Source organism: Mesorhizobium sp. M1088 (assembly GCF_040318575.1).
Taxonomy (GTDB): Bacteria; Pseudomonadota; Alphaproteobacteria; order Rhizobiales; family Rhizobiaceae; genus Mesorhizobium.
Genome location: NZ_JAMYMO010000002.1, coordinates 114,736 through 229,109, shown reverse-complemented (window position 1 = coordinate 229,109; position 114,374 = coordinate 114,736). Strand labels below are relative to the sequence as shown.

At 63.6% G+C, this 114,374-nt stretch carries 102 protein-coding genes, 1 tRNA gene and 1 other RNA gene (2 of these 104 only partly in view); 47 read left to right on the top strand and 57 right to left on the bottom strand.

The features are described from left to right. The 4 genes in view from NKH49_RS03820 to NKH49_RS03805 are tightly spaced (at most 56 nt apart) and all read right to left on the bottom strand, a layout consistent with a single transcriptional unit that may run on beyond the window. Positions 1–1,365 carry the 5' portion of a di-heme oxidoreductase family protein gene (locus tag NKH49_RS03820; RefSeq protein WP_352925199.1) on the bottom strand. It extends 243 nt beyond the left edge of the window, so 1,365 of the gene's 1,608 nt are visible here — the first part of the coding sequence; it begins with the start codon at positions 1,363–1,365; its stop codon lies beyond the left edge, outside the window. Between the two features lie 12 nt (positions 1,366–1,377). Continuing rightward, complete coding sequence (gene bfr, locus NKH49_RS03815; RefSeq protein WP_023676883.1) at positions 1,378–1,863, bottom strand: bacterioferritin; 486 nt, start codon at positions 1,861–1,863, stop codon at positions 1,378–1,380. Then, a complete protein-coding gene (locus tag NKH49_RS03810; RefSeq protein WP_023676882.1) occupies positions 1,829–2,140 on the bottom strand; it encodes a (2Fe-2S)-binding protein in 312 nt (103 codons plus the stop codon). The genes bfr and NKH49_RS03810 overlap by 35 nt, the downstream gene beginning before the upstream one ends. 56 nt (positions 2,141–2,196) lie before the next feature. Then, entirely contained in the window at positions 2,197–3,489 is a 1,293-nt protein-coding gene (locus NKH49_RS03805; RefSeq protein WP_502904300.1) for an imelysin family protein, read from the bottom strand. A gap of 423 nt (positions 3,490–3,912) precedes the next feature. Between NKH49_RS03805 and NKH49_RS03800 the strand changes: the two genes are divergently transcribed. Together NKH49_RS03800 and NKH49_RS03795 are read left to right on the top strand one after the other, a co-directional pair. Continuing rightward, positions 3,913–5,166 (top strand): NAD(P)/FAD-dependent oxidoreductase, encoded by a 1,254-nt coding sequence (locus NKH49_RS03800; RefSeq protein ID WP_352613873.1) that lies wholly within the window; start codon positions 3,913–3,915, stop codon positions 5,164–5,166. A 118-nt stretch (positions 5,167–5,284) separates the two neighbouring features. Continuing rightward, entirely contained in the window at positions 5,285–5,887 is a 603-nt protein-coding gene (locus NKH49_RS03795; RefSeq protein ID WP_084643033.1) for a sulfotransferase family protein, read from the top strand. A 61-nt stretch (positions 5,888–5,948) separates the two neighbouring features. Here NKH49_RS03795 and NKH49_RS03790 read toward each other — a convergent pair whose 3' ends face one another. The 12 genes from NKH49_RS03790 to ffs form a co-directional block, all read right to left on the bottom strand. Further along, positions 5,949–7,226, bottom strand: coding sequence for a 4-aminobutyrate--2-oxoglutarate transaminase (locus NKH49_RS03790; RefSeq protein ID WP_352455102.1), 1,278 nt, complete (start codon positions 7,224–7,226; stop codon positions 5,949–5,951). Between the two features lie 354 nt (positions 7,227–7,580). Then, complete coding sequence (locus NKH49_RS03785) at positions 7,581–8,330, bottom strand: ABC transporter ATP-binding protein (protein ID WP_352613872.1); 750 nt, start codon at positions 8,328–8,330, stop codon at positions 7,581–7,583. Continuing rightward, a complete protein-coding gene (locus NKH49_RS03780; protein ID WP_352542928.1) occupies positions 8,327–9,160 on the bottom strand; it encodes an ABC transporter ATP-binding protein in 834 nt (277 codons plus the stop codon). The genes NKH49_RS03785 and NKH49_RS03780 overlap by 4 nt, the downstream gene beginning before the upstream one ends. A 10-nt stretch (positions 9,161–9,170) precedes the next feature. Continuing rightward, positions 9,171–10,091: a nickel transporter permease gene (nikC, locus tag NKH49_RS03775; protein WP_352613871.1), complete on the bottom strand. Its 921-nt coding sequence runs from the start codon at positions 10,089–10,091 to the stop codon at positions 9,171–9,173. Positions 10,092–10,104: 13 nt separating this feature from the next. After that, positions 10,105–11,172, bottom strand: coding sequence for an ABC transporter permease (locus tag NKH49_RS03770; protein ID WP_352681264.1), 1,068 nt, complete (start codon positions 11,170–11,172; stop codon positions 10,105–10,107). A gap of 31 nt (positions 11,173–11,203) precedes the next feature. Beyond that, entirely contained in the window at positions 11,204–12,847 is a 1,644-nt protein-coding gene (locus NKH49_RS03765; protein WP_352925197.1) for an ABC transporter substrate-binding protein, read from the bottom strand. A 201-nt stretch (positions 12,848–13,048) separates the two neighbouring features. Next, entirely contained in the window at positions 13,049–14,326 is a 1,278-nt protein-coding gene (locus NKH49_RS03760; protein WP_352925195.1) for a lytic murein transglycosylase, read from the bottom strand. A 178-nt stretch (positions 14,327–14,504) separates the two neighbouring features. Further along, a complete protein-coding gene (gene recR, locus NKH49_RS03755; RefSeq protein ID WP_023676872.1) occupies positions 14,505–15,110 on the bottom strand; it encodes a recombination mediator RecR in 606 nt (201 codons plus the stop codon). Between the two features lie 242 nt (positions 15,111–15,352). Beyond that, positions 15,353–16,291 (bottom strand): cell wall hydrolase, encoded by a 939-nt coding sequence (locus NKH49_RS03750; protein WP_352613867.1) that lies wholly within the window; start codon positions 16,289–16,291, stop codon positions 15,353–15,355. 289 nt (positions 16,292–16,580) lie between these two features. After that, the gene (locus NKH49_RS03745; RefSeq protein ID WP_352470044.1) at positions 16,581–16,904 is read right to left on the bottom strand and encodes a YbaB/EbfC family nucleoid-associated protein; all 324 of its coding nucleotides are present in this window, start codon (positions 16,902–16,904) and stop codon (positions 16,581–16,583) included. A 31-nt stretch (positions 16,905–16,935) separates the two neighbouring features. Next, positions 16,936–18,774, bottom strand: a complete 1,839-nt coding sequence (locus NKH49_RS03740) for a DNA polymerase III subunit gamma/tau (protein WP_352613866.1) — start codon at positions 18,772–18,774, stop codon at positions 16,936–16,938. 104 nt (positions 18,775–18,878) lie between these two features. Next, positions 18,879–18,975, bottom strand: an RNA gene (ffs, locus tag NKH49_RS03735) — signal recognition particle sRNA small type. A gap of 347 nt (positions 18,976–19,322) precedes the next feature. Here ffs and NKH49_RS03730 point away from each other — a divergent pair. Genes NKH49_RS03730 through NKH49_RS03720 form a run of 3 tightly spaced genes read left to right on the top strand, consistent with a single transcriptional unit; the run spans position 19,323 to position 21,050 of the window. Next, positions 19,323–19,742 carry an HIT family protein gene (locus tag NKH49_RS03730; protein ID WP_023676868.1) on the top strand — a complete coding sequence of 140 codons (420 nt, stop codon included), beginning with the start codon at positions 19,323–19,325 and terminating at the stop codon, positions 19,740–19,742. 38 nt (positions 19,743–19,780) lie between these two features. Next, positions 19,781–20,722, top strand: coding sequence for an NAD(+) diphosphatase (nudC, locus tag NKH49_RS03725; protein WP_352613865.1), 942 nt, complete (start codon positions 19,781–19,783; stop codon positions 20,720–20,722). A 25-nt stretch (positions 20,723–20,747) separates the two neighbouring features. Continuing rightward, complete coding sequence (locus tag NKH49_RS03720) at positions 20,748–21,050, top strand: Dabb family protein (protein ID WP_292662251.1); 303 nt, start codon at positions 20,748–20,750, stop codon at positions 21,048–21,050. A gap of 25 nt (positions 21,051–21,075) precedes the next feature. Here the strand turns inward: NKH49_RS03720 and NKH49_RS03715 are convergent, their stop codons facing one another. The 7 genes from NKH49_RS03715 to NKH49_RS03685 form a co-directional block, all read right to left on the bottom strand. Further along, positions 21,076–22,017 (bottom strand): 2-hydroxyacid dehydrogenase, encoded by a 942-nt coding sequence (locus NKH49_RS03715; protein ID WP_352613864.1) that lies wholly within the window; start codon positions 22,015–22,017, stop codon positions 21,076–21,078. Positions 22,018–22,112: 95 nt separating this feature from the next. Next, positions 22,113–23,744 (bottom strand): ABC transporter ATP-binding protein, encoded by a 1,632-nt coding sequence (locus NKH49_RS03710; RefSeq protein WP_352613863.1) that lies wholly within the window; start codon positions 23,742–23,744, stop codon positions 22,113–22,115. Further along, positions 23,741–24,880, bottom strand: coding sequence for an ABC transporter permease (locus tag NKH49_RS03705; protein ID WP_352448572.1), 1,140 nt, complete (start codon positions 24,878–24,880; stop codon positions 23,741–23,743). The genes NKH49_RS03710 and NKH49_RS03705 overlap by 4 nt, the downstream gene beginning before the upstream one ends. Then, positions 24,880–25,974 (bottom strand): microcin C ABC transporter permease YejB, encoded by a 1,095-nt coding sequence (locus tag NKH49_RS03700; protein WP_352448571.1) that lies wholly within the window; start codon positions 25,972–25,974, stop codon positions 24,880–24,882. The genes NKH49_RS03705 and NKH49_RS03700 overlap by 1 nt, the downstream gene beginning before the upstream one ends. Before the next feature lie 279 nt (positions 25,975–26,253). After that, entirely contained in the window at positions 26,254–28,122 is a 1,869-nt protein-coding gene (locus tag NKH49_RS03695) for an extracellular solute-binding protein (protein WP_352613862.1), read from the bottom strand. Further along, positions 28,122–30,005 (bottom strand): extracellular solute-binding protein, encoded by a 1,884-nt coding sequence (locus tag NKH49_RS03690; RefSeq protein ID WP_352613861.1) that lies wholly within the window; start codon positions 30,003–30,005, stop codon positions 28,122–28,124. The genes NKH49_RS03695 and NKH49_RS03690 overlap by 1 nt, the downstream gene beginning before the upstream one ends. A gap of 173 nt (positions 30,006–30,178) precedes the next feature. Continuing rightward, positions 30,179–30,832: a c-type cytochrome gene (locus tag NKH49_RS03685; protein ID WP_352613860.1), complete on the bottom strand. Its 654-nt coding sequence runs from the start codon at positions 30,830–30,832 to the stop codon at positions 30,179–30,181. 192 nt (positions 30,833–31,024) lie between these two features. Between NKH49_RS03685 and NKH49_RS03680 the strand changes: the two genes are divergently transcribed. Beyond that, complete coding sequence (locus NKH49_RS03680; protein WP_352871267.1) at positions 31,025–31,753, top strand: 3-deoxy-manno-octulosonate cytidylyltransferase; 729 nt, start codon at positions 31,025–31,027, stop codon at positions 31,751–31,753. A 30-nt stretch (positions 31,754–31,783) separates the two neighbouring features. Further along, the gene (locus tag NKH49_RS03675; protein WP_023717847.1) at positions 31,784–32,647 is read left to right on the top strand and encodes a prephenate dehydratase; all 864 of its coding nucleotides are present in this window, start codon (positions 31,784–31,786) and stop codon (positions 32,645–32,647) included. A 7-nt stretch (positions 32,648–32,654) separates the two neighbouring features. Here the strand turns inward: NKH49_RS03675 and NKH49_RS03670 are convergent, their stop codons facing one another. Next, positions 32,655–33,011 carry a hypothetical protein gene (locus NKH49_RS03670; RefSeq protein WP_352470032.1) on the bottom strand — a complete coding sequence of 119 codons (357 nt, stop codon included), beginning with the start codon at positions 33,009–33,011 and terminating at the stop codon, positions 32,655–32,657. 55 nt (positions 33,012–33,066) lie between these two features. Then, entirely contained in the window at positions 33,067–34,011 is a 945-nt protein-coding gene (locus tag NKH49_RS03665) for a methyltransferase domain-containing protein (protein ID WP_352613858.1), read from the bottom strand. Positions 34,012–34,118: 107 nt separating this feature from the next. On the opposite strand from NKH49_RS03665, the gene NKH49_RS03660 reads away from it, so the two are divergent. Both NKH49_RS03660 and NKH49_RS03655 read left to right on the top strand, forming a co-directional pair. After that, positions 34,119–35,129, top strand: a complete 1,011-nt coding sequence (locus NKH49_RS03660; protein WP_352470029.1) for a ligase-associated DNA damage response exonuclease — start codon at positions 34,119–34,121, stop codon at positions 35,127–35,129. 73 nt (positions 35,130–35,202) lie between these two features. Further along, positions 35,203–36,804 carry a cisplatin damage response ATP-dependent DNA ligase gene (locus tag NKH49_RS03655; protein WP_352613857.1) on the top strand — a complete coding sequence of 534 codons (1,602 nt, stop codon included), beginning with the start codon at positions 35,203–35,205 and terminating at the stop codon, positions 36,802–36,804. A gap of 99 nt (positions 36,805–36,903) precedes the next feature. On the opposite strand, the gene NKH49_RS03650 is transcribed toward NKH49_RS03655, so the two are convergent. After that, positions 36,904–38,055: a hypothetical protein gene (locus NKH49_RS03650; protein ID WP_352613856.1), complete on the bottom strand. Its 1,152-nt coding sequence runs from the start codon at positions 38,053–38,055 to the stop codon at positions 36,904–36,906. A 354-nt stretch (positions 38,056–38,409) separates the two neighbouring features. Here NKH49_RS03650 and NKH49_RS03645 point away from each other — a divergent pair. After that, a tRNA-Thr gene (locus NKH49_RS03645) sits at positions 38,410–38,485 on the top strand. Between the two features lie 35 nt (positions 38,486–38,520). On the opposite strand, the gene NKH49_RS03640 is transcribed toward NKH49_RS03645, so the two are convergent. The 8 genes from NKH49_RS03640 to NKH49_RS03605 form a co-directional block, all read right to left on the bottom strand. Continuing rightward, on the bottom strand, positions 38,521–39,141 hold the full coding sequence (locus NKH49_RS03640; RefSeq protein ID WP_352470025.1) for a LysE family translocator: 621 nt from the start codon (positions 39,139–39,141) through the stop codon (positions 38,521–38,523). 109 nt (positions 39,142–39,250) lie between these two features. Continuing rightward, positions 39,251–39,928 carry a hypothetical protein gene (locus NKH49_RS03635; protein WP_352501693.1) on the bottom strand — a complete coding sequence of 226 codons (678 nt, stop codon included), beginning with the start codon at positions 39,926–39,928 and terminating at the stop codon, positions 39,251–39,253. 268 nt (positions 39,929–40,196) lie between these two features. Continuing rightward, entirely contained in the window at positions 40,197–42,881 is a 2,685-nt protein-coding gene (locus NKH49_RS03630) for an ATP-binding protein (RefSeq protein WP_352613957.1), read from the bottom strand. A 258-nt stretch (positions 42,882–43,139) separates the two neighbouring features. After that, positions 43,140–44,729, bottom strand: a complete 1,590-nt coding sequence (locus NKH49_RS03625; RefSeq protein ID WP_352613855.1) for an indolepyruvate oxidoreductase subunit beta family protein — start codon at positions 44,727–44,729, stop codon at positions 43,140–43,142. After that, the gene (locus NKH49_RS03620; RefSeq protein ID WP_352613854.1) at positions 44,722–46,875 is read right to left on the bottom strand and encodes a thiamine pyrophosphate-dependent enzyme; all 2,154 of its coding nucleotides are present in this window, start codon (positions 46,873–46,875) and stop codon (positions 44,722–44,724) included. Before NKH49_RS03620 ends, NKH49_RS03625 begins: the two co-directional genes overlap by 8 nt. A gap of 42 nt (positions 46,876–46,917) precedes the next feature. Further along, the gene (locus tag NKH49_RS03615; RefSeq protein ID WP_352455076.1) at positions 46,918–47,397 is read right to left on the bottom strand and encodes a MarR family winged helix-turn-helix transcriptional regulator; all 480 of its coding nucleotides are present in this window, start codon (positions 47,395–47,397) and stop codon (positions 46,918–46,920) included. After that, on the bottom strand, positions 47,397–48,968 hold the full coding sequence (locus NKH49_RS03610) for a phytoene desaturase family protein (RefSeq protein ID WP_352925192.1): 1,572 nt from the start codon (positions 48,966–48,968) through the stop codon (positions 47,397–47,399). The genes NKH49_RS03615 and NKH49_RS03610 overlap by 1 nt, the downstream gene beginning before the upstream one ends. A 131-nt stretch (positions 48,969–49,099) precedes the next feature. Continuing rightward, a complete protein-coding gene (locus tag NKH49_RS03605; RefSeq protein ID WP_352613852.1) occupies positions 49,100–49,891 on the bottom strand; it encodes a cyclase family protein in 792 nt (263 codons plus the stop codon). A gap of 117 nt (positions 49,892–50,008) precedes the next feature. Between NKH49_RS03605 and NKH49_RS03600 the strand changes: the two genes are divergently transcribed. The 16 genes from NKH49_RS03600 to NKH49_RS03525 all read left to right on the top strand — a co-directional run bounded on the left by NKH49_RS03600 (position 50,009) and on the right by NKH49_RS03525 (position 66,917). Further along, a complete protein-coding gene (locus tag NKH49_RS03600) occupies positions 50,009–51,583 on the top strand; it encodes a phytoene desaturase family protein (protein ID WP_352871240.1) in 1,575 nt (524 codons plus the stop codon). Between the two features lie 107 nt (positions 51,584–51,690). Then, positions 51,691–53,217: an ABC transporter substrate-binding protein gene (locus NKH49_RS03595; protein WP_352540478.1), complete on the top strand. Its 1,527-nt coding sequence runs from the start codon at positions 51,691–51,693 to the stop codon at positions 53,215–53,217. Between the two features lie 70 nt (positions 53,218–53,287). After that, complete coding sequence (locus NKH49_RS03590) at positions 53,288–54,295, top strand: ABC transporter permease (RefSeq protein ID WP_352470014.1); 1,008 nt, start codon at positions 53,288–53,290, stop codon at positions 54,293–54,295. After that, positions 54,288–55,136, top strand: a complete 849-nt coding sequence (locus NKH49_RS03585; protein ID WP_352540476.1) for an ABC transporter permease — start codon at positions 54,288–54,290, stop codon at positions 55,134–55,136. Before NKH49_RS03590 ends, NKH49_RS03585 begins: the two co-directional genes overlap by 8 nt. Beyond that, positions 55,133–56,023, top strand: coding sequence for an ABC transporter ATP-binding protein (locus tag NKH49_RS03580; protein WP_352925190.1), 891 nt, complete (start codon positions 55,133–55,135; stop codon positions 56,021–56,023). The genes NKH49_RS03585 and NKH49_RS03580 overlap by 4 nt, the downstream gene beginning before the upstream one ends. After that, positions 56,016–56,846, top strand: a complete 831-nt coding sequence (locus NKH49_RS03575; RefSeq protein WP_352925188.1) for an ATP-binding cassette domain-containing protein — start codon at positions 56,016–56,018, stop codon at positions 56,844–56,846. Before NKH49_RS03580 ends, NKH49_RS03575 begins: the two co-directional genes overlap by 8 nt. Before the next feature lie 79 nt (positions 56,847–56,925). After that, positions 56,926–57,525: a VOC family protein gene (locus NKH49_RS03570; protein WP_352470010.1), complete on the top strand. Its 600-nt coding sequence runs from the start codon at positions 56,926–56,928 to the stop codon at positions 57,523–57,525. A 143-nt stretch (positions 57,526–57,668) separates the two neighbouring features. Continuing rightward, the gene (locus tag NKH49_RS03565) at positions 57,669–59,963 is read left to right on the top strand and encodes a bifunctional salicylyl-CoA 5-hydroxylase/oxidoreductase (RefSeq protein WP_352613849.1); all 2,295 of its coding nucleotides are present in this window, start codon (positions 57,669–57,671) and stop codon (positions 59,961–59,963) included. Beyond that, a complete protein-coding gene (locus NKH49_RS03560) occupies positions 59,960–60,733 on the top strand; it encodes an SDR family NAD(P)-dependent oxidoreductase (RefSeq protein ID WP_352470008.1) in 774 nt (257 codons plus the stop codon). The genes NKH49_RS03565 and NKH49_RS03560 overlap by 4 nt, the downstream gene beginning before the upstream one ends. Further along, on the top strand, positions 60,727–61,197 hold the full coding sequence (locus NKH49_RS03555) for a MarR family winged helix-turn-helix transcriptional regulator (RefSeq protein WP_023676834.1): 471 nt from the start codon (positions 60,727–60,729) through the stop codon (positions 61,195–61,197). Before NKH49_RS03560 ends, NKH49_RS03555 begins: the two co-directional genes overlap by 7 nt. Continuing rightward, the gene (locus NKH49_RS03550; RefSeq protein ID WP_352613848.1) at positions 61,194–62,006 is read left to right on the top strand and encodes an enoyl-CoA hydratase family protein; all 813 of its coding nucleotides are present in this window, start codon (positions 61,194–61,196) and stop codon (positions 62,004–62,006) included. The genes NKH49_RS03555 and NKH49_RS03550 overlap by 4 nt, the downstream gene beginning before the upstream one ends. Positions 62,007–62,224: 218 nt before the next feature. Then, positions 62,225–63,373 (top strand): acyl-CoA dehydrogenase family protein, encoded by a 1,149-nt coding sequence (locus tag NKH49_RS03545; RefSeq protein ID WP_352613847.1) that lies wholly within the window; start codon positions 62,225–62,227, stop codon positions 63,371–63,373. A gap of 71 nt (positions 63,374–63,444) precedes the next feature. Continuing rightward, entirely contained in the window at positions 63,445–63,840 is a 396-nt protein-coding gene (locus NKH49_RS03540; protein WP_352448544.1) for a RidA family protein, read from the top strand. Between the two features lie 178 nt (positions 63,841–64,018). Next, the gene (locus NKH49_RS03535) at positions 64,019–64,810 is read left to right on the top strand and encodes an ABC transporter substrate-binding protein (protein ID WP_352613846.1); all 792 of its coding nucleotides are present in this window, start codon (positions 64,019–64,021) and stop codon (positions 64,808–64,810) included. Between the two features lie 109 nt (positions 64,811–64,919). Further along, on the top strand, positions 64,920–65,594 hold the full coding sequence (locus NKH49_RS03530; RefSeq protein ID WP_292656040.1) for an amino acid ABC transporter permease: 675 nt from the start codon (positions 64,920–64,922) through the stop codon (positions 65,592–65,594). Between the two features lie 30 nt (positions 65,595–65,624). Further along, entirely contained in the window at positions 65,625–66,917 is a 1,293-nt protein-coding gene (locus NKH49_RS03525) for a cysteine desulfurase-like protein (protein ID WP_352925186.1), read from the top strand. Here NKH49_RS03525 and NKH49_RS03520 read toward each other — a convergent pair. Continuing rightward, positions 66,848–67,720, bottom strand: a complete 873-nt coding sequence (locus NKH49_RS03520) for an NAD(P)H-dependent oxidoreductase (RefSeq protein ID WP_352540503.1) — start codon at positions 67,718–67,720, stop codon at positions 66,848–66,850. The two genes, NKH49_RS03525 and NKH49_RS03520, sit on opposite strands and share 70 nt — an antisense overlap. A 93-nt stretch (positions 67,721–67,813) precedes the next feature. On the opposite strand from NKH49_RS03520, the gene NKH49_RS03515 reads away from it, so the two are divergent. Beyond that, complete coding sequence (locus NKH49_RS03515; RefSeq protein WP_352613844.1) at positions 67,814–68,734, top strand: LysR family transcriptional regulator; 921 nt, start codon at positions 67,814–67,816, stop codon at positions 68,732–68,734. A gap of 22 nt (positions 68,735–68,756) precedes the next feature. Here the strand turns inward: NKH49_RS03515 and NKH49_RS03510 are convergent, their stop codons facing one another. The 6 genes from NKH49_RS03510 to NKH49_RS03485 all read right to left on the bottom strand — a co-directional run bounded on the left by NKH49_RS03510 (position 68,757) and on the right by NKH49_RS03485 (position 74,687). Next, complete coding sequence (locus NKH49_RS03510) at positions 68,757–69,587, bottom strand: dipeptide ABC transporter ATP-binding protein (protein WP_352448539.1); 831 nt, start codon at positions 69,585–69,587, stop codon at positions 68,757–68,759. Further along, a complete protein-coding gene (locus tag NKH49_RS03505) occupies positions 69,584–70,459 on the bottom strand; it encodes an ABC transporter ATP-binding protein (RefSeq protein ID WP_023676824.1) in 876 nt (291 codons plus the stop codon). Before NKH49_RS03505 ends, NKH49_RS03510 begins: the two co-directional genes overlap by 4 nt. A gap of 4 nt (positions 70,460–70,463) precedes the next feature. Continuing rightward, positions 70,464–71,381 (bottom strand): ABC transporter permease subunit, encoded by a 918-nt coding sequence (locus NKH49_RS03500; RefSeq protein WP_023676823.1) that lies wholly within the window; start codon positions 71,379–71,381, stop codon positions 70,464–70,466. Position 71,382: 1 nt separating this feature from the next. After that, positions 71,383–72,390 carry an ABC transporter permease subunit gene (locus tag NKH49_RS03495; protein WP_023676822.1) on the bottom strand — a complete coding sequence of 336 codons (1,008 nt, stop codon included), beginning with the start codon at positions 72,388–72,390 and terminating at the stop codon, positions 71,383–71,385. A 58-nt stretch (positions 72,391–72,448) separates the two neighbouring features. After that, the gene (locus NKH49_RS03490) at positions 72,449–74,041 is read right to left on the bottom strand and encodes an ABC transporter substrate-binding protein (protein ID WP_352448537.1); all 1,593 of its coding nucleotides are present in this window, start codon (positions 74,039–74,041) and stop codon (positions 72,449–72,451) included. 94 nt (positions 74,042–74,135) lie between these two features. Then, the gene (locus NKH49_RS03485) at positions 74,136–74,687 is read right to left on the bottom strand and encodes a hypothetical protein (RefSeq protein ID WP_352871231.1); all 552 of its coding nucleotides are present in this window, start codon (positions 74,685–74,687) and stop codon (positions 74,136–74,138) included. Between the two features lie 46 nt (positions 74,688–74,733). Here NKH49_RS03485 and NKH49_RS03480 point away from each other — a divergent pair, with 46 nt between their 5' ends. Together NKH49_RS03480 and NKH49_RS03475 are read left to right on the top strand one after the other, a co-directional pair. Further along, positions 74,734–76,479: a long-chain fatty acid--CoA ligase gene (locus NKH49_RS03480; protein WP_352613842.1), complete on the top strand. Its 1,746-nt coding sequence runs from the start codon at positions 74,734–74,736 to the stop codon at positions 76,477–76,479. An 85-nt stretch (positions 76,480–76,564) separates the two neighbouring features. Continuing rightward, positions 76,565–77,221, top strand: coding sequence for a class I SAM-dependent methyltransferase (locus tag NKH49_RS03475; protein WP_352613956.1), 657 nt, complete (start codon positions 76,565–76,567; stop codon positions 77,219–77,221). Here NKH49_RS03475 and NKH49_RS03470 read toward each other — a convergent pair. Together NKH49_RS03470 and pgi are read right to left on the bottom strand one after the other, a co-directional pair. Continuing rightward, the gene (locus tag NKH49_RS03470) at positions 77,205–77,927 is read right to left on the bottom strand and encodes an HAD family hydrolase (RefSeq protein WP_352448533.1); all 723 of its coding nucleotides are present in this window, start codon (positions 77,925–77,927) and stop codon (positions 77,205–77,207) included. The two genes, NKH49_RS03475 and NKH49_RS03470, sit on opposite strands and share 17 nt — an antisense overlap. Before the next feature lie 5 nt (positions 77,928–77,932). Next, the gene (pgi, locus tag NKH49_RS03465) at positions 77,933–79,576 is read right to left on the bottom strand and encodes a glucose-6-phosphate isomerase (protein ID WP_352613841.1); all 1,644 of its coding nucleotides are present in this window, start codon (positions 79,574–79,576) and stop codon (positions 77,933–77,935) included. Between the two features lie 255 nt (positions 79,577–79,831). Here pgi and pdxR point away from each other — a divergent pair, with 255 nt between their 5' ends. The 3 genes from pdxR to NKH49_RS03450 all read left to right on the top strand — a co-directional run bounded on the left by pdxR (position 79,832) and on the right by NKH49_RS03450 (position 84,452). Then, positions 79,832–81,325, top strand: a complete 1,494-nt coding sequence (gene pdxR, locus NKH49_RS03460) for a MocR-like pyridoxine biosynthesis transcription factor PdxR (protein WP_352925184.1) — start codon at positions 79,832–79,834, stop codon at positions 81,323–81,325. A 192-nt stretch (positions 81,326–81,517) separates the two neighbouring features. Further along, positions 81,518–83,107, top strand: coding sequence for a trimethylamine methyltransferase family protein (locus NKH49_RS03455; protein ID WP_352540460.1), 1,590 nt, complete (start codon positions 81,518–81,520; stop codon positions 83,105–83,107). A gap of 115 nt (positions 83,108–83,222) precedes the next feature. Beyond that, positions 83,223–84,452: an aromatic ring-hydroxylating oxygenase subunit alpha gene (locus tag NKH49_RS03450; RefSeq protein ID WP_352540459.1), complete on the top strand. Its 1,230-nt coding sequence runs from the start codon at positions 83,223–83,225 to the stop codon at positions 84,450–84,452. 46 nt (positions 84,453–84,498) lie between these two features. Here NKH49_RS03450 and NKH49_RS03445 read toward each other — a convergent pair whose 3' ends face one another. The 5 genes from NKH49_RS03445 to NKH49_RS03425 all read right to left on the bottom strand — a co-directional run bounded on the left by NKH49_RS03445 (position 84,499) and on the right by NKH49_RS03425 (position 90,776). Further along, entirely contained in the window at positions 84,499–84,897 is a 399-nt protein-coding gene (locus tag NKH49_RS03445; RefSeq protein ID WP_352469996.1) for a hypothetical protein, read from the bottom strand. A gap of 116 nt (positions 84,898–85,013) precedes the next feature. Next, a complete protein-coding gene (chrA, locus tag NKH49_RS03440) occupies positions 85,014–86,402 on the bottom strand; it encodes a chromate efflux transporter (protein WP_352613840.1) in 1,389 nt (462 codons plus the stop codon). Then, positions 86,399–87,232 (bottom strand): chromate resistance protein ChrB domain-containing protein, encoded by an 834-nt coding sequence (locus tag NKH49_RS03435; protein WP_352613839.1) that lies wholly within the window; start codon positions 87,230–87,232, stop codon positions 86,399–86,401. Before NKH49_RS03435 ends, chrA begins: the two co-directional genes overlap by 4 nt. 316 nt (positions 87,233–87,548) lie before the next feature. Further along, positions 87,549–89,354, bottom strand: a complete 1,806-nt coding sequence (locus NKH49_RS03430; RefSeq protein WP_352613838.1) for an IlvD/Edd family dehydratase — start codon at positions 89,352–89,354, stop codon at positions 87,549–87,551. Positions 89,355–89,591: 237 nt separating this feature from the next. Continuing rightward, positions 89,592–90,776: an Mrp/NBP35 family ATP-binding protein gene (locus tag NKH49_RS03425; protein ID WP_352925182.1), complete on the bottom strand. Its 1,185-nt coding sequence runs from the start codon at positions 90,774–90,776 to the stop codon at positions 89,592–89,594. A 194-nt stretch (positions 90,777–90,970) separates the two neighbouring features. On the opposite strand from NKH49_RS03425, the gene NKH49_RS03420 reads away from it, so the two are divergent. Continuing rightward, positions 90,971–91,348 carry a VOC family protein gene (locus NKH49_RS03420; RefSeq protein ID WP_352469991.1) on the top strand — a complete coding sequence of 126 codons (378 nt, stop codon included), beginning with the start codon at positions 90,971–90,973 and terminating at the stop codon, positions 91,346–91,348. 41 nt (positions 91,349–91,389) lie between these two features. Here NKH49_RS03420 and NKH49_RS03415 read toward each other — a convergent pair whose 3' ends face one another. Both NKH49_RS03415 and NKH49_RS03410 read right to left on the bottom strand, forming a co-directional pair. Then, complete coding sequence (locus NKH49_RS03415; protein WP_352469990.1) at positions 91,390–92,397, bottom strand: inorganic phosphate transporter; 1,008 nt, start codon at positions 92,395–92,397, stop codon at positions 91,390–91,392. Beyond that, entirely contained in the window at positions 92,397–93,038 is a 642-nt protein-coding gene (locus tag NKH49_RS03410) for a DUF47 family protein (RefSeq protein ID WP_352613837.1), read from the bottom strand. Before NKH49_RS03410 ends, NKH49_RS03415 begins: the two co-directional genes overlap by 1 nt. A 194-nt stretch (positions 93,039–93,232) precedes the next feature. On the opposite strand from NKH49_RS03410, the gene NKH49_RS03405 reads away from it, so the two are divergent. From NKH49_RS03405 to NKH49_RS03365, 9 genes are all read left to right on the top strand, one after another. Continuing rightward, positions 93,233–94,132: a LysR family transcriptional regulator gene (locus NKH49_RS03405; RefSeq protein ID WP_352613836.1), complete on the top strand. Its 900-nt coding sequence runs from the start codon at positions 93,233–93,235 to the stop codon at positions 94,130–94,132. A gap of 133 nt (positions 94,133–94,265) precedes the next feature. Further along, entirely contained in the window at positions 94,266–94,745 is a 480-nt protein-coding gene (locus NKH49_RS03400; protein ID WP_352469988.1) for a formate dehydrogenase subunit gamma, read from the top strand. Then, the gene (locus NKH49_RS03395) at positions 94,742–96,298 is read left to right on the top strand and encodes a formate dehydrogenase beta subunit (RefSeq protein WP_352613835.1); all 1,557 of its coding nucleotides are present in this window, start codon (positions 94,742–94,744) and stop codon (positions 96,296–96,298) included. Before NKH49_RS03400 ends, NKH49_RS03395 begins: the two co-directional genes overlap by 4 nt. A 12-nt stretch (positions 96,299–96,310) precedes the next feature. Then, positions 96,311–99,223 carry a formate dehydrogenase subunit alpha gene (gene fdhF / locus NKH49_RS03390; RefSeq protein ID WP_352613834.1) on the top strand — a complete coding sequence of 971 codons (2,913 nt, stop codon included), beginning with the start codon at positions 96,311–96,313 and terminating at the stop codon, positions 99,221–99,223. A gap of 3 nt (positions 99,224–99,226) precedes the next feature. Beyond that, positions 99,227–100,057 carry a formate dehydrogenase accessory sulfurtransferase FdhD gene (gene fdhD / locus NKH49_RS03385; protein ID WP_352871220.1) on the top strand — a complete coding sequence of 277 codons (831 nt, stop codon included), beginning with the start codon at positions 99,227–99,229 and terminating at the stop codon, positions 100,055–100,057. Beyond that, positions 100,047–100,355 carry a formate dehydrogenase subunit delta gene (locus tag NKH49_RS03380; protein ID WP_352613832.1) on the top strand — a complete coding sequence of 103 codons (309 nt, stop codon included), beginning with the start codon at positions 100,047–100,049 and terminating at the stop codon, positions 100,353–100,355. Before fdhD ends, NKH49_RS03380 begins: the two co-directional genes overlap by 11 nt. A 105-nt stretch (positions 100,356–100,460) precedes the next feature. Next, positions 100,461–102,014 (top strand): alpha/beta fold hydrolase, encoded by a 1,554-nt coding sequence (locus NKH49_RS03375; protein ID WP_352613831.1) that lies wholly within the window; start codon positions 100,461–100,463, stop codon positions 102,012–102,014. A gap of 111 nt (positions 102,015–102,125) precedes the next feature. After that, the gene (locus NKH49_RS03370; protein WP_352448517.1) at positions 102,126–102,599 is read left to right on the top strand and encodes a carboxymuconolactone decarboxylase family protein; all 474 of its coding nucleotides are present in this window, start codon (positions 102,126–102,128) and stop codon (positions 102,597–102,599) included. 85 nt (positions 102,600–102,684) lie between these two features. Next, positions 102,685–103,047, top strand: a complete 363-nt coding sequence (locus NKH49_RS03365; protein ID WP_352448516.1) for a nuclear transport factor 2 family protein — start codon at positions 102,685–102,687, stop codon at positions 103,045–103,047. Between the two features lie 422 nt (positions 103,048–103,469). Here NKH49_RS03365 and NKH49_RS03360 read toward each other — a convergent pair whose 3' ends face one another. Further along, the gene (locus NKH49_RS03360) at positions 103,470–103,970 is read right to left on the bottom strand and encodes an MmcB family DNA repair protein (protein ID WP_352540450.1); all 501 of its coding nucleotides are present in this window, start codon (positions 103,968–103,970) and stop codon (positions 103,470–103,472) included. Positions 103,971–104,184: 214 nt separating this feature from the next. Here NKH49_RS03360 and NKH49_RS03355 point away from each other — a divergent pair, with 214 nt between their 5' ends. Beyond that, positions 104,185–104,508 carry a hypothetical protein gene (locus NKH49_RS03355; protein WP_352613830.1) on the top strand — a complete coding sequence of 108 codons (324 nt, stop codon included), beginning with the start codon at positions 104,185–104,187 and terminating at the stop codon, positions 104,506–104,508. Positions 104,509–105,180: 672 nt separating this feature from the next. Here NKH49_RS03355 and NKH49_RS03350 read toward each other — a convergent pair. Next, entirely contained in the window at positions 105,181–105,480 is a 300-nt protein-coding gene (locus NKH49_RS03350) for a DUF1330 domain-containing protein (protein ID WP_352613829.1), read from the bottom strand. A 154-nt stretch (positions 105,481–105,634) separates the two neighbouring features. Here NKH49_RS03350 and NKH49_RS03345 point away from each other — a divergent pair, with 154 nt between their 5' ends. The 4 genes from NKH49_RS03345 to NKH49_RS03330 all read left to right on the top strand — a co-directional run bounded on the left by NKH49_RS03345 (position 105,635) and on the right by NKH49_RS03330 (position 107,284). Continuing rightward, entirely contained in the window at positions 105,635–105,961 is a 327-nt protein-coding gene (locus NKH49_RS03345) for a GYD domain-containing protein (RefSeq protein ID WP_352613828.1), read from the top strand. A 112-nt stretch (positions 105,962–106,073) separates the two neighbouring features. Then, entirely contained in the window at positions 106,074–106,202 is a 129-nt protein-coding gene (locus NKH49_RS03340) for a hypothetical protein (RefSeq protein WP_302893588.1), read from the top strand. Then, a complete protein-coding gene (locus NKH49_RS03335) occupies positions 106,203–106,328 on the top strand; it encodes a hypothetical protein (protein ID WP_352467528.1) in 126 nt (41 codons plus the stop codon). A 338-nt stretch (positions 106,329–106,666) separates the two neighbouring features. Beyond that, positions 106,667–107,284 (top strand): L,D-transpeptidase, encoded by a 618-nt coding sequence (locus NKH49_RS03330; protein ID WP_352448678.1) that lies wholly within the window; start codon positions 106,667–106,669, stop codon positions 107,282–107,284. Positions 107,285–107,394: 110 nt separating this feature from the next. Here NKH49_RS03330 and NKH49_RS03325 read toward each other — a convergent pair whose 3' ends face one another. The 5 genes from NKH49_RS03325 to NKH49_RS03305 all read right to left on the bottom strand — a co-directional run. After that, positions 107,395–107,964, bottom strand: a complete 570-nt coding sequence (locus NKH49_RS03325; protein WP_023676386.1) for a NifU family protein — start codon at positions 107,962–107,964, stop codon at positions 107,395–107,397. Between the two features lie 278 nt (positions 107,965–108,242). Continuing rightward, positions 108,243–108,734, bottom strand: coding sequence for a universal stress protein (locus NKH49_RS03320; RefSeq protein WP_023717912.1), 492 nt, complete (start codon positions 108,732–108,734; stop codon positions 108,243–108,245). 185 nt (positions 108,735–108,919) lie between these two features. Further along, positions 108,920–109,996, bottom strand: a complete 1,077-nt coding sequence (gene trpS, locus NKH49_RS03315; protein WP_352613827.1) for a tryptophan--tRNA ligase — start codon at positions 109,994–109,996, stop codon at positions 108,920–108,922. A gap of 280 nt (positions 109,997–110,276) precedes the next feature. After that, positions 110,277–111,875 (bottom strand): murein biosynthesis integral membrane protein MurJ, encoded by a 1,599-nt coding sequence (murJ, locus tag NKH49_RS03310; protein WP_352613826.1) that lies wholly within the window; start codon positions 111,873–111,875, stop codon positions 110,277–110,279. Between the two features lie 46 nt (positions 111,876–111,921). After that, positions 111,922–114,374 carry the 3' portion of a [protein-PII] uridylyltransferase gene (locus NKH49_RS03305; protein WP_352613825.1) on the bottom strand. It continues 346 nt past the right edge of the window, so 2,453 of the gene's 2,799 nt are visible here — the last part of the coding sequence; its start codon lies beyond the right edge, outside the window; it ends in the stop codon at positions 111,922–111,924.

Below are 114,374 nucleotides of genomic sequence, written 5' to 3'. Positions count from 1 at the left end.
ACCGGGTCCCATTTCATGCAGCAGGAAATCGGAATAGGGCCAGATCAGCTGGAAGGCCTGCGCATTGTTCGGGGTGTCGCGACGGGTGACGAATTTCGGCGTATGGCAGGAGATGCAGCCCATATCGTAGAATAGTTTTTTGCCGGCGAGCACGTCCGGTCTGTCGAGATCGCGCCGGGCCGGCACGGCAAGGTTTTGCGAATAGAAGGTCACGAGGTCCATGACCGGCGGCGGCGCTTCGACCGGACCGAGGCGCTCCTGTACACCGTTAGGTAGGCCAAGGCAGGTCTTTTCCGCGGCGCTGCAATCGCCCCAGTGCTTCGGCACTTCGGGCGTCGAAATGCCAATATCGCCGGCAAAAGCGTCCGCCGATTGCTGGCGGATCGATGCCGCCTGCGCCTTCCAGCCGAAACGGCCGAGCGTCAGTTCACCGCTGCTGGCGTCGCGTATTATGTTTGGCCTGCCGGCAATCCCGTCACCATCGCGGTCGGCCGCATCGGCACGCGTAAGGATGTCGGCGGGAGCGATCTGCTCGACCAGGCCAAGGCCGATCATCGGCGGTGTCATGCGCGGCGACAGCGTGGTGTGCGGATCGAGCGGCCCGTAGGCGAGACCCTCGACCGAATAGCTCGGCTTACGCAGCGACACGACGCTGCCGTCCGCCAGTTTTACTTTTTGCTCCTGATAATCGACATGCATCCTGCCTTCGCCCTGCAGGCCGGGAACGGCTAGCTCCTGAAGTTGTGTGCCATAGACCGGGTCGGGAAAGTTGAGCACCTTGTGATCGGCGAGCGCGGCTTTCTCCTCCTCGGTACTGGCTTCCCTTGCCAGGCGCAGGAACATCGAGGTGGTGCCGCTGTCGCCTTGGGGCGGATGGCCGCGACCGTCCTTCAGATGACAGTTCTGGCAGGCGCGCTCGTTGAACAACGGACCGAGCCCATCCGAGGCTTGTGTCGAGGATGGCGAGGACACCCAGTTCTTGCGGAAAATGGCGTTGCCGAGCTTGAAGGTGCCCTCTTCCTCGAAGCTGATGTTGGCGGAGGATTGCGAGAAGGCGTCCTTGTTGACGTCCTTCTTCGAGGTGCCGGCGCCGCCCTGCATCAGCTCGAATTGCTCGGGCTTGGAGAAATCGCTGGTCGGCCTGGTGATGGCGATGACGCGCGCCAGATCCTTCGGCGTCAGATCCGTGCGGCTGGTGGCAAGCCCCGCCGGTTGCGGCGCCCCGGCCAGCGCCGAGGCTGTGAGCGTCGCCACCACGGCAAGAAAGGCGCCGCGAAGGATACCGTATCGCGGCTTCTTCTGAGACGGCAGGCCACAATGCTCGGCCGGCCGCAAGCGGCGCATGAAATCTAGGGGGCGCCGCATTCCGGCATGTCCTTATTCCGCCTCGTCGGCCGACGCTGCGTTGAGTTGACCGTACTTTTCTTCGCCGATCGAGGCGAGCAGGTCGAGTTGCGTCTCGAGAAAGTCGATGTGACCTTCCTCGTCAGCCAGCAATTCCTCGAACAGCTTCATCGTCACGTAGTCGCCTGCTTCGTTACAAACCTCGCGCGAACGCTTGTAGGCGGTGCGCGCGTCATATTCGCCGGCAAGATCGGATTCGAGCACTTCCTTGACATTCTGCCCGATGCGCAGCGGCGCCACGGACTGCAGGTTCGGATGGCCCTCGAGGAAGATGATGCGCGCCACGAGCCGGTCGGCATGGTGCATTTCCTCGATCGATTCAGCGCGTTCCTTCTTCGCTAGCTTGGCGTATCCCCAGTCTTCCAGCAGCCGGAAATGCACCCAGTATTGATTGACCGCCCCAAGTTCCAGAAACAGAGCCTCGTTAAGCCGCTCTATGATCTGCTGTTCGCCTTTCATGGGTTCTGCTCCCGTATTGGACGCGCAGGCCTCTGACGCGATCCAGGTGTGAAACGATGTCCACGCCACTCGCCGCCGAGCGGGCATGGTAATTTTCGGTGACCCGAATGATCGTTTCGACCACATTTGGGAAGCAGCCGCAACAGCGACCGCGCTTGTGCATGGCGTGATAGACCTTCGCCGGCACGATCAGCTGCCAGGGGTCCTCATCCAGCAGTCCGACGATCGTCTGCTCTATCTCCTTTTCGGTGATGATGTTGCAATGGCAGATCAGCATTTGTCGCTCTGGCTAACGGCGCTTCGTTGCGTCGCGTGGCTGGTGGTTTCGATAGTCTATTGGAACACCTTGTCCGGTGAATCGAGGCTGTCCGAGCCCTCGAAGGCTATCGCATTGAGCTTCAGGGTACCGACGGCGCGTTCGATCGACTTGGTCTGATCGACCAGCGCGTCGATCGCCGCCTGCACAGTGGCATTGCCTTCCGTGTTGCCTTCTCCGATCTGCTGGTCATAGGCCTCGCCGGCAAGCGCCCGTGCCTTGATGGCCTCCATCTTGGCGACGGTGACGTCCAGTTTGTCCGACAATTCCTTGTCAACCGCCGGGTCGGCCGCCTTGACCATGTCGGCGACCGACGGCCCCTCGACGACAGTGCCGTCGAGCCGCTTGTAGCTGCCGTGATACGCGGCACGGATGCCGATCGCATCGTAAAGATGGGAGTTGTAGGTATTGTCGGAGAAGCAATCGTGCTCCTCTTCCGGGTCGTGCAACAAGAGGCCGAGCTTCATCCGCTCTCCGGCGAGCTCGCCATAGGACAGCGAACCCATGCCGGTGAAGATGGTCGAAATGGCGGCGTTCGGCTCGCCATCGACAAGGTTCTTGCGGGCGGCGCCGCCTTCCTTCCAGTCGTCGGCCATATCCTTTAGATCGGAAACCAGAAGGTCGCTCGCCGATTTCAGATACTGTCCGCGGCGGTCGCAATTGCCGCCGGTGCAATTGGCGAGGTCGTAATCGGTGTAGGGCCGTTCGCCGGCGCCCGGACCGGTGCCGTGTAAGTCCTGACCCCAAAGCAGGAATTCGATCGCGTGATAGCCGGTCGCCACATTGGCCTCGATACCGCCGGCCTCCTGCAGGGTGCCGGAGAGGAACTCCGGCGTCAGGTCCGTGGCGTCGACCTTCTTGCCGTTGATCTCGATCGACTTGTTGGCGATCACATTGGCGGTGTAGAGCGCGTTGGCGTCCGACTCAGTGCCGTAGCTCTTGGCGACATAGTCGATCAAGCCTTCGTCGAGCGGCCAGGAGTTCACCTTGCCTTCCCAGTCGTCGACGATGGCATTGCCGAAGCGATAGACCTCGGTCTGCTGATAGGGAACGCGCGATGCCTTCCAGGCCTCGCGGGCGGCGTTCAGCGTTTCGGCAGATGGCTTGGCGAGCAGCGCATCGACAGCCTTGTCGAGCGCCTCGGCCGCGATCAGCGAATCCTCGTATTTGGCGAGCGCAATGTCGGAATAGGTCTTGATGACCGCCTTGGCATCGGTTTGCGCCTTGGCCGGCAGCACGAACACGGCCGCCGTCAGCATTGCGGTGGCGCCGATCGCCGCAAGCCTGCCGCCATACCGTGCCGTGATCATCGTTCTCATGATTGTCTCTCCTCGGGAATCAATGAAATGCCGGCGCCTCGGCGGGCAGCTGCCAGCGGGCAAAGAAGGGTCGCGCCATCGCGCGGTTCGCGGAAGAAAGACACCGAAATGCCTCCAATCGAAAGGGTTCAAGGCCCAGACATCAAAGGGATGCGCTGACGCGCGAGCTTCCATAAAACGGCGAAGACGCCGGATGTCAACTGGTGGCGTAGAAAAAATTCAATTGAAACAATAGTTTAGAATTATTCTAAACTAGAACTGTCAACTTTAACACCGACGTATGAGGAATGCCGGCGCATGACGCAGTTGACAGGCGGCCGTTCCGGGTGCGACCCGGATCGGCGCTCTTGCGGCGGCGCCGGACAATCGCCACCTGGCGAGACGTCCTAGATTTGGATGAGGAATCGGGCTGTTATGAAGAACGGGGTCGTCATTGTCGGTGCGGGTCATGCGGGCGTGCAAGCGGCCGCCAGCCTGCGCGAAGAAGGCTATGACGGCCCGGTGATCCTGGTCGGCGACGAAAACGAATTGCCCTACCACAAGCCGCCGCTGTCGAAGACCTTCATCAAGGATCAGCAAGCAAAGCCGCAGCCGTTGCGCGGCGAGGCTTTTTATACCGGCAGCGCCATCGACTTCCGGCCAGGCATCCGGGTCGAGCGGATCGACGTAGGCGGCCGCAGGCTGGAGATATCGGGCGGCGGTGTGTTGCCGTTTGACCGGCTGATCCTCGCCACCGGCGCGCGGCCGCGCCTGCTGCCGCTGCCGGGTTCGGAGCTTTCCGGCGTTGTGTCGCTGCGCTCGCTCGGCGATGCCCGCCTGATCCGCGAATTGAGCGCGCAAAGCGAGGAGGTCGTCATCCTCGGCGGCGGCTTCATCGGCCTGGAGATTGCCGCGACGCTCACCGCGGCAGGCCGCAAGGTCACGGTGGTCGAGGCGGTCGACCGGTTGCTCGGCCGCGCCGTGGCACCGGTCATCGCCGGCCATGTGCGCCAGCGGCTGGAGGCCACCGGTGTGCGCATCCTTACCGGCACCACCATCGAACGGCTGGAGGACGAGAACGGCCGTGTTTCGGCTGCAATCACCTCATCCGGCGAAAGATTGCCGGCGCAGATGGTCGTCATCGGTATCGGCGTCGTGCCGAATGTCGAACTGGCCGAAGCCGCCGGCATTGTCATCGCCAACGGCATCCGCGTCGACCAGCAGATGCGTACGTCGGTGCCGGAAATCCTCGCCATCGGCGACGCGGCGTCTTACCGGCACTGGTTCACCGGCGGCGACGTGCGGCTGGAATCGGTGCAGAACGCCACTGACCAGGCGCGGCTCGCCGCACGCACCATCGCCGGCCACACCGACAATTACTCGGCAGTGCCGTGGTTCTGGTCCGATATCGGTGACATGAAGCTGCAGATGGTCGGCCTGATTGCGGGCGGCGACAGCCATGTCGTGCTGGGCGACGTGGCCGAGAACAAATTCTCCATCTACCACTATGCCGGAAGCCGGCTGCTCGGCATCGAGTCGGTCAACCGGCCGGGCGACCATATGCTTGGCCGCAAGATGCTCGGCGCCGGCTTTTCGCCGTCGCCGCAGATTGTCGCGACCGGGCCCGACGGGCTGAAGGCCGCGCTCGCCGCCTTCCAGCAGGCAGAGCCGGCCCGCGCGGCAGGATAAGATCAAACCCAATCACCCTGAATGACCGAGTTCGACCGGGAGCTGACCTTCAAAACATATAGCGAAGTAAAGGAAACAGCGGTATTTTGACCAATTGAAATTCGTCGCGGGGGTGCTCATGGCTTTATATGTCATTGGCGCGGGCATGGGTCGCACTGGCACATATTCGCTGAAGCTCGCGTTGGAGCATCTTGGGTTCGGGCCGTGTCATCACATGGCAGATGTCCACGCCAATCCCGAGCAGAAGGCGCTGTGGCGCGCCGCCGGCCAGGGACAACTCCCGACCTGGGATGCGGCATATGCCGGCTATCTTTCCGCGGTCGATTGGCCAACGGCGCATTTTTGGCGCGAAGTGAGTGACCACTACCCTCATGCAAAGGTTATCCTGACAGTTCGTGACCCGGAAGCCTGGTATGACAGCATGGCGCAAACAATAGGGCTCACGATGGATGCTGCTACCAATGATCCACAGTCCTTTGGTGTGGCGGTGGTTGGAAACACTGTCTTTGGCGGTCGATTTGATAACCGTGATCACGCAATCGCTGTCTATGAAGCACATAACGCTTCCGTGAAATCAACGCTGCCACCTGAACGCCTTCTTACTTATCAGGCCTCCGAAGGGTGGGAGCCGCTTTGTGCCTTTCTCGGTGTACAGTTGCCTTCCGAACCGTTTCCACGCACCAATTCGACTGCCGAATTTCGTGCTCGCATAGGGCGTTGAACGGCGGCTTGCCACCTATCTCGGCCTTCGCGCAGTTGAATCTAGGCGATATCCTCGCCGCTCAGGCGGCGCGGGCCTCGCGGATCGAACTTTCCAGAATGTCGAGCGCCTCGTTCATGACGCCATCCTGGATGGTGATCGGCGCGAGGAAGCGGATGACGTTGCCGTAGACGCCGCAGGTCAGCAGGATCAGGCCCTTGTCGAGCGCCTTCAGCCGGACCGCATTGGCGAGTTCCGGCGACGGCAGGCCCTTCGTTACATCGTTGAACTCGACCGCGTTCATGAAGCCGGGGCCTCTGATATCGACGATCTCCGGGGCTTCGTCGCGGATCGCTTGCAGGCGCTGCTTCAGCCGGTTGCCCAGCGTGTTGGCCCGGTCGCAGAGCTTCTCCTCGTCGATGACGTCGAGCACGGCATGCGCCGCGGCGACGCCGATCGGGCTGCCGCCATAGGTGCCGCCGAGTCCGCCGGGGTTCGGCGCATCCATGACCTCGGCGCGCCCGGTGACCGCCGCCAACGGGAAGCCGCCGGCCAGGCTCTTGGCCATGGTGGTGATGTCGGCCGCCACCTCGTGGTGGTCCATGGCAAACATCTTGCCGGTGCGGGCAAAGCCGGTCTGCACCTCGTCGGCGATCAGCAGCATGCCGTGCTGATCGCAGATCTTGCGCAATGCGGTCATGAAGTCGCGCGGCGCCTCGTAGAAGCCGCCCTCGCCCTGCACCGGCTCGACGATGATCGCGGCAACGCGGGCCGGATCTACATCGGCCTTGAACAGCCGGTCGAGCGCAGCCAGCGAATCGGCGACCGACACGCCGTGCAGTGCAACCGGGAACGGCGCATGGAAGACATCCGCCGGCATGGCGCCGAAGCCGACCTTGTAGGGCACGACCTTGCCGGTGAGTGCCATGCCCATGAAGGTGCGGCCGTGAAAGCCGCCGGAAAAAGCGATGACCGCCGGCCGGCCGGTGGCGTTGCGCGCAATCTTGATCGCGTTCTCGACCGCCTCGGCGCCGGTGGTGACGAAGATCGTCTTCTTGTCGAACTTGCCGGGCAGCATGCCATTCAGCCGTTCGGCCAGCCTGATATAGCTCTCATAGGGCACGACCTGATAGCAGGTGTGGGTGAAGCGGTCGAGCTGCGCCTTGACCGCTTCGATCACCCTGGGGTGACGGTGGCCGGTGTTGACGACGGCGATGCCGGACGAAAAATCGATATAGCGGCGGCCTTCCACATCCCAGATCTCCGAGTTTTCGGCGCGATCGGCATAGATCTGAGTGGTCATGCCGACGCCGCGCGAAATCGACTGGCTCTTGCGTTCGGAAATGGCTGAATTTGTCATCGTATCCCTCACCGGGCCGGCGCCCGCTCTCGTTGATGGCTGTTGAGACTCTTCTGGGCTTATTTCAGGTTTTCCTCAAGTTGGCACTGGCGGCGGGCGATTGGGCCTGCCCGTCCGGCGGGCGACCTGACACAAAGTTGCCAAGTCCCGTTCCTTCGCGCCCCCCTCTGTCCTGCCGGACATCTCCCCCACAAGGAGGGAGATTGGCAGCTTCGTCGGCAGCGTTCCTTCTATAACGTTGGCGATTGGCGAAATCAGTGGTGACAGCCAATCTCCCCACCCGTGGGGGAGATGGCCGGCAGGCCAGAGGGGGGCGCGAAAGAACACGACGCGGGGAATTGAAAGCAAGCCTACTCACGCCGTCCGCACGAACCCCTCGCTGGCCCTCAGCAGATTGCGCGTATAATCCTTGGTGACACGGCGTTCGACAAGATCGTCCGCGGTCAGATTCTCCATCGCCTCGCCGTTCTGCATCACCATCAGCCGTTCGCACATGTGGGTGATGATGGCTAGGTCGTGGCTGACCATCAGGAAGGTCAGCTTGCGGCGGCGCCTGATCTCTTCCAGCAGGTTCAGCACCTCCGCCTGCACCGAAGCGTCGAGCGCCGAGGTCGGCTCGTCGAGCAGCAGGATCGACGGTTCCAGAATCAGGGCGCGGGCGATCGCCACGCGCTGGCGTTGACCGCCGGACAATTGATGCGAATAGCGAAAACGGAACCCGGTGCCGAGGCCGACCTCGTCGAGTGCCCGCTGGATGCGCTTTTCGCTGTCGGTGAAGCCGTGAATGGCGAGCGGCTCCTGCAGCAGGCGGTCGACGGTCTGGCGCGGGTGCAGCGAACCGTACGGGTCCTGGAAGACCATCTGCACCTCGCGGTAGAACGCCTTGTCGCGGCGCGCGCCGAGCGTTTTGCCGTTGACCGCGATGGTGCCCGAAGCGGCCGGCGCCAGGCCGGCGATTGCCCTGAGCAACGTCGACTTGCCGGAGCCGGACTCGCCGACCAGGCCGAAGGATTCACCGGATTCGACCTCGAGGCTGACGCCTTTCAACGCGCGGAAGCGGTCGAAGACCACCTCCAGCCTGTCGACGGAAAGCGCTGCCGTCATGCTGCCCACTCCGGCTTGCGGTCGAGCACCGGCAGCGGGTGACGGTCGGCGCCGATCTTGGGCATGCAGTTGAGCAGGCCGCGCGTATAGGGATGCTGGGCGCGGCCGAGCTCCGAGGCTTTGAGCTGTTCGACCACCTTGCCGGCATACATAACGATGACACGATCACAGAAGGACGAGACCAGGCGCAGATCGTGCGAGATGAAGATCAGCCCCATGCCGCGCTCGCTGACCAGCCGGTCGAGGATGCCGAGCACGTCGAGCTGGACAGTGACGTCGAGTGCCGAGGTCGGCTCGTCGGCGATCATCATTTCTGGCCCGGCGATCAGCATCATGGCGATCATGGCGCGCTGGCCCATGCCGCCGGAAACCTCGTGCGGATGCAGGTCGAAGACACGGGCCGGATCGCGGATCTGCACAGCCTCCAGCATGGCCAGCGCGCGGTCGCGGGCTTCGGCCTTGGAGACCTTCTCATGCGTGCGCAGCGTCTCGACGATCTGGCGGCCGATGCTCATCACCGGGTCGAGCGAATATTTCGGATCCTGCAGGATCATGGCGATACGCTTGCCGCGCAGCGCGCGGCGCTCGCGCGGCGAGGCGGCCAGCAGGTCGATGCCGTCAAAAGCGAGCGTCGTCGCGGTCACCTCGGCCTGCGGCGGGGTGACGCCCATGATGGCGCGGCCGGTCTGCGACTTGCCCGAACCGCTCTCGCCAACAATGCCGAGCCGCTCGCGGCCGAGCGAGAAGGAGACGCCGCGCACCGCCTCGATCAGGCCGGTGCGCGTCGGGAAGGTAACGCGCAGGTCGTCGACTTCGAGAAGCGTGCTCATTGGTCGCCACTCATTGGTCACCGCTTCGGGGATCGAGCGCGTCGCGCAGGCCGTCGCCGAGCAGGTTGAAGCCGAGGCTGACGATGAGGATGGCAAAGCCCGGCGCGCCCGCCACCCACCACTGGTCGAGCACGAAGCGGCGGCCCGACGCGATCATCGCGCCCCATTCGGGCAGCGGCGGCTGCGCGCCGAGGCCGAGGAAGCCGAGGCCGGCCGCGGTCAGGATGATGCCGGCCATGTCGAGCGTCACCCTGATGATCAGCGAGGAGATGCAGAGCGGCATGATGTGGCGAAGCACGATGCGAAACGGCGAGGCGCCCATCAATTGCACCGCCTTGATGTAATCGGAATTGCGCACCGTCAGCGTTTCGGCGCGGGCAATGCGGGCATAGGGCGGCCACGAGGTGATGGCGATGGCAAGCACGGCATTTTCGATGCCGGGGCCGAGCGCGGCGACAAAGGCCAGCGCCAGGATCAGCTTCGGAAAGGCGAGAAAGATGTCGGTGATGCGCATCAGGATCGCATCGGTCCAGCCGCCGGCGTAACCGGCGACGGTGCCGACCAGCAAGCCGATGGGCGCGGCGATGATGGCAACCAGAATGACGACGTAGAGTGTCCAGCGCGAGCCGAAGATGATGCGCGAATAGATATCGCGGCCGAGATCGTCGGTGCCGAACCAGTGCGCCGCACTCGGCGCCAGCAGCCGCGAGCCCTTGAGGTCGCCGAACGTCGGCGAATAGGGCGCCAGCACATCGGCGAAGGCTGCGACCAACAACAAGGCGATGATGATGAGCAGGCCGGCAAACGCCAGCCGGTTGGCGGAAAAGCGCCGCCAGGCCACATAGGCGCGGCCGAGCCTCGCCTGCACGCGCGACGCCGGCCGCTCGCTGAGCAGCCAGTCGCGGCGGGTTTGAATCGCTTCCGTGCTCATCCTGCCTTGGTCCTCATCCTGCCTTGGTCCTTGGATCGAGCAGCCGGTAGAGCAGGTCGGAGAATAGATTGATGGCGATGAAGACCGAGCCGATGATGATCGTGCCGCCAAGCACGGCATTCATATCGGCGTTCTGCAGCGAGTTGGTGATGTAGAGGCCGATGCCCGGCCACGAAAACACTGTCTCGGTCAGCACCGAGCCTTCGAGCAGCCCGGCATAGGACAGAGCGATCACCGTGACCATCGGCACCGCGGCGTTGCGCAGCGCGTGACCCCAGATGATGCGCGTTTCCGACAGGCCCTTGGCGCGCGCTGCGACGATGTATTCCTGGGTGAGTTCGTTCAGCATGAACGAGCGCGTCATGCGGCTGATGTAGGCGAGCGAGAAATAGCCGAGTAGCGAGGCCGGCAGGATGATGTGGCGGAAGGCATCGGCAAATACGTCCCACTGCCGCTGCCAGAGCGCATCCAGCAGGTAAAAGCCGGTAATCGGCGTGAAGGTGTATTCGTAGACGACGTCGAGCCGGCCGGGAAAGGCGACCCATTGCAGCTTGGCGTAGAACAGCACCAGCGCCAGCAGCCCCAGCCAGAAGATCGGCACGGAATAGCCGACAAGGCCGATGATGCGCACGATCTGGTCGATGACGCTGCCGCGCCGCACGGCGGCCAGCACGCCAAGCGGCACGCCGATCACCGAACCGATCAATGTTCCTAACGTCGCCAGTTCGAGCGTCGCCGGAAAGGCGCGGCGGATATCGGTCATCACCGGATTGGTGGTCAGCACCGAGGTGCCGAAATCACCGTTCAGGGCATGCTTGACATAGATGTAGAACTGCTCGACCAGCGGCAGGTCGAGGCCCATCTCGCGGCGCGTTCGCTCGACGACGTTGGCCGGCGCCCGGTCGCCGAGCACCGCCAGCACCGGGTCGATTGGGATCACGCGGCCGATGAAGAAGGTCACCGCGAGCAGACCGAGATAAGTCGTTATCGCGATGACCAGGAACCGGGCGATCGATGAGGTCACGGCAACGGCGCGGGCGCCGCCGCGCCCTGCCGTCACTTCGCTTTCAACTACGCTCATACGGCGCGTCCGCCGGCGTCACTCCCCGGCATCACTCTTTCGAGACGGGGCCGACGAAGTTGGTGTCGAAGCTCGGGCCGAGCGCAAAACCCTTGAGGTTCTTGCGCAGGCCGGCCACTTCCAGCTGCTGGTGGATGATGACGAAGGGGCTGGTATCGAGGATCTTCTTCTCGAGATCCTGGTACATTGCGGCGCGCTTGGCCGCGTCCTTCTCGAGCAGGGCGGCTTCGGTCTGCTTGGTCAGGTCCGGAATGTCCCAGGCGTTGCGCCAGGCCAGCGTCTTGGTCTTGCCTTCATCCGAATTGTCCGGGTTGCTGGCAAAGGTCTGGGCATTGGAGTTCGGATCGAAATAATCCTGGCCCCACTGGCCGATATAGATGTCGTGGTTGCGGGCGCGGTATTTGGTCAGCGTCTGCTTGCCGTCGCCGGGGATGATCTCCAGCTTGATGCCGGCCTGTCCCAGCGTCTGCTGGATCGATTCCGCCATGCCCGTCGTCGGCTGCCCGGTACGCACGTCCATGGTGACGGTGAAGCCGTCGGCGAGGCCGGCCTTGGCGAGCAGTTCCTTGGCCTTGGCGACGTCGAGCTTGAACGGATTCTCGTCCAGCTCGCCAAGCACGCCTTTCGGCAGGAAGGTCTGATGGATCTCGCCGATGCCCTTGAGGATGGTCGAGCTCAAGGCGTCGTAGTCGACCAGATATTTGAACGCCTGGCGAACCTCGGGCTTGGCCAGGTTGGCGTTCTTCTGGTTGAGGCTGATGTAATAGACCGTGCCCTTCGGCGCGCTGGTGGTGGTGAGGTCGGCATTCTTGGCAATGGCATCAAGGTCGTTCGGCTCGAGATTGCGGGCGACGTCGATGTCGCCGGCTTCCAGCGCCAGGCGCTGGCCCGAGCTTTCCTTCATATTGCGATAGATGACGCGGGCAAGCTTGGCTTTTTCGCCGTAGTAATTGTCGTTGCGCTCAAGGACGACGGCCTCGTTGGCCCGCCATTCGCGCATTTTGAAGGCACCGGAGCCGGCATAGCCGGTCTTCAGCCAGGCATTGCCGAAATCATTGTCCCATTTGTAGTCGGCGCTCGGCGTGACCGCGGCGACATGCTCCTTGACCAGCTTGGCGTCGACGACCGAGGCGACCGTCGCCGACAGGCAGTTCAGCACGAAGCTCGGCGCATAGGCCTTGTCGACCGTGAACTGGAACGTGGTGTCATCAACGGCCTTGGCCTTCTCGGTGACGTTGCCGCCATCGATACCGAACTGGCCGATAATAAAGGCCGGGCTCTTGTCGAGCTTGATGGCGCGCTCGAACGAATAGGCGACGTCGGCCGCCGTGATCGGATTGCCGGAGGCGAACTTGAGGCCGGGCTTGAGCTTGAACGTGTAGGTCAGGCCGTCGTCGGAGACGCTCCAGCTTTCGGCGAGATCGCCTTTGACCTTGGATGTGTCGCTGAGGTCGAGGCGTACCAGAAGATCATAGGTGTTGCCGGTGACCTCTGCGGTCGACAATTCGAATGCTTCGCCCGGATCCATGGTGATGATGTCGTCGATGGCGAAACCCTCGACCAGCGTGTCGGCGGGCGTGACCGCGAAGGCAGGCGCACCGGCCAGGAGCAGCGCGGACATAGCCGCGCCCGCGAGCAAGAAGCGGGAGCGTAGAGCAAACTTTTCCATCATCATTTTAACTGTTCCCTGTTTTTGTTGACCTGAGTTCCCGGCTCAGGGTTGTGGCATTTCTTGCCGCGTCGAACGGTGATCCCCGGACCGTTGTCTTGGCAATTTTTTGTGCGGTTCCGGTTCACCATATCCGGCGGTTTCGAGCGCGGCAACGAGCATTTGCAGAACGGTCGATTGGGCCAGACCGGCGGAGCGAAAATCCGGCTATTTCAGCGCGGTAACCAGGTCGGCGTCGGGAAAGCAGGTAGCGGAACGGCCGTTGCTGGCCTGCCATTTGCCGATCGAGCGGCGCGTCTTGAAGCCAGGCAGGCCGTCGGCGCTGCCGACATCGTAGCCCCTGGCTTCCAGCGCCCGCTGCAGGGCGGCGATGTCGGAGCGGTAGAGCCCGCCGACCGCGCCCCAATTGCCCGAGAAATTGCTGTCGCCATGGGCGATGCGATCGGCGCCATGGCCGATGAACAGGGCATAGAGATCGCTGGTGTTATACTGCTTCAGCACATAGAAATTGGGGGTGACGATGAAGGCCGGGCCGCTACGCCCGGCCGGCATCAAAAGAAAGCCCTCGGCTTTCAGTTCGCTCGGCGGGAACGGTTTACCCGACACACGCCTGACGCCCATATCAGCCCATTGGGAAATCTTCTTGCCCTGGTCCGGACCTTCGAGCGAGCACGAGACGCTGTCCGGCACAGTCACCTCGAAGCCCCAGCCGCGGCCCCTGACCCAGCCATAATGGACGAGATAATTGGCGATCGAGGCCAGTATATCGGGCGTCGAATTCCAGATGTCGGTGCGGCCGTCGCCGTCGAAATCGACGGCATGCTTGAGGAATGATGTCGGCATGAACTGCGGCTGGCCAAGCGCGCCTGCCCAAGACGATTTCATCGCGCCGACCGGGGCAAGCCCGCGCTCGACGATCTCGAGCGCAGCCAAGAGCTCGGTGCGGAAGAATTCCTTCTTGGTCGACATGAACGCCTTGGTGCCCAGCACCTCGAAGGCGTCATAAGGCATCTTCGCCGCGCCGAAGCCGCTCTCGCGGCCCCAGATCGCCAGCAGCACTTCGCCAGGCACGCCGTAGCGTTTCTCGATCGCGGCAAGCGTCCTAGCGTTGGTCGCCTCGCGGGTGCGGCCGCCGGCGGTCACCGCTCGGACTATCTTTTCAGCGAAATAGGCGCCCGGCGAACCGAATTCGGCCTGATGCTGCTTCTGCGGCGTCGTCGCCTTCTCGCCCGGCTTCACCAGGTCGGGCAGCCTGAGGTTCGGCTTTACGCCGTCGAAAGCGGCATCGAAGGTTTTCCTGGAGATGCCTTTGGCATTGGCTTCGGGCCAGAGGTCGTTGCTGAGCCAGGCGCGGAACTGGTCGTCGATCTTTGCGGCGGAGGCGGGGGTGGCGAGGATCAACCCAAGTAGGGCTGCTAGAAACGAGAGGCAGGCTAGTGTGCGAGCTCGGCGTTCTGTCGCGCCCCCCTTTGTCCTGCCGGACATCTCCCCCACTTGGGGGGAGATTGGCAGCTTCGATTTCTGCTCCAGCCTTGCACCGTTGAAGATTGGCGAAAGCCAGCGCGACAGCCAATCTCCCCCCTTGAGGGGGAGATGTCCGGCAGGACAGAGGGGGGCGCGACGGAACGCAATCATCTCGGAAGCACTCTCCCCGCAACTCGCCTCAAAACACTGTCCGCGACTTCAGTGCTGCGGCCAGCGTACCTTCGTCGAGATAATCGAGTTCGCCGCCGACCGGAACACCGTGCGCCAGGCGCGTCACCTTGATGTCGAAGCCGGAAAGCTGGTCGGTGAGGTAGTGCGCGGTGGTCTGGCCCTCGACAGTGGCGTTGACGGCGAGGATCACTTCCTTGACTTCGCCGCCGGCGACGCGATCGACCAGCGAACGGATGTTGAGCTCATCAGGACCAATGCCGTCGAGCGGCGACAGCGTACCGCCGAGCACATGGTAGCGCACGTTCATGGCTGTCGCCCGCTCCAACGCCCAAAGGTCGGCCACGTCCTCGACGACGATGAGCGTAGTGGGGTCGCGGCGGGGGTCGGTGCAGATCATACATGGATCTGAGGTATCGACATTGCCGCAGGTCGAGCAGATGCGCACCTTGTCGACCGCCTCGCCCATGGCGGCGGCGAGCGGCGCCAGCAGCTGTTCCTTCTTCTTGATGAGGTGGAGTGCGGCGCGGCGTGCCGAACGCGGACCGAGCCCCGGCACCTTGGCCAGCAGCTGGATCAGGCGTTCGATCTCGGGACCGGCGATTCGCTTCGACATCGCACCGGTTTAGGATTTTTCCGCACGCTTTGGAACAGTTGAGCGGCCAGGGGCTCCGCTCTTCCCTTCTCCCCTTGTGGGAGAAGGTGGATTGGCGCGCAGCGCCAAGACGGTTGAGGGGTGTTGGCCGGAGCGCCGTCGATGCCAAGCTGGAGCACCCCTCATCCGACCTCGCTCCGCGAGGCCACCTTCTCCCACAAGGGGAGAAGGGAAGGCCGACGTCGCGGCCAGTGCTGCCGCCCTCAGTTTTCTTCCAGTGGTCGGGTCTGGCCGGCGATCATCGCGCCGATGGCGTCGGTGTTCTCGGGCGTCGCCTCGAACGACATTGTCGGCTCTGCCGGCGCGGCCTGGAAGGAGGTGACAGGCCGCTCGCTCACGGTTCCGCCAAAACGGGCCGCATCCGGCTCCTGCATTGGTTCCTGCAGCGCCACAAGCATCGGCTTCTCCGCCGTCGCCTTCTCCGGGGTCGCCATTCCGGCGGTCACCCTTGTCTGCTTTGCCGGCAGCGATGCGGCGGCGGTAACATAGGTTGCCTTGGCGAATGTCGGCTTGACCTCGCGAGCCGGCTCCGCCGAGGCGACAAGTATGGCCTGAGCGGCAGGCGCTTGCGGCTTGGCTTGGGCCATGGCGACCACCGGTTCGTCCGGCAGCGGCTGCCAGTTGCGGCCGCGCTTTTCATAGAAGGCATTGCCGCCGGCGACCATGGTGTAGTGCATGTTCTTGTAGGGGAAGCGCAGGCCGGCGGTGTGGAAATACATGGTGTTCTTCAGCTTGGCTTTGCGCTCGCCCTTGAGCACCGCCTCGGCGGCTTCCTCGACGTCGGGCATCGCCTTCGAATTCATCGGCCGTGTCATGACGCCCGGCGCGAACTGCCCGCGCTCGCCGACGACCTGGCAGATGGTGTTGCCGTGATTGCCGGACCGCAGCCGGTTCATCACCACCGTGCCGACCGCAATCATGCCGTCACGGCTGGAGCGGTTGGACTCGAAGAACATCGCCCGCTCCAGGCATTCCTTCTCCTTCGGCGTGGAATTGTAGGAGCGCGAGCTCAGGAAACTCGGCGTAATGGCATCGGTCAGGCTGGACATGCCGTGCGAGGCGGTCTGACTGCAAGCGGCCAAAAACAGCGGCGAGATAACGACGCCGAGCCGCAACGGCGTCTTCCATCGGGTAGAGATCAACAGGTGTCCCCTCAATTCTGCTGCCAGCCCGCCCCTGGTTGCGGCAAGAATGAGACACTTTCAGGCAAAAAGATGGCTAAAGCGTTATTAAGTGTGGGGAGTTGCCCAATAGACACAGCTGGCGGTGGAGCGAGCACTGGGCCGCTGCACTCTTCGGCCACTGTAACGGCATACCGATTGACTAGCGCGTCGCGTTCGACCGGCCTCATGCGACGCGCTTTAGGTTCTTGTTTTGATGCATGTCGTTATCGCAAAACCGCTGCACACTTTTGCGCGACATGCACTAGCCTTAGAACGGCAGTTTCATTCCCGGCGGGATCGGTAGGCCCGCGGTCAGCGCCCTGGTCTTCTCCTGCATGATCTGCTCGACCTTGGTCCTGGCGTCGTTGTGGGCAGCGAGAAGCAGGTCCTCGAGAATCTCGACCTCGTCCTCCTTGAACAGCGCCGGGTCGATCTTCAGCGACTTCATCTCGAATTTGCCGGTCAGCGTCACGCTGACCAGGCCGCCGCCGGCCTGCCCGGTGGCTTCCAGCGTGGCGATCTCATCCTGCATGGCCTGGAACTTGGCCTGCATTTCCTTTGCCTTGCCCATCATGCCGAGAAGGTCTTTCATCGCACTGTCCTTTGCAGCTGGTCCAGGTTGTTCAGGTTTCGTCGTCGTCGGCCGGCGGCTCGACCGGCACTTCGGCGTCGTCGGCTTCCGGCGCATCGGGAATGCGCACGTCGATGATCTTGGCACCGGGAAAGCGCGCCAGGATGGCGGCGACCGTCGGGTCGCTCTTGGCATCGAGGAAGGCGTTTTCGCGCTTTGTCGATTCCATCTCGGCCAAGGTCTGGCCGCCCTCGTCCTTCGACAGCGACACCAGCCAGTTGCGGCCCGTCCAGGCGCGCAGCTTGGCGGTCAAATCATTGAGCAACATCTTCGGCGCATCGTCGGTCAGGCTGACGTCGATACGACCGGGCTCGATGCGCACCAGGCGCACGCAACGCTTCACCAGCACCTTGAAGGCCATGTCGCGCTGGGCGTCGGCAAGGGCGATAATGTCGGCCAGCGATTTCACCGGCACCGGCGACGCCTCGACCGCCGGCTCCGGCGGAGCAACGAAGTTGGTCGGCACGGGCTCGGCCTCGACCAGGCGCATCGTCTCGACCAGGCGCATTGTCTGGGCGCCGCCATTGGACGTCGGCATCCGCGCCTGCGCCACGGCGCCGGCACCACCGCCTGCAGGCGCATGGTTTGCCGGGCCGGGGCTTGCCGGCGTGCCATTCACGCGCGGCGCAGCGCCCGGCAGTGTACCGCCGTTCTCCAGCGATTTCAGCGCCTCGTCCAGCGTCGGCAGGTCGGCGGCATGGGCCAGCCGGATCAGCACCATCTCGGCGGCGCTGACCGGGCGGTTGGAGGTCTGCACCTCGGGAATGCCTTTCAAGAGCATCTGCCACGTCCGCGACAGCACCTTGACCGACAGCGTGCTGGCGAAATCGGCGCCGCGCCGGCGCTCGTCCTCGGACAGCGAGGCGTCGTCGATGGCAGCCGGCACGAAACGCAGACGGGTGACCAGATGGTTGAACTCGGCAAGGTCGGTCAGCACCGCGGCAGGATCGGCGCCGGTATCGTACTGGGCACGGAATTCGGCAAGTGCGGCGGCGACGTCGCCCTTCATAACATGCTCGAACAGGTCGACGATGCGGGCACGGTCGGCGAGGCCGAGCATGGCACGCACCGCTTCGGCGCTGACCGCGCCGCCGCCATGGGCGATCGCCTGGTCGAGGATCGACTGCGCATCGCGCATCGAGCCTTCGGCCGCGCGCGCGATCATCGCCAGCGCATCGTCTTCGACTTCGATGCCCTCCAGACCGGCTATCCTGGCAAGGTCGGCCTTGATCATTGCCGCATCGATGCGCCTGAGGTCGAAACGCTGGCAGCGCGACAGGACGGTGATCGGCACCTTGCGGATTTCGGTGGTGGCGAAGATGAACTTGACGTGCGGCGGCGGCTCTTCCAGCGTCTTCAGCAGGCCGTTGAAGGCCTGGTTGGAAAGCATGTGCACTTCGTCGATGATGTAGACCTTGTAGCGCGCCGACACCGGGGCATAGCGCACACGCTCGATGATGTCCCTGATGTCGTCGATGCCGGTATGCGAGGCGGCGTCCATCTCGATGACGTCGACATGCCGGCCTTCCATGATCGCCTGGCAATGCTCGCCGAGCACGGCAAGGTCGACGGACGGCTGGTCGACGGTCGATGTTTTGTAGTTCAGGGCCCGCGCGAGTATGCGCGCGGTCGTCGTCTTGCCGACGCCACGCACGCCGGTCAGCATCCAGGCCTGGGCGATGCGGCCGGTGGCAAAGGCATTGGTCAACGTGCGGACCATCGGCTCCTGGCCGATCAGTTCGGAGAAATTCGACGGTCGGTATTTGCGCGCCAGCACGCGGTAGGCGGCAGGCTTGTCCAATTTCCCGGCCTCGTTTCCGGCTTCGCTCATTCGCCCGTAAAGCTCCAAGGGCTGCCACTGGAGGCGGCCGATTCCTGCGCATAATTTCGCCCGCGCGGCTTGGCGCCGTCAATGTCGGGGCAAAAGGCGAAGAGGCGGGAGGCTGGAACAATGACCCGTTCCGGGCTCGTTAGGGCTGCTTCCTTCCGGACCTGACCCGGTTGGCGAGTGGACCGTCCACCACCAACCTCCCAGCCTCCATATCGGCAATCCGGCGATGAAATGCAAGTGCGGATGATAGGGGCCTTGAGGGACGGCGAAAGCTGAAACCAAAAACCCGCCTCGGCGGGCGGGTCGTTGGTGCGAATAATCACCATAGCGAGATTAGTAGCATAGCTGCCGGCACAAAGCAAGAACAAAATGTGGCCGCGATCCTCGGCGGGGCAGCGCCAACCTGATGCAATTTGCCCGGGCCCTCACATCTTCGCGCACAATCAGCGCCGCGACGGCCAATGTTGCTTGCTGCCCCTTGCGGCCCTTCGGAAGCCGCTCTAGCGTCGATGGAGGTCAAAAAACGTCAAAAAGTGTGGGAAACGCCAATGCTGCCGGGCCTCAAGGCCGGATTCACGCTTGACGCCCAGCTGGAAGCCGACAGCGAACAGCTGATGTGGCTCGGCCTGTGCGAATTGCGCGTCATGAACGACCGCCGCTGGCCATGGCTGTTGCTGGTGCCGCAGCGGCCGGGCATCGAGGAAATCCACGACATGACGCCGCTGGACCAGGCGATGCTGACCTTCGAGACCAACATGGTGGCGCTGGCGCTGAAGCGGGTGACCGGCTGCACCAAGATCAACACCGGCGCACTCGGCAACATCGTGCGCCAGTTGCATGTACACGTCATTGCGCGCTCGGAAGGCGATCCCGGCTGGCCCGGCCCGGTGTGGGGGCACGGCCTGCGCGAGCCCTATCAGCGCTCCGACCTTCGCAAGTTTGCGGAAAAGATCAAGGCAGCGCTATAAGCCTCTCCCGTGTCCACCTTGAACCTTCCCGAGTCTGCATGAGCTTTCGCCTGTTTGACGCGCCCTTGCGCGAGCCGAGCCAGTTCGTCGGCTTCGCCGGCAACATTATCGACCGGCAGTCCGAAAACCGCGCCGACGATTCCGTCGAAAACGCACTCGCCGATCCCTCGGCGCGGCTTTTGCTGATGCGTGGCGGCCGGCTCTATCTGAAACTTGCGCAAGGCGCATTCGACCCCTGGTTCGGCGTGGCCGAATGCCGGCCGCTCGAAGCATCGCTCGAAAACGGCGTCCTGCTCGGTTTTTCCGAAAGCGGCCCGGTGCTGGCGGTGCCGGCCGGGGTCGAGCCGGAGCAGCTTCCCGAGACGATCAAGGCGATCGACTATCGCTCGGTCTATATGCAGGGGCTGATCGACGAAGCGGCGGCCGGCGCGCTGGCGCAAGGGGCGGCGCTGCTCGCCTGGCATGCCAGCCATCGCTTCTGCAGCAAATGCGGCACCGAAGCCGAGATGCGGGCGGGCGGTTACAAGCGGCATTGCCCGGCCTGCGGTACGGAGCACTTTCCGCGCACCGACCCGGTGGCGATCATGCTGACGGCAACACGCGAAAAATGCCTGCTCGGCCGCGGCCGGCATTTCGGGCCCGGCATGTATTCGGCGCTCGCCGGTTTCATCGAGCCGGGCGAGACGATCGAGGCGGCGGTGCGCCGCGAAACACTGGAGGAAGCCGGCATCAGGCTCGGCCGCGTCGTCTACCACGCCAGCCAGCCCTGGCCGTTCCCCTACTCGCTGATGATCGGCTGCTTCGGCGAACCGCTCAACGACGATATCCACCCCGACCTCAACGAGCTGGAAGATTGCCGCTGGTTCTTTCGCGACGAGGTGCTGTCGATGCTGGCCAGGGAACATCCGGGCGGCCTGGTGACGCCGCCGAAAGGCGCGATCGCCTATAACCTCATCCGCGCCTGGGCCGACAGCGTGTGAGACGAAGACATCGCAGGAGCAGAAAATGATCCGTCACACCGTCGTGTTCACGCTGAAACACCCGCCGCATTCGCTCGAGGAAAAACGGTTCCTCGCCGACGCCAAGAGGATTCTCACGGCGATAAAGGGCGTCACGCATTTCGAGCAGTTGCGGCAGGTCAGTCCCAAGAACGACTACCGCTTCGGCTTCTCGATGGAGTTCGCCGATCAGCGGGCCTATTCCGGCTATAACGATCATCCCGACCACGTCGCCTTCGTCCGCGACCGCTGGATCCCCGAGGTCGCGGCGTTTATGGAGATCGACTACGTGCCGCTCGGCTGGGGCTGAGACTGGAAAGCGGCGCTCTAAAAAATTAATACCCAGCGTCGCGATCCACCACATTTTCCAGCGCTTCGCCGCGCTCGAAAGCATCCATCTGACGCAGCATGATCGGCGCCAGGTGGACCGGATCGGAGGTTGCCGCCGCGTGCGGCGTCACGAACACTTTGGGGTGGCTCCATAGCGGGCTGGTCTTCGGCAGCGGCTCGACCTCGAACACGTCGAGGCTGGCTTCCTTCAGCGTGCCGTCGTCCAGCGCGCGCAAAATGTCGGCGTCCTTCTGCAGCCTGCCGCGCCCGGCATTGATCAGCACCGAACCGCCGAGCCCGTTGCGCTTGCGGAGCTCCTTCAGCACGCTGTGGTTGATGATGCCGTGCGTCTGCGGCGTCAGCGGCAGCAGCACCACCAGGATATCGGTGGCGTTGAGGAACGGGATCAGGCCGGCCTCGCCCGCGTAAGTCGAGACACCTTGCATCGGCCGGTCGCTGCGCGACCAGCCATTGACGGGAAAGCCGAGCGACAACAGCACCGATGCCGCCGCGCGGCCAAGCGTGCCGAGCCCCATAATGCCGACCGAGATGTCGCTGGCCGGCCGCTGCTGCGGTTCATGCCAGATCTTCTTCTGCTGCTGGGCGCGGTAGAGCATGCCCTGGCGATGGTGGTCGAGCACCCGCCAGACGACGTATTCGGTCATGTACTGGGTCAGGTTGTCGGCCACCACCTTGACGACCGGTACGTCGGGCAAGGTGGGATCGGCGAAGATGTGGTCGACGCCGGCGCCGATCGAGAAGATGGCGCGCAGATTGGGCAGCGACGACAACAGGTTCGGCCGCTGTTTCCACACCACCGCATAGGTGATCGAGGGATCGCCGGCGCCGTTCGGCTCGAGCACCACCTCGCGCTCCGCCGACAGCAGTTCGCGCCAGCGCAGCGGATGAATACCGGTGAGGGCAAGCAGGATGCGGCCTTTTTCCATTGCGGATTGTTTTTCCCTTTTTACCAACAGCGTTCGCGTCCCGACGCGCAAGGCGCGGCAGCGTTTTGATTTTGTGCATGATCTCTGGCGAAAATCTACTCGCTGACGATGCCGACCGGCGCCGTTTCGATCTTGAAGGCGGCCGAGATCAACGCCTTTGTATAGTCGGTCCGCGGTTTGCCGAAAATCTGTTCGGAAGGACCGGCCTCGACGATCCTGCCATTGCGCATGACGATGACTTCGTTGGCGAGCGCGCGGATGACCCTCAGATCGTGGCTGATGAAGAGGTAGGCGAGGTCGTGCTTGGCCTGCAGGCTGCGCAAGAGGTCGACGACCTGCGCCTGCACGCTCATGTCGAGCGCCGAGGTCGGCTCGTCCAGCATGACGAAACGCGGGTTGAGCACCATGGCGCGCGCGATGGCGACGCGCTGGCGCTGGCCGCCGGAGAATTCGTGCGGATAGCGGTTGCGCGTCGCCGGATCGAGGCCGACTTCCTTCAGCACGTCGACGACACGCTCGTCGCGCGCATCAGGCGACAGCTTCGGCTCATGGATCTTCAACCCTTCCTCGATGATCTCGGCGACCGACATGCGTGGACTGAGCGAACCGAACGGATCCTGGAAGACGATCTGCAACTCGCGCCGCAGCGGCCGCATTTCGTTGAAGGACAGCTGATCGATGCCGCGTCCGTTGAACTGGATGGTCCCGGTCGACGAGATCATCCTGGCCAGTGCCAGGCCGAGCGTCGTCTTGCCTGAGCCGGATTCGCCGACGACGCCAAGTGTCTGGCCGGCCCGCACGGTGACGTCGATGCCGTCGACCGCCTTCACATTGTCGACGGTGCGCCGGAAGAAGCCCTTCTTGATCGGAAACCAGACCTTGACGTCCTTGCCGACCATCACCGGCTTGGCGGCCTGGTTGGCCGCCGGCGGCTTGCCTTTCGGCTCGGCGGCAAGCAGATGCCGCGTGTAGGCGTGCTGCGGATTGGCGAATATCTCCTTGGTCGGGCCGGTCTCGACGATCTTGCCCTTGGTCATCACGCAGACCCTGTCGGCGATCTTCCTGACGATGCCGAGATCGTGGGTGATGAACAGCATCGACATGTTCTTGCGGCTTTTCAGGCCGGCGAGCAGCTCGAGGATCTGCGCCTGGACGGTGACGTCGAGCGCCGTCGTCGGCTCGTCGGCGATCAAAAGTTCAGGCTCGTTGGCCAGCGACATGGCGATCATGACGCGCTGGCGCTGGCCGCCGGAAAGCTGGTGCGGATAGGCGTCAAGCCGCTTCTCCGGCTCGCGGATGCCGACCTCGTGCAGAAGTTCCAGCGTGCGCGCCTTGGCTTTGCGATCGCCCAGGCCCTGATGCAGCTTCAATACCTCGACGATCTGCTGCTCGATCGTATGCAGCGGGTTGAGCGAGGTCATCGGCTCCTGGAAGATCATGGTGATCTTGTTGCCGCGCACGCGGCGCAGGTCTCTCTCGTCGGCGGCAAGCAGGTCGGCGCCGAGGAACAGGATCTTTCCCGAAGGGTGGCTGGCAGTCGGATACGGCAGCAGCTTCAGCACCGACAGCGCGGTGACCGACTTGCCGGAGCCGGATTCGCCGACCAGCGCCACCGTCTCGCCCTTGGCGAGGTCGAAGGAAATATGGTCGACGGCGATCGACTGGTTGCCGCTTTGCGTGAAAGCGACGCTGAGATCCCGGACCGAAAGGAGAGGGGTGTCGCTCATCTGAACGTCTTGCGCGGATCGAAGGCGTCGCGCGTGGCCTCGCCGACGAAGACCAGCAGCGACAGCATCAGCGAGATGACGACGAAGCCGGAAATGCCGAGCCAGGGCGCGTTGAGGTTGCGCTGTGCCTGCTTCAACAGCTCACCCAGCGAGGCGGCGCCGGGTGGCAGGCCGAAGCCGAGATAGTCGAGCGAGGTCAGCGTCGAGATCGAGCCGCTGAGCAGGAAGGGCAGGAAGGTCAGCGTCGCCACCATGGCGTTGGGCAGCAGATGCCGGAACATGATGGTGACGTTGGACACGCCGAGCGCGCGCGCCGCATTGACATATTCGAAGTTACGGGCGCGCAGGAACTCGGCCCGCACCACGCCGACCAGTGCCACCCAGGAGAACAGCAGCATCAATCCGAGCAGGATGAAGAAGCCGGGCGGCAGGATGGCGGCGACGATCAGGAGCAGATACAGCACCGGGATGGCCGACCAGATCTCGATGAAGCGCTGGAAAAGAAGGTCGGTCCAGCCGCCGAAATAGCCCTGCAGAGCGCCGGCCGCCACGCCGATCAGCGCCGAGCCGGCAGTCAGGATCAGGCCAAACAGCACCGAGATCCTGAAGCCGTAGATGACGCGCGCCAGCACGTCGCGAGCCTGGTCGTCGGTGCCCAGCCAGTTCCAGTTGCCGACGTTGCAATTGGGGTCTGCCTCGCCTTTCGGATACTGGTTGCAGCGCGTCTTCTTGTCGTAGAGCCAGGACGGCTTGGTCGGTGCTGCTTCGGGAATAGCGTTGTTGACGGTCTGGTAGGAGTAGCGCACCGGCGGCCAGACCATCCAGCCATTGGCGTTGATCTCGTCCTGGATGACCGGGTCGCGGTAGTCGGTGACCGCATAGAAGCCACCGAACTTCTCCTCGGGATAGGCGACCAGGACCGGGAACAGGATCTCGCCCTTGTAGGAGGCGATGATCGGCTTGTCGTTGGCGATCAGTTCGGAAACCAGCGACAGCACGAACAGGAACAGGAAAATCCACAACGACCAGTAGCCGCGCCGGTTGGACTTGAAGTTCTGCAGGCGCCGCTGGTTGAGCGGCGACAGAAAGGGCCGCGCGATCCGAGGCGGCGCCGTTTCGGCTGTCACCTGCGCCATCAGACGTCTCTCCGCTCGAAGTCGATGCGCGGATCGACCCAGGTATAGATCAGATCGGACAGCAGCCCGACGAACAGGCCAAGCAGCGAGAAGATGTAGAGATTGGCGAAGACCACCGGATAGTCGCGCTGCACCACCGAGTTGAAACCAAGCAGGCCGAGGCCGTCGAGCGAAAAGATGTTCTCGATCAGCAGTGACCCGGTGAAGAATGCCGAGATGAAGGCACCGGGAAAACCGGCGATGACGATCAGCATGGCGTTGCGGAAGACGTGGCCATAAAGCACCTGCCGCTCCGACAGGCCCTTTGCGCGGGCGGTGACCACATATTGCTTGCGGATTTCCTCGAGGAAGGAATTCTTGGTCAAAAGCGTCGTCGTGGCGAAGGCCGATAATACCAGCGCGGTCAGCGGCAGGGTCATATGCCAGAAATAGTCGACGATCCGCTGCGGCCAGGACAGCTGGTCCCAATTGTCGGAGGTGATGCCGCGCAGCGGAAACCAGTCCCAGAACGAGCCGCCGGCAAACAGCACCATCAGCAAGATGCCGAACAGGAAGCCCGGAATCGCGTAGCCGACGATGACGACGCCGCTGGTCCAGACGTCGAAAGTGGAGCCGTCCTTGACCGCCTTGCGGATGCCGAGTGGGATCGAGATCAGGTAGGACAAAAGCGTGATCCACAGCCCGATCGAGATCGACACCGGCATCTTTTCCAGGATCAGGTCGAGCACCGATATGTCGCGGAAATAGCTGTCGCCGAAATCGAAGCGGAGATAGTTCCACAGCATCATGCCGAAGCGCTCGAGCGGCGGCTTGTCGAAGCCGAACTGCTTCTCCAGCTTCTTGATGAATTCGGGATCGAGCCCTTGCGCGCCGCGGTATTTCGAGCCGACGTCGCCGGCGACATCGACATTGGCGCCGCCGGCATCACCCCCGCCGCCGCCGAGGCGATCGCTGCCGCCCTGGTTGGTCAGCCTGGCGATGACCTGCTCGACCGGCCCGCCTGGAGCAAACTGGATGACGGCAAATGACACCGCCATGATACCGAACAGGGTCGGGATCATCAAAAGGATGCGGCGCAGTATGTAGGCGCCCATCAGGCTTTACCCTCCTTGAGGACGACCATTGTGTCTAAAGGTGCCCCCAAGGCAATCGCCCCACGCCAATTGCCGAAGTCGGTGCCGCCCCTCATTGTCCTGCCGGACATTTCTCCCCGTATAGTGACGGGGAGAAAGGGGCTGGCCGTAGTCTCGGCGCTTCTATAGCGACGCTTATGGTCGGCGAAACCATCGATGAAGGCGCCCCTCTCCCCGTCGCTATACGGGGAGAGTATGCCGGCAGGCAGGTGAGGGGCGGCGCCAGCGCTCGCAAGAAATTCAGGCTTTGCCAATTTTTGCCGCCTTGTCTTTGTCGAACCACCACAGCGTCTCGACCGGAAAGTCGTAATCCGGCTTTTGAGCGGGAAAGCCGAACATGTCCCAGAAGGCTGCCCGGTGATTCGCCAGATGATATGTTGGAATCCAGTCTAGCCGCGCGCGCAAGACCCGATCGAGCGCGTTGAGCGCGGTGACGAGTTCGATCCGGCTCTGCGCCTTGCCGGCTGCCTCGATCAGCGCGTCGATGGCTTTGCTTTCCGTACCCGGATAGTTGCGCATCCCCGGCGTTTTCGCCATCCGGGAAGCATAGAGGATCTCCAAACCATCGGCGGTTGGCGTCGCTCCGATCGACCATGCGAGCATGTTGAAGTCGAAGTCGAAATTGCTCTGCCGCGCTTCAAACTGCGCCGAATCGACTTGGCGGACCGAAGCGTCGATGCCGATCGCCTTCATATTCTCGGACCACGGAAGGAAGATGCGAACGAGGCCATCGTCCTCGGCCAGCATTTCCACCCGCAGCCGGTCGCCCTTGTCATTGACGACGAAATTGCCCGTTCGCTTCCAGCCGGCTTCGGCAAGCAGTCTCGAAGCCTCGCGCAGCAGCTTGCGGTCGTGGCCCGAACCGTCAGAGACGGGTTGCATCACCGGATCGCCGAAGGTCTCCGGCGGCAACTCGGCTCGAAACGGCTCCAGCAGTTTCAATTCCTGGGGTGAGGGTAGGCCCTTGGCCTTGTAATCCGACCGCTCGAAGTTCGATTGCGAACGCTCGTAGGAGTCGAAAAACAGAACCCGCCTGGTCCATTCGAAGTCGAAGCAATAGGCGATTGCCTGTCTCACGCGAATGTCGCGGAACTGCGGACGGCGCTGATTGAGTGCGACAGCCTGCATGGATGGCGTTTTCTCGCCGGGAAATTCGCGTTTGACGACCCTGCCATCCTTCAGCGCTGGAAAGTCGTAGCCGGTCGCCCATACCCGCGCGGTGAACTCCTCGCGAAAATGCGTATCCCCTTTCTTGAACGCTTCAAAGGCTGCCTGGCGATCAAGGTAGAAATCGATACGGATACGGTCGAAATTATTAAGCCCGCGGTTCACGGCCAGATCGCGGCCCCAATAATCGGCGACGCGTTCATATTCGACAGTCTGCCCGGCCACCACCCGCCCCACTCTGTACGGTCCGGAACTGAGCGGTGGGGTCATCGTCGAGGCGTCGAAATCATTGGCCGTGTAGAAAACTTTGGACACGATCGGCATTACGACGATGGCGAGGATATTCTGCGCGGACTGCTGGCCGTTGAAGGTAAGGCTGACTGTAAGCGGATCGATTGCGACCGCATCCGTCATATGCCGCAGTGCTTGGGATAGGTTCGGATGTCCCCGGTCTTTGTAGAGGTTCAAGGCGAAGACAACGTCCTCAGCCGTCAGCGGCGAGCCGTCATGAAAGCGCGCTTGTGGCCGCAGGCTGAAGCGGAAGCCGTTGCGGTCCTGCGACAAGGTGACGGATTCGGCAAGCAGGCCGTAGACCGCATCCGGCTCATCGACTGCCCTTGCCATCAGGGAATCGAAGCAGAGCTCGGTGCGCGGCGGCGAATCCCCTTTCAACACCAGCGAGTTCAGCGTGTTGAAAGTCAGGAAGCTCTGATTGAGGGTGGAGTTCGGCGGGGCGAAATTCATCCGGCCGCCCTTGGGAGCGTCCGGATTGACATAGTCGAAATGCGCGAAATCCGGAGGATATTTGAGATCGCCGAAGGCCGACAGGCCGTGCAGTTTCACGCCGGTCGGGATCGTGGCGAAAGCCCGGCCGGGCAGCAGCGCCGCGGCCGCGGCGGCACCGCCCAGGGCGAGGAAGTCGCGACGGGGCAGCGCCGTCATCAATTGCCACTCTTGTATTTGGCCGCCAGCGCCTTTTCCTTGACCGGATCGACCCACCAGGAATTCTGGTCGACGCCACTATAGGCGGGCTGCTTCTCCGGCATACCGAACTTGTTCCAGTAGGCGAGCCAGACCACGGCACGGTAATATTGCGGCACGACGTAGAAATTCCACAACAGCACCCGGTCGAGCGCATGGGTGGCGGCAACCAGATCGTCGCGGTCGGTGGCATAGATGATCCGGTCGACCAGCGCATCGACGACCGGATTCTTGATGCCGGCGTAATTGCGCGATCCCGGCGAATCGGCGGCCTTGGAACTCCAGAAATCGCGCTGTTCATTGCCGGGAGAGTCCGACTGCCCGAGTATCGAAGTGACCACGTCAAAGTCGAAGTGAGTGACTCGGTTGATATACTGGGTCTGATCGATGAGGCGCAGCGTCGCGTCGACCCCGATCTTGCGCAGATTGGCGATGTAGGGGCTGGCGATGACCTGGTCGGTGTCGTTCCAGCCGAGGATTTCGAACTTGAACGGTTCGCCGGTCTTGGCGTTGACCATCTTGCCGCCTTTGATCACCCAGCCTGCCTTGGCGAACAGATCGACCGCGGTTTTCAGGTATTTGCGCTCCGCCTGGGCGGTGTCGTAGACCGGCAGCTTGAATTCCTGGGTGAAGACTTCAGGCGGCAGCTTGTCGCGGTACTGCTCGAGGATTTCCAGTTCCTTGCCTTGCGGCAGGCCGCTCGACGCCAGCTCAGTGCCCTGGAAATAGCTGCTGGTGCGGGTGTTGGAGCCAAAAAACAGCGTCCGGTTCATCGTCTCGAAATCGAACGGATACATCAGCGCGGCGCGCACCAGGCGATCCCTAAACAGCGGGCGCCTGGTGTTGAGCATGAAGGCCTGCATCGGTTCGGGCGACGCGGTCTTGAATTCCTTCTTGATGACGTCGCCGGCCTGAACTGCCGGGAAATTATAGGCCGTGTTCCAGCGCCTCGAACTGTTCTCCGGCTTGATGTCGTCCAGCCCGCCCTTGGTGAAGGCCTGCCAGGCGGCATTGTCGTCGAGAAAATAGGTGAAACGCTGCCTGTCGAAATTCTCACGGCCAACTTTCACCGGCAGCTTGGCCGCCCAGTAGTCCGGCACGCGCTGCCAGATGATTTCGGACCCCGGCTTGAAGCTGGCGATCTTGTAGGCGGCCGAGCCGAGCGGCGGCTCCTGCGTCGGCTTTGTGACGTCGCGCTTCTTGCCGTTGGCGTCGGTGCCTTCCCACCAGTGCTTCGGCAGCACGACGAGACCGCCGAGAATCTGAGGTAACTCCCGATTGCCCTTCTGGTTGAAATGGAACTCCACCTCGCGATCGGAGATCGCAACCGCGTCGGTGACGTTCTCGAAATAACGGCTGTACATCGGGCTGTTGGCCTTCAGCACCTGGAACGACCAGATCACGTCGTCGGTGGTGATCGGCTGGCCGTCATGCCATTTGGCGCGCGGGTCGAGCCGGTAGGTCGCCGAGGAATAGTCGGCCGGGTATTTGTAGGCATCGGCGATCAGCGGATGGTTGACGCTGCCCTCATCCGTCGCCTGCTCCATCAGCGTGTCGTAGAGCAGGCCGCCGCCGAACTGCGCGAAGCCGGCGGCCGGCGAACCCTGCACGATGTAAGGATTGAAGCTGTCGAACGTGCCGAGCACCACTGAGTTCACTGTGCCGACCTTCGGTGCATCCGGATTGACGTAATCGTAGTGCTGGAAATTATCGCCGTATTTGGATTCGCCGATCAGCGACGAGGTCGTGCGCCATTCGTCCGCGAAGGCCGCCTGCAGGCCGCCGGCAAAAGCAGCCAGCATCAGCACCGATTTCAGAAGCGTCCGCGCTCGGCCAACCGTCATGCGTTCTCCTCTTCGCGATATAGCGCCGTCACCATAGCGTCTGGGCCCAATCTAGATCATTTGGCGGCGCTGAAAACCGCAACCGAGCGGCTTTGTCGTCGCATATGCATTTTTCCTAACGAAAAAGCCGGGCTGAACCCGGCTTTTTCAAGGATAATGTCATTACAGTTTTGTTATTTTGCGGGTGTCGCCGGGGCGGCTGGCGCCGCGTCTTCTGCCGGCTTGGCAGGGGCTGCACCTTCGGCCGGCTTGGCGGGCGCGTTTTCGGCCGAGGCGCCGGGCGCCGGCAGCGGCTTCGGATTGTCCGACAGCGTGCGCAGATAGGCGATGACGTTGGCGCGGTCCTCATCCTTGGGCAGGCCGGCGAAGCCCATCGCCGTGCCCTTCACGAACTTCTTCGGCGAGGTGATGAAGTGGTTGAGATTGTCGTAGGTCCACTTCTCGCTGCCGCCCTTGGAGAACTCCTTCATGCCGGCCGAATAGGCAAAGCCCTCATGCTCGGCGACCGGACGGTCGACGATGTCCCAGAGATCGGGCCCAACCTTGTTGGGGCCACCCTTTTCGCCGGAGTGGCAAGCCTGGCATTTCTTGAAGATGGCGGCGCCCGCTTCGGCGTTGGCAGTGGTCAGCAGCTCGGCGATCGGCTTCACGGCCGCGGCGGGAGCGGCCGGGCCGCCTTCGGCGGGCTCGGTCGCCTCGATGGCGAAGCCGGGCTTTTCAGGCGCCGGCGAGGCGAACAGCGCGTCGGACACGATGCCAACGGAAAAGACGATGAACACGGTGCCGAGAAAGCCGGCGAGCAGCTTGTTGACTTCGTTGGAATCCATACGCCCCAGGCTCCCTTTTCCGGCGGACCGATCCGTCCACTCCGTCCGTCGGTATCGTGAACCACCCTGCGAGGCGGTCAAATCGCGCGGAAACTAGGTCTTTTGCTCCGGCGTTGCAACACCTATAAGGGCGCTGCCAGTGAGACCTTTTGCCACTTTTGTCCCCCTCTTTTTCGAGCCCCTGCCCGCCTCATGTCCACGCTCATCCTGATCCCGGCCCGCATGGCCTCGACCCGCCTGCCGGGCAAGCCGCTGGCCGACATTGCCGGCACTCCGATGATCGTCCACGTCGCTCGCCGTGCTGCCGATGCCGGGCTCGGCCGGGTCGTCGTCGCCACCGACACGCAGGGCGTTGCGGGGGCGGTGCGCGCGCATGGTTTCGAGGCGGTGATGACGCGGGCGGACCACGAAACCGGTTCCGACCGCATCTTCGAAGCGCTGACCATTCTCGACCCTGGCAACAGCGTCGAGACCATCGTTAATGTGCAGGGCGATCTGCCGACCATCGACCCCCTTGTTATCGGCGCCGCGCTGAAGCCTTTCGAGAACGCAGCGGTGGATATCGCCACGCTCTGCGTCGAGATCGTACGCGACGAGGAAAAGACCGATCCGAACGTCGTCAAGCTGGTCGGCTCGCCACTCTCGACGACGCGGCTCAGGGCGCTCTATTTCACCCGCGCCACCGCCCCTTGGGGCGAAGGCCCGCTCTACCATCATATCGGCCTCTATGCCTATCGCCGCGCCGCGCTCGAACGCTTCGTTGCGCTGAGGCCGTCGCCGCTGGAGCGCCGCGAGCGGCTGGAGCAGTTGCGGGCGCTTGAGGCCGGCATGCGCATCGATGCGGAGATCGTGCAGTCGGTGCCGCTTGGCGTCGACACGCCGGACGATCTCGAACGCGCCAGGGCGCTCCTTTCCGACTAAGAAATTCCCTCAATTCCCGAGACTCCGCGCATGCCTGAAAAGACCAACAAAATATCCTTCCAGGGCGAGCCGGGCGCCAATTCCGACACCGCCTGCCGCAACATGTTCCCGTCAATGGAGCCGTTGCCGTGCCCGACCTTCGAGGACGCCTTCAACGCCGTCGAGACCGGCAAGGCCGATCTGGCGATGATCCCGATCGAGAACACCATTGCCGGCCGCGTCGCCGACATCCATCATCTCTTGCCGGAATCGAAGCTGCACATCATCGGCGAATACTTTCTGCCGATCCACTTCCAGCTGATGGTGCTGCCCGGCGTCAGGCGCGACGAGATCAGGACCGTGCACAGCCACATCCACGCGCTCGGCCAATGCCGCAAATACATCCGCAAGAACGGCTGGAAGGCGACGGTGGCCGGCGACACCGCGGGCGCCGCCAAGATGGTCGCCGCGATGAAGGACCGCACCATGGCGGCGCTGGCGCCGGCGCTGGCCTCAACGCTCTACGGGCTCGACATCATCGAGGAGAATGTCGAGGACACCGACAGCAACGTCACCCGCTTCGTCGTGCTGACCAAGAACAAGCAATGGGCTGAACGTCCCTCGGCCGACGCCAGGATGATGACGACCTTCATCTTCCGCGTCCGCAATGTGCCGGCGGCGCTCTACAAGGCGATGGGCGGCTTCGCCACCAACGGCATCAACATGACCAAGCTGGAAAGCTACCAGCTCGGCGCGTTTACAGCGACGCTGTTCTACGCCGATATCGAGGGTCATCCCGACGATCCGCTGGTGAAGCTGGCACTCGACGAGTTGCGCTTTTTCTCGCGCGAAATGCGCATCCTCGGCGTCTATCCCGCCAGCGCCTCGCGCGAGCAGTGGAAGGTGGCGGATTAAGATCCGGTCAGGTCAGGCCGAGCTTGTTCCGTTTGGCCGGCTTGCCGCATTCGCGCCGGCTGATCGACCGGTTCATGGCGTCGATCTTGCCGCTTGCCTGGTCGGCGTCGCGTTTGGCTTTTGAGCGCATATCCGGCGTGAACGGGCCAAAGCCCGTCGCCGGGTTGGAGAACGACGGCTTGGCGTCCACCGGCAGATGATATTGCTGCGCCAGGCCGTTTCGTTGCGCCAGCAATTGATCGCAAGGCACCTTGTCAAATAGCAGCGAGGACTGGACGTTTTCGTCCTGCCGTTCGGACATCGAATTGCCGACGCAGCCGGCCATCGCCAGGCAAGATGCCAAGACCGTCATGTTCCAGCGCATGAACGTGCTCCTTGTCTTTCGCAGCTGCGGCTTCTCATGCGCAGCGGCAGAAGTCTTAGCCAGATTTTACGCTGCCGGAAAGCGAGCTTGCCACTACGGCCAGCCCTTCGACCGGTTGGCGGCGATCCTGCCGGATGATCGTTGCCTGCAGCGACAGGATCGAAAAGCCGTCGGCATCCAGAACCCGCTCTACATAGCCTTGCGAATGCGCGTAGCGGCGCGACGGCTGCAAGGCGAAGCCGGCGCTGTCAGACGATTCTCCGCTCGGGAGCGTCTCGACGGAGAACGCAAACAGACCGCCGCCGGCAAGCATTCCGGCAATCTTGTTCACCACCCTGTCGAGCGCGCCGGCATAGATGAACACATCGGCCGCCGTCACCAGATCGGCTTTCGGGCCAGAATAGCAAAAGTCCTGCAGGTCCGTCTTGACGAGCAGATCGTAGACGCCTTTGGCGCGCGCCTGCCTCAGCATGCCGGCCGAGATGTCGTAACCCTCCAGCCGGTCGGCGATCGGCCGCAGCCTCTGGCCCATGAGGCCGGTACCGCAGCCGAGATCGAGCGCCAGCGAAAACCGGCCCGGCCGTGCTGCCCGGATGGCGCGGTCGAGGCATTCGGGCAGACGGTAGCCGAGCCCGTCGACCAGTTCACCCTCGAAACTCCCGGCATAGTGGTCGTACAGCGTCTCGACGAAGGCGCTGGGCGGCGCCTGGGCCGCCGCCGCCCTGCCGATCAATTGCAGCTTGAGCACCGCGCCGAGCCTGTCCGCCGGGTCCAGCCGCAGCGCCGTCGTCCAGGCCTGCGCGGCACGATCGCGCGCGCCCGCCGCTTCCTGCATCTCGCCGAGGCGGAACCAGCCGGCTGGCCATTGCGGCGCCAGTTCGAGCGCGCCGAGCAGCAATTCCGCCGCTGCCGCATGATCGCCGGATGCATAAAGCATTTCGGCATAGTCGGCGCGGCGGTCGGCGGTCAAATCGCCGGACGAGGTCTGGAGCGGTTTCATGCGATCGGGTTCCGCCGGGTGTTTGCAGCCGGCTTGCGCTCTATGCTGGAGTCAGCAGTGACTTACAACAGGCTTCCCGCGCCGGAATTAGCGCCTATCTTGGGGCCATGCGCGCCAGCGACCTGCTTCATCCCCGGCCGGAAGGGCTGTATTGCCCGCCCGGCGATTTCTTCATCGACCCGGTGCGGCCGGTCAACCGGGCGCTGATCACACATGGCCATTCCGACCATGCCCGCTCCGGCCACCGCTCGGTGATGGCGACGCAGCAGACGCTCGACATCATGGGGCTGCGCTACGGCGACAGTTTTGCCGGAACGACGCAAGCCGCCGTGCTCGGCGAGACGATTGCGCTCGACGGGGTCACCGTCAGCTTTCACCCGGCCGGCCATGTGCTGGGCTCGGCCCAGATCAAGGTCGCGCACCAGGGCACGTGCATCGTCGCGTCCGGCGACTATAAACGCCAGAAGGACGCGACCTGCGAGCCGTTCGAGCCGCTCAAATGCGATGTCTTCATCACCGAGGCGACGTTCGGCCTGCCGGTGTTTCGGCATCCGCCCGATTCCGAAGAGATCGCCCGGCTGCTGAAATCGACCGAACAGTTTCCCGAGAGAACGCATCTGGTCGGCGCTTATGCGCTGGGCAAGGCGCAGCGCGTCATGCGGCTGCTGCGCGATGCCGGCTACGAAAAGCCGATCTACATCCACGGCGCGCTGGCCAAGCTCAGCGAATATTACCAGAGCCAGGGCATCGATCTCGGCACATTGGAACCGGCGACCGTCGAGACCGGCCAAAAAAGCGACTTTGCCGGCGCCATCGTCGTCGGCCCGCCATCCGCCTTCGCCGATCGCTGGGCGCGGCGTTTTCCCGATCCGATGTCGTGCTTCGCCTCAGGCTGGATGCGCATCCGCCAGCGCGCCAAGCAGGGCGGCGTCGAGCTGCCGCTGATCATCTCCGATCACTCCGACTGGGACGAGCTGACGGCGACGATCAAGGAGACCGGCGCCGAAGAAATCTGGGTAACGCATGGCCGCGAGGAGGCTCTGGTGCGCTGGTGCGAACTCGAAGGCATTGCCGCCAGGCCGCTGCATCTCGTCGGCTACGAGGACGAGGGCGATTGATGGTGTTTTTGGATCCAGCAATCGCCGGTACGGCGCTCTGCGGCAAGCCTTTCTCATTGGCGTCGCCCCTTCCATGAACCGCTTCGCCGAGCTTCTCGACCGGCTGGTGCTGACGCCGTCGCGCAACGGCAAGCTGACGCTGTTGACCGACTATTTCCGCAGCGTCGAGGATCCGGACCGCGGGCTGGCGCTGGCGGCCATTACCGGCGATCTGTCCATCGCCGCGGTCAAGCCGGCGATGCTGCGCACACTGGTGATCGAGCGCATGGATCCGGTGCTGTTCGGCTATTCCTACGACTATGTCGGCGACCTGGCCGAGACCGTGTCGCTGGTCTGGCCGCAAGCGCCGGTCGACGTTGCGAACCACGAGCCGACGCTGGCCGAGGTGGTGGCCAAGCTGCAGGCGGCGAGCCGTTCCGACGGGCCGCAGGTGCTGGCCCGGCTGCTCGACAGCGCCAGCACGTCGGCGCGCTTCGCCATCATAAAGCTGGTCACCGGCGGCCTGCGCATCGGCGTCTCGGCGCGGCTGGCCAAGCAGGCACTGGCCGATTTCGGCAAGGTCGATATCGCCGAGATCGAGGAACTCTGGCACGGGCTGACGCCGCCCTATATCGGGCTGTTCGCCTGGCTGGAGGGTAAAGCGGAAAAGCCCAGGAAAACGGCGCTGGCGCTGTTCAGGCCGGTGATGCTGTCGAATGCCGTCGGCGACGGCGACCTCGAAAGGCTCGACCCGGCCGACTACGCGGCCGAATGGAAATGGGACGGCATCCGCGTCCAGGCGGCTTGCGAAGGCGGCATTCGCCGGCTCTATTCGCGCACCGGTGACGACGTCTCCGGCGCCTTTCCGGATCTTGCCGAGGCGATGGATTTTTCAGGCGCCCTCGACGGCGAGCTTCTGGTCGGAGACCCCAGGCAGGCGACGGGCACGTTCTCGGACCTGCAGCAACGGCTGAACCGCAAGAGCGTGTCGCCCAAGATCCAGCAGCAATACCCCGCCTTCATGCGGTGCTACGATGCGCTGCAGATTGGTGACGAGGATTTGCGCGGACTTCCCTTCCGCGAACGGCGCGGCCGGCTCGAGGCCTTCGTCAGGACGCTCGATCCGAGCCGCTTCGATCTGTCGCCGCTGGTCGAATTCACCAACTGGCAGGCACTCGAGGAATTGCGCCGCAAGCCGCTGCATCCGGTCATCGAAGGCGTCATGCTGAAGCGCTGGGATTCGCCGTATGTGGCCGGTCGGCCGAAGGGCCCGTGGTTCAAATGGAAGCGCGATCCGCACACGGTCGACGCCGTGCTGATGTACGCCCAGCGCGGCCACGGCAAACGCTCGAGCTTCTATTCCGACTACACATTCGGCGTCTGGTCCGGGCCGGAAGGATCGGAGGAGCTAGTCCCGGTGGGAAAAGCCTATTTCGGCTTCACCGACGAGGAACTGAGGCAGATCGACAAATATGTCCGCGACAATACGATCGAGCGCTTTGGCCCGGTCCGCTCGGTGCGTGCCGACCGCAGGAACGGGCTGGTGCTTGAGGTAGCATTCGAAGGGCTCAACCGCTCGACGCGGCACAAATCCGGCGTCGCCATGCGCTTTCCGCGCATTTCGCGGCTGCGCTGGGACAAGCCGGCGGCCGAAGCCGACCGCATCGAGACGCTGCAGGCGCTGCTCGATAGGTAATGCATGTCGCGCAAAAAAGAGTGCAGCGGTTTTGCGGTAACGACATGCATCAAAACAAGAACCTGAAGCGCGTCGCATGAGGCCGGAACGCGACGTGCTTTAGGGAACGACAGAAACGCGGATCTCGTAGATGTCGACCGACTTGCCCTGCTTGTCGAAGTCGGAATTAATGGCGATGGTGCCGGCAGCGCCCGGACGCTTGTTGGGAAAGCGCACGTCGAACAGATATTCATTGCGCTCGCGACCGACGGCATAGCGCTTGCGGCCGCAGTCGCCGAGTTCGCCGAAATTGCAATCGACGGAAATCTGCGTCTCCTGGCCCTCCTCGGAGCGCGCGATGATGTCGAATGTGGCATGCTTGCCGGCCAGTTTTTCCAGCACGCCTTGTCCGACGTCGAAGCTGATGGCCGAGCCGGATGCCCCCGAGCGGATGCGCAGGAAGGAACCGCTTTCGTCCTGGATGACGTCGGCCTTGGTGTCCGACGGTGCATTGACCTGCGTCGGGTCACCCGGCGAAAAGACATTGATCCAGTCGTGCGCCTGGTCCTGCTCGCCCTGCTTCGGCGGCGAAGCAGTGTCGTCCGGCGTGAAATCATCGCCGTCGACCGTTGGCGGCGCTTCCGGCGGCGCCGTGTCGAGCTCGGTCGCCGATTTGAAGACGCCGGTCTGGTTGGCGAAATAAAGGCCGATGCCGGCGGCTGCGAGCAGCGTCACACCGAAGAAGATCGCGGCCAAGGGCAGGCGCCGCCGTCTCGCCCGCCGGTCGTCGCGGTCGGGCGTCACTTCCGCGTCGTCCGTTTCGGCGTCGGCTTCGGTCGGAACCGAGGCCGCCATGTCGATCACCGGCGCCTCGGCAACAGGCGCATCGGGCATGATGTCGGGAACGACCGGCAGGACGCGCGACCGCGGCGCATCGGATTCGGGCGGCTGCGCCGGACCGTCAACGACGACATCGGGCGACGGCGCGGCTTCAGCTTCGGCCGGGGGCTCCACCTCCGGTGCTGCCTCCAAACTGTCGGTCGGCGCGGCGACGTCGGCAACCGCCGGCAGGAATTCCGATTCGATTTCGGTGATCTTCGCCTGGACCGCCTTGCGCCGCTTGATGGCGACTTCCACGGTGACGTTTGGATTAGCCTGCAGGGCACGGTCGAGTGCCGCGAAAGCCGATCGATAGACCCGCTCGCGAAACGCCCGGTCGTCGGCATTGCCTTTCTCGAAGGCATTACGGATCGCTTTTTCGATCGCGTCCAAGCGAATTCCCTCTGCAATTTCACTCACATTGCCATGATCGTTAGCCGCAGGCGACCAATCAATCAACAAGCGAGCGGCCGCATTCTGCCTTGCCGAGGGGCACAAAGCTCATTTCGGCGGTTTTCGGTAAAGGAATCAACATTTTTCCCTGATTTTCCCGCCGCGGCCAACGTGGCGGATGGGACGGCCTGCCGATACGGCATCACGCGGCCAATGGTAGATCCGCGCGGCGGCTGCCCTTGCGCCCGGCCGGAGGCGGCACCAATTGCCTCGTCCTGAAATCGCGACTGCCATCTTGAATTCGCGGCCGGTTGCGTCTATCACGCAGCCCATCTTGGAAGCTCGGCTTCCCGGGCCGCTTTAGCTCAGTTGGTAGAGCACATCATTCGTAATGATGGGGTCAGGTGTTCGAGTCACCTAAGCGGCACCAAACGGCCTATCCCGCGCGCCTGCTTCAACCGGCGTTCAGCCGAGTGGAAAAGCTGCCGCCGCCGAGACGAGGGCGAGCATTGCCAGCACGATCCCCGCCGCCCGACAGATGACGCGATGATGCCGCACCGCGGCAGCGCGCACGAGCGGACGCGAAAGCGCGACGGCCAGGAATCCGTACCAGCCTATGTCGATGATGGCGACGATGGCCGCGACCATCAGCATCTCGTTCGAGGTCCGGATCGGCAGCATCAGCCCCATGAAGGCGACGGCGAAGAAAGTGGCGGTTTCAGGCGAGAGAATGCTGATGAGAAACCCTCCGGCAAACAATCCGGCCTGCCGAGGCGCTTCGCCGATGGCCGGCGGCGCCGTTCTGGCGATGCGCAGGGCCATCCAGCCAAGGACGGCCGCACCGGCGATCTTGACCGCCGGCACCGACAGCGACCCGGAAAGATGAACGGCGCCAAACGCCACCAGGACCGCCAGCACGGCGGTACCGGCGCCGATCCCGGCCACCAGCGGGATCGTCCTGCCAAAGCCGTGCAAGGAGGCAAGGCTGCCGGTCGCGAGGCCAATAGGGCCTGGCGTGATCATGATCACCGTATATGCCGCCAGGAATTGCAGCATCGCCGTCGACAGAATAAGCGAACTTGACATGCCAGTCTCCCGTTTGCTGCGCCGGTTACAGATTAGAGAAGAATCACCGTCGCGCTCCCACTCCCTGTTTCTCACCATGCGACGCGAAAATGCTTAGATGTTTTCAGATTTACTTTCCAAATAGAAGAATATCCCCGCGTGCCCAAAGCAGGTAACAGACGAGAAGCGTCGCAGGGATTGCGATAGCCTGGATCTGATCGGTGCGAGCGTCAGCAATGACGCGGGCGACTTCGGTCGCGGTGACGATAATTGCCGGAAAGCGGCTGAGCAGTACCGAAAGGCGGAAGAGCTCCGGCATTTTGAGGCCGAAGAGCACCGCGCCATGCGCGCCGAGCCTGAAGGCGCTGCCGAACTTGCCCACGGCATGGAGCAACCCCGATGTCACGACCAGGATTGGATTGCCGACGAGCAGCAGACTTGACCCGAGCACCAATGACCCGGTGCCGGACAGAAAATCTGCGCGCTGTATTACCGACGGGTCGAGATGTCCGTTGCTGAGGGCGCGATGATACTCCTCGCCGCTGCGCAAGAAGATGGCGCTCGCCACCAGCAGCGCCAGTGAGTTCCAGCCGCCGGCGAGGTCGTGGCCGAACATTAGAGGCGCGGCGAAAGTGCTGCTCGCCTCGGTTAGCGCCAGCCGAATCTGCATGAACATGGCCATGCCGAGGCCCAGCACATTGCCGGCAATATAACAGCCTCCGGGTCCTGAAAGCCGCACCGCGACCGCTTGTGCCAATCGTTGTCCTGGCCAGCGCCGCTGGGCATCCGCTTTTTCGCTTGCCGACATCGCCCCTGCTCCTGGTACGATCCGCCCCAGCGACGGACGCCGGCGGCGGCCCCCGTTCCGCCGCCGTTGCCCGCCTTCTCCCCCGGATCGTGAAGGCGTCGTGGTGTTGGGAGGTCCATCCACGCTGCGAGCAGAAGCCTACGCGGAGCGGCGGGCGTGCAAATCGGTACCGCCACCCATTTTTAGGCGGTCGATTTCCCAGTTTTCGCGGAAATTTTGCTGTGGGAACTACCCAGAGCCTGTTCCATCTCGACAGAATCGGCTGGGATCATGATCCAGTCTGGTGCGGTTCCAGCGGATGGGTGCCCGTCAACAGCCACGGCTCGCCTCGCAGGCGCAGGAGGATTTCCATGCGGTTTGCGGCATTGAGCTTGCCGAGCAGCGAGGAGACGTGATGCTCGATCGTGCGGGGCGAGCGCGACAGATGTCGCGCGACCTCCTTGTTGCTGATGCCCTGGGCGATCAGGGCGAGCACCTTCTGCTCGTGCCGTGTCAGGCCGAGTGGATGGCGGCGAGCTGCCGCATAGGGTCCGCGCTGCACCTTCGGCAGCAGGCCTGACAGGCCCTGACGCTGCGCAAGCTTGCGCGCGAGCGCCGCGGCCGCGGGCGCGTCGATCTGGTCGAGCATCGCCACGGCGCGAGCGAGCGCCGCCCCCGCATCCGCCCCACGAACCTGCATGAGGGAAAGCGCTGCCTCATAGGGCAGCGACAAACGCGTCCACTCCGCCGCGGCGATCTGCGGATCGCCGAGAAGCTCGGCGGACCAGGGCGAGGGAATCGGCGCCGATTGCGCCGGCAGCGACCCGGGCATTCCGCATCGACGCCACCAGACCGACAATTCGCCAAGGTCCCGGGGGCGGAAATTGTCGAGGTTCATAGCCGCCAGCTCGGTAAGCTGCGCGTGGCTGGCGCCGACATCCTCGGCAAGCCAGGCCGCCTCCGCCAGCGCCAGGCGAACCGGGACGATACGCTGCGGCTCGCCGGTCGTCTGGCCCTCCACAAGCGCGCGCTGCAAAAGGTCGACGCCGTCGGTCTCGCCCAGCCTTACGCGGACCGTGCCAAGCACGGTGAGCGCCGGCAAGTGCATCACCATCGGCAGGCGTTCCACATTCATGACGCCCTGAGCGATGGTTGCGGCCTCGCGAAACCGGCCCTGTTCCATGCAAAGCTGCGCCTGCCGGCCGAGCAGGTATTGCGCCGCCGAATCGAGGTCGTGCCTGGTGCAGAATGCGATGCCTTCGGCCAGCAGCCGCTCCGCCAGCTCGAAGTCCTTGGCCACCACCGCGCATTCCGCAAAGTTCGTATAGGCCCGCGCCGCATGGTCGTGGAGCCCGTGCTCGAGCGCCAGGGCAAGGCTTTCCTCCAGCCGCTCAACGCCGCCGGGGCGGTTGGCAAACATGAGCGCGGTTCCGACATTGTTGAGGGCGTGAACACGCGTCTCGACCTCGCCCAGCCGATCGGCCAGACTGATCGCGCGCTCGCCCCATTCGATCGCCTCATCGAAACGATAGTGCAGCATGTGGAGCTGCGAGCGCGTGCTGTGGGCCATTGCCACCTCGGGACCGGGCGGCAGGCTTTCCACCTCACGCACGGCCTGGTCCGCATATTCCTCCGCTTGCGGGCCTTCGCCGCGTCGCCAGTGCAGGCGCGACAGCCAGCGTAGATTAAGGCCTACCTTGTCGATCCGGCCCAGCTGCCGCCAGATAGCGATGGCGCGATGCCGGGCCTCGATGATGGCGTCATAGACAAGCAGCGCCAACCCGGCCTCGTACGCCCAGTCCTCATGGAGCTGCGCGGCCAGCTCCGGCGGGGCCTGGTCGACATATCTGAGTGCGGTCGCCAGATGCGAGGCCGCCTCCCGATGCGCCCCCAGGCGCGCGGCTTGGCTGGCGGCGAGCGGCGCAAGTTCGAGCACGCGTTCGCCATTGTCGGCGCCGCCGGCGTGGTGCACGCGGCGCGAAAGCAGAGCGCTTGCCTGCGAGGCCGGAACTTCCGAGAGTGCCGCTTCGACCTTCGCATGGAGCGAGCGTTGCACAGAGGGGGAGAGCCGGTCGAGCGTCGCTTCCCTGGCAAGCTCGTGACGAAATGTCAGCGCGCCCTGGTCGTCCCGCCGCAGCAATCCGCGCACGACACATCGATCGACGAGCACTTCGGCCTCGGCCCCGAGAAGGGCCCGGATCAGCCACGGCTCGACGCTGCCCGGCATGATGCTCATGACCTCCAGGACGTCGCGCTCTCCAGGCGTCAGGCGCGACAGGCGCGACCACACCGCGTCGCGTATGGAATCGGGCACACGCGCCGATTCGGTCTCGCTGCTGGACAGGAGCTCGGTAACGAAGAAGGGATTGCCCTCGGTAATGCGATAAAGCCCATCGGCGGAGCGGCCGGCCTGTTCGGCCAGCATTGTCACCGCCTGGGGAGACAGCGGTCTAAGCGTCACGCGGCGTACCGAGGCGGCGGGAAGATCGCCGAGCACGTGGGTCAGCGGGTGATCGGCGTTCAAATCCTCTCTGCGCATGCTCAGCACCAGCGTGGTGCGGAGCAGGGAGACGCGGCGCCCGAGATATCTTACGAGGTCGAGCGTCGCATTGTCCGCCCAATGCATGTCCTCGAAGATGAGCACGGTCGTGCCCTTGGCGCGCTGCAGCGCATTCAGCAATGCCGGGAAAAGCCGCTCCGGCGCAGCGGTCTCCTCAAGCAGCGCCGCCACGCGCGGGTCGAGCAAGTGCGCCATGTCCTGGAGAGGGCCCAATGGGCGCGGCGTGAAGAGCGCCTCGCACCAGCCCCACAGCACCCGGCAGTCCCGGTCGGCGTTTTCCGCGAATTCGCGCAGCAGAGAGGTCTTGCCCAGGCCCGCCTCGCCGTGCACCAGCACGGTCCCGCCATGTCCGGCAGCAGCTCTCTCGGCCGCGGCCAACAAAGCTCCAAGTGGGTCCTCTCGCTCAAGCAGCATCAAGCCCGCGCCTCCAGAATATTGAAGGTACAACAGCAGGCAATGAGTGCAACACAGTCGTTTCACATGGCCGGGAATGTTTGGCAAATAGCCGCTCGGAACCGGGCGTCATTTGTCCTGGAGCAGATATGTTGGCCGCTGCCGTAGGCACGAAGGCCACAGAACAGGCAGGCCGCCAGGGCGGGCGTTGACAGGCCCGGGCGAAGCGGACTGTAGTTCTGCGAAGCAACCACTGCCCCGAGCCTCGAAAAAGGCCGCTCACCTCACCGGATTGTCGCCCAGCGACGCCACAGTCTTCAGCGCGCCGTCGAGCATGTCACCCTTCTCGTCCTTCAGCGCCGCTTCGCGCAGGCGCCGGATCCAGTCTGCGGCGTCCGGGCGGCCCTTGAGCTGGTCGAGCGCCGACAGCACCCGGTCGAATTTCGACTGGGCGCGGGCGTGGGTGTCGCTGTAACCCTTGATCAGCCGGCGGCAGTTGAGGATCTCCGTACCAAGCGCGTAGTCCTGGCCGACTTGGCCCAGCGCCAGCGCATACCAGCGCTCGAGATGCGCGGTCTCGACCTTGTGGCGCAGCAGGCGGCGCCGCCAGCGGCGCAGGCCGCCGATGAACCACAATGCGGCAAAGCCGGCGAAACTGTCGGTGCGGATGTGGCGGCCGCGGTTGATGCGGCGGTCGAGGAAGGCGGCGAGCTTCGGCCGGCTTTCGATGTAGCTGCCGAGCCCGGCCGGCAGCGTGCCGCAGAATTCCTCGATGCGCGGATGGAAATATTCGGTCACCTGCAGGACCGAGCCGTCCCTGACGCCGACCTCGCGGCGTACGCGTCGGTCGCGGCTAGAGCGCGTCTTCAGGTCGGCGACGCGGATCATGTCGTCGTAGCACATGGCGTTGGCCAGATGCTTGGCGGCGGCGATCGACAGCGCGTAGGCGTGTTCGACATCGTCCAGAGCGACGGCCTTGTCGAGCCTATCGAGATACTCGCCGCCATAAGCAACGTCCTGATAGTCAACCACTTTTTTCAGGCCGCGAAGCGCCATGTCGCGCACGGGTACAGGCAGCGTGGCGACGCGCGCCGCCAATTGTTGCCAGCCTTTTAACAGGCTTTCCGGACCGCTGACTTTTGTCGTTGCGGCTAAGCCGGTTTCGGCGGCTGCCGGCTGTGCAGTCTTGTCGCCCGAATGCACACTCGCGATGCCGCGCGCCCGATCGTAGGCGGCGCCGAAGGCGGCGAGGCTGGCCTTGACACCACGGCCGCCGGCACTGACCGCCTGCTCATAGCTTTCGCGACTGAACGGCAAGGCGTCGGAGCCGGCCAGCGCGCCGAGCAGGCTGGCCGAGATCATCGAGCCATTGTCGGCGGCGATCTTCTCCATGTCGAAGGCAATGAAGCGCTTGGCCGCGGCTTCCGCCGTGGCATGCACCTTGGAGGACGAGGCGCGGCCGTCGCCGGGCTCGATCTTCTCCGAGACCGCGGCGATGCGGTGCGACGAGGCGATCAGCGTGGTGCGCTCGGGCGTGACGAAGCCGCGGATGATGGCGCGGCCGGCCTCCATCAGTTCGGCGGCAATCAGGATGTCGACGTCGCCCTGCGACGGCGACAGCGCGAAGACCGGCAGGCGGCCGGTGTCGCGGCACATTTCGACATAATAGATGGTGGCGCCGGTGCGCTGGGCAACGCCGGCAACGGAGGTTGATTGCGCGACATAGAAATTGCGCTCGGCGACGTCGGTGATCCAGTCGGCCAGCACGCCGCCGCCCTGGCCGCCGACCGCCAGCACGGCAAGCTTGATGACGCGCTCGTCTTCGGGGGCGCCGGCTTTCGAGCGCGATGAGGGCACGGCGTCAAGCATCGGCGAATGTCAGGCGCCGGTTTTCACGGCGCCGCTGCAAGAGACCGATCATGGCGCGACGCGCGGCTTCAAGGAAACGGTCCCAGCGGCTCGGATTGTGGACAACATCGGCGCGGTAGAAGGACGGGCAGAGCACCGCCGCATCGGCGACCTCGCCGCAATTGCCGCAACCGACGCAGCTTTGGTCGATATGCGCCACCGGATCGTCGCGCAACGGATCGTCGAGCGACTTCACCGAAAGCGACGGACAGCCGGACAGCCGCATGCAGGCATGGTCGCCGGTGCAGATGTCTTCGTCGACACCGAATTTCGGCTTGACTATGCGCGTCCCGCCCTTGATCGCCTTGTCGACCAGCGGCTTTTCGCGGCGCTGCCGGTTGAGCATGCATTCGGACGACGCGACAATGACTTTCGGGCCCTTCTCGTCCGTCGTCAGCGCCTCGCGCAGCGTGTCTTGCATTCTGGTTACGTCGTAGGTGCGGTCGATGTGGCGCAGCCATTTGACGCCCATGCCCTTCACCGCCTCGGTGATCGGGTGCTTGGTCGACTTGGTCTTGTTGCCGGCGCGGGACGACAGGATGTCCTGCCCTCCGGTCGCGGCCGAATAGAAATTGTCGACGATGACGATGACGCCGTCATTCTTGTTGAACACGGCATTGCCGACCGAGGAGGTCAGGCCGTTGTGCCAGAAGCCGCCGTCGCCGACGAAGGAGATCGAGCGGCGCTTGGCATCGGGCGAATTGAACGCCGAAGCCGAGGCCGGCCCCAGCCCGTAGCCCATGGTAGTGGCACCGAGCTCGAAAGGCGGCATGATCGAGAACAGATGGCAGCCAATGTCGGAGGCGATGTGGTGCTTGCCCAGCTCCTGCTCGACCAGCTTGGTGGCGGCGAAGATCGGCCGCTCCGGGCAGCCGACGCAGAAGCCGGGCGGCCGGCCCGGGACGACGTTGATCAGGTCGGCGGTGTCGAGCCCGTCGCCGATCTTGTTCGGCGCGCGGACCTCGCTTGGCAGCAGATGCGGGATGGTGGCACGCAGGAACGATCCGATGCCGTCGAGCATCACCTGGCCGGTATATTCGCCGGCCATCGGCAGATGTTCCTTGCCGACGAGCCTGGTGCCGCGGCCGGCCTTGTGCAGCATCGCGGCAAAGGCCTGCTCGATGTAGTTGGGCTGGCCTTCCTCGACGACGAGGACGGCGTCCTTGCCTTCGCAGAAAGACAGGAACTCGTCGTCGACTAAGGGATAGACGGCGTTGAGCACATAGAGCGGTACGTCGGTGTCACCATAGGTGTCGGCGAGGCCGAGCCGCTGCAGCGCCCGGATGACCGAATTGTACATGCCGCCCTGCATGACGATGCCGACCGAGCCGTGCTCCGGGCCGAAGAACTCGTTGATCTTGTTGGTGCGGATGAAATCCACCGCCGCCGGCCAGCGTTTCTGCACCTTTTCCTTCTCGTGCAGGAAGGATGCGGGCGGCAGCACGATGCGGCCGGTGTCGCGGCGCGGCGCCTCGAGCGCATCGGCCACAGTCATTGCCGGGCGCTTGTTGTCCTTGGCGATGAAATGGCCGTGGACATGGCAGCAGCGAATACGGACCTGCAGCATGACCGGCGTGTTGGAAACCTCGGACAGCTCGAAGCCATCCTCCACCGCCTTGACGATCGACGGCAGGTTCGGTCGCGGGTCGAGCAGCCAGACCTGGCTCTTCATGGCAAAGGCGTGGCTGCGCTCCTGCATGATCGAGGAGCCTTCGCCGTAATCCTCGCCGACGATGATCAATGCACCGCCGGTGACGCCGCCGGAAGCGAGATTGGCGAGCGCGTCGGAGGCGACATTGGTGCCGACCGTCGACTTGAAGGTGGCCGCGCCGCGGATAGGATAATGCACCGATGCGGCAAGCATGGCGGTGGCGGTCGCTTCCGAGGCGCTCGCCTCGAAATGCACGCCGAGCTCGCCCAGGATATCCTGCGCGTCGGCCAGCACGTCCATCAAATGGCTGATCGGCGCGCCCTGATAGCCGCCGACATAGCCTACGCCGCATTGCAGCAGCGCCTTGGTGATGGCGAGAATGCCTTCGCCGGAAAACTCCTCGCCGGCGCCGAGCCTGAGCTTTTCGACTTCCTTGGCAAAAGACCGTTCGGCCATTTTGGGCTCCTTCCGTTACCGCCCCGATGGCGGCGCGTAAGATCAGATGTCGTGCTTGCGAATGTTCTTCAGCATCTTCTGCAATGTCGCGATCAGCGCCGCGTATTCGGCATCGTCCACATCGTCGAACATTGCCTCGAAAGCGTCGTGCATGGCCGGCCAGGCGCGCGCGAACTCGGCGCGGCCATCGTCGGTCAGGAACACATGGCGGATACGGCTGTCGGTGACCCCCTGCTCGCGCCGCACAAACCCTTGCCCCTCCAGCGTGTCGAGCGTCCGGCTCAAGGTCGACTGCTCGATGACGGTATAGACCGAGAGATCGTTGACGGTGACGCCATCGGTGACCGACAACACGGCCAGCGTGCGCACCTGGGGAATGGTCAGGCCCTGCTTGCGGAAATTGTCACGCAAGGTGGCGTTGTAGCGGCCCATGATGCGGTTCATCAGATAGGGCGCGAATTGCTGCAGGCCGATCTGGCCCAAAGTCGAGATGCGCTGGCGCTTTTCAACCTTCTGTTCCATCACAGCCTCCCCGCCAGGAGAAAGCCGGAGCCGCCGCCCAAGCCAGCACCCGGATGGGTCGAGGCACCGATGTGGTAGAGACCCCTGACCCCGGTGGCGTGATTGCGGCTCGTCTTGAACGGCCGCCACAGAAACGACTGGTCGATAGCCGAGGAACCGCCATAGGGGTCGCCGCCGACCAGATTGATGTTCATCGCTTCCAGGTCGGCCGGCGAACAGGCGCGGCGTGCGATGACGCTGTCCTTGAACCCATCGATATGGCTGGCGAGGATCGCTTCGGCACGGTCGGCATAGGCTTCGCGCAGCGCCTCGGTCCAGCGACCGTCTGCCGGTGTTTGCAGTTTGCCGGCGGCATCGCCCTTGATATGCCGTGGAGCCTCGGGCAGTTGCAGCCACAGGACCGCCTTGCCGTCCGGGCAGCGCGACGGGTCGAGCGCGTGCGGCTGGCCGACGCACATGGTCGGCACCTCCGGCAGCATGCCGCGCACGGCTTCGTTGCAGGCCTTCGAGACGCCGTCGAGCCCCGGCGTCAGATGCAGCAGCGCGACCTTGTCCAGGCCCTCGCCGCGCCATGCCGGCGGCTTGTCCAAGGCATAGTGGATCTGGAAAGTGCCCTTGCCGTAGCGGTATTTTTGCGCTGCCTCGACGTCTGCTTTCGGCGCCGCGTCGCCGAGCAGCCGCTCGTAGAGCTGGGTCGGCGTGACCGAGCAGATGACGCTCTTGTTCACGTTGATCGTTTCGCCCGAAGCCAGCCGCACGCCGGCGGCGCGGCCTCCGCTTTGGACAATAGCCGCGACGTCGGCGCCGGTGCGGATTTCGCCGCCACGTTCCTTGATCAGGGCCTCGAAGGCGGCCAGCAGATTCCTGGCACCGCCCTTGACGATCGGCGCGCCGGCCGCCTCAAGCGCGAAGGCGATGACCTTGGCGATCTGGCCGGAGAACGCGTCCTCAGGCCCGAGGCCGGCATGCAGCACCCAGGGCGCCCACAGCGCGCGCATCGTTTCCGACTGGTAGGTGCTTTCCAGCCAACCGCGCGCCGGCACCAGCGCGCTGCCGAGAAAGGCGGCAAGGCCACGCGGGCCGCGCCGCCAGGCTTCACCCGCCAGCAGCCTGGCCGTCGGGTAGGACCATAGGCTGCCACCGAGCAGTCCGAACAGCAGACCGGCGTTGCGCTCGATCTCGCCGACATCGTTTGCGTGCCGGTCGCCGTCGCCCGCGGCAAGCGCATTGATCGCCGCTACATTGGCGATACGATCGGTGCGCAGGACGGCATGGCTGCCGTCCGGGCGCAGCACACCGGTCGGCGTGGAGCTGTTGCAAAACTCCAGGCCGTGCCGCGCCAGATCCTTGCCCAGCGCCGCATAGGCCGGCGAGGTGATGAACAGGACAAAGGTCGTCGCCATCACGTCGTGGATGAAGCCGGGCGCGGTGATTTCTTCGGTGCGCATGCAGCCGCCGATGCGGTCGTTGCGCTCGAGCACCAGCACCTTCGCCCCCTTGCCGCCAAGCATCGCCGAGCAGACCAGCGCGTTGATGCCGCTGCCGACGACGATGTGATCGGGAGCGCTCATCGATGCGTGCTCCTAGCAGAGATTGGCGCTCTACGGCGCCGTAGAGCCGCAGCTTTGCAAGGCTGCCGCTCCCACTCCGTCACCACCGTGCCACTTCCGCACATGATCTTCTCCCGAAGACCGCAGCTACCCTATTGCCTTGGCACCAACGCCAACGCGCGGATCGGGCTGCCGGTGCCGTGCTCGATCTTGAGCGGCGCCGCGATCAGGATCGCGCCTTTCGGCGGCAGCCGGTCGAGGTTGCAAAGGCTGGCGAGACCGTAGCGGTTAGCCTTGTGCATCAGGCTATGCGCCGGGAACGGCGGCTCCATTCCCCCTGCTTTTCCAGCATCCGTGCCGATCGTCTCGCTGCCCCAGCCCTTGATGTCCTTGCTAATCAGATACTGGATGGCTTCGGCGGTCGGGCCAGGCGTGTGCGGTCCGGTCTCATTGGCGTTGAGGAACTCGGCTTCCGAGCCGTTGCGCTTATACCAGTCGGTGCGCATCACCACCCACTCGCCGGGGTTGATAGCGCCATGTTCGGCTTCCCATGCCTTGATGTGATCGATGGTGAGCAGGAAATCGTGATTGGCTGCCGCTTGCTTGGAACAGTCGATGACGTTGACGGGTCCGACGAAGTTCTGCGCCGGAATGGTGTCGGTGGCGCCGTCCGAATAATCCTTGCCGGTGATCCAGTGGTTGGGCGCGTCGAAATGCGTGCCCGAATGCTCCCCGAGCTTGAGCCAGTTCCACGCCCACCACGGGCCGTTCTTGTCATAGGCGGAGATGGCGTGGATCTCGATCTTCGGCGTGTCGACCGCCAGTTCCGGCGGCAGCTTGATCAGCGGCGTGTCGGGCCCGAGCGGCGCCGTCAGGTCGACCACCTGGATGGCGCCTGAAAGCAGCTGGCCGGCGACTTCGCCTAAAAGTTGTTGTGTGTCCATGGTCTCTGTTCCCTCTTTCTCGATGGTGCTGAAGGCTCTCGCGGCCCTTAATATCCTACTAGACGAAAACATATGCATCTGCAATTATCTTTAAGCATAAAGGAAATGGGACGGGGCGTGAGCGAGTTTGACGCCATATTTGTCGGGGCAGGCCACAACAGTCTGGCATGCGCCGCGCATCTGGCGCTCAAAGGCTGGAAAACGGCAGTTTTCGAGCGTAATGCAACGATCGGCGGCGCCGTTCAGACGCGCGAATTGACGCTTCCGGGCTTCCGGCACGATTTCGGCGCGATGAATCTCAGCCTGTTCGCCGGCTCGGCCTTTCACAAGAAATATGCAAATGAATTGAAAACCCACGGGCTGGAATTCGTGCCGGTGGCCGACTGTTTTGCCAGCGCCTTCCCCGACGGTCGCTGGTTCGGCGTCAGCAGCGACCTGGAAGTGACCGCCTCGCGCATGGCCGCTTTTTCCGACGCCGACGCACAGACATGGCGCCGTCTGGTTGCGGCATTCCCGGCGGAGGCCGAGCATCTGTTCCGGCTGCTGGGCTCGCCGATGAGCGGCCGTGCGCTCGCCGGCACCGCCTGGAACCTCTGGCGCAAGAAGGGTTTTGCCGGCGCGCTCGATACAGGTCGGTTGCTGCTTTCGTCACCCCGCGCCTGGCTCGAGGATACTTTCGAGTCACCGCATGTCAGGGCGACGCTGGCCACCTGGGGCATGCATCTCGATTTCGCGCCTGACATCGCCGGCGGCGCGGTGTTCCCTTACCTCGAATCCATGGCCAACCAGTGCTTCGGCATGGTGCTCGGCAGAGGCGGCGCCGACACGATTATCCGCGCTTTGTCGGGCATGCTCACGGCCGCCGGCGGCAAGATCGTCACTGGGGCTGATGTCGCCGAGATCACGGTTTCGGCCGGCAAAGCGACCGGCGTGCGGCTCACTTCCGGCGAGACCCACACCGCCACCAAGGCCGTCATCGCCGGTGTCGCGCCCAAGGCGCTGACCGGGAAACTGTTGCCTAACGGATCCGGCGACACCGGCTTCGACACGGCCGTGAAAAAATTCCGCCACGCGCCGGGGACGTTGATGATCCATCTGGCGCTCGACGACCTGCCGGACTGGCGCGCCGGTGCCGAGCTTCGGCAGTTCGCCTATGTGCATCTGTCGCCGTCGCTCGATGCCATGTCCTGGACCTATCAGCAGGCGATGTCAGGGGTGCTGCCGGACGAACCGGTGCTGGTCGTCGGCCAGCCGACGGCCGTCGATCCCTCGCGCGCGCCGGACGGCAAGCACGTACTTTGGGTGCAGGTGCGCATGCTGCCAGCCGAGATTGCAGGCGATGCGGCGGGCACGATCGCGGCGGCTCACTGGGACGAGGCTAGGGAGCACTACGCCGAGCGCGTCCTCGACATTATCGAGCGCTATGCGCCCGGCCTTCGTCGGAAGATCCTCGGCCGCGCCGTGTTCTCGCCCATCGACCTCGAACGCGAGAACCCGAACCTTGTCGGCGGCGACCAGATCTGCGGCAGCCATCATCTGGCGCAGAATTTCCTGTTCCGGCCGGCGCGCGGTTACGCTGGCTGGAACACGCCGGTCGGCAATCTGCACCTGACCGGGGCGGCAACATGGCCCGGCGCCGGCACCGGGGCGGCGTCGGGCTTCATGCTCGCGCAACAACTTGGCGGGAGGTAGGCTCCATTTTTCATCTAGGGTGAAGGAGGACAAGGCGCGGTTGCCCAAGGAGCCTGAACCCACCGATTGACAACGACACCGCGCATAAAAGCAACAGGGGAACGACCATGACAATCAACAGACGAGAATTGCTCGGATATGGCGCGGCCGCACTTGGCGCCACGGCGCTCGGCCTGCCGCAAATCGCCAGGGCTGCCGGCGAACTGACCATCGCCTACAATGTCAATTTGCCGTCCTGGGACCCGACCACCGGGCCTTCAGCGGTCAACCCGACCATCCAGGGTCTGTACCAGTCGGTGTTCGACCAGTTCATCCCGCAGAAGCCGGATCTTTCTTTCGCGCCCGGCCTGCTCACCGAATGGGGCTGGAACGAGGGTCGCAGCAAGATCATGATGACGGTGCGCGAGGGCGTCACCTGGCATGACGGCTCGCCATTCACGGCCGAAGACGTGGTCTGGTCGCTGCAGCGGGCGGGCGATGAAAAAACCGGCAACCCGATCCAGTTCGTCTGGAAGAACGTCAACAACTTCAAGATCGACGGCGACAAGATCACCGGCGACGTCGTGCAATTCGACCCGGTGTATTTCAAGTGGATGTCGTTCCTGACCGGCTACATCATGCCGAAGGCCTATTACGAAAAGGTCGGCGCCGAGGGTTTTGAGAAAGCCCCGATCGGCACCGGGCCCTACATGGTCGACAAATTCGAGCGCAACGCCTTCCTGCGGCTCAAGGCCAACCCGAACTACTGGGGCAGCAAGCCGGCCTTCGAGAACGTAACCATCAAGTTCGTTACCGATGCGGCGAGCCGCGTCGCCGAGATCGAGTCCGGTTCCTCGCAGGTGACCCTCGAGGTCCCCTATGAGGAATATGACCGCCTGATCGCCAAGGATGGACTTGCCGGCTCATGCAAGAACGTTTCCGACATCGGCATGATCTTCTTCAACGACATCGACGTGATGCTGGACAAGAACGTGCGCCAGGCGGCGGTGATGGCGGTCGACAAAAAGCTTTTGGTCGACCGGCTGCTGCGCGGTTACGGCCAGCCCATCGATACGCTGGAGACGCCGGAATACGCGGCCTACGATGCGTCGATCAAGGTGGAGCACAATCCGGACAAGGCCAAGGAACTGCTGGCCGCCTCCGGCTATTCGCCGGAAAAGCCGGTCAAGTTCACGATACAGACGACGAAGGGCTTCAAGCCCAAGGATTACGAGATGATCCAGGCGATCGTCGGCATGTGGCGCAAGGTCGGCATCGAGGCGACGATCGAGGTCTACGAGATCGCCAAGCACTACGAGCTGCGCGCCGCCGACAAGCTGGCGCCGGCGGCCTTCTACAATTGGGGCAATGCCATCGGCGATCCCACCACGTCGACCGGCTTTGCCATGTATGGCCCGAGCCCGCATTCGGTGTGGGACAGCCAGGACCTGATCGACATGATCAACCCGCTATGGGGCGAGAAGGACGAGGCCAAGCGCATTGCCGGCTGGAAGGCCGTCGACAAATATATCGCCGAACAGGCCTATGTGCTGCCGCTGATCCAGTATGCGCAGCCGATCGTGCATGCCAAGGGCGTCAATGTGGTGCAGCATGTGTCCGGCGCGCTGTTGCCGGCGCTGATGAGCCCGGCCTGAGATCAGCCCAGGACTAACGCGCGCCGTCTGCAACCACGGCGCGCCTTTTCCGCCAGGCATACAGGCGACCATGCTGCTGCAAAGATTCCTGATCCGTCTTCTGACCATGGCGATCACGCTGTTCGGCGTGGCGATCGTCGTCTTCATCGTCATCCGTGTCGCGCCGGGCGACCCGATCGCGATGATGCTGCCGCCCGGCGCGACCGATGCCGACATCGCTCGGCTGCGCGCGCTTTACGGGCTGGACAAGACCATCGTCCAGCAATTCTTCATCTGGCTGGCCGGTGTCGTCAGGGGCGATTTCGGCACGTCGATCTCACTGCGGCAGGACGTGCTTGGGCTGGTCTTCAATCGCCTCCCGGCGACGCTGGAACTCGCCATCGTCGCGCTTGTGATGGCGCTGGCGATCGGTGGCACGACGGCGATCCTCGGCGCGCGCGAACGCGGCACCGCGGTCGAAGCCGGCATCGACATTGCCAGCGGTGCGGCACTCTCGATTCCCGATTTCCTGTGGGGCCTGGTGCTGATCCTTCTGTTCGGCGTGCTGGTGCCTATCTTCGACATTTCTGGCCGGGTGTCGCCGCAGCTCGACCTGCCCTTCGCCACGCAATTCTATCTGTTCGAAAGCATTGTACGGCTGCGCTTCGACCTGACCAGGGACCTGCTGGCACACATGCTGATGCCGGCGATTGCGCTGGCGCTGCCACTGGCCGCGATCATCTCGCAGCTGCTGAAACAGTCGCTGAAGGAAGTGCTCGACCTCGACTACGTCGTACTGGCGCGGGTAAAGGGCTTTTCGGAAACGCAGGTCATCCTGCGCGAGGCGCTGAAGAACGCGGCCCTGCCGACGCTGACGCTGGTCGGCGTGCAGTTCACCTTCCTGATCGGCGGCACGGTCATCGTCGAACGACTGTTTTCCTATGAAGGTCTCGGCAACATGGCGATCGATGCCGTCATCAACCGCGACCTGCCGCTGATCCAGGGCATCGTGCTGGTCTTCGCGCTGCTGTTCGTGCTGATCAACCTTGCCGTCGACATGATGTACGCCCTGCTCAATCCGAGGCTGCGCCATGGATGAGGCCCGCATTTCGAGACATGGCTCGCGGGCACGCCTGTGGCTGGCCGGCGGCTGGCTGCTGATTGCGCTGCTGGCCGCGATTTTTGCGCCGTTGGTCGCACCGCAGGACCCGCTGGCGCAGGATTTGATGCTGGAGCGGCTGCCGCCTTTCTGGATTGATGGCGCCGAGCCCGGCTACTGGCTCGGCACCGACAGCCTCGGCCGCGATCTTCTGTCACGGCTGATCTTCGGTGCCCGTATCGCCTTCATCGTCGCCTTCGCGGCAGCCTTTGCCGCCTGCCTGGTCGGCTCGACGCTCGGCCTGATCGCCGGCTATTTCGGCGGCTGGGCCGACCGCATCATCTCACGTATCGTCGATGTCTGGATGGCGTTTCCGCCGGTGCTGTTTGCCATCCTTCTGGTCGCCGTGCTCGGCACCGGCTTGAGCTCGGTTATCATTGCCATTGCCGTCATCGACTGGACGCGCTTCTGCCGGGTGATCCGCGCCGAGACGATGGGCCAGTCGCGCATGGACTATGTCGAGAACGCCCGCATCGCAGGCTACGGCCGCATCGGCATCATGCTGCGCGAAGTGCTGCCCAATGTGGTGCCGTCGATCGTCGCGCTGCTGTCGCTGGAGATGGGCATTGCCGTCATCGTCGAGGCGATCCTGTCCTTCGTCAATCTGTCGATCTCGACCGACGACCCGACCTGGGGCGGCATCATCGCCGAGGGTCGCCTGTCGATCCATCAGGCCTGGTGGGTGCTGGTGTTCCCGCTGGTCACCCTGATCCTGACGGTGCTGTCGTTCAGCCAGTTTGGCGAGGGCCTCAGGGCACGTTTCGATCCGGTGCTGCGATGAACGCGCAGGCGAAACCCTGCCTCGACATACGCAGCCTTAGCGCGGTGCTGCCTAATGGCTTGCGCGTGCTGCGCTCGGCGTCGCTCGCCGTCGAGCCCGGTGAGGTGCGCGCGCTGGTCGGCGAGAGCGGCGCCGGCAAGACGATGATCGGCAAGGCGGTGCTTGGCGTCCTGCCTTCGAGCGTGCGCATCGTCGAAGGCGATATGCTGTTCGAGGGCGAGGACCTCGGCAAGCTTCAGCCAAAGGCAAGGCGCACGCTGATCGGCGCGCGCACGGCGCTGATCCCGCAGGATCCGCTTACCGCGCTCAACCCGTCACGCCGCATCGGCCCGCAGATGACCGACCGGCTGGTGCGCATCCTCGGCTGGAGCGGCGAGAAGGCCGATGCACGCATCCGCCGATTGCTGGACGAGGTGCAGATCCGCGACCCCGAGCGTGTCCTCAAATGCTATCCGCACGAGCTGTCCGGCGGCATGCGCCAGCGCGTGCTGATCGCCGCGGCGTTTGCGGCCGAACCAAGGCTGATCGTCGCCGACGAGCCGACCACGGCGCTCGACGTGACGGTGCAGAAGCAGATCCTGCGGCTGATCGCGCAGCTGCAGCGCGAGCACGGCACGGCGATCCTGTTCGTTACCCATGATCTCGGCGTCGTCGCCAAGATCAGCCAGAAGGTCTCGGTGCTCTATGCCGGCAAGGTGGTGGAGGAGGCCGAAACGGCCGCTCTCTTCGCTGCCCCGCAGCACCCCTACACGCGAGCGCTGATGGCCGCGACTCCGCGCTACACCGATCCCTTCGCTTCGCTGAAACCCGTGGACGAGGCGGTACTGGCCGGGCTAGCCGCGGAGATCGCCGCCGCCGATCAGGCCTGGAGGCGCCCGCATGGCTGAGCCGCTGTTTTCCGTGCGTGGGCTGAAGGTCGCGCTGCCCGACATGACGCGCAAGCCGCTGATCGGCCGCGCGCCCTTGGCCGAGATCCTGAAAGGGCTGGATTTCGACCTGCCAAAGGGATCGGTGACCGGCATCGTCGGCGAATCCGGCTCCGGCAAATCGACGCTTGGCCGCGCCTTAGTGCGGCTTCTGGAGCCGAGCGCCGGCAAGGTCATCTTCGACGGCCGCGACATCACACACCTGCCTGAGGCCGAGCTCCGGCCGCTGCGCCGCAATCTGCAGATGATCTTCCAGGATCCGATGTCGTCGCTCAACCCGCGCCGCACCATCTTCAGCATCATCGCAGCACCGCTCAAGCAGAACGGGCTTGGCGACAATCTCAGGGATCGTGTCGCGGAGGCGTTGCAGCGCGTCGGCCTGCCGCAAGGCTTCGCCAGCCGCTATCGTCATGAATTGTCGGGCGGCCAGCGCCAGCGCGGCGGCATTGCCCGCGCGCTGGCGCTGTCGCCGAAATTCGTGCTGGCCGACGAAATCGTCTCAGGCCTCGACGTGTCGACGCAGGCACAGATCCTGACGCTGCTGGAAAAACTCGCCGCCGAAATGGGCCTGACCGTTGCCTTCATCAGCCATGACCTGTCGGTGATCCGGCGGCTCTGCCGGCAAGTGATCGTCATGCGCGAAGGCGCGATCGTCGAAGCCAGTGCGACGGATACTTTGTTCGAGCAGCCGCAGCAGGCTTACACGCGCGACCTCCTCGCCGCCATTCCGCTGCCTGAGATCGATGACGCCTGGCTGCTTCCCGCCGCAAAGGCGCTGGCATGAACACATTCCTATTCGCACGCTAAAGAGCGGGCCTCAGGCGTGCACCCGGCAAAATGTCCCGCGATGGAGGATGACTGACATGAAGAATGCAATCCGCTACGCAGTGCTCACCGCCACCGTGCTGGGAGGCATCGGCACGGCTTACGCCAGTTCCATTCCCGGCATGCGTGGCCACGACCACACCGGCGTCACCGTCCCCGACATGGAGCAGGCGGTCGATTTCTTCACCGAGGTGGTTGGCTGCAAGAAGGCGATGTCGTTCGGCCCGTTCGCCGACGACAAGGGCACATTCATGCAAGATCTGCTGGGCGTCGATCCCAAGGCGGTGATTGAGGAGATCATCCTGGTCCGCTGCGGACACGGGTCGAACATCGAGCTGTTCAAATACACCGCGCCGGACCAGAAGGACCTGACGCCTCGCAACAGCGACATAGGCGGCTTCCATATCGCCTTCTATGTCGACGACATCGCCGCCGCAAAAGCCTATCTTGACGGCAAGGGCGTCAAGACGCGGATGGGGCCGCTGCCGGTTACCGAAGGCCCGGCCGCCGGCCAGACCATCCTCTACTTCCAGGCGCCCTGGGGCTTGCAGTTGGAAGCGATCAGCTATCCCAATGGCATGGCTTATGAAAAAGATGCGGAGACGGTGCTGTGGAGCCCGAAGAACCCGGAAAAATAGCCCGGGGCGTCCCTGGCCTGCGCAAGCCGACTGCCGGCAAGCTGGGTTTCTGGGGCGGATTGTTTCAATCCTGAAACTTCAAGCTTGAATTAATCCGTCTCAGGCGTAAACTCGACAAACAGAAGCGAAGAGGAGATCGCACGATGAAAGTTGCGGTTCTCGGCGGCGGACCAGCCGGGCTCTACTTTGCAATCTCGCTGAAGCTCAGGGATGCCGCGCATGAGGTCACGGTGTTCGAGCGCAACCGTGCCGATGACACGTTTGGCTGGGGCGTCGTGCTGTCGGCCGAAACGCTGGAGAACCTGACCAAAAACGACCCGGTCAGCGCCGTCTGGATCCGCAAGCATTTCGCCTATTGGGACGATATCGCCGTCATCCATGACGGCGTGCGCACGGTCTCGACCGGTCACGGCTTTTGCGGCATTGGCCGCAAGCGGCTGCTCACATTGCTGCAGCGGCGCGCGCGCGAACTCGGCGTCAAGCTGGTCTTCGAAACCGACATCGCCGATCCCAAGCCATATATGGAGACGCACGACCTGGTTGTCGCCGCCGACGGGTTGAACTCGAAAGCGCGGAGCACCTTCGTCGACGTGTTCAAGCCCGATATCGACATTCGTAGATGCAAGTTCGTCTGGCTCGGCACCCACCAGAAATTCGACGACGCCTTCACCTTCATCTTCGAAAAGACCGAGCATGGCTGGGTGTGGGCGCATGCCTACCAGTTCGACAGCGATACCGCGACCTTCATCGTCGAATGCAGCGAGCAGACCTGGCAGCGCTTCGGCTTCGGCGCGATGTCGCAGCAGGAATCGATTGCCGTCTGCGAGCGCATCTTTGCCCGTCATCTCGGCGGCCACGCGCTGATGACCAACGCCAATCATATCCGCGGCTCGGCGTGGATCAATTTCCCGCGCGTCTTGTGCGAACGCTGGTCCTACACGAACCTGGCGCTGATGGGCGACGCGGCGGCGAGCGCGCATTTCTCGATCGGTTCCGGCACCAAGCTGGCGCTGGAAAGCGCGGTGGCGCTGGCCGACTATGTCGAGTCCGAGCCAGACCTCGAGGCCGCCTTTAGCAAATATGAGGACGCCCGCCGCACCGAAGTGCTGAAGCTGCAGTCGGCGGCGCGCAATTCGCTCGAATGGTTCGAGGAGGTCGAGCGCTATCTCGGCCTCGATCCGGTGCAGTTCAACTATTCGCTGCTGACGCGTTCGCAACGCATCAGTCACGAAAATTTGCGGCTGCGCGATGCCGAATGGCTGGCCGGCGCCGAGGAGTGGTTCCAGCGCCAGGCCGGCGCCGGGGGCAACAATCTGCGTCGCGCGCCGATGTTCGCGCCGTTCCGGCTGCGCGGCATGGCGCTGCAGAACCGCGTCGTCGTCTCGCCGATGGCGCAGTACAAGGCGGTCGACGGCTGTCCGACCGATTGGCATTTCGCCCATTACGCCGAACGGGCCAAGGGCGGCGCCGGTCTCCTCTACATCGAGATGACGTGCGTCAGCGCGGAGGGCCGCATCACGCCTGGCTGCCCCGGTTTCTATGCGCCCGAGCATGAGGTCGCCTGGAAGCGGCTGGTCGAGTTCGTCCATGCCGAAACCGAGGCCAAGATCTGCGCCCAGATCGGCCATTCCGGTGCAAAGGGGTCGACCAGGCTCGGCTGGCAGGGAACCGACGTGCCGCTGCCCTCAGGCAATTGGCCCGTCATGGCAGCGTCTTCCGTGCCGTGGTCGCGGGAAAACCAGGTGCCGAAGGCGATGGACCGCGCCGACATGGATATGGTGCGCGGCCAGTTTGTCGCTTCGGCCGAGATGGCGGCGCGCTGCGGCTTCGACATGCTCGAAATCCACGCCGCGCACGGCTATCTCCTGTCCTCCTTCATCACGCCCTTGACCAACCGGCGCACCGACTCCTATGGCGGCTCGCTGGAAAACCGCATGCGCTACCCCTTGGAAATCTTTCATGCGGTGCGCGCCGCGTGGCCGGCCGAGAAGCCGATCTCGATGCGCATCTCCGCCAATGACTGGCTGGGCATCGAAGGCGTGACGCCGGCCGATGCCGTAGAGATCGCGCGGCTGCTGCATGAGGCCGGCGTAGACATCTGCGACGTATCGGCCGGCCAGACGTCGGCCGTGGCAAGACCGGTCTATGGCCGCATGTTCCAGACGCCGTTTTCCGATCGCATCCGCAACGAGGTCGGCATGGCGACGATGGCGGTCGGCAATATCTATGAGCCGGACCACGTCAACTCGATCCTGATGGCGGGCCGCGCCGATCTCGTCGCGCTGGCTAGGCCGCATCTTGCCGATCCGTATTGGACGCTGCACGCAGCTGTCACGCTTGGCGATCGCGGCGTCAAATGGCCGGATCCCTATCTGCCCGGCCGCGACCAGCTCTACCGGGTGGCCGAACGCGAAGCGGCAGCGGGGCTGAAAGTATGAGTGCCGCGGTGACGATTTCGCGGCGTCATGCGCTGGTCACCGGCGGCGGCTCCGGCGTCGGCCGCGCGATCGCGCTGGCGCTGGCCGGCGCGGGCGTTGACGTGACCATCTGCGGCCGGCGCGTGGAGCCGCTTGCCGAGGTCGCCGCGGAGAACAAGTCCATCTTCGCCATTGCCGCCGACGTCACCGACGAGACGTCGATGGCGTCGCTCTACGAGGCCGCGGAAGCGGCACGCGGAGCGTTCGACATCGTCGTTGCCAATGCCGGCATGTCCGGCAGTGCCCCGGCGCAGCGGACCTCGCTGGCAGACTGGCAGCGCACGCTCGACGTCAACTTGACCGGTGCGTTCCTGACGGTGAAGCCGGCGTTGGCCGGCATGGCAGTGCGCAAGACTGGCCGTATCATCTTCGTCGCTTCCACCGCCGGACTGAAAGGCTATCCCTATGTCGCAGCGTACGTTGCCGCCAAGCATGGCGTCGTCGGCCTGATGCGGGCACTCGCCGTCGAGACCGCCAAGTCCGGCATAACAGTGAATGCCGTGTGCCCAGGGTTTGTCGAAACCGAGATGCTGGAGAGCACCGTCCAACGCATCGTCCAAACGACCGGCCGCTCGTCCGAGCAGGCACGGACGAGCCTAGCCGCGACCAACCCGCAAGGCCGCTTCATCCAGCCGGAAGAAATTGCGGCCGCGGTACTTTATCTGTGTGGCGACGCCGCCCGGTCGATTACCGGACAGACGATTTCGATCTCCGGAGGTGAGACATGGTAGCCGGTCCCCTGCCCGCCCCGTCCGGACCCGGCAAGGACCGCCTGCGGCTGTGGATACGCCTGCTGCGCGCCTCGCGCACCATCGAGGCCGAGCTGCGCGAACGACTGCGGCAAGAGTTCAACACAACGCTGCCGCGCTTCGACGTGATGGCCGCGCTCTACCGCGCGCCGGAGGGCATGCTGATGAGCGATCTTTCGCGCTTCCTGCTGGTGTCCAACGGCAATGTCACCGGCATCATCGACCGGCTGGTCTCGGAAGGGTTGGTGATGCGGGCCCGACGCAATGGCGACCGCCGCACCTCGATGGTGCGGCTGACGGAAGAGGGATCGAAGATTTTCGCCGTGATCGCCGCCGCGCATGAGAAATGGGTCGGCGAGTTGCTGGGCAATGTGAGCGAGGATGAGGCGCGCAGGCTGACCGGCATGCTGACCTCCTTCCGCAGCAATTGGGAGGGACGGGAATGACGAAGCTGGCCGGCCGCAAGCCGAAGCATTTCCTCTGGCAGGTCGAAGGCAAGATCGCAAAGATCCGGCTCGATCGACCGGAGCGCAAGAACCCGTTGACCTTCGACAGCTATGCCGAATTGCGCGACATATTTCGCGACCTTGTCTACGCCGATGATGTCGATGCTGTGGTGTTCCTGCCCAATGGCGGCAATTTCTGCTCGGGCGGCGATGTCCACGAAATCATCGGCCCACTGATCAAGATGGACATGAAGGCGCTGCTCGCCTTCACCCGCATGACGGGCGATTTCGTCAAGGCGATGCTGAATTGCGGCAAGCCGATTATTGCGGCGGTCGATGGCGTGGCGGTCGGCGCCGGCGCGATAATCGCCATGGCCTCCGATATCCGCATCGCCACGCCCCAGGCCAAGACAGCATTCCTGTTCACCCGCGTCGGCCTTGCCGGCTGCGACATGGGGGCCTGCGCGATCCTGCCGCGCATCATTGGCCAGGGCCGCGCCGCCGAGCTGCTCTATACCGGCCGCACGATGAGTGCCGAGGAAGGCGAGCGCTGGGGCTTCTACAACCGGCTGGTCGATACCGCAACGCTTGAGGCCGACGCGCTCGACATGGCCGCGCGCATCGTTTCCGGCCCGACCTTCGCCCATGGCATGACCAAGACGCAGCTGAACCAGGAATGGTCGATGGGTCTCGACCAGGCGATCGAAGCGGAAGCGCAGGCGCAGGCGATCTGCATGCAGACCCGCGATTTCGAGCGGGCGTACACGGCTTTCGTGGCCAAGGAGAAGCCGGTGTTCGAGGGAAATTGAGATGATCGCTTCCACGCTGGCGGGACAGCACCCCCCTCTGGCCTGCCGGCCATCTCCCCCTCAAGGGGGGAGATTGGATATCAGGCCCGCTTTCGCCAATCTCCAACATCGCAGGGAGAGCCGTGGCAGCGAAGCCGCCAATCTCCCCCCTAGAGATGTCCAGCAGGACAGAGGGGGGCGCCGTGGAGCGCCAGGGCCGGAGAATTGTGGAGGCAGCAATGCCTGACCGTTCCTTCCTCTCCTGGCCGTTCTTCGAGGATCGCCACCGCGATCTGGCGGAGCGGCTGGAGGCATGGTGCGCCAAGAACCTGCCGGTCGCGCATGACGATGTCGACGCGGCCTGCCGCGAGTTGGTGGCGAGGCTTGGCAAAGACGGCTGGCTGAAGCCAACGGCGTTCGATGTGGACAATCCGGGACCGCTCGACGTGCGCACGCTCTGCCTCACGCGCGAAACGCTGGCCCGGCATGACGGGCTGGCCGATTTCGCCTTCGCCATGCAAGGGCTCGGCACCGGCGCACTCAGCCTGTTCGGCACGCCCGACCAGCAGCACTGGCTGGCGAAGACACGGGCCGGCAAGGCGATTTCGGCTTTCGCGCTGTCGGAGCCGCGCTCGGGCTCGGACGTCGCCAATATGGAAATGACGGCCATGCGTGACGGCGACAGCTATCTCTTGTCCGGCGAAAAGACCTGGATCTCCAACGGCGGTATCGCTGACTTTTATGCTGTCTTTGCCCGCACCGGCGAAGCGCCCGGCGCCAAGGGGCTTTCCGCCTTTGTCGTGCCTTCCGAAACCGAGGGGCTGATCGTTGCCGAGCGGCTGGAGGTGATCGCGCCGCACCCGCTCGCCCGGCTGTCCTTCGACAATGCACGCATTCCAGCCTCGGCGCTGATCGGCAAACCCGGTGACGGTTTTCGCATCGCCATGTCCGTGCTCGACGTGTTCCGTTCGACCGTCGGCGCAGCGGCGCTCGGCTTTGCCCGGCGCGCGCTGGACGAAAGCATCACAAGAGTGGCCGAGCGCAGGCTGTTCGGTGCGCCGATGGCCGAGCTGCAGATGGTGCAGGGCCACATCGCCGACATGGCGCTGGATGTCGATGCCGCCGCGTTGCTGGTCTATCGCGCCGCCTGGACCAAGGACATGGGTGCCGCTCGGGTTACCCGCGAAGCCGCCATGGCCAAGCTGTTCGCTACCGACAAAGCGCAGGAGGTGATCGACAAGGCTGTGCAGCTGCATGGCGGCGACGGCGTCCGCAAGGGCCATATCGTCGAGAGCCTGTATCGCGAGATCCGGGCGCTGCGCATCTACGAGGGAGCGTCCGACGTGCAGAAGGTGGTGATTGCACGGCAAGTGATGGGAGCGGCCTGAGACGGGAGTTTGCGTGAAATTATTGTCTTCGAGTTTTGAGCGACCGGATTTGAGCATTGGGAGGTTTTGACATGCACACCATCCTGCAGCCGGAAGGCTGGGCGAAACCCGTCGGCTACGCCAATGGCGTCGCCGCGCGCGGGCAGCTTGTCTTCGTCGGCGGGCAGGTCGGCTGGAACGGACAGGGCCGCTTCGAGACCGATGATCTTGTCGGCCAGGTGCGGCAGACGCTGGCCAATATTGTCGCCGTGCTCGCCGAGGCCGGCGCCAAGCCGGAACATATCACCTCTATGACCTGGTACTTTACCGACAAGGCGGAATATCTGACCAATCTCAAGGGGATCGGCGAGGTTTATCGCGAGGTGATCGGCCGGCATTTTCCGGCGATGGCCGCCATGCAGGTGATGGCGCTGGTCGAGGATCGCGCCAAGGTTGAGATCCAGGCCACGGCGGTTATTCCGGAGTGACGGCAACACGCGGCAATTTTTTAAGCTTAAAACTTTCGCCTTGAAAAGCGCGGTACTTTGGATAGCATCCGATGTCTTGCGACTGCCGTGCCGGGAGGGCTTTCCGGCAGTCCCGTCACTTGACGCATCAAAACCGTGCGGGGCCAAACCCGTCCGATCACAACCAGAGGGAACGAAAATGAACTTCACCCGTCGCAACCTGCTGCTTCTTGCTGCTGCCATCGGCATCGCCGGCGGCCCGGCCTACGCCGAAGGCACGCTGAATGTCGGCGCCTATCCGACCAATCCGCCTTTTGAATACAAGAACGAGAGCGGCACGTTCGAGGGTTTCGAAGTCGACATCATCAATGAGGCGGCAAAGCGTATCGGCATGACCACTGATATCGCCGATCTCGGTTTCCAGGCGCTGTTCGCCGCCACCACCTCGAAGCGCATCGACGTCGCCATCTCGTCGATCACCATCACGCCGGAGCGGCTGAAGTCTCAGTCGTTCACGCAGCCCTACTATGATTCCGACATGGGCATCGCCGCGAAGGCCGACAGCCCGATCAAGGCCGAGGCCGACCTCAAGGGCAAGATCGTCGGCGTGCTGTCCGGCTCGACCGGCGAAGCCTGGGTCAAGGCCCACCAGGAAGCGGACGGGTTCAGTGACGTCAAGGGCTACGACACGCAGCAGAACTTGCTGCTCGATCTCAGCTCCGGCCGCGTCGATGCGGCGGTCAGCGATATTCCGGGCCTGGAATATTCTTTCACCAGGATGAAGGATCTCGCCGTAAAAGAGCGCATCAAGACCGGCGAGCAGTACGGTCTGATGATGACCAAGGACCACCCGCTGCTCGGCAAGCTGAACGACGCGCTGACCGCGATGAAGAAGGACGGCACGCTGGCCGCGATCCACAAGAAGTGGTTCGGCAGCGACGCACCTGCCGATTCCTCGACCGTCAAGGAAACTCCTATGCCGAAGGCCTGAGCGGCAGTTCACGCTTAAATGTCGTGCCGGCTTTCGATGCCGGCACGATTTCGGATTTCGGGCTCGGGCTCGAGCGTCGCGGGACGCCAAACGTTTCGGAAATGCTGCGATGTCGCTGCTGGACACCTTCTTCAACGCCGACGTCATGGTCTCCAGCCTGCCGGCGCTGTTGCGCGGCTTCCTGAACACCCTGCTGCTCGGAATCATGAGCATCGGCATCGGTATTCCCGTCGGCCTCGCGATCAGCCTGGTGCGGCTCTATGCGCCAAAGCCGCTTCGGCTGCTGGCTGTCGGCTACATTGACATTTTCCGGGCGATGCCGGTGCTGGTCGTGCTGATCCTGATCTACTATGCGCTGCCGTTCCTCGGCATTCGCCTGTCATCGTGGACGTCCGCGGTGATGGCCTTCGCCATCATCATGGCGGCCTATTCGGCCGAGGTGTTCCGCTCCGGTATAGAGAGTATTCCGCGCGGCCAGTTCGAGGCGGCGCAGGCGCTCGGCCTGCCGTTCTTGCTGACCTTGCGCAAGGTAGTGCTGCCGCAGGCGATCCGCGTCGTCATTCCGCCAATGACCAGCAATTGCGTTTCGATGTTCAAGGATACTTCGCTCGCTTCCACCGTGGCGCTGCCCGAACTGCTGAAGGAAGCGACCAACGCGCAATCGCTCTATGCCAATCCTTCACCGCTGATCGGCGCGGCGCTGGTCTATCTCATCTTTCTCTGGCCGATGGTCCGTCTCGTCAGCCTCCTTGAACGCCGCTTTCAAACCGAAAAGACCCGCTGAATCTGTCAGCGCACTTCGCAGGAGACGACCTTGAACCAGCATCAGATTTCGAAAACCGGCGATGCCGCAGCTTTCCCGGTCGAGACGATCCGCGCCATGTTTCCCGCCTTGCAGCAAGCCGGGGACTTCGTCTTCATGGACAATGCCGCCGGCGCGCAGATCCCGCAAAGCGTGCTCGATGCGGTCACCAACCATTTGGTCGCGCATAATGTGCAGCGCGGCGGCCGCTATGGCCGCAGCGTCACCGTCGACCAAGCCGTCGCCGGCGCTCGCGAAAGCGTGGCCTTGCTGATCAACGCCACCAACCCGGCGGAGATCTGTTTCGGCATGAACGCCACTTCGTTCATCCGCCTGGTCAGCCTCGGCATCGGCCAGATGCTTTCCGAGCGCCCAAACGGGGAGCGTGACGAGATCGTCATCACCGACATGGATCACGACGCCAATATCGCGACGTGGCTGGCGCTGGCGCCCGCCGGCGCCAAGTTCAAATGGTGGCGGATGCGCGACGACGGCAATCTGGATGTCGACGATTTGCGCCCGCTGGTCTCAGAGCGCACCCGGCTCGTCGCCTGCACGGTCACGGCGCATTCGATCGGCTCGATTGTCGACGTTGCTTCCGTGGCTGCGATTGCGCATGCGGCAGGCGCCGAAGTGTTCCTCGACTGCGTGCATTACGGGCCGCACGGGCTGATTGATGTGCAGGCCTGGGATTGCGATTATCTGGTCTGCTCCGGCTACAAGAATTTCTCGCCGCATATGGGCTTCCTGTGGGGCCGCTTCGAAACACTGAAGCGCTTGCCGACCTTCCGCGAGGATTTCATCCCCGACGAGCCGCCCCACAAAATCGAAGCCGGCACGTTCATCTACGAGAACGTCTCCGGCATGGATGCCGCGGTGCGCTACCTCGAATCGATCGGCCGCAATTTCTTGTCCGAGAATAACCGGTCGCGCCGCGACAACATCGTCGCCGGCATGAATGCCATCCGCGACTACGAACAGGTGCTGGCGCGCGAAATGCTGGCGGTGCTCAAAGATTGCGGCGCGACGATCTACGGCGTGGCCGACGAGGCACGCCTCAGCGAGCGCGTGCCGACCTTCTGCTTCAATGTCGGCACGCTGTCGCCGCAGAGGATCGTCGAGGAAATGGCCGAGATGCAGATCGGCATTCGCGACGGCCACATGTATGCGCCGCGCCTGATGAAGCGGCTCAACCTCAGCATGGACAGCGGCGCCGTGCGCGCCTCGCTGGTGCATTACAATACGATCGAGGAAGTCCGGCGCTTCGGCGAGGCGCTGCGCACCATCATCGCCCGGCTGTCCTGATCGGAGTGGGCGGCGGCGCCGGCGCGATCCTCGTGAAGCGCAAAGGCGGTCGCACCCGGGTTCTCCAAGCCGGGGCGCAATTGCATGCTTGGGATCAAGTAATCGCCGCCATTCTGCTGCCGATAACGAATGGGCCGGATTGTCTCGAGCGTTCGCATCCTTTCGCGCAGTCGCTCCGCGACAGGCTCGAAATCCGCCTCCCCGAAACGGTCCACCCTGTAAACCACGAACGGCGGAAGCACGTCGTAGCCCGGATAGTATAGAATCCCGTGATTGATCGGGAACAGCAGGTCGTCGATCGGGCCGTTGACGCCGCGGGCGGAGTAATGCTCTTCCCAGCCGCCTGCGGTCACGATCAGCATTGCGCGCTTGCCGGCGAGCGTTCCCTCACCAAAGCGGTCACCCCACCGCTTGTCGCTGTGCTCGCCAACGCCATAGGCGAAGCCGTAGGCGTACACGCGATCGACCCAGCCCTTGAGGATCGCCGGCATGGCGTACCACCACAGCGGGAACTGGAGGATCAGGGTGTCGGCCCATAGCAGCTTGTCGATCTCGGCTTTGACGTCATCGGTCAGAGTGTTGGTCGCAAAAGCCTTTTTGGAGGCGCCGGCCGGCAGGAAGCGTGCTTCGGGCGGCCACGACGGAAAGTCGGCACGGTCCACCTCGGCTTTCCAGCCGTCGGCATAGAGGTCCGACACCCGCACCTCGTGGCCTTGGGCCTCGAGTTCCCTGATGGCGACGTCGCGCAGCGCGCCGTTGAGCGAACGCGGTTCAGGATGAGCAAAAACAAGCAGGACTTTCATGGGTCTACTCCGAAGAAGGACGATAGACACCAAAGGTAGCCAGCCGCGGAATGATCCGCTATATGTAGGAAATGTATAAGATAATGCCGAATAATGGATAGATCGGACGTCACTCTCGAGCGCATGCGCACCTTCGTTCGCGTCGCCGAGCGCGGCAGCCTCTCGGCGGTGGCGCGCGAGCTCGGAGTTGGGCAGTCGACGGTCACACGGCATTTGCGAGAACTCGAGGAGGCCGTCGGAGTGCCCTTGCTCAGCAGGACCACCCGGCGTGTGACGATGACTGATGAAGGCAGCCGTTACTATACCGACAGCGTCCAGGTCCTGCGCCTCGTTGAGCAGGCCGGCGATGAGGCGCGGGGCACGCGCGGCGCGTCGGCCGGCACGATCCGGATATCCTGCACGGCGGCGCTCGGGGTCTTGCACGTCAGCCGGCTGATCTTCGCCTTTCAGGACCGCCATCCCGATATCGGCATCGATCTTAGCCTGACCGACGAGCGCATCGATCTTGTGCGGGAGGGCGTCGACATTGCGCTTCGCCTGGGTCCGCTCACCGACAGCTCAATGAAACTGCGGGCGCTCGGGCAATCCCGGCGTCTGCTGGTGGCGGCGCCGGCCTATCTGGCGGCGCGGGGCAGACCGGCTGTCCCGCAGGATCTGCCTGGCCATGAAGGCATCCGGATGTCGAACATCGCAGGAAGCGACACACTCGCCCTGCAGGGGCCGGTCGGCAAACGCTTTGCGGTGCCCTTTGGCGGTCGATTTCGCGTCGACCATGGGCTTGCCGCGCGCGAAGCCATTGTCGCCGGACGCGGTATCGCACCCGCCCACCATTGGCTTGTCGACGATCTCCTGGCGGCCGGCCGGCTGGAAGTGGTCCTGCCGGGCTATTTTCCGCCTCCCGTCCCGCTGAGCATGCTGATCGTTCCGGAGCGTGCGGGCATTGCCCGGGTGCGACTGCTGGTCGACTTTCTCGCCGAGCAGATCTCCGGCATTCCGGGGATCGAGAAGCGGTAGCCGGCCGGCAAACCTCGCCGGATCAGGCGGCCTTCTTCTTCGCCAAACGTGCCTTGATGCTGGCAACGTCGGCACGTGGCGTCGCAGCGAACAGCGTCCTGGTGTAGCTGTGTTTGGGGTCGGCGAAGACCTCGTCGCGCGAGCCGTATTCGACCGCTTCGCCGAAATACATTACCATCACGTCGTCGGCGATGTAGCGCACCACCGACAGGTCGTGGCTGATGAAAACATAGGTTAGCTGAAACTCGTCCTGCAGGTCGGCGAGCAGGTTCAGCACCTGCGCCTGCACCGAAAGATCAAGTGCCGAGACCGGCTCGTCCAGCACCAGAAGGCTGGGGTTGAGCATCAGCGCGCGGGCGATGGCGATCCGCTGGCGCTGGCCGCCCGAAAACATATGCGGGTAGCGATTAAAGTGCTCGGGGCCGAGACCGACCTTCTTTAGCATCTTCATGGCAAGATCGCGCCGCTCGTCGGCCGTGCTGTCGGTGTTGATGAGCAGCGGCTCGGCAAGCACGTCGCCGATCTTCTGGCGTGGATTGAGCGAACCATAAGGGTTTTGGAAGACGATCTGGACCTTGCGGCGCATTTCCTTCGACAGGCCGTTCCTGCCGATGTCTACCTTCTTGCCGTCGATGAAAAGCTCGCCGGAGGTCGCCGGGTCGATCAGGGTGATGATGCGGGCGAGTGTTGACTTGCCGCAGCCGCTCTCGCCGACGATGGCCAGCGTCTTGCCCTTGTCGACGCTGAACGAAACACCCTTGACCGCATGAACCGTACGGGAGGGGCGGAAAAGCCCGCCACCGACATGATAGTCGCGCACGATGTTCTTGCCTTCGACTACCGTCACGCTCATGAGGCGGTTCCTCCTGCGGACCGGGCTGCGACTACAGATGGGGCCGGCTCAAACAGCATGTCGGAAACAGTAGGCAACCGGTCGCCGACGGCGTTTTCGGGCAGCGCCGACAAGAGCGCGCGCGTGTAGTTGCTCTTGGGGGACTCGAACAGCGACAGCACGTCGGCCTCTTCCATCTTGCGGCCCTTATACTGGACGATGACACGGTCGGCGGTCTCGGCAACCACCCCCATATTGTGGGTGATCATGATCAGGCCCATGCCATATTTGGCCTGCAGGCCGACCAGCAGATCGAGGATCTGCTTCTGGATGGTGACATCGAGCGCCGTGGTTGGCTCGTCGGCGATCAAAAGCTTGGGATTGCAGGCGATGGCGATGGCGATCATGACGCGCTGACACTGACCACCCGACATCTGGTGCGGGAAGGAGCCCAGCCGTTCCTCGGGGTCGGCGATGCCGACCAACTTCATCAATTCGATGGCACGCGCCCGGCGCTGGGCGCGGTCCATGCCCATATGGAAGCGCAGCACCTCCTCGATCTGGAAGCCGACGGTGAAGCACGGGTTGAGGCTGGCGACCGGCTCCTGGAAGATCATCGAAATGTCCTTGCCGACGATCTTGCGCCGCTCGGATGGGCCGAGCTTGAGCAGGTCGATGCCGTCGAAGGCCATGCGGTCGGCCCTCACCGTCGCGGTGTTGGGCAAAAGCCCCATCACCGCCAGCATCGCCACCGACTTGCCCGAACCGGATTCGCCGACGATCGCCAGCACCTCGCGCGGTTCGACCGACAGGTCGATGCCTTGTACCGCCATGAATGGTCCAGCGGCGGTGTCGAAGGAAACGGTCAGGTTCTTGATCTCGAGAAGAGGCATTGGATTATGACCTCTTCAGCTTGGGATCGAAGGCATCGCGCAAGCCGTCGCCGATCAGATTGATGGCAAGCACAGTGATCAGGATGGCAAGGCCGGGGAAGGTCACCACCCAAGGCGCGCGCAGGATGAACTCGCGCGCCGAGGCGAGCATCGTGCCCCATTCCGGCGTCGGCGGCTGCGCACCGACACCGAGGAAGCCGAGCGCCGCAGCCTCGAGAATAGCGTTGGAGAAGGACAACGTCGCCTGCACGATCAGCGGTGCCAGGCAGTTCGGCAGGATCGTCCTCACCATCAAGCGAAGATGACCGGCACCAGCCACCTTGGCGGAGATGACATATTCGCGGTTCTTTTCGGCCATCACGGCGGCGCGGGTGAGGCGCGCAAAATGCGGCTGCAGCACCAGCGCGATCGCCAGCATGGCATTGAAAAGGCCGGGGCCGAGGATCGCCACCAGCACCAGCGCCAGAAGCAGCGACGGGAAGGCCAGGATGATATCCATGATGCGCATGATCAGAGTGTCGACCCAGCCGCGGAAATAGCCGGCGAGCACGCCAAGCACGATGCCGCTGGTGAGCGAGAAGACAACGACCACCAGACCGATGAACAGCGAGAAACGCGCCCCGAAGATCAACCGTGAAAGCATGTCGCGGCCGACCGCGTCGGTGCCGAGCAGGAACATCGATTTGCCGCCTTCCTGCCAGGCAGGGGGTGCCAGCAGCGCATCGCGAAACTGCTCGTCGGGCGAATGTGGGGCGACGAACGGCGCAAAGATCGCCACCAGCACCAGCGCCGAAAACACGACAAGGCCGATGACCGCGCCGGTGTTCATCGAGAAGTAGTGCCAGAACTCGGCGAAAGCCCGTTGCCTGCCGCCTGTCGGGATGGAGGCGGCGGTAGCTTCGGCGGCGGATTCGTCGGTCATCTCACTGCACCCGGATGCGCGGATTGATGACGGCGTAGAGCACGTCGACGATCAGGTTCACCGCCATGACGATCAGCGCGATGATCAGCAATCCGCTCTGGACGACGACATAGTCGCGCTTGCCGATGGCATCGATCATCCATTTGCCGATGCCCGGCCAGGAAAAAATGGTCTCGGTCAGAATGGCGCCCGCCATCAAGGTGCCGACCTGCAGTCCAATGGTGGTGACTACCGGGATCAGCGCGTTGCGAAAAGCGTGCAGACCGATGACGCGGCGAGGCGCCAGGCCCTTGGCGCGCGCGGTGCGGACATAGTCCTCGCCCAGCACCTCGAGCATCGCCGAGCGCGTCTGGCGCGCTATGACGGCAAGCGGGATCGTCGCCAGCACGATCGACGGCAGGATCAAATGGCTGACGGCAGATTTGAAAGCGCCGCTCCTGCCGGAGATCAGGCTGTCGATAAGCATGAACCCGGTCGTCGGCCTGAAGAAATACTGCAGGCCGATGCGGCCGGAAACCGGCGTCCAGCCGAGATAGCCGGAGAAGAAGATAATGAGCAGCAACCCCCACCAGAAGATCGGCATCGAATAGCCGGTCAGCGCGACACCCATCGTAGCCTGGTCGAACCACGAGCCGCGCTTGACCGCGGCGAAGATACCGGCAGGAATGCCGAGCAGGACGGCGATGATCAACGCCACTGTCGCCAGTTCCAGCGTGGCTGGAAACAGCGCCTGGAATTCGCCGAGCACTGGCCGCTTGGTGGCAATAGATATGCCGAAGTCGCCGGTCAGGACCCTGCCGATATATTCCAGGTATTGGATGACATAGGGCCGGTTGTAGCCAAACTGCTCGATGAGCTGGGCGTAGCGCTCGGGGCTGACGCCGCGCTCGCCCGCCAGGGCCAGGATAGGATCGCCGGGCAGAAGCCGGACGAAAGCAAACGCCGCCAGCGATATGCCGAACACGGTCGGGATGATCAAAGCGAGCTTGTGGAGGAGATAACGGAGCATCTTGCTTCATAGAACGGCGGCGCGGGAAGTCCAGCGCCGCCGTTCAATTTCTCAGAACTTATTCGGTGACGTCGACGCCGTCAAACCGATGAATGCCGAGCGGGTCCATAACGAAGCCCGACACCTTCTTGTTCATCGGCATGAAGACCTTGGAGTGGGCGATGGTCAGCCACGGAGCCTCACGCTTGAACACCACCTGAGCTTCCTCGTAGATCTTGGTGCGCTCGGCGACGTCCGTCGTCGCCTTGCCTTTTTTCAGCAGGGCTTCGAATTCCTGGTTGCACCAGATCGCATAATTGGACTGGCCGATGGCATCGCAACCGAGCAGGAAAAAGAAGTTGTCCGGATCGCCATTGTCACCGGTCCAGCCCAGTTGGAAGGCGCCGTCGCGATCCTTAGCCTTGCCTCGCTGGCGATACTCGGTCCATTCGTAACTGACGATCTCCGCCTTGACGCCGACGGCGGCATAGTCGGCCTGGATCAACTCGGCGACGCGCTGGGCGTTCGGGTTGTAGGGGCGGCTGACCGGCATAGCCCAGATCTTCATCGACAGATCCTTGACGCCTGCATCGGCCAGCATCTTCTTGGCCGCCTCCGGATCATAGGGATCGTCCTTGATGTCCTTGTTATAGGACCACATGGTCGGCGGGATCGGGTTGATGGCCGGCGCGCCGGCGCCCTGATAGACCGCGTCGATGATCGCCTTCTTGTTTACCGCCATGTTGAGGGCCTTGCGGACCTCGACCTTGTCGAAGGGCGGCTGCGTCGTGTTGTAAGCCATGTAGCCGATGTTCAGGCCTTCCTGCTCGTCGACCTTGAGGTTCGCGTCAGCCTGCAGTCCGGCAATGTCGGCCGGCGCCGGATATGACATGATATCGCACTCGCCCGCCTTCAGCTTCTGTGCGCGTACGGCCGGATCGGGCGTGATGGCGAAGATCAGATCGTCGATCTTCTGTCGCCCGCCATAGTAGCCGTCCCATGCTGCATAGCGCACGACCGCATCGACCTGATAGTCGACGAACTGGAACGGACCAGTGCCGACCGGCTTCTGGGTGAACTGCTGCCTGGTGCCGGCCTTGTCGAGTTGGTCGGCATATTCCTTGGAGACGATCGAGGCGAAATCCATGCCGAGGTCCGGCAGGAACGCGACTTCAGGCTTGTTCAGCACGAATTTCACCGTCAGGTCGTCGACCTTGACGATTTCCTTCAGGAGATCGGGAAAGCCCATGCCGGTGAAATATTCCCAGCCGGTGCCTTCCAGATAGCTGTACCACGGGCTTTCTTTCTTCCACTGGCGTTCGAAGGAAAAGATCACGTCGTCGGCGTTGAGGTCGCGCGTCGGCGTGAAATAATCGGTCGTCTGGAATTTCACACCCGGGCGAAGCTTGAAGGTGTATTCGAGACCGTCGTCGGAAACCGTCCAGCTCTCGGCCAGGCCGGGCGAGATGGTGGTCTTGCCATGCTCGAACTCGACCAGGCGCGAATAGATGGTGCGCGACGAGGCGTCGAAGTCGTTGCCGCCGCTCCATGGCGACGGGTCGAAGCCGGCCGGCGAAGCCTCCGAGCAATAGACCAGTTGTTTTGCATTGGCCATGCCGCCGAGGACGCTTGCAGCCAGCAACGCGGCTGCAAAAGTCAGTTTCTTTTTCATTGAGCACTCCCTGATGTTCTTCCAAGCCCCTCTATCAGGCTCGCGAAGGCCGCATATAAGCACCGTTTTTCTAGCTTTGGAACTGCTTGTTTGCCTAACCCACGGGAAGCAGAAAAAAATTCCGACACGCGGCAAATTGTGGAAAAAACGAGCCGAATCCGCAGATCACGACATTATTAGCGACTTCAATTTTTTGTTGATCGGCGATGCCGCCAATTGTGGGAATCGAGCCGTTCGGTTCAAGAGATGCGCATCCGAAAACCGGTCGCGGCCGAGAGGTTTGACGGCAAGTCTTACCGCACTCCAGGTGGCGAGGCTTGCACGGCCGTCGCTTGTGGCAATACATAGATAGGTGGGCAGCGTGCCGGATTTTCCCACGTTCCGGACATTGCGGCAAGCGTGGGATATCGTTGTGATCAGGGCGGTGGTGGCGCGCAAGCATGCCGAAACAATAAGAACGATTGAGGGAGCGACAGGTGGCAAAACCGGCAAAGACAACCAACGCGGCGAAAGCAAAGGCCGAGGCAACATCGAAAGCAGTCAAGTCAAAAGCGGCCGCCGCCAAGCCGACGGCTACCGCGAAGGCAAGCGCGAAGCCGGCGGCGAAGACCACGGCTGGAGCGGCTGCTAAACCGGCAACCGGCAAGACGGCGCCTGCTGCAAAGTCTGCCGCCAAGCCGGCGGCGAAGGCAGTGCCGACAGCGCCACGACTGCCGGCAGGTCCGGCCAAGAGATTACCAAAGGCGATCACGTCGCTGGCCGCCGGCCTGCCGGAAAAACCGTGGCTCAAGAGTTATCCAAAGATCGTGCCGGCCGAGATCGGCGCCCTGCCCTCCAGCTCGATCGGCGACTTTCTCGTCACCGTGTGCAAGCAGTTTGCAAGCCGGCCGGCTTTCGTCTGCATGGGCAAATCGATCACCTATGCCGACCTCGAGCGACAGTCGGCCGCCTTCGGCGCCTATCTGCAATCAACGGGGCTGCAGAAGGGCGCGCGCGTCGCGCTGATGATGCCGAATGTGCTGCAATATCCGGTGGCGATGATGGCAGTGCTTCGCGCCGGCTATGTCGTGGTAAACATCAATCCGCTCTACACGCCGCGCGAGCTGGAGCACCAGCTCAAGGATTCCGGCGCTCAAGCCATTGTCATCCTCGAAAATTTTGCCTGCACCCTGCAAGCGGTGATCGCCAGGACCGCGGTCAAGCATGTCGTGGTCGCCTCGATGGGCGACATGCTCGGCGGGCTCAAGGGAACGATCGTCAACTTCGTTGTACGCCGCGTCAAGAAGATGGTGCCGGCATGGTCGCTGCCCGGCCATGTCAAGTTCAACGCCGCGCTGAAGGCGGGCACAGGCAAGGCCTTTAGGCCCGCAAGGGTCACGGCCGACGACATCGCCTTCCTGCAATACACGGGCGGCACGACCGGCATCTCCAAGGGCGCGATGCTTTTGCACAGCAACATTTTGGCGAACGTCGCGCAGAACGCGCTGTGGGCCGAAGACGCTTTTACCGTCAAGCCGAAGCCGGCGCATCTGAACTTCCTCTGCGCGCTGCCGCTCTATCACATTTTTGCGCTGACGGCGAACGTGCTGGTAGGCATGCAGCAAGGCGCGCAGAATGTCCTCATCCCCAATCCGCGCGACATTCCCGGCTTCGTCAAGGAGCTGCAGAAATACCCGATCCACATCTTTCCGGGCCTCAACACGCTGTTCAATGCGCTGCTCAATAATGAGGATTTTCGCAAGCTCGATTTCAAGCCGCTGATCCTGACGCTGGGTGGCGGCATGCCGGTGCAGAGGGCCATCGCCGAACGCTGGAAAGTGCTGACCGGCTGCCCGATCAGCGAGGCCTACGGGCTCACCGAGACCTCGCCGGGAGCAACGATCAACAAATTCAGCGACGGCGTTTACACCGGCACGATCGGCCTGCCGCTGCCCTCGACCGAGATCGCGATCCGCGACGACGACGGCAACAATTTGCCGCTCGGCGAAGTCGGCGAAATCTGCATCCGCGGACCGCAGGTGATGGCCGGCTACTGGAACCGGCCGGACGAGACCGCCAAGGTGATGACCGAGGACGGCTTCTTCAAATCGGGCGACATGGGCTTCATGGACGAGCTTGGCTACACCAAGATCGTCGACCGCAAGAAGGACATGATCCTGGTTTCCGGCTTCAACGTCTATCCGAACGAACTCGAGGAAGTGGTGGCGCAGCATCCAGGCGTACTCGAAGTTGCCGCGATCGGCGTGCCGGACGAGCATTCGGGTGAAGTGCCGAAGCTGTTCGTCGTCAAGAAGGACCCGGCACTGACCGCCGACATGCTGACGGCTTATTGCCGTGAGAACCTGACCGGCTACAAGCGTCCCAGGTATATTGAGTTCCGCACCGAGCTGCCGAAGACACCGGTCGGCAAGATCCTGCGCCGGGCGTTGCGGGGCTAGGCGCAGCTTGAGCGATTGCATCGCCGGCGCCAACGCCGTGAGCATAGGTTCGCGCCCGGACCCGGCACAGTTCATCCGGGCGAACATGCGGATCGCCCCCGTGCCCACGCTTCCCGAAATTCGGCTTTACACCGCCCATCCGGGAAGCGGGCTCAGGCGGCTTCTCGAATGGAACCAACATGCGACCGAAGAAGACGGACCTGAACCGGAGCCACCGTACTGGGCCTATGTCTGGGCCGGCGGCGCGGTGCTCGCCCGCTACATATTCGACCGGCCGGAGACCGTGGCCGGCCGTCGCGTGCTCGACCTCGGCGCCGGTTCGGGTCTCGTCGGCATTGCAGCGGCAAAAGCCGGGGCAAGCGCGGTCGTCGCGGCCGAGATCGATCGCAACGGTGTGGTTGCGCTCGGCCTCAACGCGACTGCGAACGGCGTCGCTATCATGATCATTGGCGAAGACATCACCAGCGGTCCGCCGCCACCGGTGGATGTCGTGGTGGTCGGCGACCTGTTCTACGCCCATGATCTCGCCGGCCGGGTCGTCCCCTTCCTCGACCGCTGCCTTGCAGCCGGCATCGCCGTGCTGATCGGCGATCCGGGCCGCGCCTATCTGCCCCGCTCGCGGCTTCGCCTGCTGGCCGAATACGAGGTGCCGGATGTCGGCGAAGGCAGGAATGCGGCGATGAAACCGAGCGGCCTGTTCTCGTTCGGACCAGCTAGCTGCGAGTCTAGACTGTCTCGCTGACCCGCGCCGAAAGAAAATCAGGCAGGTCGGCCACCGAATCCAGAATGACGTCGGCTATCTGGGACAGCGATTCACGTGTGCCGGTGCCGGACAGCACGCCGACCGCCAGACCGCAGCCGCCCGCCCGCGCCATTTCAAGATCGTGACGGTTGTCGCCGACCATGGCGATTGCCGAGGGCCTGAGCCCCGTCAGATCAGAGAAGGCAAGGATCGTATCCGGCGCCGGTTTTGGATTGGCCACCGCGTCGTAACCATAGGCGGCGTCGAAAAGCTGCGCGACGCCCAGCGTGACCAGGGTCTTTTCCGCGCCGCTGGTCGAGTCGTTGGTGGCGACACCAAGCCGGTAGGATTTTCTGTGAAGCAGGCCAAGCGTCTCGACCACGCCCGGCAGCGCCACCGCCATTGCCGATCCTTGCGCCGAGGTGATGGCGTTGAAGCGGGCGACGGCAAGCATCTGGTCCTCGTCGGACAGCCGTGGAAACCACAGCTCGACGACGTCCATGTTGGTGCCGGAGGCAAAAATCGAATCCGGCTTGAAGCGCTTGGTGGCGAAGTCGAAGCCCGCCGCCGCAAGCAGCCTGTCTGCTTTCCAGCGATCGCCTTCGGCCGCATCCATCGCCATGAAGTCGGCGATGCCCAGCCATGTCGCGTTGAAATCTACGAGCGTGCCGTCCTTGTCGAACAATATTCCCTTGATGTCCGCCAAGCTTTTCACTCCGGGCCGCGCAAGCGGTGGATGTATTCCACCAGTCCAGCAGTCGAGGCATCCCGCTTTGCGGCGTTCTCCTTGCCTTCAACGACGGGCAGCAGCCCGGTCGCCAGTTCCTTGCCGAGCTCGACGCCCCACTGGTCGAAGGAGTTGATGTTGAACAGCGTGCCTTCGACGAAGACGCGGTGTTCGTAAAGCGCAATCAGCCGTCCGAACGTGTGGGGGTCGAGTTTCCTGTAGAGGATCGTCACTGAGGGGCGGTCGCCGGAGAAGACGCGGTGCGGAGCAATCCTGTCGACATCGGCCGGCTTCATGCCTTTCGCCAGCATCTGCGCTCGGGCTTCCTCAAGCGTGCGGCCCTTCATGAAGGCTTCCGACTGCGCCAGGCAATTGGCAAGCAGAAGGTCGTGGTGATGCTTCAGTTCCGGCTCGTGGCCGACGGCAGCGGCGAGGAATTCGACCGGAATGAAATCGGTGCCCTGATGCAGAAGTTGGAAGAAGGCATGCTGGCCATTGGTGCCGGGCTCGCCCCAGACCAGCGGGCCGGTCGGCGTCGTTACAGCGCCGCCGTCCAGGGTGACGCTCTTGCCGTTCGATTCCATGTCGAGCTGCTGCAGATAGGCCGGCAGCCTGGACAGACGCTGATCGTAGGGGATGACGGCGCGAGCGGGGTATTTGCAGATCACGCGGTGCCACCAGCCAACCAGCCCCATCAGCGCCGGCAGGTTCTTCGCCAGCGGGGCGGTGCGGAAATGCTCGTCCATCTCATGGGCGCCGTCGAGAAAGGCGCGAAAATCCTTCGGGCCGATGGCGATCATCACCGGCAGACCGATCGCACCCCAGACGGAATAGCGCCCGCCGACCCAGTCCCAGAAGCCGAAGACGCGATCGGGCGCGATGCCGAATTTGGCGACCAGGTCGAGCGCCGTCGAGACGGCGGCGAAATGCTTGCCGACCGCTTCCTTGCCGAGCGCCTTCTCGACCCATCTGCGCGCGGTTTCGGCATTGGTCATCGTCTCGACCGTGGTGAAGGTCTTGGAGGCGATGATGAACAGGGTGGTTTCGGCGGAAAGACCCTTCAGCGTGTCGTGGATATGGGCACCGTCGATATTGGATACGTAATGCGCGCGCGGCCCGTCATGATAGGGCGCCAGCGCCAGCGTCGCCATGGCCGGGCCGAGATCGGAGCCGCCGATGCCGATGTTGACGATGTCGGTGATCTTCTTGCCGGTCGCGCCGGCCGCCTTGCCGGAACGCACCGCGTCGGCGAAGGCACCCATCGCGTCGAGTACGGCAAGGACTTCCGCCTTCACGTCCTGGCCGTCGAGCACGATGCCCTTGCCGGTCAGGTTGCGCAGCGCCGTGTGCAGCACGGCGCGGCCTTCAGTGACGTTGATCTTCTTGCCGGCAAACATCGCGTCGCGCCGGCCTTCGAGGTCAGCGGCCTCAGCCAGTTTCTCCAGCAACTCCATAGTCCGCGCATCGACCGCGCATTTCGACCAGTCGAGCAGCAGGTCGCCGTCACTGGCGGAGAATTTCTCGAAGCGCTGCGGATCGGCAGCGAAAGCCTCGCGCATCGAGCCCGATTTGGCCGCACGGTGATCGCGCAATGCGTCGAGCTGCTTTTGAAAGGACGATTGATCCACTGCTTCGCTCCGGTCTCTTGAGATGCATCTTATCAGGCCGGATGTTTCCGGCGCGTGTCGTCGCGGCAAACTATCGGGTCGAATCCCATCTGTTTCAATGCGCAGCGATGCCGCAGCGCAGCGTGGGCCGGCTCAAAGGATCACTGGCATAAATCCCAGCGATCAGAAAAATTGATTGGCGCAACACCTTGTGCCACCGGTACATTCGACTGGTCCAGCCATGTGAAAAAAGCTGGCCATCGAGGAACATCTCCCATGCCACAGCGAAACGACACGGCCATTTGGTCCGGCCTGTTCCGGATTTCGGCGGAATCCGGTCAGACCCTGCAGGCGCAGATCCGCCAGGCGATCGTCGCCGCCATCCTCGACCGGCAGATCGCGGCTTCCATGCCGCTTCCGTCCTGCCGGATTCTTGCCGAAAAACTCGGCGTGGCGCGCGGCACCGTGGTGCTGGCCTTCCAGCAGCTGGTCGACCAGGGCTTCCTGGTGGCGCGCGAGCGCCGCGGCCATTTCGTCAATCCCGAAGTGCTGGCGACGCCGGCCAAGCCGCACCAGAAGGCGCCCGACCAGGCCAACGAGATCGACTGGAAGGCGCGTCGGCAGATCGCGGCGAGCGACATGCCGCCGCCGGCCAAGCACGACAACTGGATCAAGTCGTCATACCCCTTCGTCTATGGCCAATTCGACCCGGCGCTGTTCCCGACCGCCGAATGGCGCGAGTGCAACCGCATGGCGTTGGCGGTGCTCGAAATCCGCAACTGGGCATCCGACATGGTCGACCGCGACGATCCGCTCCTGATCGAGCAGATCCAGGCACGGCTGCTGCCGCGACGCGGCATCTTCGCCAATCCGGACGAGATCATCGTGACGTTGGGCGCGCAGAACGCGCTTTACATGCTGGCGACGCTGTTGATGACCAAGGGCTCCAAGGTGGCGATGGAGGACCCGGGCTATCCCGATGCACGTTCGATCTTCCGGCTGGCCGGCGCCGAGATCCAGCCGGTTCCGGTCGACCACTCCGGCATCGTAACCTCGGCCATTCCCAATAATTCCGGCTTCGTCTTCGTCACGCCCAGCCACCATTGCCCGACCATGGTGCCGCTGTCGGCGGAGCGGCGGCAGGAGCTTTTGGCGCGCGCCAACCGGCACAACCAGATCATCATCGAGGACGGATATGACAGCCAGCTCCTGGACGAGGCGCCGCAGCAGGCGCTGAAGAGCCTCGATCGCTCCGGCCGCGTCGTCTATGTCGGCTCGATGTCGAAGACGCTGGCTCCCGGCCTGAGGCTTGGCTACATCGTCGCCTCGGCCGGGCTGATCTCCGAGCTTCGGGCGCTACGCCGCTTCATGCTGCGCCATCCGCCGGCGAACAACCAGCGCGCCGTGGCGCTCTTCCTGTCGCTCGGCCATCACGAGGCGCTGGTGCGGCGGCTGTCGAGCGCCTTCGACGAGAGGCGCAAGCGTCTGGTCCATGCGATTTCCGCCTTCCTACCGGAGTGGCGCTCGACCGATTCGGCCGGCGGCACGTCGCTCTGGCTCGAGGGGCCGCGCGGCACCGATTCGCGCGGGCTGGCGGAGGCCGCGGCCTCGCGCAGCGTCATCATCGAGCCTGGCGACCGCTTCTTCGACCGCACCGAAAAGCCATCGCGTTTCATGCGCTTGGGCATTTCCTCGATCGCGTTGCAGCACATCGAACCCGGCATCCGCGAACTGGCGACGGCAGCTGGACGCAGGCCGGCAGCGGCCTGATCTCCCTTCCCCGACCGGAGCCTGGCGCATGTGGTGCGGCTCCGGTTCTTTAGCTCCTTGGCATATTCGACGGGACCGGCTGGCACATAGGCTGTGCCAATGCCGGCGGCATAGTCGCTGTGTAGAGGGACGAAGCAGGCCGATGGTGGACCAACCGCCGCGAGTTCCTGCCGATGAAGGTGGAGTGCTTCCATGCCAGTGGCTGTCGAACAGCAGGACACGCCGGCGAACCGTCGTCCACAGCGCTCCGGTCTTCGCGAAACAGGACATGCCATGCGATCAGCTCCTCTGATGGAGGACACCGGACCACGACACCAGGCCATCGAGAGCGGCAGCTACGGGCCGCTGCGCGGGGATGACTGCGAGCGCATCCACGAGGGCGTGCTGACGCTCCTGGAGACGGTGGGTTTCGCCAATGCCATCCCTTCCTGCATAAAGGTGCTGACCAAGGCGGGGGCGGTCCATGGCGACGACGACCGTGTGCGCTTTCCGCGCGCGCTAGTGCTCGACACCATCAAGCGGGCGGCACGACATTTCACACTTCATGGCCAGGACGCCAGGCACGACATGGTGGTCCAGGGCAAGCGCGTGCACTACGGCACGGCAGGTATCGCCGTGCACCTGGTGGATCTGGAGAAGCGCGAGTACCGCGAATCCAAGCTGCAGGACATTTATGATGCTGCCCGCATCGTCGATGGGCTGGACAACATCCATTTCTTCCAGCGGCCGATGGTGGCGCGCGACATCGCCGATCCGCTCGAGATGGATTTCAACACGCTCTATGCCTGTGTGATGGGGACATCGAAGCACGTCGGAACATCCTTCACCGTGCGTGAGAACGTGAAGCCGGCGCTTGAAATGCTGTACGCCATCGCCGGCGGCGAGGAGAATTTCCGCGCCCGGCCATTCGTTTCTAACTCTAACTCATTCGTCGTGCCGCCGATGAAGTTCGCCGAGGATGCCTGCGGCGTGCTCGAGGCTTGCGTTGAAGGCGGCATCCCGATCCTGCTGCTCTCGACCGGCCAGTCCGGCACCACAGCACCTGCGGCGATGGCCGGCGCCGTCGTGCAAGCGGTGGCCGAAGTACTGGCCGGCCTGGTCTATGTCAATGCGCTCAAGCCGGGCCATCCGGCGATCTTCGGCGCCTGGCCGTTCATGTCGGACCTGCGTACCGGCGCCATGGCCGGCGGGTCGGCCGAGCAGTCGGTGGCAACGGCGGCCTGCGCCCAGATGGCGCAATTCTACGATCTGCCCGGCGGCTCGGCCGCTGGCATGACGGATTCGAAACTGCCCGACATTCAATCCGGCTACGAAAAGGGCATCACCAATGTGATGGCCGGCCTCTCCGGCCTCAACCTCGTCTACGAGGCGGCCGGCATGCATGCCTCGCTGCTCGGCTTCTGCCTGGAGAGCCTGGTCATCGACAACGACATGCTCGGTCATTGCCTGGGCTGCGCACGTGGCATCGACGTGACTGACGAGGCCCTGTCGATCGACAGCATCACCGAGGTCTGCCTCAAAGGCCCAGGCCACTATCTCGACAGCGAACAAACGCTCAAGCTGATGCAGACCGATCATCTCTATCCCGCCTTCGCCGATCGTTCCTCACCGAAGGAATGGAACGAAAAAGGCCGACCTGATATATTGCTGCGGGCGATCACCGAGAAGAAACGCATTCTTGCCGAACGATTTCCGCGCCACGTGCCAAAACAGGTCGACGACAGATTGCGTGCCCGCTTCGGCAGCCTGATCCACCTGCCGCGCACGTATATGGGCGGCTGACCGGAGACGAGTTCGTGCAGCCATACAGCCACCACCCAGAGCCAATTCCGGACGGAAAACCGCTTCACAGTTTTCCTGGAATTGCCCCAGGACCAACCATCGGGCAGAACGACAAATGAGTGCGCATCCTATCCTGCAAGCCCACACCGACGGCGACGCGATCGATCGGCTGGTGGCGTCTCACCGGCCCGGCCACGGCCTGGTGCGTGCCTTCTATCATGACCCGGCGATCTTCGAGCGTGACATGGAACGTGTCTTTCGCCGCCACTGGCATTGCCTGGCCCATGCCAGCGTTATCCCGAACCCCGGCGATTTCGAGCTGTTCAAACTGGGCGATGAGGCGGTCATCCTGACGCGCGGCATGGACGGCACCGTGCATGCCATGCTCAATGTCTGCCGCCACCGCGGCGCCGAGGTCTGCACCAAGGAGAAGGGCAACGCGAAGATGTTCGTGTGTCCCTACCACGCCTGGACCTATTCCAATGACGGGTCGTTGCGCGCTGCCCGCCTGATGCCGAAGGATTTCGACCGCACGGCGCACGGGCTGAAGAAGCTTCATGTCCGCGTTGCCTCCGGGCTGGTTTTCATTTCCTTCGCGGAGACGCCGCTCGATTTCGATCCAATCGAACAGTCGCTGCGCACAAGCTGCGGCCAGTATGGCTGGGGCGACGCCAAGGTGGCGTATCGCCAGTCCTATCCGCTCGACGCCAACTGGAAGCTCGCCGTCGAGAACTATGTCGAATGCTACCATTGCGGGCCGGCGCATCCGGAATATTCGCAGACGCATGCGCTGGAAAAGCCGGCCGAGATGATCGAGCAGCTCAACGCGGCGATGGAGCAGCGCACCTGCGCGCTCGGCATCGAGATCGGCAGCGCCAACCGCTGGCAGAACTCGGCGGCCGGTCAGGAAGCAATCCATACCTTCCGCTATGCGCTCTATGATGGCGTTTCGAGCGGCAGCCAGGATGGCTCGCCGGTGGCCCCGCTGATGGGCCGCTTCACCGACTATGACGGTGGCGTCACCTCCATCCATCTCGGCGGCACGACCTTCCTCGTGTGCTATCCCGATCACGGCATGATCTACCGCTTCATCCCGAAAACCGCGGGCACCTGCGAGATGGAGCTGATCTGGCTGGTGCGCGGCGACGCGGTCGAGGGCCAGGACTACGATCTGGAGAAGCTGACCTGGCTGTGGAAGGTCACCACCCAAGAGGACAAGAAGATCATCGAGCACACAGCGCGTGGCGTGCGCTCGCACTATTTCGTGCCGGGGCCGATCGCGCCGATGGAATACAACGAACTGCGCTACATCGGCTGGTATCTTGAGGAGATCAGCCGGGCTTGATCGACTCGGCTGCCGCGGGGGGATCCGGCAGATCTTGCCTGTCGCGTCATTCCGCGCTGAGCCCGTATCGGTCGACGACTTCGGCGTTGATCAGCTTGGCATGCAGCGTCATCAGCACGATCTGTGCGTCGAAGCTGTCGCCGGCCTCAAGTGCCGCCTCGATGCGGCGCTCGGCTTCCAGCGTCCGTTGATGGCCATTGGCTTGCTCGAAGGTTTCGGGACCCGCGATGCAATAGCTGCACAATTGTGCCACCGACGCATAGATGCCCGGCGGCGGCTCGTCGGGCCAGTGATCCTTCATCAGATTGACGATCGTGAGTTTTACCCCCTCCGGCACAAGGGCGGGATGCAGATCGGCGCCGCGCAATGCATCGTCGAGCTGCCTCAAGTCGCCCGAGCGACCGAACATTCCAAGGAAGCCGAGGGAAGAACGCCGTTGCGCCATAATGGTCCAACCGTTCCCAACCAGTTAGGTGGTTCACAAGCGGAATACAAAGGCAGCGGCATCCAAGCGTCGCGTTTAAGTAGATTCAGGCGATGCGCTTCAAGTCCTTGCAGGCATCAGCTACTTACCGCCAGCAACAAGACACCGGCCAGCGCCGATCCGGCAAGCGTCGGCAGGATACCGATCTTCAGCTTCAGAATGGCGATCATCGAGGCACAGGAAAGCAGCGCCGCGCGCCAGTCTATCGATGAAAGCACCGGCACGTCCATTCCAAGCCCGACATTGCGCACTTCGCCGAAGATGACGTGCAAGCCGAACCATAGAGCGAGATTCATGATGACGCCGACGACGGCGGCGGTGATCGCACCGAGCGCCGCCGACAGTGCCTTGTTGCCGCGCAGCGCTTCGATGTAAGGCGCGCCAAGGAATATCCATAGGAAACATGGGGTAAACGTCGCCCACAGCGTGAACAGCCCGCCAAACAGTCCGGCAACCAGCGGCGCCAGCAAGCCCGGCTGGCGGAACGCGGCAACGAAGCCGACGAACTGCAAGACCAGGATGAGCGGACCCGGCGTGGTTTCGGCAAGTCCAAGGCCGTCGACCATTTCACCGGGTGCCAGCCAGCCGAAGTACTCGACCGCTGCCTGCGCGACATAGGCAAGGGCTGCGTAGGCGCCGCCGAAGGTGACGACCGCCATGACACTGAAGAAGCCACCGATTTGAGTCCAAACGCTGGCAGGGCCGGTGAAAGCCCAGACCAGCAGAACAGGCCCCAGCCAGATCGGCAGCCAGATCGCCAAAGTGCGCGGCGCGTGCCATCGTGTCGGCCTGACGTGGGTCAGTTCGCCGCGCTCGAACATCAGATCGACCACGCCCTTGATGTCGGGAACATCGCCCTTGCCATGCGAGGCGCCTGAAAAAAATGCCGGCGCACTGCGGTTGCCGATCCAGCCTGTCAGGCCGGCAAGCAGTACGATCAGCGGAAACGGCACGTTCAACGCGTAGATGGCGATGAAGGCGGCGAGTGCGATCGACACCATGATCGGGTTTTTCAGCGCGCGTCTGCCGATCCGGATCACCGCCTCGATGACAATGGCGAGCACGGTCGCCTTGACCCCGAAAAACAGCGCCGCGACGAGTGGTACATCGCCATAGAGCGCATAGAGGCTGCTCAGGACGAGCATGACAAGCGCGCCCGGCACGACGAAGAGAATGCCGGCAACAAGGCCGCCGGCCGTTTTGTGCAGCAACCAGCCGATATAGATGGCGAGTTGCTGGGCCTCGGGGCCAGGCAGCAGCATGCAGTAGTTCAACGCATGCAGAAAGCGCTGTTCGCCGATCCAGCGCCGTTCCTCGACCAGTTCCTTGTGCATGAGCGCGATCTGCCCGGCCGGGCCGCCAAAGCTGAGCACCCCGATTTTTGCCCAGACCTTCACGGCCTGCCGGAAGCTCGGCACAGCGGGCTCCTGAATCTCCGCCGGCTTTTTCGAAAGGACGGCGCTCACGATGGTTTGCCCGCGCTGACTGCGCCGGCGGCCGGCCAGTTATGCGCCTCCTCGGTGGCATCGCGGCACCAGCGGAAGAACGCATCGTAAAGCAGCATGCCGGCCTCGAGCTGCTCCAGATCGTCGCGAAACATCCGTGACAGGCCAAGCGAGGCGGCCAGGAACCCGGCCGCCTGTGGAACAAGATCGAGGCTCGCAGTATCGGCAGCGCGTATGATCGTGGCCAGGCGATCGAGCGCTTCGGATTTGAGCCCGAACTCCTCGATCATGGTGTCGAAGGTGCAGCGTTCGCCGCGGTGGCTCCAGAACACGTTCTCGATGTCGAAAGGCACGGCCTGGAAGCGATCGGCGACGGCCGCCACTTCGGCCGGCTCGACGAAGAGAAAGACCGCGTGAGGATCGATGAAGCGCCGGATCAGCCAGGGGCAGGCGATGCGGTCGACCTTCGGGCGCGTACGCGTCACCCAAACGGTGCGGCCCTTGGCATCGGTGGGCGGTATCTTGTCGGCGTGAACGAGAAGGCCCTTGGCATCGCGCCACGCTTCAAACCCGCCATCGAGCGATTCGGCGGCAACGCCCTCCTGCCGTAGCCATGCGGCCACGCCTTGCGAGAGCTTTTTTCCCTGCTGGCAGACAACTGTCACTTGCCTGCCGGCGAAGTCAGCAGCCCAGTTCGAGACACTCCTGAAATCACGACGATCCGACCCCGGCAGCAGGCGCGGATCGGCGTTGTAGTCATCGTCGATGCGGACGTCGATGATTGCGGGTGCACCCGGCAGCCCAATCAGACGGGACAGTTGCGATACAGTGATAGCGGTTGTTGACGGCATGGCGTCCACCTCCTTGAAAGAGAAGCTTGGACGCGAACGTTGGGCTGACGCCTCACGGGGTCGTCGCGATGCACCCCTTGCGATGATCGTGGATTTGTCACGCCCGCTTGTCAAGCATTGCCGTTCTCGCGGGAGCAATCGCTGTTGACAAATAACCGCGTCCAACCCTGTGCCGGGCATTTCTGCCCATTAGCGGCAGGCGATCGCAGTGGAAAGCCGAGGCTTTCGCTGTACGATGTACCCCACCCCTACCCCTCCTGGCGCTGACCTCGGCAAATTGCCTGCACCGGCGGCTGGCTCGTGCGACGGACCCTGGTCAGTGATTGTCCCTCGGCACCCCGCTTGTATGCGCCACATCCTGGTATTTCACCGCCGGCTTCAGCACCATGCCTTCGGAAAACTGGTCGACCATGCCGCGCTGGATCTCCTGCCACGGCGTCTGGTGCTTGGGATAGTGATAGCCGCCATTGTTCTGCAGCTCGGTGCGCCGCCGCGTGATCTCGTCGTCGCTGACGAGGATATCGGCGGTGCCCTTGCGCAGATCGACGCGGACGCGGTCACCGGTCTTCAGCAGCGCCAGCCCGCCGCCGATGGCGGCTTCCGGCGAGGCGTTGAGGATCGAGGGCGAACCCGACGTGCCCGACTGGCGGCCGTCGCCGATACAGGCCAGCGCGTGGATGCCCTTTTTGATCAGATAGGCCGGCGGCTGCATGTTGACGACTTCGGCGCCGCCCGGATAGCCGATCGGGCCGGCGCCGCGCATGAACAGGATGGTGTGCTCGTCGATGCCTTGTGCCGGATCGTCGATGCGGGCGTGGTAATCCTCGGGCCCGTCGAACACCATGGCGTTGCCCTCGAAGGCTTCGGGGTCCTTCGGGTTCGACAGATAGCGCTCGCGGAACTCGGGCGAGATGCCGCTGGTCTTCATGATCGCCGAATCGAACAGATTGCCCTTGAGATTGATGAAGCCGGCATTGGCTTTCAGCGGCTCGGCAACCGTGCGGATGACGTCGAGGTTCTCGTTGACGGCGCCCCTGCAATTGTCACCGATGGTCTTGCCATTAGCTGTCATGGCTTCCGGATAGGGCAGCAGGCCGCCCTTCATCAGTTCGGCGACCACGGCCGGCACGCCGCCGGCATGGTGATAGTCCTCGCCGAGATATTCGCCCGTCGGCTGCAGATTGACGATGAGCGGTATGTTGAGGCCGACCTTCTGCCAATCGTCATTGTCGAGCGGCACGCCGAGATGGCGGGCGATGGCGTTGAGGTGGATCGGCGCGTTGGTCGAGCCGCCGATCGCCGAGTTGACGACGATGGCGTTCTCGAAGGCCTTACGGGTCATGATGTCGGACGGCTTCAGATCCTCATGCACCATGTCGACGATGCGCTTTCCGGTCTCGTAGGCGATCTGGCCGCGCTCGCGATAGGGGGCGGGGATAGCGGCCGAGCCCGGCAATTGCATGCCGAGCGCCTCGGCCAGCGAATTCATCGTGGTGGCGGTACCCATCGTGTTGCAATAGCCGGTCGACGGCGCCGAGGAGGCAACGATATCCATGAACTCGTCATAGCCAATCTCGCCGGCCGACAGGCGCTGGCGCGATTCCCAGACGATGGTGCCGGAGCCGGTGCGCTTGCCCTTGTGCCAGCCGTTGAGCATCGGGCCGACCGAAAGCGCGATAGCCGGAATGTTGACGGTGGCCGCGGCCATCAGCATGGCTGGCGTCGTCTTGTCGCAGCCGATGGTGAGCACTACGCCGTCGAGCGGATAGCCGTAGAGCACCTCTACCAGGCTGAGATAGGCAAGGTTGCGGTCAAGTGCAGCAGTCGGCCGCTTGCCGGTCTCCTGGATCGGGTGGCAAGGGAACTCGAAAGGGATGCCACCCATCGAGACGATGCCTTCGCGCACGCGCTTGGCCAGTTCGATGTGATGGCGGTTGCAGGGCGACAGGTCCGAGCCGGTCTGGGCGATGCCGATCAGCGGCTTGCCGGACATCAGTTCGGCCCGCGTCAGCCCGTAATTCAGGTAGCGCTCCAGATAGAGTGCCGTCATGCCCGGATTGTCGGGATTGTCGAACCACTCCTGCGAGCGAAATTTCTTCTTGTGGGTGGGGGCGCCTGCCATCGTGGTCTCCGTATTTGTATGACAAATCGATATGACAACGCGCGGGAGCAGGCAAGGGGCACGCGCCATCCGAATCCGCTCTTTGGTACGAAAGACATACATCTGCCTCCGCGCCAGACGGGATCGTGGTTTGTCAGCCCGCTATCCCGGAGAGTTGGAGCGCGTCGCCGCGGACCCTACCTGACCCTTCCGGCCACCCTCCCCCTCAAGGGGCCCACTTGGGGAGGGACATCCGCATCACTCGAACACGATGCTCGGCACTGCAGCCTCGGCCGCGCCGCGCTCTTCATTGACGCGGTCCCAGACCTTGGCGGCGATGTCGCGATAGATTTTCGCCTCAGCGCCATCCGGCTTGGAGACCACCACCGGCGTGCCGGCATCGGAGCTTTCGCGGATGCCCATCTCGAGCGGCACTTCGCCAAGGAAGGTGACGCCGAGACGCTCGGCCTCGCGGCGGGCGCCGCCATGGCCGAAGATGTCGTAGCGTTTTCCCGTATCGGGGGCGAGAAAATAGCTCATGTTTTCGACGATACCCAATAGCGGCACGTCGACCTTTCTGAACATGTTGAGGCCTTTGCGCGCATCGATCAGGGCCAGGTCCTGTGGCGTCGAGACGATGACGGCGCCGGCCAGCGGCACCTGTTGGGCCATGGTCAGCTGGGCGTCACCGGTGCCGGGCGGCATGTCGACGACGAGCACATCAAGCGGTCCCCATTCGACCTCGCGCAGCATCTGCGTCAATGCCGACATCACCATCGGCCCGCGCCAGATCATCGGCGTCTCCTCATCGACGAGGAAGCCCATCGACATGACCTTGAGGCCATAATTCTGCATCGGCTTCAGGATCTTGCCGTCGACGGTCTGCGGCCTGCCACGAATGTTGAGCAGACGCGGCATGGAAGGGCCATAAATGTCGGCATCGAGCACCCCGACCCGCAGCCCGTTGGCGGCAAGCCCAAGGGCGATATTGACGGCGGTGGTCGACTTGCCGACGCCGCCCTTGCCGGAAGCGACGGCGATGATCGCTTCGATGCCGGGTACGCCGCGCTTGCTCTGGCTGTGCGAGGCGGGCGCCTGCGGCGTGGGACGCGCAGGTGCGGCCGGCGGAGCGGGCCTCTGAGCCGGTCTTTGCGGAACCGGCGCCTCCATGCCGCCGCCCTTCTTTTCCGCCGTCAGCGCGACCACGGCGCCGGCAACACCGGGGATCGCCTTGACGACACGTTCGGCCGCCGCACGCAGCGGTTCCATCTCCTGGGCACGGGCAGCGGGAACGGTTATCGAAAAGAACACCTTGGCATCGGCAATGAAAATCTCGGAAACCAGGCCGAGGTCGACGATATTGCCGGTGAAATCCGGCCCATTGACCGTCTTCAGGCGCTCGATAACGATTTCCTTGGTCACGTTTTCATTGGCGGCGGGCATGAGTTTTTCCTCTACTTTTCCGCTCCAGATAATGCAGTTCCGGAACAGAACCAAGCGATGGACCACCAATTGCAGCGGCGTATCGGGGAGGCAGCGAGCATATGACGGCATTTCCAGTGGGAGCAGCCGTCGCCAAATCGTCAGCGCAGCCTATTTCATGAGCATGGAATGACAGCCAGGGAAGGAGACGAATCATGCTCGCAAACAGCAACGCGACGGCCAATCTCGCCGTGAAGGACCTGGCCAAGGCCAGGGCATTCTACGAAGGGGTCCTTGGCCTGAAAGAGGTGCACAATGAAGGTGGCGAACTGATCGTCTATAAAAGCGGCGACACCAGCATCAACGTCTACCGTTCGAACTTCGCTGGGACCAACAAGGCGACGGCTGTGACATGGACGGTCGGCGACGAACTCGGCAAGATCGTTGAGGCATTGAAATCGAAGGGCGTGACCTTCGAGCATTACGACATGCCCGGGCTGACGCTTGAGGGTGACATCCATGTCGGTCACGGCATGAAGGTCGCATGGTTCAGGGATCCGGACGGCAACATCCTGAATCTTGTGGACCGGTAGTCGCCGCGCCAGAGGCGGCTCCAGGCGCCATGATGCTCACATCACCTTGCCAGACCGACCGCGAAGTAGGTGAGAGCCGCGATCGCCGCGGTTGCCGGCAAGGTGACGATCCATGCGACCACGATGTTGCCGGCAATGCCCCAGCGAACGGCGGAGACGCGGCGGGCGGCGCCGACGCCGATGATAGCGCCGGTGATCGTGTGCGTGGTCGATACCGGAATACCGAGCCAGGTGGCGGCGAACAGGGTGATCGCTCCGCCGGTCTCGGCGCAGAAACCCTGCATCGGGTTCAGCCGGGTGATCTTCGAGCCCATGGTGTGGACGATGCGCCAGCCGCCGAGCAACGTGCCCAGCGCCAGCGCCGACTGACAGGTGATGACGACCCACAGCGGCACGTAAAAATTCGCGCCGAGCATGCCTTGCGAATAGAGCAGCACGGCGATGATGCCCATGGTCTTCTGCGCGTCGTTGCCGCCATGGCCGAGCGAATAGAGCGAGGCGGAAAAGAACTGCATAACGCGGAAGGTGCTGTCGACGGCGAACGGCGTCTGCCGCACGAACAGCCACGAGACCGCGAGGATCAAGACAAGCGCCAGCAGAAAGCCTGCCGCCGGCGACAGCACGATGGCCGCCGTCGTCTTGCCCAACCCGGCCCAGACGATGGCACCGGTGCCTGCCTTGGCAACGCCGGCGCCGACCAAACCGCCGATCAGAGCGTGCGAGCTGCTGGACGGGATTCCGACGAGCCAGGTGACGACATTCCAGACGATGGCGCCGACAAGTGCTGCGAAGATTACTGCCGGCGTGACGATGCTGGCGTCGATGATGCCGGTTCCGAGCGTCTCCGCTACGTGAAGACCGAAGAACATGAAGGCGATGAAATTGAAGAAGGCCGCCCAGAACACCGCATAATGCGGCCGCAGCACCCGGGTGGAGACGATGGTGGCGATGGAGTTGGCGGCATCGTGCAGGCCGTTGAGGAAATCGAAGAACAGCGCGACGACGACAAGGCCGACCAGCACGGGAAAGGCTATTGCGGCTTCTGACACTATACGTTCTCGATGACGATGCCGCTGATTTCGTTGGCGACGTCCTCGAAGCGATCGACCACCTTTTCCAGCTGGCCGTAAATCTCGCTGCCGATCAGATAGGCCATCGGATCGCTGCGGCCGTGCCGCTTGAACAGGTCCTTCAGGCCCTGCTCGTGCAGGTCGTCGGCCCGGCCTTCGGCGCGCATGACCTCCTCGGCGATGGCGTTGAGGCGCACCGTATGCGCCCCGACCTTGCCGAGCAGCGGGATCGCCTCGGCCACCAACTTGGCGGCCTCGACGATGACACCTCCCATTTCCTGCATCAGCGGGTCGAATTCCTTCTTCTCGAACAGCCTTACCGTCTTGACGGTTTTGTGCATCATATCGATGGCATCATCCATCGACTGGATCAGGTCCTTGATGTCGCCGCGGTCGAAGGGCGTGATGAAGGAGCGGCGCACGGCCAGCAGCACTTCCGCGGTGATCTGATCGGCTTCGTTCTCGAGATCGATGATCGTCTGACACCAGCGGTCGATGTCGTTGCCCTGCAAAAGCTGCTGCAGTGCCTCGGCGCCACCGACCACGGTGCGGGAATGCCGCTCGAACAGGTCGAAGAAGCGATCTTCGCGCGGCAAAAGCTTGCGGAACCAGCCCAGCATGTTCGGTACTCCCGTCGTGTCCAGTCCACGACCCCGTCTCATCCACATAGCGCCGCATTCCATCGCGGGAAACAGTAAGCCGGCTGAAAGATGTGGATGCGGACGATTTACACAGGCGGCTTGCGGCCGAAGGCGATTTCCCCGACCTTGCGCGCTAAGATCGGACACAGCGTCCGTGACAGGCTCCCGACGGCATGATCGATAAGCTGGAATTCTTCATAGCACTTGCCAAGGAAGAACATTTCGGCCGGGCGGCGGAGGTGTGCGGCGTCACCCAACCGACGCTTTCGGCCGGCATCAAGCAGCTGGAGGGTCAGCTCGGCGTGATGCTGGTGCTGCGCGGCTCGCGCTTCCAGGGGCTGACGCCGGAAGGCAAGCAGGTGTTGGTGTGGGCGCGCCGCATCGTCGGCGATAGCAGGACCATGCGCGAGGAGATGCGGGCGGCGCGCCACGGCCTGTCGGGGCGCATCCGCATCGCCGCGATCCCGACGGCGCTGGCCATGGTGGCGCGACTGACGACGCCGTTTCGGGCAAAGCATCCCGGCGTCACCTTCTCGGTGCTGTCGCGCACCTCGATTGAGGTGCTATCGCTGCTCGGCAATTTCGACATCGACGCCGGCATCACCTATCTCGACAACGAGCCGCTCGGACGCGTCACTAGCGTGCCGCTCTATGACGAGCGCTATCAGCTGATCACCGCGGTCGGGAACCCCTATTTCGACCGCGACAAAGTGACATGGGCGGAACTCAGCCAGCTGCCGCTCTGCCTGCTGACGCCGGACATGCAGAACCGCCGCATCATCGACCAGCATCTGGCCGAAGCCGGCGTGCAGGTGCGGCCGACATTGGAATCCAACTCGATGATCGTGCTGTTTTCGCATATCCGCACCGGCAAATGGTCGTCGATCATGCCGCTTAACCTTGCGGAAACCTTCGGTTTTTCCGAGCCGATCCGGGCGATCCCGATCGTCGAGCCGGATGCCAGCCACACGGTCGGGCTGGTGGCGGCGCGGCGCGAACCGCACACGCCGCTGGTCTCGGCGCTGTTGGACGAGGCAATGGCGCTGGCGGACGATTTCCACGGCCGCCGCTAGTCTAGACAATGCTGGTGAACGCGAACGATAGAAAATTTCTATCGAGCAACGGATCGGCTTTATTGATTTGGCGGGTTTCCTCTGATTTCCTAACCACTTAGCGGAAGACCGCCACGACCAGGGAGGGCGCTGCATGACGATGCAGCTAGCAAGTACCGAGATCGCATCTCGCACGGCGGCGATCATCCACGAGCTGAAAGGCCTCGAAGGCCCGCTGTTGCCGATCCTGCACGGCATACAGGAAGAGTTCGGTTATGTGCCGCAGGACGCACTGCCGATCATCGCCGAGGCGCTGAACATCTCCAGGGCCGAGGTTCATGGCGTCGTCACCTTCTATCACGATTACCGCAGCCAGCCCGCCGGCCGCCATGTGCTGAAGCTCTGCCAGGCGGAAGCCTGCCAGTCGATGGGCTCGGATGCGATTGCCGCCAAGCTCAAATCATTGCTGGGCATCGGTTTCCACGAGACAACCCGCGACGGTTCGGTGACACTGGAGCCGGTCTATTGCCTCGGCCTTTGCGCCTGCTCGCCGTCGGCAATGCTGGACGGGGAGGTGATCGGGCGGCTCGACGACGAAAAGCTCAACGAGATCGTTGCCGAGGTGCGCTCATGATCCCGCGTATCTATATTCCCGGCGATTCCGGCGCGCTGGCGCTCGGTGCGGAAAAGGTTGCCAAGGCGGTTCGTGCGGAATTGGCCGAGCGCGGCATCGAGGCCAAGATCGTGCGCAACGGCTCGCGCGGCGCCTATTTCCTCGAGCCTATGGTCGAGGTTGCGACAGCCACTGGCCGCGTCGCCTACGGGCCGGTGAAGCCATCCGACGTCAAAAGCCTGTTCGACTGCGGCTTCCTCACCGGGGGCCACCACAAGCGCTGGCTGGGCGCACCGGACAAGATCCCGTTCCTGGCAAGGCAGACAAGGCTGACCTTTGCGCGCTGCGGCGTCACCGATCCGCTGTCGCTCGACCACTACAAGGCGCATGGCGGGCTGAAGGGCCTGCAGAATGCAGTGGCGATGACGCCGGCCGAGGTCGTCAAGCAGGTGACCGAGTCCGGGCTGCGCGGTCGCGGCGGCGCCGGCTTCCCGACCGGCATCAAATGGAAAACTGTGCTCGATACGTCGGCCGACCGCAAATACATCGTCTGCAATGCCGATGAAGGCGATTCCGGCACGTTCGCCGACCGCATGATCATGGAAGGCGACCCCTTCGTGCTGATCGAAGGCATGGCGATCGCCGGCATCGCCACCGGCGCGACCAAGGGCTTCATCTATATCCGCTCCGAATATCCGCACGCGGTGGCGGTGATGCAGAAGGCTGTCGAGATCGCCCGCAAGGCCGGCGTGCTCGGCGTCAATGTGCTCGGCTCGGCCAATTCATTCGACATGGAAGTGCGCGTCGGCGCCGGCGCCTATGTCTGCGGCGAGGAGACCGCGCTGCTCGACAGCCTCGAAGGCAAGCGCGGGCAGGTGCGGGCCAAGCCGCCGCTGCCGGCGCACAAGGGCCTGTTCGGCAAGCCGACGGTGATCAACAACGTCATCTCGCTGGCCTCGGTGCCGGTGATCATGGACAAGGGCGCTGCCTTCTACAAGGATTTCGGCATGGGCCGTTCACGCGGCACCATCCCGATCCAGATTGCCGGCAACGTCAAGTATCCCGGTCTCTACGAGGCGGCGTTCGGCATGACGCTGGGCGAGATCGTCGACGATATCGGCGGCGGCACGGCGACGGGACGCCCGGTCAAAGCGGTGCAGGTGGGTGGCCCGCTCGGCGCCTACTTCCCGCGCGCGCTGTTCGACACGCCGTTCGACTACGAAGCGTTTGCCGCCAAGGACGGGCTGATCGGCCATGCCGGCATCGTCGTTTTCGACGACAGCGCCGACATGCTGAAGCAGGCACGCTTTGCCATGGAATTCTGCGCCATCGAGAGCTGCGGCAAGTGCACGCCGTGCCGCATCGGCTCGACTCGCGGTGTCGAGGTGCTGGACAGGCTCGCCCAGAACGTCGAACCGGAAAAGCAGATCGCGCTGGTCACCGACCTTTGCAACACAATGAAGTTCGGCTCGCTTTGCGCTCTCGGCGGCTTCACCCCATATCCAGTGATGAGTGCACTCAACCATTTCCCGGATGACTTTCGGCCGACGCCGGTCGCCGAAGCAGCGGAATAGGAGCGGACAGCCATGAACGCGGCATTCGACATCAAATCGCTGGTCCAGGAAATCGACTACGGCACACCTGCCTCTGAAGCCGAGCAGCAAGTGACGCTGACGGTCGACGGCAAGTCGATAACAGTGCCGGCGGGGACCTCGATCATGCGCGCATCGATGGAAGCCGGCGTCGAAATCCCGAAACTCTGCGCCACCGACATGCTGGACTCGTTCGGCTCCTGCCGGGTCTGCCTCGTCGAGATCGACGGGCGCGGCGGCACGCCGGCTTCATGCACTACGCCGGTCGGCGAAGGCATGGTCGTGCATACGCAGACCGATCGGCTGAACGCCATTCGCCGCGGCGTGATGGAACTCTACGTCTCCGACTACCCGGCGGCGTGGGGCGAGAAGGCCGGCACCGGCGCCAGCGAGTTCGACAAGGTCGTCACGACGGTCGGCCTGACCGAGAACCGCTATGGCGTGGACGGCCGCAACCACGTCAAGCAGGAAAACGGGGTGGCGCCCGGCCATGGCTCGCTGACCATCGATTACATCGCCCGCGATGAATCGAACCCGTATTTCACCTACGATCCGGCGCAGTGCATCGTCTGTTCGCGCTGCGTGCGCGCCTGCGAGGAGGTGCAGGGCACGTTCGCGCTGACCATCGAGGGCCGCGGCTTCGAATCCAGGGTCTCGGCCGGCATGCACGAGGCGTTCGTCAATTCCGAATGCGTGTCGTGCGGGGCCTGCGTGCAGGCCTGCCCGACTGATGCGCTGAGGGAAAAGACCGTGCTGGCGAAAGGCCTGCCCGAGCGCTCGACCGTCACCACCTGCGCCTATTGCGGCGTCGGCTGTTCGTTCAAGGCCGAGGTCAAGGGCGACGAGGTCATCCGCATGATGCCCTACAAGGCAGGCAAGGCCAACCACGGCCACTCCTGCGTCAAGGGCCGCTTCGCCTATGGCTATGCGACGCACAAGGACCGGATCCTGAAGCCGATGATCCGCGAGCGGGTCAGTGATCCGTGGCGCGAAGTGTCGTGGGAAGAGGCGCTCACCCATACCGCCAACGAATTCCGCCGCATCCAGTACCAGTACGGCCGCACCTCGATCGGCGGCATCACCTCGTCGCGCTGCACCAACGAGGAGACCTACCTCGTCCAGAAGCTGGTCCGGCAGGGCTTCCGCAACAACAATGTCGATACCTGCGCCCGTGTCTGCCATTCGCCGACCGGCTATGGCCTCGGCCAGACCTTCGGCACCTCCGCCGGCACGCAGGACTTCGATTCGATCGAGCAGACGGACGTGATCCTGCTGATCGGCGCCAATCCGACCGATGCGCATCCGGTGTTCGCCTCGCGCATGAAGAAGCGCATGCGCGAGGGCGCCAAGCTGATCGTGCTCGATCCGCGCCGCACCGACATCGTGCGCTCGGCCCACGTCGAGGCGCAGTTCCATCTGCCGCTGAAGCCGGGCACCAACGTCGCCATGCTGACCGCACTTGCCCATGTCATCGTCACCGAGGGCCTGTTCGACGAGGCCTTCATCCGCGAGCGCTGCGACTGGGACGAGTTCCAGGACTGGGCATCGTTCGTGGCGCTGCCGGAAAATAGCCCGGAAGTGATCGGCCAGCTTGCAAATGTCGATCCCGACGACATACGCGGCGCGGCGCGGCTCTACGCCCGCGGCGGTAACGGCGCGATCTATTACGGCCTCGGCGTGACCGAGCACAGCCAGGGCTCGACCACCGTCATCGCCATTGCCAACCTCGCCATGGCGACCGGCAATATCGGCCGGCCGGGCGTCGGCGTGAACCCGCTGCGCGGCCAGAACAATGTGCAGGGCTCCTGCGACATGGGCTCGTTCCCGCACGAGCTTCCCGGCTATCGCCACATTTCAGGCGACGCGGTGCGCGCCATCTATGAGAGCCTGTGGGGCGTCAAGCTCGACGACGAGCCCGGCCTGCGCATCCCCAATATGCTGGATGCGGCCGTCGACGGCTCGTTCAAGGGACTGTATGTGCAGGGCGAGGACATCCTGCAGTCGGACCCCGACACCAAGCATGTCGCCGCCGGTCTCGCCGCGATGGAATGCGTCGTCGTGCACGACCTCTTCCTCAACGAGACGGCCAACTACGCGCATGTGTTCCTGCCCGGCTCGACGTTCCTCGAGAAGGACGGCACCTTCACCAATGCCGAGCGCCGCATCAACATGGTGCGCAAGGTAATGGAGCCGAAATGCGGCTATGCCGACTGGGAAGCGACGCAGGAGCTCGCCAAGGCGCTCGGCCTCGGCTGGAACTACACGCATCCGTCCCAGATCATGGACGAGATCGCCAAGACAACACCAAGTTTCGCCGGCGTTTCCTTCGACCTTCTCGACCGGGTGGGCTCCGTGCAGTGGCCCTGCAACGAGAAGTCGCCGGAAGGCACGCCGATCATGCACATTGGCGGCTTCGTGCGCGGCAAGGGCAAGTTCATCCGCACCGAATATGTCGCGACCGACGAAAGGACCGGACCGCGCTTCCCGCTGCTGCTGACCACCGGCCGCATCCTGTCGCAATACAATGTCGGCGCGCAGACCCGGCGCACCGACAACGTGGTCTGGCATAGCGAGGACCGGCTGGAGATCCATCCGCACGATGCCGAAAATCGCGGCCTGCGCGATGGCGACTGGGTGCGGCTGACCAGCCGCTCGGGCGAGACGACGCTGCGCGCGCTGATCACCGAGCGGGTGTCGCCGGGCGTCGTCTATACGACCTTCCACCATCCCGACACCCAGGCTAACGTCATCACCACCGACTTCTCCGACTGGGCGACCAACTGCCCGGAATACAAGGTGACCGCGGTGCAGGTGGGTGCATCCAACGGCCCGTCGGAATGGCAGCGCGACTATGACGAGCAGGCAAAGCAAAGCCGCCGCATCGCGAAGTTGGAAGCGGCGGAGTAGTCCTTGACCGCGCGCCGCAAAGCCATTGCGCAGATCTCGCGTCTCGCGCGCCGCGCCGGCGGCACTGCGGCCGCCAACCGCATGGTGCCGGAAGAGACGCCGGTGGCGTTCTCCTTTGCCGGCACCACGCATGCGGTGATGATGGCAAGCCCGGCTGATTTCGAGGATTTCGCGCTCGGCTTCTCGCTGACCGAAGGCATCGTTGCCTCGCCGGACGAAATCGAAGCGATCGAAGTCGAGGATCACGGCGCCGGCATCGATATCCAGATCCGGCTGAAGGACCAGGCCAACACCCGCTTCGAAGCGCGTCGCAGACGCCTGGCCGGCCCGGTCGGCTGCGGGTTGTGCGGCATCGAATCGATCGAGGAGGCGATGCGCTCGGTAAACCCGGTCGGTGCGTCGCAACTTACACTTCAGGCCAATGACATCGTCCGCTCGGTCAAGCTTTTGTCGAAGCTGCAGCCGCTGCACGCCGAGACCGGTGCCGTCCACGCCGCCGGGTTTTACCTTCCCGGCAAGGGCATCGTCATGGCGCGCGAGGATGTCGGCCGCCATAACGCACTGGACAAGCTGGCTGGCGCGCTGGCCAAAGCCGGTATCGACGGCAGGTCGGGGGCCGTCGTCGTCACGTCGCGCGTTTCGGTCGAGATGGTGCAGAAGACCGCGGCGATCGGCTCGGCCGTCATCATTGCCGTCTCGGCGCCGACCGCACTTGCCATCCGCACCGCGGACGATTCCGGCATGACGCTGGTGGCGCTGGTGCGCGGCGACGATTTCGATATTTTCACCCATCCTGACCGCGTGGTTTCCGGAGTTGCCAAGCATGTCGCATGACGAAGGCCACCTCATGAGCACCAGCGAAAAGCTGGTTCGCATGGCCAACCAGATTGCCGCCTTTTTCCACTCAAAGCCGCGCGAGCAAGGCATTGCCGGCGTCGCCGAGCACATCAACAAGTTCTGGGAGCCGAGGATGCGCCGGCAATTGTTCGAGATGCTGGACAGCGGTGGCGAGGGGTTCAACGAGCTTGTCGTCGCGGCCGCGCCACACATCAAGCGGCCGGGCGCGCCGGAGGGCGCAGGTTTCAGCGCTGGCGGAGCGAACACCGAGACTGCCGCCGCGTCACAGAAGTAGGCGCCGCGGGCCCACATTCACACTCTCTAAAGTTTCATCTGCCGCAAGCCGCGCGCCTCTGCTATGATCCGGCGATAAGAAATCGTCGGGTCGGGCGGACAACTCGTGAGGCCGATCGAAACTCGATACGCGCTCAGTGGCGACGTGCGGATCGCCTATCAGGTGGTCGGCCAGGGATCGCTCGATCTCGTCTTCGTGCCGGGTTTCATTTCCAATCTCGACCTGCACTGGGAAGACGAGGGCTACACCCGGCTGTTGAAGCGGCTTTCCGCGTTCTCACGGCTGATCCTGTTCGACAAGCGCGGCACCGGTCTGTCGGACCGCGTCGATGTCCACCACCTGCCCAGCCTCGAAACCCGCATGGACGATGTACGCGCGGTGATGGATGCGACCGGCAGCGGCCGCGCCGCCTTGCTCGGCGCTTCGGAAGGCGCGCCGATGGCAATGCTGTTCGCCGCCACCTACCCGGAGCGGACGCGGGCGCTGGCGCTTTATGGCGGCTATGCGCATTTCCACAAATGGGTGATGCCGCCGGAACGCCTTGAGGCGTTCATCGCGACGGCGGAGACCGCATGGGGCACCGGCGCCACCCTGCCGCATTTCGCGCCCGGCCGCGTCGACGATCCGCGTTTCGCCACATGGTGGGCGCGCTTCGAGCGGCTGTCGGCGAGCCCGACCGCGGCAATCGCCCTGGCCCGCATGAATGCGGCTATCGACGTGCGCGGCGTGCTGGCGGCGATCAGCGCACCGACGCTGCTCATCCATCGCCGCAACGATGCGCGCGTCGACCCGGAGGCCAGCCGCTTCCTGGCAAGGAAGATCCCGAATGCGCGGCTGGTCGAGGTGGCCGGGCGCGACCACCCGATCTGGACCGGCGATGTCGACCGGGTGGCCGATCTGATTGAGGAATTCCTGACCGGAGCGCGCGCCGTTGCCGAGGCCGAGCGCGTGCTGGCTGCACTGCTGGTCACCCGGATCTACGACACGGCGCGGCTTGGCGACCGTATGTGGAGCGAGCGCAGCCGACGTTTTCAGGAAACATGGCGGCTGCTGGTCGGGCGCCATGGCGGCCGCCCGGCCGGCACGCATGGCGAGCTGATGATGGCGCGCTTCGACGGCCCGGCGCGGGCCGTACGCTGCGCGGCGGCGCTGCGCGATGCGGCGCAGGAGATCGGCGTCGCCAGCGCGCAGGGCGTGCATGTCGGCGAGGTCGAGTTGCGTGGGCCGCCGACGGGGTTGACGGCGCGCGTGACGATGCAGCTTGCCGCGCATGCCGGGCGCGGCGACATCCTCGCTTCGCGGCTGGTCGCCGACCTCGCCGCCGGTTCAGGGCTTCATTTCAATGACGCCGGGCGCATCGCGCTTGACGAGCTGGATGAACCGCTGGCGCTGGTGCAGGCGACCTCGGAACAGCATCTGGAGCCGGCCTGCCGGCCGAAGGCCAAAGCTGCCGAGCCGGCCGCACTGACGGCGCGCGAAAGCGAGGTGGTGAACCTCATCGCCGATGGCAAGAGCAATGCCGCGATCGCCGCCGAACTCGAGCTGAGCGAACACACCGTCAAGCGCCACGTCGCCAATATTCTGCTCAAGCTGGACCTGCCGTCGCGGGCGGCGGCGGCGGCGTTCTCGGCGCGGCACGCTGGCCCGCACGGGCCATAGGAGCCATGGCGCTTTCGGGCGAAGCGGCCGGGCATGCGTAAGCGCTATCACTTCGTCCCATGCAGGCCAGGCGGATGTCGCCGGGAAAGGCGCTGCGAAGGGAGGAATAAAATGCTGAAGTCGACACTCAAATCACTGGTGCTGGCGGCAGGCGTCGGCGCGCTGTTGGCGATCGTTCCTGCCAAGGCCGAAGACGCCTCGGCGACGGCTGCCTACAAGGACATCCAGGCAACGCTCGGCTCGGTACCGGACATGTTCAAGACGCTGCCGGACGTCGCCGTTGCCGGCGCCTGGGCCGAGATCAAGGGCGTGCAGCTCAACCCGAACACCGCGCTCGACGGCAAGACCAAGGAATTGATGGGCCTCGCCGTCGCCTCGCAGATCCCCTGCCAGTACTGCATCTATTTCCACACGCAGGCGGCCAAGCTCAATGGCGCCAGCGACGAGGAGATCAAGGAGGCGGTGGCGATGGCGGCGATCGTGCGCCACTGGTCGACGATGCTCAACGGCAGCCAGGTCGATCTCGCCACTTTCAAGAAGCAGTCCGACGAGGTGTTCGCGGCCGTCAAGGCGAAGTCGCAGTGAAGAAGCCACTGCCCGGCGGCGAGCGCCGGGCAGTGCCTGATCAAGCAACCACCCGATCCGAGAAGACGGGCCTATGGAGGAAAAATTGCTGACCAAGACACAGACGATAGACGGCGCTGCGATCAAGAAGGCGATTGAGGGCCGTGATGGAAAATTGCTGGCGAGCTTCTATGCCGACGACGCATTGGTGCGGGTGATCGACCGCAACAACCCGCCGAGCAAGCCGCGCGAAATCCGCGGGCGCGCTGCGATCACCACGTTCTGGGACGACATCTGCAGCCGGGCGATGACCCACAAGGTCGACACCACCATCGCCGACGGCAACAATCTCGCCTTCACCCAGGCCTGCTCCTATCCGGACGGGACCAAGGTATTCTGCGCGGCGATGCTGGAGCTGAAGAACGGCCAGATCGCACGGCAGACGGTCGTGCAGGCCTGGGACGAATAAGGAGGCGGCGATGTTCAGTGCCAGATGGCAGATCGACGCAAAATTCGGCCACAAGCAGACCGTGCTCGAACTGTTAAAGAATGAGAACGCGAGATCGGCTCGCAGGTCGGTCTCGACGATCTCAAGTTCCAGATCATGACCGGATCGAACGGCGCGCGGGAAGCGACGGTCGGGTCACATCACCAGGTCGAAAGCCTCGCCAGTTGGAGGCGTTCTTCGCCAGGATCGGCAAGATCGCCGCGCACGCCAAATGGGGCAAGGAGATGGAGCCCTATGTCGTGTCGGGCACCAGCCTGTGGAACATCTACCGCATCGTGGAATAGCAGTCCGGCCATTTCCCTTCTCCCCGTCACTTACGGGGAGAAGGTGGCGGCAGCCGGATGAGGGGCAGCGCCCACATCTACAATTACGGAGAGCAACCCCTACTCGCTCTCGCCGTCCACCGCCGGCACCGACACGCCGGCAAGCTCGGCCGCGAGCAGCCGCGACGCACCGGCGCGTGCGATCCGCAGCATCAGCGCCTTGCGCGTCGCAGCCGCCATGCGGTGCTCGGGCGCATCGCGCAAAATCTCGGCACCATAGCCGTCGGAGAGGATGAAGCCGCATTCCTCTGGAAAAATTTCCTGGGGCACGCCGGGATGCGTGGCGAAAAAGAAGCGGTCGGAATGCAGCCGGTAGTCCGGCCATTTGCGGTCGACCCTGAAATCCTCGATCGAGGATTTGATCTCGATGATCCAGATGTCGCCCTGGCGCGTCAGCGCGACGAGGTCGGCGCGGCGGCCGGTGGCCAGCGACAGTTCGGGCAAGACATGCGCGCCCATATCCCTGAGCAGCCGCTGCACGCCGCGCCTGACCAGCATGGCGCGCTCCGACTGGCGGCCATCGATGAGCGGATTGAGGGGTAGAGGTGAAATGATCGGCATGGCCGCACCATGGCAGATTTTGTTCACGGTTTGAACCGGTTTTTGCGGGGCGATTACGCACTTTACAAACACGGCGCTGTGCCTGATACCTTGAATCCACAGTAGGAATCCGGGTTATGAGTGTCCTTTTCGAGCCACACTTCCACAACGAAGAAGCTGCTTTCGAACGGCTGGAGACGGGCAAGAAGGCCCGTTAGGCAATGGCTGAGTCACAATGAGCGTCGTGAGCGGTGTGGTGCTTTGTACGTCTTCTGCTGAAGAGCTATCGAGCCCGAACGGCCTGCCCATTCTCTTCGAGAGCATACAGGAATGGCTGGCAGAGCGCGCCCCCTTCCAACAACTTAACAGCGTCGAGGATAGCTTTGGTGGCAGCAAGCACCCGCAAATGTTTGTAGCCGGTGGTGGCTTCAACCATTTCCCTGAAGACGATTTTGCGGCGCACGTGATGTTGTTACCTTGGCAAAACCCAGAAAACGTTGTGCTGGTGATCAAGCCCGAAGAAGGGCCTACCCGCGTCTTCAGGCCTTCCTGTTTGTAAAGTACATAATTTGCCTTTTTGAGAAACGATAAAGGCCCACCCTACCCCAAGGCGGGCCGCTCGCGTTAGCAATGCAATTCCTACGGGTGAGGGGAGCTATGTTTTCGCGAGGCGTCGCCGTTGATCTAATATTCACCGCTGCAGGACCGATAGTGGTCGCAGCCTAATCAAAGAGGTGGCGAAGCATGGTTACTGAGAATGCAAGTTTGACGGCCGAGCAGACCAGGCTCAACAGGATGCTCGTGCGGGGCGTCGTATTTTCCGTCATTTGGCTCGCCGGTTTCGGGTCTTCTTATGCACTCTACCAGGGGCTTCTGGCGCGACGGATGATAAAAATGAATCCCGTGCTTCGGGGAAAAGGCCGCGCCTGGTGGTGCATCATTGTGGGAGGGCTTGGGGCCGCAGCCTTATGTGCGATAGTTGGCGCCGGCATTTTCAACGCCATGACACAACCCTAGGTCACGCTGTAACACCGCCTGCCGATCTGGTGTTGGGTCATATTGATTTGTAGGTCCCGTCAATGAGTGCTTCCGGCGTCATCCTCCCATCATTGGCCGTCATTTCCCGCCCGCAAGTTTAAAGCTTGCTGATTCATATCAGAATGCTCCTGTCCCGTCGCCGGGCCGCACCAGATATGGCAACTCAGATTTGCCATTGTCATCGACCCAGCCCTCAGCTAACCGGCATCATGCCCTCCAGAGCAATAATTCTCGTCTTTGCGCAGCGTTCGCGGATGGCTTTGAGACGGCCGTATTCTGGAGAGTCGTACCATGCCAGGAGGGAGGCCATGTCGGGGAATTCGACAATGACGAGGCGATGAGGTTCCCAATCGCCCTCCAGAACTTTGGTGGCTCCGCCGCGAGCGATGTACCTTCCCCCGTAGCGGGCTTCGGTTGCCGGCACGTCCCGGCGGTATTCCTCGAAAACGGCGGCGTCGGTTACGTCTACATCAGCAATGAGATATGCGGCCATTGACCTTACTCCCCTTGGGAAAAGGCAATTGAAACAGGTCTATTAGCGGCCCCGCAACTAAGCCAGCGGTACTACGCCTCGGAAACGACTCGCGTTCTCCCGGATTGGGGCGCTTAACTGTCTTGGTGGGGGCAGCTCTGGGAGGAGACGAACCATGCCGATGTATCTCACGCGATTCAGCTACAGGCCCGAAACCTGGGCGCGCTTGATGGATAATCCCGAGGACAGACGCGAGGCTGCCCGTTCCTACATCGAGTCGGTCGGCGGAAAGCTGCACGGGTTCTGGTATGCCTTCGGGGAGTACGATGGCTGGAACCTGTGGGAGGCGCCGGACAACGTGTCGATGGCATCCGTCATGCTCGCCATCGGTGCGGGAGGCGCGCTCAGCTCATACGAAACCACCGTCCTGTTAAGTGTCGAAGAGACGATGGACGCGCTTGGGAGGGCGAAGTCGATCCGCTATCGCCCGCCAGGATCGTGACCGCCGTCCGCGCTTTGCGGAGTGTCGAAGGCTGGGGAACGCTTGCTCTCGAACGGCGCACGTTGCAGCTTGCGTTTTCAATGTCTGCCACGGATTTTAGGAGGAGCATTAGATGACGGAAGATGACGACCGGAAATCGGCGACGCCGGAGGAAATCCGCTCGGCCATCAGAGGCTGGGCGGTGCTTGGGGCAATTATCGTTGCCGTGTTTGGTGCGGCCTACGTCATGATCGATAGTTGAATGGCCGACGATCCTGGTCGCCCCGATGGATTGCCTGAAAAGATCGGCACGGTCCTTGGTGCATTGGTGGTGATCGGCACGTTCGGGCTTCTGGCTTGGACCGTGCTTCGCGGCGTCCTTTATTAAACCCGGCCCGTCTGGACTTTCCCCTGCGGCGGCCGCGTCTCAGGCCGATCTCCTCGTAGCAACGGATGGTCTTGGCCGCAGGCCAGAGCGCCGGGCAGCGTCGCCGACTTCATGGGTGATTTCTTCGTCTCCTGGTCCTTGTTCCTGGCCCCATTGATTTTGCAACATAATCCTGCGGGGGCTGTTGCCGAAATGCCATAGTCGCGGGTTTACCAGCACGCAAGTCCAAGGATATAGGCATCGCCCGCTTGGCAAGCAAAGCAAATGCCAGCATGAATGAAGATGAAAAAAGCGGCCGACTCGAGCCGCTGTTGTTTGGGCAGGCATCGGACCTTTTCATGCGCATGAAGTCACTTGCAATCGTCGCGGCCCTGGCGCTGTCGACGGCTGTCGCCGGTTGCAGCACCATCGGCTCGCAGATCTTCACCAACAACTACGGCGCGGTGACCGACGCCGGCTATCACCTGCCGCGCGTTCCGATCGAAAAGGTGCCGTTCAAATACCGCCGGCAGATCGTCGACTACGACACCAGGGAAAAGCCGGGCACCATTATCGTCGACACGCAGAACAAGTTCCTCTATTTCGTCATGGGCGACGGCGAAGCGATGCGCTACGGCATCGGCGTCGGCCGTGAGGGTTTCGAATGGCACGGCACCGCCCATATCGCGCTGAAGCGCGAATGGCCGACCTGGACACCGCCTTCGCAGATGATCAAGCGCCAGCCGGAGCTGGCCAAGTTTGCCGGTGGCATGGAGCCGGGGTTGAAGAACCCGCTCGGCGCCCGCGCTATGTACCTGTTCAACAAGGGCGGCGACATGGGTTATCGCCTGCATGGCAGCCCGGAATGGAATTCGATCGGCAAGGCGATGTCGTCGGGCTGCATCCGGCTGATGAACCAGGACATTATCGACCTCTACGACCGCACCTCGGTCGGCGCCAAGGTCATTGTGATATAAAACCCTTATACGCGGACCGTCTAGGCAACAACACAGACGTCGCAAACAGAAAACCGGGCACTTTGGCCCGGTTTTTTGTTGTCTATCGACGTTGACGATGGAACGGTGCGTCAGGAGACCTGTTCGACGTGCTGCACTTCCGGCACAAAGTGCCGGAGCAGGTTCTGGATGCCGTGCTTCAGCGTCGCCGTCGACGACGGGCAGCCGGCGCAGGCGCCCTTCATGTGCAGGAACACGGTGCCGTTCTCGAAGCCGCGGAAGGTGATGTCGCCGCCGTCCTGGGCCACCGCCGGGCGCACCCGCGTGTCGAGCAGCTCCTTGATGGTGACGACCAGCTCCTCGTCGGCCTTGTCGTAGAATTCGCCGGTCTGGCTGGTCTCGGCGGCGGGGCCGGCCTTGGCCATCACCGGGGCGCCGGACATGAAATGCTCCATGATGGCGCCGAGGATAGCCGGCTTCAGATGCTGCCAGTCGGGGCCGTCCTTGGTCACGGTGATGAAATCATAGCCGAAGAAGACGCCGGTGACGCCGGGGATTTCGAACAGCCGGCCGGCGAGCGGCGAAGCCGTCGCGGCGCTATCGGCATCGCGGAAATCGGCGGTGCCTTCTTGCAGCACTTCCTTGCCAGGCAGGAATTTCAGCGTCGCCGGGTTTGGCGTCGACTCGGTCTGGATGAACATGGCCGTCTCCGTGCCCGTTTGGGGCAGCTAGTTTGGAATAATTCTAATTAGGCTTTATCCGCCCGACATTCAAGCGAAAGGCATCGCGGGGAACGGCTGGCTGGCGGAATGTTTTGCTAGCGCCCTGAAACGCTTGGAGATGTGTTGAGATTCAGGTCAGGCCGAGCCGAAAATGGTGGGTTCCGAGAACCGGAGCGGAGCGTACTTTCGGTACGTGAGCACCGGAAGCGCAGGAAGCCGCCAATTGCAGGCCGGCCTCACCTGAATATCAGCGCATCTCAGGCGAGGCTGTCGATCTCTTCGTCCGACAGATTCTGCGGCACCACCGTGACGGGAATCGGAAAGGCGGCGCCCTTGCCGGCGACCGCGCCGACCAGCGGCCCTGGGCCTTCCTTGCCGGCGCCTGCCGCCAGCACCAGAATGGCGATGTCCTGGTCTTCCTCGATCAGCTTGTGGATCTCTTCGGTAGGCTTGCCCTCGCGGACCACCAGTTCCGGCTCGATGCCGAGCTTCTGGCGCACCTTGTTGGCGTAGCTGTCCAGTGCGGCACGCGCCGTGGCGGTCGCCTCCTCGCGCATGATCTTCTCGACGCCCAGCCAGTGCTGGAAATCATCCGGCTCGATGACATAGAGCAGCACCAGCACGCCGCCCGTGCTTTGCGCCCGCTTCGAGGCGTAGGCGACGGCGCGCTCGCATTCGGGCGTATCGTCGATGATCGCCAGGAACTTGCGGCGATGACCGGCTTCGCGGCTGAGGCGTTTGGAGACCATATTCACCCTGTTCGATGGTTTCGGCCGCAATCTGCCACCGCCACAGCCCGCCCGCAAGCGACCGGCGGCTGTGGCAATGCTGGTGCAGCTTAAAGCGCGATGCGTTCGACCAGCGACGCGCTTCAGGTTCCTGTTTTATGCATGTCGTTATCGCAAAACCGCTGCACACTTTTGCGCGACATGCATTAGCCTTGCAGCAGGCCGATAATGTCGCGCACGGTCTTCATGGTCGCTTCGGCCAATGTGCCGGCACGCTCGCCGCCATCGCGCAGCACCGCGTCGACATAGGCGCGGTCGCCGGAGATGCGGCGCATCTCGCCGGCGATCGGCGCCAGCTTTTCCACCGCAAGGTCGGCCAGCGCCGGCTTGAACACCGAAAACTGCTGGCCGCCATATTCCTTCAGCACCGCCTCTTTCGAGATTTCGGCGAGGCCGGCATAGATGCCGACGAGGTTTTCCGCTTCCGGCCGGCCGGCAAGCCCGTCCAGTTCGCCGGGCAAAGCCTCCGGGTCGGTCTTGGCCTTGCGGATCTTCTTCGAGATGGCGTCGGCATCGTCGGTCAGGTTGATGCGCGACAGGTCCGACGGATCGGATTTCGACATCTTCTTCGAACCGTCGCGCAGCGACATGATGCGCGCTGCCGGGCCGCCGATGACCGGCTCGGTCAGCGGGAAATAGCCGTTCACCGTCTCTTCGCCGACCTCCATTTCGACGCCGACGCCAAGCGCTGCGATGCGGTCCGAAAAGTCGTTGTTGAATTTCTGCGCGATGTCGCGGGTCAGCTCCAGATGCTGCTTCTGGTCGTCGCCGACCGGCACGTGGGTGGCGCGGTAGACGAGGATGTCGGCGGCCATCAGGGAGGGATAGGCGAGCAGGCCGAGCGAGGCGTTCTCGCGGTCCTTGCCGGCCTTGTCCTTGAACTGCGTCATGCGGTTCATCCAACCGATGCGCGCCACGCAGTTGAAGATCCAGGCAAGCTCGGCGTGCTGCATCACCCGCGACTGGTTGAAGACGATGTGTTTTTTCGGGTCGATGCCCGAGGCGAGAAACGCCGCGGTGATCGAACGCGTCTGGTCCTGAAGATCCTCATAGACGAGCTGTGCGGTCAGCGAATGCAGATCGACGACGCAATAGATACAGTCGGAGGTGTCCTGCAGGGCGACGAATTTCTTGATGGCGCCGAGATAATTGCCGAGATGCAGATTGCCGGTTGGCTGGACGCCGGAAAAAACGAGCGGTTTGAAGGGGGGCTGATCGGTCATGGTGTTTCCCTGGCTTGTGGAGGGCCGTTTCGCGCGCGGCGAAAGTCTTGCGACGGCGCGCTTATGGACGAGAGCGAGGAGACGATCAAGAGGGGCGTTGGCCAGGGCGCGCAGGCTTTGACGTCGGCCGAACAGAAGGCTGTTTGAGGGATGGCGCCGACCAGAAACAAAAACCCGCCTCGGTGGGCGGGTCGTTGGAGCCAATTAGCACCATACCGAAATTAATAACATAGCTGCCGGCACAAAGCAAGAACAAAATTGGCGCTGATGAATTTCCCCCTCACGGATCCGGAGATTGCTCCGTGACCGGCTGGGAGCCCTTGCGCCCGATATTGCGGCGGATCATGCCGAAATCGGCGCCGCCGGTGGCGAAGGCGGTGACGAAGTAAAGCAGCGCTCCGCCGGCGACGAGCGCAAGCAGGGTTACCGCCTTGATCACCAGCGGCGAGCCGGAGCCGAGACTTGCGGCGAACCAGTGTTCGGCAAAATAGAGCGCCGCGGCCATCACCGCCGCCGACAGCACCAGCCGCGGGATGCGTTTCATGAGCGGCACGTCGCGGCCCCAATGGCCGCGCCGGATCAGCACGGCGAGCAGCATCGCCGCATTGACCCAGCCTGCGACAGCGGAGGCAACGGCAATGCCGGGCGCGCCCATGGTCGGAAACAGCGTCAGCGCCGTCGTAATGTTAACCGCCACCGAGATGGCGGCAAAAATCATTGGCGTGCGCGTGTCCTCGCGGGCGAAATAGCCTGGGGTGAACGCCTTGATCAGCACGAAGGCCGGCAGGCCGAGGCCGAAGATCGCCAGGATTGCCGCGACCGTCGGCGTCGAATTGTTGGCGGCAAAGGCGCCGCGCTCATAGACCAGCCGCACGATCGGCTCGGACATGACCAGCAGCGCGGCCGCCGCCGGCAAGGTCATGAAAAGGGTAAACTCGACCGAGCGGTTCTGCAGATTGGCGGCCTCGACCAGATTGCCTGATTTCAGCGCCCGCGACAGTTCCGGCAACAGCACGATGGCGACGGCGACGCCGACGACGCCCAGCGGCAGCTGGTAGACGCGGTCGGCATAGGCCAGCGACGACACCGCGCTGTCCTGCGCCGACGCGATCGCCGTGCCGATCAGCTGGTTGATCTGGGTGATGCCGCCGGTGATCGCCGCCGGCAGTGCCAGGATCAGCAGCCGCTTGACGTTCGGCGTCATCTTCGGCCGCCGGAAGCCGATCGAAATGCCGGCATGGCGCACCGCCGCCCAGACGATCGCCAGCTGCACCAGGCCGGCCGCCAGCACGCCCCAGGCCAGGCCGAAACCAACGGTGCGGGCGTCCGAACCCTTGTACCAGGCATAGGCAAGCACGGCGATAAGGATGACGTTGAGGAACACCGGCGCCACCGCGGCGGCGAAATAGCGGCGCAGCGAATTCAGCATGCCGGCCATCATGGCGCCGAGCGACATGCAGATCAGGTAGGGGAACATGACGGTCGCCAGCGCCACCGTCGTCTCGAATTTTCCCGGCGTGTCGGCAAAGCCCGGCGCCACCAGGTAGCGCACGATCAGCGGCATCGCCAGTTCCATGGCGATGGTCAGCGCCAGAAGCGCCGTGAACAAGACGCCGAACACCTCTTCGGAAAAGCGCTTGGCGCCGTCGGTGCCGTGTGTCTCGATCTCCTTGGCGAATAGCGGTACGAAGGCGGCATTGAAGGCGCCTTCGGCGAACAGCCGACGAAAGGTGTTGGGAAACTGGAAGGCGGCGTTGAAGGCGTCGGCGATCGGCCCGGTGCCGAGTGCGGCAGCCATCAGCATCTCGCGGCCGAAACCGAGGGCGCGGCTCATCAGCGTGCCGGAAGCGACCGTGGCGAATTTCTTGACAAGGCTCATGCGCTTGAAGACTGCCTGTGCGATTGGGGCAAATGGAAGGTAACCGTCACTCGGCGGCCGTTTTGGTCTTGCCGCGCTCGGACGCCGTGCCCTCGAGCACCGCGATCAGCCTGTTGCGGATGGTCGCCGTACGCGACGGGCTGTCGATCTTCTGGCCGGTGAGATCGGTGACGTAGAACGTGTCGATGACTTTTTCGCCGAAGGTGGTGATGTGGGCCGAGGCGATGTCGAGCGACAGGTCCGACAACATGCCGGTGATCTCCGACAGAAGGCCCGGCCTGTCCAGCCCCTCGACCTCGATCACCGAGAAACGGTTCGACAGCGTGTTGCGGATCTCGGCGCGTGGCGGAATACGGAAAACCTTGGCGCCGCGCCGCGGCTTGGTGCGCTTCTCGATCATTTCGGGCAGCCAGCTCTTGCCCGACAGCACGTCCTCGATCAGCCGGCCGACGCGCTCGGCACGGCGGCGCTCGTCCTCGTCGCGGTCGAACTCCCTCGAGATCAGGATGGTGTCGAGCGCGCGGCCGTCCGAGGTGGTGAAGATCTGCGCGTCGACGATGTTGCCGCCGGCCGCGGCACAGGCGCCGGCAATCACCGAGAGCAGGCGCGGATGGTCCTGCGCCAGCACGGTGATCTCGGTCACCGCCTCGAACTGGTGGGTTTTGACCATGGTGGCGAGCTTCTTGCCGGCGTGATCGGCCTCGCGGATGAATTCGGCATGGCGGAGCTGGTCGGGAAGATCGACCGCCAGCAGATAGTTCTCGTAGTGCTGGCCGACATAACGCTTGCGGGCCTTTTCCGGCCAGTCGGCAAGCGCCTCGGCCAGTTGTTCGCGCGCCGCCGCCGTCCGTTTGGCGCGCGACACCTCCGAAAACCCGCCGGTCAACAAAAGCTCGGTCTCGTAGTAGAGCGTACGCAGCAACTGGCCCTTCCAGCCGTTCCAGACCCCAGGCCCGACGCCGCGGATATCGCAGACGGTAAGCACAAGCAGCATCTTCAGCCGTTCGACCGACTGCACGATGGCGGCAAAATCCTCGATCGTCTTGCGGTCGTTGAGATCGCGGGTCTGCGCCGTCATCGACATGACGAGGTGGTTCTCGACCAGCCAGGCAACCGTTTCGGTGTCGGCCGGCGACAGCCCCATATGCGGGCAGATGCGCCGGGCGATCCTGGCGCCGGCTTGCGAATGGTCCTCCGGCCTGCCCTTGGCGATGTCGTGCAGCAGCACGGCGACATAGAGCGCCTCGCGGCTCTTCTTCAGCCCCGGCATCAGCGAGTGGGCGAGTGGATGGACCTTTTCGCCGTCGCCGCGCTCGATCTCGGCCAGCACGCCGATGCAGCGGATCAAATGCTCGTCCACGGTGTAGTGGTGGTACATCGAGAACTGCATCATGGCGACGATCTTGCCGAAGTCCGGGATCAGCTTGGCAAGCAGTCCGGCCTCGTTCATGCGCCGCAGATTGAGCTCGGCGTTGCGGTCCGAGGTCAACACATCGAGGAACAGCCGATTGGCCTCCTCGTCGCGCCTGAGCGCCTTGCCGACGAGGCCGAGAGAGCGGGTCAAAAGCTTCAGCGCATCGGGGTGGAATTCCAGGCCATGCTTGTCGGCAAACCAGAACAGCCTGAGCAGGTTAACCGGATCGCGCTCGAACACCTCGTCGTCGGCAATGTTGATGCGGTGGTTGTCGACGATGAAATCGGCCGTGCCGGCGAGCTTGCGCTTGCGCCGCGAAAAGGTGAGAAAGATGCGGTTGAAGCCCGGCACATGCTTGGCCTGCTCTTCTTCCAGCGCGGCGCAGAAAATGCGGGTCAGGTCGCCGACATCCTTGGCGACGAGGAAGTAGTGCTTCATGAATCGCTCGACCGCCGACAGGCCGGGATGGGTGGTGTAGCCCAGCCGCTCGGCAATATCGCGCTGGATATCGAAATGCAGCCGCTCCTCGGCCTTGCCGGTGAGGAAATGCATGTGGCAGCGCACCGCCCATAGAAAATCCTCGGCCTTCTGGAATTCCCTGTATTCGGCGTCGGTGAAGACGCCCTTGTCGACCAGTTCCTCGCCGGTGCGCACGCGGTAGAAATATTTGGCGATCCAGAACAGCGTCTGCAGGTCGCGCAGGCCGCCCTTGCCGTCCTTGACGTTAGGTTCGACCAGGTAACGGCTCTCGCCGGCCTTGGCGTGGCGCTCGTCGCGTTCGGCGAGCTTGGCCTGGACATATTCGGGGCCGGTGGTGCGCACCACCTCGTGGTCGAAGCGCTGCAAAAGCTCGTCATAGAGCTTTTGCTCGCCCCACAGGAAGCGCGCCTCCAGGATCGAGGTGCGGATGGTGATGTCGGTGCGCGACAGCCTGAGGCACTCGTCGATGTTGCGCGTGGCGTGGCCGACCTTCAGCCCGAGGTCCCACAGCATGTAGAGCATGTATTCGACGATCTGCTCGCCCCAGGGCGTCTGCTTGTAGGGCAGCAGGAACAGCAGATCGATGTCGGACCCGGGCGCCAGCG

What these genes read in the sequence shown, in the direction of transcription:
- bfr (WP_023676883.1), bottom strand. Translation starts at nt 1,863, where the DNA reads ATGAAAGGCGAACAGCAGATCATAGAGCGGCTTAACGAGGCTCTGTTT.
- NKH49_RS03810 (WP_023676882.1), bottom strand. Translation starts at nt 2,140, where the DNA reads ATGCTGATCTGCCATTGCAACATCATCACCGAAAAGGAGATAGAGCAG.
- NKH49_RS03805 (WP_502904300.1), bottom strand. Translation starts at nt 3,489, where the DNA reads ATGATCACGGCACGGTATGGCGGCAGGCTTGCGGCGATCGGCGCCACC.
- NKH49_RS03800 (WP_352613873.1), top strand. Translation starts at nt 3,913, where the DNA reads ATGAAGAACGGGGTCGTCATTGTCGGTGCGGGTCATGCGGGCGTGCAA.
- NKH49_RS03795 (WP_084643033.1), top strand. Translation starts at nt 5,285, where the DNA reads ATGGCTTTATATGTCATTGGCGCGGGCATGGGTCGCACTGGCACATAT.
- NKH49_RS03790 (WP_352455102.1), bottom strand. Translation starts at nt 7,226, where the DNA reads ATGACAAATTCAGCCATTTCCGAACGCAAGAGCCAGTCGATTTCGCGC.
- NKH49_RS03785 (WP_352613872.1), bottom strand. Translation starts at nt 8,330, where the DNA reads ATGACGGCAGCGCTTTCCGTCGACAGGCTGGAGGTGGTCTTCGACCGC.
- NKH49_RS03780 (WP_352542928.1), bottom strand. Translation starts at nt 9,160, where the DNA reads ATGAGCACGCTTCTCGAAGTCGACGACCTGCGCGTTACCTTCCCGACG.
- nikC (WP_352613871.1), bottom strand. Translation starts at nt 10,091, where the DNA reads ATGAGCACGGAAGCGATTCAAACCCGCCGCGACTGGCTGCTCAGCGAG.
- NKH49_RS03770 (WP_352681264.1), bottom strand. Translation starts at nt 11,172, where the DNA reads ATGAGCGTAGTTGAAAGCGAAGTGACGGCAGGGCGCGGCGGCGCCCGC.
- NKH49_RS03765 (WP_352925197.1), bottom strand. Translation starts at nt 12,847, where the DNA reads ATGATGATGGAAAAGTTTGCTCTACGCTCCCGCTTCTTGCTCGCGGGC.
- NKH49_RS03760 (WP_352925195.1), bottom strand. Translation starts at nt 14,326, where the DNA reads ATGTCCGGCAGGACAAAGGGGGGCGCGACAGAACGCCGAGCTCGCACA.
- recR (WP_023676872.1), bottom strand. Translation starts at nt 15,110, where the DNA reads ATGTCGAAGCGAATCGCCGGTCCCGAGATCGAACGCCTGATCCAGCTG.
- NKH49_RS03745 (WP_352470044.1), bottom strand. Translation starts at nt 16,904, where the DNA reads ATGAAAGACCTTCTCGGCATGATGGGCAAGGCAAAGGAAATGCAGGCC.
- NKH49_RS03740 (WP_352613866.1), bottom strand. Translation starts at nt 18,774, where the DNA reads ATGAGCGAAGCCGGAAACGAGGCCGGGAAATTGGACAAGCCTGCCGCC.
- NKH49_RS03730 (WP_023676868.1), top strand. Translation starts at nt 19,323, where the DNA reads ATGCTGCCGGGCCTCAAGGCCGGATTCACGCTTGACGCCCAGCTGGAA.
- nudC (WP_352613865.1), top strand. Translation starts at nt 19,781, where the DNA reads ATGAGCTTTCGCCTGTTTGACGCGCCCTTGCGCGAGCCGAGCCAGTTC.
- NKH49_RS03720 (WP_292662251.1), top strand. Translation starts at nt 20,748, where the DNA reads ATGATCCGTCACACCGTCGTGTTCACGCTGAAACACCCGCCGCATTCG.
- NKH49_RS03715 (WP_352613864.1), bottom strand. Translation starts at nt 22,017, where the DNA reads ATGGAAAAAGGCCGCATCCTGCTTGCCCTCACCGGTATTCATCCGCTG.
- NKH49_RS03710 (WP_352613863.1), bottom strand. Translation starts at nt 23,744, where the DNA reads ATGAGCGACACCCCTCTCCTTTCGGTCCGGGATCTCAGCGTCGCTTTC.
- NKH49_RS03705 (WP_352448572.1), bottom strand. Translation starts at nt 24,880, where the DNA reads ATGGCGCAGGTGACAGCCGAAACGGCGCCGCCTCGGATCGCGCGGCCC.
- NKH49_RS03700 (WP_352448571.1), bottom strand. Translation starts at nt 25,974, where the DNA reads ATGGGCGCCTACATACTGCGCCGCATCCTTTTGATGATCCCGACCCTG.
- NKH49_RS03695 (WP_352613862.1), bottom strand. Translation starts at nt 28,122, where the DNA reads ATGACGGCGCTGCCCCGTCGCGACTTCCTCGCCCTGGGCGGTGCCGCC.
- NKH49_RS03690 (WP_352613861.1), bottom strand. Translation starts at nt 30,005, where the DNA reads ATGACGGTTGGCCGAGCGCGGACGCTTCTGAAATCGGTGCTGATGCTG.
- NKH49_RS03685 (WP_352613860.1), bottom strand. Translation starts at nt 30,832, where the DNA reads ATGGATTCCAACGAAGTCAACAAGCTGCTCGCCGGCTTTCTCGGCACC.
- NKH49_RS03680 (WP_352871267.1), top strand. Translation starts at nt 31,025, where the DNA reads ATGTCCACGCTCATCCTGATCCCGGCCCGCATGGCCTCGACCCGCCTG.
- NKH49_RS03675 (WP_023717847.1), top strand. Translation starts at nt 31,784, where the DNA reads ATGCCTGAAAAGACCAACAAAATATCCTTCCAGGGCGAGCCGGGCGCC.
- NKH49_RS03670 (WP_352470032.1), bottom strand. Translation starts at nt 33,011, where the DNA reads ATGCGCTGGAACATGACGGTCTTGGCATCTTGCCTGGCGATGGCCGGC.
- NKH49_RS03665 (WP_352613858.1), bottom strand. Translation starts at nt 34,011, where the DNA reads ATGAAACCGCTCCAGACCTCGTCCGGCGATTTGACCGCCGACCGCCGC.
- NKH49_RS03660 (WP_352470029.1), top strand. Translation starts at nt 34,119, where the DNA reads ATGCGCGCCAGCGACCTGCTTCATCCCCGGCCGGAAGGGCTGTATTGC.
- NKH49_RS03655 (WP_352613857.1), top strand. Translation starts at nt 35,203, where the DNA reads ATGAACCGCTTCGCCGAGCTTCTCGACCGGCTGGTGCTGACGCCGTCG.
- NKH49_RS03640 (WP_352470025.1), bottom strand. Translation starts at nt 39,141, where the DNA reads ATGTCAAGTTCGCTTATTCTGTCGACGGCGATGCTGCAATTCCTGGCG.
- NKH49_RS03635 (WP_352501693.1), bottom strand. Translation starts at nt 39,928, where the DNA reads ATGTCGGCAAGCGAAAAAGCGGATGCCCAGCGGCGCTGGCCAGGACAA.
- NKH49_RS03630 (WP_352613957.1), bottom strand. Translation starts at nt 42,881, where the DNA reads ATGCTGCTTGAGCGAGAGGACCCACTTGGAGCTTTGTTGGCCGCGGCC.
- NKH49_RS03625 (WP_352613855.1), bottom strand. Translation starts at nt 44,729, where the DNA reads ATGCTTGACGCCGTGCCCTCATCGCGCTCGAAAGCCGGCGCCCCCGAA.
- NKH49_RS03620 (WP_352613854.1), bottom strand. Translation starts at nt 46,875, where the DNA reads ATGGCCGAACGGTCTTTTGCCAAGGAAGTCGAAAAGCTCAGGCTCGGC.
- NKH49_RS03615 (WP_352455076.1), bottom strand. Translation starts at nt 47,397, where the DNA reads ATGGAACAGAAGGTTGAAAAGCGCCAGCGCATCTCGACTTTGGGCCAG.
- NKH49_RS03610 (WP_352925192.1), bottom strand. Translation starts at nt 48,968, where the DNA reads ATGAGCGCTCCCGATCACATCGTCGTCGGCAGCGGCATCAACGCGCTG.
- NKH49_RS03605 (WP_352613852.1), bottom strand. Translation starts at nt 49,891, where the DNA reads ATGGACACACAACAACTTTTAGGCGAAGTCGCCGGCCAGCTGCTTTCA.
- NKH49_RS03595 (WP_352540478.1), top strand. Translation starts at nt 51,691, where the DNA reads ATGACAATCAACAGACGAGAATTGCTCGGATATGGCGCGGCCGCACTT.
- NKH49_RS03590 (WP_352470014.1), top strand. Translation starts at nt 53,288, where the DNA reads ATGCTGCTGCAAAGATTCCTGATCCGTCTTCTGACCATGGCGATCACG.
- NKH49_RS03585 (WP_352540476.1), top strand. Translation starts at nt 54,288, where the DNA reads ATGGATGAGGCCCGCATTTCGAGACATGGCTCGCGGGCACGCCTGTGG.
- NKH49_RS03580 (WP_352925190.1), top strand. Translation starts at nt 55,133, where the DNA reads ATGAACGCGCAGGCGAAACCCTGCCTCGACATACGCAGCCTTAGCGCG.
- NKH49_RS03575 (WP_352925188.1), top strand. Translation starts at nt 56,016, where the DNA reads ATGGCTGAGCCGCTGTTTTCCGTGCGTGGGCTGAAGGTCGCGCTGCCC.
- NKH49_RS03570 (WP_352470010.1), top strand. Translation starts at nt 56,926, where the DNA reads ATGAAGAATGCAATCCGCTACGCAGTGCTCACCGCCACCGTGCTGGGA.
- NKH49_RS03565 (WP_352613849.1), top strand. Translation starts at nt 57,669, where the DNA reads ATGAAAGTTGCGGTTCTCGGCGGCGGACCAGCCGGGCTCTACTTTGCA.
- NKH49_RS03560 (WP_352470008.1), top strand. Translation starts at nt 59,960, where the DNA reads ATGAGTGCCGCGGTGACGATTTCGCGGCGTCATGCGCTGGTCACCGGC.
- NKH49_RS03555 (WP_023676834.1), top strand. Translation starts at nt 60,727, where the DNA reads ATGGTAGCCGGTCCCCTGCCCGCCCCGTCCGGACCCGGCAAGGACCGC.
- NKH49_RS03550 (WP_352613848.1), top strand. Translation starts at nt 61,194, where the DNA reads ATGACGAAGCTGGCCGGCCGCAAGCCGAAGCATTTCCTCTGGCAGGTC.
- NKH49_RS03545 (WP_352613847.1), top strand. Translation starts at nt 62,225, where the DNA reads ATGCCTGACCGTTCCTTCCTCTCCTGGCCGTTCTTCGAGGATCGCCAC.
- NKH49_RS03540 (WP_352448544.1), top strand. Translation starts at nt 63,445, where the DNA reads ATGCACACCATCCTGCAGCCGGAAGGCTGGGCGAAACCCGTCGGCTAC.
- NKH49_RS03535 (WP_352613846.1), top strand. Translation starts at nt 64,019, where the DNA reads ATGAACTTCACCCGTCGCAACCTGCTGCTTCTTGCTGCTGCCATCGGC.
- NKH49_RS03530 (WP_292656040.1), top strand. Translation starts at nt 64,920, where the DNA reads ATGTCGCTGCTGGACACCTTCTTCAACGCCGACGTCATGGTCTCCAGC.
- NKH49_RS03520 (WP_352540503.1), bottom strand. Translation starts at nt 67,720, where the DNA reads ATGAAAGTCCTGCTTGTTTTTGCTCATCCTGAACCGCGTTCGCTCAAC.
- NKH49_RS03515 (WP_352613844.1), top strand. Translation starts at nt 67,814, where the DNA reads ATGGATAGATCGGACGTCACTCTCGAGCGCATGCGCACCTTCGTTCGC.
- NKH49_RS03510 (WP_352448539.1), bottom strand. Translation starts at nt 69,587, where the DNA reads ATGAGCGTGACGGTAGTCGAAGGCAAGAACATCGTGCGCGACTATCAT.
- NKH49_RS03505 (WP_023676824.1), bottom strand. Translation starts at nt 70,459, where the DNA reads ATGCCTCTTCTCGAGATCAAGAACCTGACCGTTTCCTTCGACACCGCC.
- NKH49_RS03500 (WP_023676823.1), bottom strand. Translation starts at nt 71,381, where the DNA reads ATGACCGACGAATCCGCCGCCGAAGCTACCGCCGCCTCCATCCCGACA.
- NKH49_RS03495 (WP_023676822.1), bottom strand. Translation starts at nt 72,390, where the DNA reads ATGCTCCGTTATCTCCTCCACAAGCTCGCTTTGATCATCCCGACCGTG.
- NKH49_RS03490 (WP_352448537.1), bottom strand. Translation starts at nt 74,041, where the DNA reads ATGAAAAAGAAACTGACTTTTGCAGCCGCGTTGCTGGCTGCAAGCGTC.
- NKH49_RS03475 (WP_352613956.1), top strand. Translation starts at nt 76,565, where the DNA reads ATGCGGATCGCCCCCGTGCCCACGCTTCCCGAAATTCGGCTTTACACC.
- pdxR (WP_352925184.1), top strand. Translation starts at nt 79,832, where the DNA reads ATGCCACAGCGAAACGACACGGCCATTTGGTCCGGCCTGTTCCGGATT.
- NKH49_RS03455 (WP_352540460.1), top strand. Translation starts at nt 81,518, where the DNA reads ATGCCAGTGGCTGTCGAACAGCAGGACACGCCGGCGAACCGTCGTCCA.
- NKH49_RS03450 (WP_352540459.1), top strand. Translation starts at nt 83,223, where the DNA reads ATGAGTGCGCATCCTATCCTGCAAGCCCACACCGACGGCGACGCGATC.
- NKH49_RS03445 (WP_352469996.1), bottom strand. Translation starts at nt 84,897, where the DNA reads ATGGCGCAACGGCGTTCTTCCCTCGGCTTCCTTGGAATGTTCGGTCGC.
- NKH49_RS03435 (WP_352613839.1), bottom strand. Translation starts at nt 87,232, where the DNA reads ATGCCGTCAACAACCGCTATCACTGTATCGCAACTGTCCCGTCTGATT.
- NKH49_RS03430 (WP_352613838.1), bottom strand. Translation starts at nt 89,354, where the DNA reads ATGGCAGGCGCCCCCACCCACAAGAAGAAATTTCGCTCGCAGGAGTGG.
- NKH49_RS03425 (WP_352925182.1), bottom strand. Translation starts at nt 90,776, where the DNA reads ATGCCCGCCGCCAATGAAAACGTGACCAAGGAAATCGTTATCGAGCGC.
- NKH49_RS03420 (WP_352469991.1), top strand. Translation starts at nt 90,971, where the DNA reads ATGCTCGCAAACAGCAACGCGACGGCCAATCTCGCCGTGAAGGACCTG.
- NKH49_RS03410 (WP_352613837.1), bottom strand. Translation starts at nt 93,038, where the DNA reads ATGCTGGGCTGGTTCCGCAAGCTTTTGCCGCGCGAAGATCGCTTCTTC.
- NKH49_RS03405 (WP_352613836.1), top strand. Translation starts at nt 93,233, where the DNA reads ATGATCGATAAGCTGGAATTCTTCATAGCACTTGCCAAGGAAGAACAT.
- NKH49_RS03400 (WP_352469988.1), top strand. Translation starts at nt 94,266, where the DNA reads ATGACGATGCAGCTAGCAAGTACCGAGATCGCATCTCGCACGGCGGCG.
- NKH49_RS03395 (WP_352613835.1), top strand. Translation starts at nt 94,742, where the DNA reads ATGATCCCGCGTATCTATATTCCCGGCGATTCCGGCGCGCTGGCGCTC.
- fdhF (WP_352613834.1), top strand. Translation starts at nt 96,311, where the DNA reads ATGAACGCGGCATTCGACATCAAATCGCTGGTCCAGGAAATCGACTAC.
- NKH49_RS03380 (WP_352613832.1), top strand. Translation starts at nt 100,047, where the DNA reads ATGTCGCATGACGAAGGCCACCTCATGAGCACCAGCGAAAAGCTGGTT.
- NKH49_RS03370 (WP_352448517.1), top strand. Translation starts at nt 102,126, where the DNA reads ATGCTGAAGTCGACACTCAAATCACTGGTGCTGGCGGCAGGCGTCGGC.
- NKH49_RS03360 (WP_352540450.1), bottom strand. Translation starts at nt 103,970, where the DNA reads ATGCCGATCATTTCACCTCTACCCCTCAATCCGCTCATCGATGGCCGC.
- NKH49_RS03355 (WP_352613830.1), top strand. Translation starts at nt 104,185, where the DNA reads ATGAGCGTCGTGAGCGGTGTGGTGCTTTGTACGTCTTCTGCTGAAGAG.
- NKH49_RS03350 (WP_352613829.1), bottom strand. Translation starts at nt 105,480, where the DNA reads ATGGCCGCATATCTCATTGCTGATGTAGACGTAACCGACGCCGCCGTT.
- NKH49_RS03345 (WP_352613828.1), top strand. Translation starts at nt 105,635, where the DNA reads ATGCCGATGTATCTCACGCGATTCAGCTACAGGCCCGAAACCTGGGCG.
- NKH49_RS03340 (WP_302893588.1), top strand. Translation starts at nt 106,074, where the DNA reads ATGACGGAAGATGACGACCGGAAATCGGCGACGCCGGAGGAAATCCGC.
- NKH49_RS03335 (WP_352467528.1), top strand. Translation starts at nt 106,203, where the DNA reads ATGGCCGACGATCCTGGTCGCCCCGATGGATTGCCTGAAAAGATCGGC.
- NKH49_RS03330 (WP_352448678.1), top strand. Translation starts at nt 106,667, where the DNA reads ATGCGCATGAAGTCACTTGCAATCGTCGCGGCCCTGGCGCTGTCGACG.
- NKH49_RS03325 (WP_023676386.1), bottom strand. Translation starts at nt 107,964, where the DNA reads ATGTTCATCCAGACCGAGTCGACGCCAAACCCGGCGACGCTGAAATTC.
- NKH49_RS03320 (WP_023717912.1), bottom strand. Translation starts at nt 108,734, where the DNA reads ATGGTCTCCAAACGCCTCAGCCGCGAAGCCGGTCATCGCCGCAAGTTC.
- trpS (WP_352613827.1), bottom strand. Translation starts at nt 109,996, where the DNA reads ATGACCGATCAGCCCCCCTTCAAACCGCTCGTTTTTTCCGGCGTCCAG.
- murJ (WP_352613826.1), bottom strand. Translation starts at nt 111,875, where the DNA reads ATGAGCCTTGTCAAGAAATTCGCCACGGTCGCTTCCGGCACGCTGATG.